This is a genomic window from Microbacterium sp. (genome assembly GCF_031178445.1).
In the GTDB taxonomy this organism is placed as follows: domain Bacteria; phylum Actinomycetota; class Actinomycetes; order Actinomycetales; family Microbacteriaceae; genus Microbacterium.
In genome coordinates, this window is the sequence record NZ_JAPSIY010000003.1 from 1 (window position 1) to 112,282 (window position 112,282).

Annotated in this window: 111 protein-coding genes and 1 tRNA gene (1 of these 112 cut by a window edge); 44 read left to right on the top strand and 68 right to left on the bottom strand. The window is 69.1% G+C overall.

Features of this window, described 5'->3' with window-relative positions; translation table 11 throughout:
- Window positions 1–241 precede the first annotated feature (241 nt).
- Entirely contained in the window at window positions 242–751 is a 510-nt protein-coding gene (locus tag RIN43_RS05095) for a phosphoribosyltransferase (RefSeq protein WP_309128115.1), read from the top strand.
- A gap of 1 nt (window position 752) precedes the next feature.
- Here the strand turns inward: RIN43_RS05095 and RIN43_RS05100 are convergent, their stop codons facing one another.
- The 12 genes from RIN43_RS05100 to RIN43_RS05155 form a co-directional block, all read right to left on the bottom strand.
- Window positions 753–2,276 carry an ATP-dependent DNA ligase gene (locus RIN43_RS05100; protein WP_309127808.1) on the bottom strand — a complete coding sequence of 508 codons (1,524 nt, stop codon included), beginning with the start codon at window positions 2,274–2,276 and terminating at the stop codon, window positions 753–755.
- Window positions 2,277–2,412: 136 nt separating this feature from the next.
- Window positions 2,413–3,165, bottom strand: a complete 753-nt coding sequence (locus RIN43_RS05105) for an SDR family oxidoreductase (protein ID WP_309127809.1) — start codon at window positions 3,163–3,165, stop codon at window positions 2,413–2,415.
- Window positions 3,162–3,926: an SDR family oxidoreductase gene (locus RIN43_RS05110; protein ID WP_309127810.1), complete on the bottom strand. Its 765-nt coding sequence runs from the start codon at window positions 3,924–3,926 to the stop codon at window positions 3,162–3,164. The genes RIN43_RS05105 and RIN43_RS05110 overlap by 4 nt, the downstream gene beginning before the upstream one ends.
- Window positions 3,927–4,005: 79 nt before the next feature.
- Window positions 4,006–4,341, bottom strand: a complete 336-nt coding sequence (locus tag RIN43_RS05115; protein ID WP_309127811.1) for a hypothetical protein — start codon at window positions 4,339–4,341, stop codon at window positions 4,006–4,008.
- A 62-nt stretch (window positions 4,342–4,403) separates the two neighbouring features.
- Entirely contained in the window at window positions 4,404–5,300 is an 897-nt protein-coding gene (locus tag RIN43_RS05120) for an RNA polymerase sigma-70 factor (RefSeq protein WP_309127812.1), read from the bottom strand.
- Between the two features lie 162 nt (window positions 5,301–5,462).
- Window positions 5,463–6,233, bottom strand: a complete 771-nt coding sequence (locus RIN43_RS05125) for an enoyl-CoA hydratase/isomerase family protein (protein ID WP_309127813.1) — start codon at window positions 6,231–6,233, stop codon at window positions 5,463–5,465.
- 137 nt (window positions 6,234–6,370) lie between these two features.
- Complete coding sequence (gene paaE / locus RIN43_RS05130; RefSeq protein WP_309127814.1) at window positions 6,371–7,537, bottom strand: 1,2-phenylacetyl-CoA epoxidase subunit PaaE; 1,167 nt, start codon at window positions 7,535–7,537, stop codon at window positions 6,371–6,373.
- Complete coding sequence (gene paaD / locus RIN43_RS05135; protein WP_375163710.1) at window positions 7,537–8,055, bottom strand: 1,2-phenylacetyl-CoA epoxidase subunit PaaD; 519 nt, start codon at window positions 8,053–8,055, stop codon at window positions 7,537–7,539. The genes paaE and paaD overlap by 1 nt, the downstream gene beginning before the upstream one ends.
- Window positions 8,055–8,897, bottom strand: coding sequence for a 1,2-phenylacetyl-CoA epoxidase subunit PaaC (paaC, locus tag RIN43_RS05140; RefSeq protein ID WP_309127816.1), 843 nt, complete (start codon window positions 8,895–8,897; stop codon window positions 8,055–8,057). The genes paaD and paaC overlap by 1 nt, the downstream gene beginning before the upstream one ends.
- Window positions 8,894–9,199, bottom strand: coding sequence for a 1,2-phenylacetyl-CoA epoxidase subunit PaaB (gene paaB, locus RIN43_RS05145; RefSeq protein WP_309127817.1), 306 nt, complete (start codon window positions 9,197–9,199; stop codon window positions 8,894–8,896). Before paaB ends, paaC begins: the two co-directional genes overlap by 4 nt.
- Complete coding sequence (gene paaA / locus RIN43_RS05150) at window positions 9,199–10,179, bottom strand: 1,2-phenylacetyl-CoA epoxidase subunit PaaA (RefSeq protein WP_309127818.1); 981 nt, start codon at window positions 10,177–10,179, stop codon at window positions 9,199–9,201. The genes paaB and paaA overlap by 1 nt, the downstream gene beginning before the upstream one ends.
- A 75-nt stretch (window positions 10,180–10,254) precedes the next feature.
- On the bottom strand, window positions 10,255–10,674 hold the full coding sequence (locus tag RIN43_RS05155) for a pilus assembly protein CpaE (RefSeq protein ID WP_309127819.1): 420 nt from the start codon (window positions 10,672–10,674) through the stop codon (window positions 10,255–10,257).
- A 122-nt stretch (window positions 10,675–10,796) separates the two neighbouring features.
- Here RIN43_RS05155 and RIN43_RS05160 point away from each other — a divergent pair, with 122 nt between their 5' ends.
- A complete protein-coding gene (locus tag RIN43_RS05160; protein WP_309127820.1) occupies window positions 10,797–12,914 on the top strand; it encodes a RecQ family ATP-dependent DNA helicase in 2,118 nt (705 codons plus the stop codon).
- 21 nt (window positions 12,915–12,935) lie between these two features.
- On the opposite strand, the gene RIN43_RS05165 is transcribed toward RIN43_RS05160, so the two are convergent.
- From RIN43_RS05165 to RIN43_RS05220, 12 genes are all read right to left on the bottom strand, one after another.
- A complete protein-coding gene (locus RIN43_RS05165; protein ID WP_309127821.1) occupies window positions 12,936–13,715 on the bottom strand; it encodes an ATP-binding cassette domain-containing protein in 780 nt (259 codons plus the stop codon).
- Window positions 13,712–14,725, bottom strand: a complete 1,014-nt coding sequence (locus RIN43_RS05170; protein ID WP_309127822.1) for an ABC transporter ATP-binding protein — start codon at window positions 14,723–14,725, stop codon at window positions 13,712–13,714. The genes RIN43_RS05165 and RIN43_RS05170 overlap by 4 nt, the downstream gene beginning before the upstream one ends.
- Before the next feature lies 1 nt (window position 14,726).
- Complete coding sequence (locus tag RIN43_RS05175; RefSeq protein ID WP_309127823.1) at window positions 14,727–15,650, bottom strand: ABC transporter permease; 924 nt, start codon at window positions 15,648–15,650, stop codon at window positions 14,727–14,729.
- Window positions 15,647–16,567 carry an ABC transporter permease gene (locus tag RIN43_RS05180; RefSeq protein WP_309127824.1) on the bottom strand — a complete coding sequence of 307 codons (921 nt, stop codon included), beginning with the start codon at window positions 16,565–16,567 and terminating at the stop codon, window positions 15,647–15,649. The genes RIN43_RS05175 and RIN43_RS05180 overlap by 4 nt, the downstream gene beginning before the upstream one ends.
- An 84-nt stretch (window positions 16,568–16,651) precedes the next feature.
- Complete coding sequence (locus tag RIN43_RS05185; protein WP_309127825.1) at window positions 16,652–18,202, bottom strand: ABC transporter substrate-binding protein; 1,551 nt, start codon at window positions 18,200–18,202, stop codon at window positions 16,652–16,654.
- 77 nt (window positions 18,203–18,279) lie between these two features.
- A complete protein-coding gene (locus RIN43_RS05190) occupies window positions 18,280–19,305 on the bottom strand; it encodes a hypothetical protein (protein WP_309127826.1) in 1,026 nt (341 codons plus the stop codon).
- A gap of 306 nt (window positions 19,306–19,611) precedes the next feature.
- On the bottom strand, window positions 19,612–20,907 hold the full coding sequence (paaK, locus tag RIN43_RS05195) for a phenylacetate--CoA ligase PaaK (RefSeq protein WP_309128116.1): 1,296 nt from the start codon (window positions 20,905–20,907) through the stop codon (window positions 19,612–19,614).
- A gap of 32 nt (window positions 20,908–20,939) precedes the next feature.
- Window positions 20,940–21,329 carry a hydroxyphenylacetyl-CoA thioesterase PaaI gene (gene paaI, locus RIN43_RS05200; protein ID WP_309127827.1) on the bottom strand — a complete coding sequence of 130 codons (390 nt, stop codon included), beginning with the start codon at window positions 21,327–21,329 and terminating at the stop codon, window positions 20,940–20,942.
- Window positions 21,326–23,419, bottom strand: coding sequence for a phenylacetic acid degradation bifunctional protein PaaZ (gene paaZ / locus RIN43_RS05205; protein ID WP_309127828.1), 2,094 nt, complete (start codon window positions 23,417–23,419; stop codon window positions 21,326–21,328). The genes paaI and paaZ overlap by 4 nt, the downstream gene beginning before the upstream one ends.
- Window positions 23,419–24,273, bottom strand: a complete 855-nt coding sequence (locus RIN43_RS05210; protein WP_309127829.1) for a 3-hydroxyacyl-CoA dehydrogenase family protein — start codon at window positions 24,271–24,273, stop codon at window positions 23,419–23,421. Before RIN43_RS05210 ends, paaZ begins: the two co-directional genes overlap by 1 nt.
- Complete coding sequence (locus tag RIN43_RS05215) at window positions 24,273–25,043, bottom strand: enoyl-CoA hydratase/isomerase family protein (protein WP_309127830.1); 771 nt, start codon at window positions 25,041–25,043, stop codon at window positions 24,273–24,275. The genes RIN43_RS05210 and RIN43_RS05215 overlap by 1 nt, the downstream gene beginning before the upstream one ends.
- Window positions 25,040–26,227, bottom strand: a complete 1,188-nt coding sequence (locus tag RIN43_RS05220) for an acetyl-CoA C-acyltransferase (protein WP_309127831.1) — start codon at window positions 26,225–26,227, stop codon at window positions 25,040–25,042. The genes RIN43_RS05215 and RIN43_RS05220 overlap by 4 nt, the downstream gene beginning before the upstream one ends.
- A 211-nt stretch (window positions 26,228–26,438) precedes the next feature.
- Here RIN43_RS05220 and RIN43_RS05225 point away from each other — a divergent pair, with 211 nt between their 5' ends.
- Window positions 26,439–27,776: an MFS transporter gene (locus RIN43_RS05225; protein WP_309127832.1), complete on the top strand. Its 1,338-nt coding sequence runs from the start codon at window positions 26,439–26,441 to the stop codon at window positions 27,774–27,776.
- 116 nt (window positions 27,777–27,892) lie between these two features.
- Here RIN43_RS05225 and RIN43_RS05230 read toward each other — a convergent pair whose 3' ends face one another.
- From RIN43_RS05230 to RIN43_RS05240, 3 genes are read right to left on the bottom strand one after another with little or no spacing between them, the layout of a single operon-like run.
- The gene (locus RIN43_RS05230) at window positions 27,893–29,356 is read right to left on the bottom strand and encodes a dihydrolipoamide acetyltransferase family protein (protein ID WP_309127833.1); all 1,464 of its coding nucleotides are present in this window, start codon (window positions 29,354–29,356) and stop codon (window positions 27,893–27,895) included.
- Complete coding sequence (locus RIN43_RS05235; protein ID WP_309127834.1) at window positions 29,353–30,393, bottom strand: alpha-ketoacid dehydrogenase subunit beta; 1,041 nt, start codon at window positions 30,391–30,393, stop codon at window positions 29,353–29,355. Before RIN43_RS05235 ends, RIN43_RS05230 begins: the two co-directional genes overlap by 4 nt.
- Window positions 30,390–31,511 carry a thiamine pyrophosphate-dependent enzyme gene (locus RIN43_RS05240; protein WP_309127835.1) on the bottom strand — a complete coding sequence of 374 codons (1,122 nt, stop codon included), beginning with the start codon at window positions 31,509–31,511 and terminating at the stop codon, window positions 30,390–30,392. Before RIN43_RS05240 ends, RIN43_RS05235 begins: the two co-directional genes overlap by 4 nt.
- Before the next feature lie 151 nt (window positions 31,512–31,662).
- On the opposite strand from RIN43_RS05240, the gene RIN43_RS05245 reads away from it, so the two are divergent.
- Entirely contained in the window at window positions 31,663–32,100 is a 438-nt protein-coding gene (locus RIN43_RS05245) for an Lrp/AsnC family transcriptional regulator (protein ID WP_309127836.1), read from the top strand.
- A 6-nt stretch (window positions 32,101–32,106) separates the two neighbouring features.
- Here the strand turns inward: RIN43_RS05245 and RIN43_RS05250 are convergent, their stop codons facing one another.
- Entirely contained in the window at window positions 32,107–32,757 is a 651-nt protein-coding gene (locus RIN43_RS05250) for an HAD-IA family hydrolase (protein ID WP_309127837.1), read from the bottom strand.
- Between the two features lie 9 nt (window positions 32,758–32,766).
- Window positions 32,767–34,182: an amidase gene (locus RIN43_RS05255; protein WP_309127838.1), complete on the bottom strand. Its 1,416-nt coding sequence runs from the start codon at window positions 34,180–34,182 to the stop codon at window positions 32,767–32,769.
- A gap of 91 nt (window positions 34,183–34,273) precedes the next feature.
- On the opposite strand from RIN43_RS05255, the gene RIN43_RS05260 reads away from it, so the two are divergent.
- The 5 genes from RIN43_RS05260 to RIN43_RS05280 all read left to right on the top strand — a co-directional run bounded on the left by RIN43_RS05260 (window position 34,274) and on the right by RIN43_RS05280 (window position 39,308).
- Window positions 34,274–35,419 (top strand): DUF998 domain-containing protein, encoded by a 1,146-nt coding sequence (locus RIN43_RS05260; RefSeq protein ID WP_309127839.1) that lies wholly within the window; start codon window positions 34,274–34,276, stop codon window positions 35,417–35,419.
- 139 nt (window positions 35,420–35,558) lie between these two features.
- Window positions 35,559–35,687, top strand: coding sequence for a DUF1905 domain-containing protein (locus RIN43_RS05265; protein WP_309127840.1), 129 nt, complete (start codon window positions 35,559–35,561; stop codon window positions 35,685–35,687).
- Between the two features lie 218 nt (window positions 35,688–35,905).
- Window positions 35,906–37,354: a glyceraldehyde-3-phosphate dehydrogenase gene (locus tag RIN43_RS05270; RefSeq protein WP_309127841.1), complete on the top strand. Its 1,449-nt coding sequence runs from the start codon at window positions 35,906–35,908 to the stop codon at window positions 37,352–37,354.
- 80 nt (window positions 37,355–37,434) lie between these two features.
- Window positions 37,435–38,484, top strand: a complete 1,050-nt coding sequence (locus RIN43_RS05275) for a winged helix DNA-binding domain-containing protein (protein WP_309127842.1) — start codon at window positions 37,435–37,437, stop codon at window positions 38,482–38,484.
- A 47-nt stretch (window positions 38,485–38,531) separates the two neighbouring features.
- Window positions 38,532–39,308 carry a thioesterase family protein gene (locus RIN43_RS05280; RefSeq protein ID WP_309127843.1) on the top strand — a complete coding sequence of 259 codons (777 nt, stop codon included), beginning with the start codon at window positions 38,532–38,534 and terminating at the stop codon, window positions 39,306–39,308.
- Between the two features lie 43 nt (window positions 39,309–39,351).
- Here RIN43_RS05280 and RIN43_RS05285 read toward each other — a convergent pair whose 3' ends face one another.
- A complete protein-coding gene (locus RIN43_RS05285) occupies window positions 39,352–40,794 on the bottom strand; it encodes a helix-turn-helix domain-containing protein (protein ID WP_309127844.1) in 1,443 nt (480 codons plus the stop codon).
- 109 nt (window positions 40,795–40,903) lie between these two features.
- Here RIN43_RS05285 and RIN43_RS05290 point away from each other — a divergent pair, with 109 nt between their 5' ends.
- Window positions 40,904–42,775, top strand: coding sequence for a phosphoenolpyruvate carboxykinase (GTP) (locus RIN43_RS05290; protein ID WP_375163707.1), 1,872 nt, complete (start codon window positions 40,904–40,906; stop codon window positions 42,773–42,775).
- Between the two features lie 92 nt (window positions 42,776–42,867).
- Here the strand turns inward: RIN43_RS05290 and RIN43_RS05295 are convergent, their stop codons facing one another.
- Together RIN43_RS05295 and RIN43_RS05300 are read right to left on the bottom strand one after the other, a co-directional pair.
- Window positions 42,868–44,748 (bottom strand): ABC transporter ATP-binding protein, encoded by a 1,881-nt coding sequence (locus tag RIN43_RS05295; RefSeq protein ID WP_309127845.1) that lies wholly within the window; start codon window positions 44,746–44,748, stop codon window positions 42,868–42,870.
- A gap of 27 nt (window positions 44,749–44,775) precedes the next feature.
- Complete coding sequence (locus tag RIN43_RS05300) at window positions 44,776–44,982, bottom strand: AsnC family protein (RefSeq protein ID WP_309127846.1); 207 nt, start codon at window positions 44,980–44,982, stop codon at window positions 44,776–44,778.
- 73 nt (window positions 44,983–45,055) lie between these two features.
- Here RIN43_RS05300 and RIN43_RS05305 point away from each other — a divergent pair, with 73 nt between their 5' ends.
- Entirely contained in the window at window positions 45,056–46,087 is a 1,032-nt protein-coding gene (locus RIN43_RS05305) for an LD-carboxypeptidase (protein ID WP_309127847.1), read from the top strand.
- A gap of 59 nt (window positions 46,088–46,146) precedes the next feature.
- Here the strand turns inward: RIN43_RS05305 and RIN43_RS05310 are convergent, their stop codons facing one another.
- The 13 genes from RIN43_RS05310 to RIN43_RS05370 form a co-directional block, all read right to left on the bottom strand.
- Complete coding sequence (locus tag RIN43_RS05310) at window positions 46,147–47,016, bottom strand: hypothetical protein (protein WP_309127848.1); 870 nt, start codon at window positions 47,014–47,016, stop codon at window positions 46,147–46,149.
- 121 nt (window positions 47,017–47,137) lie between these two features.
- On the bottom strand, window positions 47,138–48,370 hold the full coding sequence (locus tag RIN43_RS05315) for an alpha-hydroxy acid oxidase (RefSeq protein ID WP_309127849.1): 1,233 nt from the start codon (window positions 48,368–48,370) through the stop codon (window positions 47,138–47,140).
- The gene (locus tag RIN43_RS05320) at window positions 48,367–49,080 is read right to left on the bottom strand and encodes an ABC transporter ATP-binding protein (RefSeq protein ID WP_375163711.1); all 714 of its coding nucleotides are present in this window, start codon (window positions 49,078–49,080) and stop codon (window positions 48,367–48,369) included. The genes RIN43_RS05315 and RIN43_RS05320 overlap by 4 nt, the downstream gene beginning before the upstream one ends.
- Before the next feature lie 4 nt (window positions 49,081–49,084).
- Window positions 49,085–50,851: a branched-chain amino acid ABC transporter ATP-binding protein/permease gene (locus RIN43_RS05325; RefSeq protein WP_309127851.1), complete on the bottom strand. Its 1,767-nt coding sequence runs from the start codon at window positions 50,849–50,851 to the stop codon at window positions 49,085–49,087.
- Window positions 50,851–51,726, bottom strand: a complete 876-nt coding sequence (locus tag RIN43_RS05330; protein WP_309127852.1) for a branched-chain amino acid ABC transporter permease — start codon at window positions 51,724–51,726, stop codon at window positions 50,851–50,853. The genes RIN43_RS05325 and RIN43_RS05330 overlap by 1 nt, the downstream gene beginning before the upstream one ends.
- Window positions 51,727–51,751: 25 nt before the next feature.
- Window positions 51,752–52,990: an ABC transporter substrate-binding protein gene (locus RIN43_RS05335; protein ID WP_309127853.1), complete on the bottom strand. Its 1,239-nt coding sequence runs from the start codon at window positions 52,988–52,990 to the stop codon at window positions 51,752–51,754.
- A gap of 90 nt (window positions 52,991–53,080) precedes the next feature.
- Window positions 53,081–53,437, bottom strand: a complete 357-nt coding sequence (locus RIN43_RS05340; protein WP_309127854.1) for a Fe-S protein — start codon at window positions 53,435–53,437, stop codon at window positions 53,081–53,083.
- A 44-nt stretch (window positions 53,438–53,481) separates the two neighbouring features.
- Window positions 53,482–53,958 carry a 6,7-dimethyl-8-ribityllumazine synthase gene (gene ribH, locus RIN43_RS05345; protein WP_309127855.1) on the bottom strand — a complete coding sequence of 159 codons (477 nt, stop codon included), beginning with the start codon at window positions 53,956–53,958 and terminating at the stop codon, window positions 53,482–53,484.
- Window positions 53,955–55,229 (bottom strand): GTP cyclohydrolase II, encoded by a 1,275-nt coding sequence (ribA, locus tag RIN43_RS05350; protein WP_309127856.1) that lies wholly within the window; start codon window positions 55,227–55,229, stop codon window positions 53,955–53,957. Before ribA ends, ribH begins: the two co-directional genes overlap by 4 nt.
- On the bottom strand, window positions 55,226–55,855 hold the full coding sequence (locus RIN43_RS05355) for a riboflavin synthase (protein ID WP_309127857.1): 630 nt from the start codon (window positions 55,853–55,855) through the stop codon (window positions 55,226–55,228). The genes ribA and RIN43_RS05355 overlap by 4 nt, the downstream gene beginning before the upstream one ends.
- Complete coding sequence (gene ribD / locus RIN43_RS05360; protein WP_309127858.1) at window positions 55,855–56,883, bottom strand: bifunctional diaminohydroxyphosphoribosylaminopyrimidine deaminase/5-amino-6-(5-phosphoribosylamino)uracil reductase RibD; 1,029 nt, start codon at window positions 56,881–56,883, stop codon at window positions 55,855–55,857. Before ribD ends, RIN43_RS05355 begins: the two co-directional genes overlap by 1 nt.
- Before the next feature lie 251 nt (window positions 56,884–57,134).
- Entirely contained in the window at window positions 57,135–57,998 is an 864-nt protein-coding gene (locus tag RIN43_RS05365) for a DNA-formamidopyrimidine glycosylase family protein (protein WP_309127859.1), read from the bottom strand.
- A 55-nt stretch (window positions 57,999–58,053) separates the two neighbouring features.
- Window positions 58,054–58,623, bottom strand: coding sequence for a GNAT family protein (locus RIN43_RS05370; RefSeq protein ID WP_309127860.1), 570 nt, complete (start codon window positions 58,621–58,623; stop codon window positions 58,054–58,056).
- Window positions 58,624–58,700: 77 nt separating this feature from the next.
- Between RIN43_RS05370 and RIN43_RS05375 the strand changes: the two genes are divergently transcribed.
- The 4 genes from RIN43_RS05375 to RIN43_RS05390 are packed head-to-tail and all read left to right on the top strand — an operon-like array spanning window position 58,701 to window position 64,426.
- On the top strand, window positions 58,701–59,591 hold the full coding sequence (locus tag RIN43_RS05375) for a permease (protein WP_309127861.1): 891 nt from the start codon (window positions 58,701–58,703) through the stop codon (window positions 59,589–59,591).
- A 9-nt stretch (window positions 59,592–59,600) separates the two neighbouring features.
- On the top strand, window positions 59,601–63,128 hold the full coding sequence (gene mfd, locus RIN43_RS05380) for a transcription-repair coupling factor (RefSeq protein ID WP_309127862.1): 3,528 nt from the start codon (window positions 59,601–59,603) through the stop codon (window positions 63,126–63,128).
- Between the two features lie 36 nt (window positions 63,129–63,164).
- Window positions 63,165–63,968, top strand: a complete 804-nt coding sequence (locus tag RIN43_RS05385) for an alpha/beta hydrolase (protein WP_309127863.1) — start codon at window positions 63,165–63,167, stop codon at window positions 63,966–63,968.
- Window positions 63,965–64,426 (top strand): transcriptional regulator, encoded by a 462-nt coding sequence (locus tag RIN43_RS05390; RefSeq protein ID WP_309127864.1) that lies wholly within the window; start codon window positions 63,965–63,967, stop codon window positions 64,424–64,426. The genes RIN43_RS05385 and RIN43_RS05390 overlap by 4 nt, the downstream gene beginning before the upstream one ends.
- 19 nt (window positions 64,427–64,445) lie before the next feature.
- Here RIN43_RS05390 and RIN43_RS05395 read toward each other — a convergent pair whose 3' ends face one another.
- On the bottom strand, window positions 64,446–64,805 hold the full coding sequence (locus RIN43_RS05395) for a VOC family protein (protein ID WP_309127865.1): 360 nt from the start codon (window positions 64,803–64,805) through the stop codon (window positions 64,446–64,448).
- A gap of 76 nt (window positions 64,806–64,881) precedes the next feature.
- On the opposite strand from RIN43_RS05395, the gene RIN43_RS05400 reads away from it, so the two are divergent.
- Both RIN43_RS05400 and RIN43_RS05405 read left to right on the top strand, forming a co-directional pair.
- The gene (locus tag RIN43_RS05400; RefSeq protein WP_309127866.1) at window positions 64,882–65,265 is read left to right on the top strand and encodes a nuclear transport factor 2 family protein; all 384 of its coding nucleotides are present in this window, start codon (window positions 64,882–64,884) and stop codon (window positions 65,263–65,265) included.
- 49 nt (window positions 65,266–65,314) lie between these two features.
- Window positions 65,315–65,920, top strand: a complete 606-nt coding sequence (locus tag RIN43_RS05405; RefSeq protein WP_309127867.1) for a gamma carbonic anhydrase family protein — start codon at window positions 65,315–65,317, stop codon at window positions 65,918–65,920.
- Window positions 65,921–66,075: 155 nt separating this feature from the next.
- Here the strand turns inward: RIN43_RS05405 and gdhA are convergent, their stop codons facing one another.
- Together gdhA and RIN43_RS05415 are read right to left on the bottom strand one after the other, a co-directional pair.
- Window positions 66,076–67,443 carry an NADP-specific glutamate dehydrogenase gene (gene gdhA, locus RIN43_RS05410; protein WP_375163708.1) on the bottom strand — a complete coding sequence of 456 codons (1,368 nt, stop codon included), beginning with the start codon at window positions 67,441–67,443 and terminating at the stop codon, window positions 66,076–66,078.
- A 126-nt stretch (window positions 67,444–67,569) separates the two neighbouring features.
- Window positions 67,570–70,236: a phosphoenolpyruvate carboxylase gene (locus tag RIN43_RS05415; RefSeq protein ID WP_309127868.1), complete on the bottom strand. Its 2,667-nt coding sequence runs from the start codon at window positions 70,234–70,236 to the stop codon at window positions 67,570–67,572.
- A gap of 96 nt (window positions 70,237–70,332) precedes the next feature.
- On the opposite strand from RIN43_RS05415, the gene RIN43_RS05420 reads away from it, so the two are divergent.
- The 3 genes from RIN43_RS05420 (at window position 70,333) to hisS (ending at window position 73,520) form a co-directional block, all read left to right on the top strand.
- On the top strand, window positions 70,333–71,499 hold the full coding sequence (locus RIN43_RS05420) for a Na+/H+ antiporter NhaA (protein ID WP_309127869.1): 1,167 nt from the start codon (window positions 70,333–70,335) through the stop codon (window positions 71,497–71,499).
- Window positions 71,500–71,515: 16 nt separating this feature from the next.
- A complete protein-coding gene (locus tag RIN43_RS05425; protein WP_309127870.1) occupies window positions 71,516–72,193 on the top strand; it encodes a MazG family protein in 678 nt (225 codons plus the stop codon).
- Window positions 72,194–72,254: 61 nt separating this feature from the next.
- On the top strand, window positions 72,255–73,520 hold the full coding sequence (gene hisS, locus RIN43_RS05430) for a histidine--tRNA ligase (protein ID WP_309128119.1): 1,266 nt from the start codon (window positions 72,255–72,257) through the stop codon (window positions 73,518–73,520).
- A gap of 71 nt (window positions 73,521–73,591) precedes the next feature.
- Here hisS and RIN43_RS05435 read toward each other — a convergent pair whose 3' ends face one another.
- Complete coding sequence (locus RIN43_RS05435) at window positions 73,592–74,098, bottom strand: VOC family protein (RefSeq protein WP_309127871.1); 507 nt, start codon at window positions 74,096–74,098, stop codon at window positions 73,592–73,594.
- 80 nt (window positions 74,099–74,178) lie between these two features.
- Here RIN43_RS05435 and RIN43_RS05440 point away from each other — a divergent pair, with 80 nt between their 5' ends.
- The gene (locus tag RIN43_RS05440; RefSeq protein ID WP_309127872.1) at window positions 74,179–74,964 is read left to right on the top strand and encodes a helix-turn-helix domain-containing protein; all 786 of its coding nucleotides are present in this window, start codon (window positions 74,179–74,181) and stop codon (window positions 74,962–74,964) included.
- Between the two features lie 19 nt (window positions 74,965–74,983).
- Here the strand turns inward: RIN43_RS05440 and RIN43_RS05445 are convergent, their stop codons facing one another.
- Both RIN43_RS05445 and RIN43_RS05450 read right to left on the bottom strand, forming a co-directional pair.
- Window positions 74,984–76,222, bottom strand: coding sequence for an amino acid permease (locus RIN43_RS05445; RefSeq protein ID WP_309127873.1), 1,239 nt, complete (start codon window positions 76,220–76,222; stop codon window positions 74,984–74,986).
- Window positions 76,223–76,245: 23 nt separating this feature from the next.
- Window positions 76,246–76,725: a DUF4442 domain-containing protein gene (locus RIN43_RS05450; protein WP_309127874.1), complete on the bottom strand. Its 480-nt coding sequence runs from the start codon at window positions 76,723–76,725 to the stop codon at window positions 76,246–76,248.
- 96 nt (window positions 76,726–76,821) lie between these two features.
- On the opposite strand from RIN43_RS05450, the gene RIN43_RS05455 reads away from it, so the two are divergent.
- From RIN43_RS05455 to RIN43_RS05495, 9 genes are all read left to right on the top strand, one after another.
- Window positions 76,822–77,172, top strand: a complete 351-nt coding sequence (locus RIN43_RS05455; protein ID WP_309127875.1) for a GntR family transcriptional regulator — start codon at window positions 76,822–76,824, stop codon at window positions 77,170–77,172.
- Window positions 77,169–78,206: a DUF1648 domain-containing protein gene (locus RIN43_RS05460; protein ID WP_309127876.1), complete on the top strand. Its 1,038-nt coding sequence runs from the start codon at window positions 77,169–77,171 to the stop codon at window positions 78,204–78,206. The genes RIN43_RS05455 and RIN43_RS05460 overlap by 4 nt, the downstream gene beginning before the upstream one ends.
- Window positions 78,207–78,219: 13 nt before the next feature.
- Window positions 78,220–79,152, top strand: a complete 933-nt coding sequence (locus RIN43_RS05465) for a CPBP family intramembrane glutamic endopeptidase (RefSeq protein ID WP_309127877.1) — start codon at window positions 78,220–78,222, stop codon at window positions 79,150–79,152.
- 32 nt (window positions 79,153–79,184) lie between these two features.
- Window positions 79,185–79,847 (top strand): O-methyltransferase, encoded by a 663-nt coding sequence (locus tag RIN43_RS05470; protein ID WP_309127878.1) that lies wholly within the window; start codon window positions 79,185–79,187, stop codon window positions 79,845–79,847.
- A 101-nt stretch (window positions 79,848–79,948) separates the two neighbouring features.
- A complete protein-coding gene (gene eno, locus RIN43_RS05475; protein ID WP_309127879.1) occupies window positions 79,949–81,229 on the top strand; it encodes a phosphopyruvate hydratase in 1,281 nt (426 codons plus the stop codon).
- Between the two features lie 58 nt (window positions 81,230–81,287).
- Window positions 81,288–81,845: a septum formation initiator family protein gene (locus RIN43_RS05480; RefSeq protein WP_309127880.1), complete on the top strand. Its 558-nt coding sequence runs from the start codon at window positions 81,288–81,290 to the stop codon at window positions 81,843–81,845.
- Between the two features lie 35 nt (window positions 81,846–81,880).
- A complete protein-coding gene (locus RIN43_RS05485) occupies window positions 81,881–82,414 on the top strand; it encodes a DUF501 domain-containing protein (RefSeq protein WP_309127881.1) in 534 nt (177 codons plus the stop codon).
- The gene (locus RIN43_RS05490) at window positions 82,411–83,769 is read left to right on the top strand and encodes a S8 family serine peptidase (protein ID WP_309127882.1); all 1,359 of its coding nucleotides are present in this window, start codon (window positions 82,411–82,413) and stop codon (window positions 83,767–83,769) included. The genes RIN43_RS05485 and RIN43_RS05490 overlap by 4 nt, the downstream gene beginning before the upstream one ends.
- A 38-nt stretch (window positions 83,770–83,807) precedes the next feature.
- Window positions 83,808–85,322: an FAD-dependent oxidoreductase gene (locus RIN43_RS05495; RefSeq protein WP_309127883.1), complete on the top strand. Its 1,515-nt coding sequence runs from the start codon at window positions 83,808–83,810 to the stop codon at window positions 85,320–85,322.
- Between the two features lie 89 nt (window positions 85,323–85,411).
- On the opposite strand, the gene RIN43_RS05500 is transcribed toward RIN43_RS05495, so the two are convergent.
- Window positions 85,412–85,487: transfer RNA gene (locus RIN43_RS05500), tRNA-Leu, on the bottom strand.
- A gap of 95 nt (window positions 85,488–85,582) precedes the next feature.
- Here RIN43_RS05500 and RIN43_RS05505 point away from each other — a divergent pair.
- The 3 genes from RIN43_RS05505 (at window position 85,583) to RIN43_RS05515 (ending at window position 88,764) form a co-directional block, all read left to right on the top strand.
- Window positions 85,583–86,818, top strand: coding sequence for an alanine racemase (locus tag RIN43_RS05505; protein WP_309127884.1), 1,236 nt, complete (start codon window positions 85,583–85,585; stop codon window positions 86,816–86,818).
- Window positions 86,815–88,128, top strand: coding sequence for a D-arabinono-1,4-lactone oxidase (locus tag RIN43_RS05510; protein WP_309127885.1), 1,314 nt, complete (start codon window positions 86,815–86,817; stop codon window positions 88,126–88,128). Before RIN43_RS05505 ends, RIN43_RS05510 begins: the two co-directional genes overlap by 4 nt.
- A gap of 69 nt (window positions 88,129–88,197) precedes the next feature.
- Window positions 88,198–88,764 carry a LemA family protein gene (locus tag RIN43_RS05515; RefSeq protein ID WP_309127886.1) on the top strand — a complete coding sequence of 189 codons (567 nt, stop codon included), beginning with the start codon at window positions 88,198–88,200 and terminating at the stop codon, window positions 88,762–88,764.
- Window positions 88,765–88,772: 8 nt separating this feature from the next.
- Here the strand turns inward: RIN43_RS05515 and RIN43_RS05520 are convergent, their stop codons facing one another.
- Window positions 88,773–89,999, bottom strand: a complete 1,227-nt coding sequence (locus tag RIN43_RS05520) for a winged helix-turn-helix domain-containing protein (protein WP_375163712.1) — start codon at window positions 89,997–89,999, stop codon at window positions 88,773–88,775.
- 125 nt (window positions 90,000–90,124) lie between these two features.
- On the opposite strand from RIN43_RS05520, the gene RIN43_RS05525 reads away from it, so the two are divergent.
- Both RIN43_RS05525 and ilvA read left to right on the top strand, forming a co-directional pair.
- Window positions 90,125–91,321, top strand: a complete 1,197-nt coding sequence (locus tag RIN43_RS05525) for an AI-2E family transporter (RefSeq protein WP_309127888.1) — start codon at window positions 90,125–90,127, stop codon at window positions 91,319–91,321.
- Entirely contained in the window at window positions 91,318–92,547 is a 1,230-nt protein-coding gene (gene ilvA / locus RIN43_RS05530) for a threonine ammonia-lyase (protein WP_309127889.1), read from the top strand. Before RIN43_RS05525 ends, ilvA begins: the two co-directional genes overlap by 4 nt.
- Before the next feature lie 199 nt (window positions 92,548–92,746).
- Here the strand turns inward: ilvA and greA are convergent, their stop codons facing one another.
- Together greA and RIN43_RS05540 are read right to left on the bottom strand one after the other, a co-directional pair.
- Entirely contained in the window at window positions 92,747–93,235 is a 489-nt protein-coding gene (greA, locus tag RIN43_RS05535; RefSeq protein ID WP_309127890.1) for a transcription elongation factor GreA, read from the bottom strand.
- A gap of 118 nt (window positions 93,236–93,353) precedes the next feature.
- Window positions 93,354–93,740, bottom strand: coding sequence for a DUF4307 domain-containing protein (locus RIN43_RS05540; protein ID WP_309127891.1), 387 nt, complete (start codon window positions 93,738–93,740; stop codon window positions 93,354–93,356).
- Between the two features lie 74 nt (window positions 93,741–93,814).
- Between RIN43_RS05540 and RIN43_RS05545 the strand changes: the two genes are divergently transcribed.
- The gene (locus RIN43_RS05545) at window positions 93,815–94,066 is read left to right on the top strand and encodes a hypothetical protein (protein WP_309127892.1); all 252 of its coding nucleotides are present in this window, start codon (window positions 93,815–93,817) and stop codon (window positions 94,064–94,066) included.
- A 6-nt stretch (window positions 94,067–94,072) separates the two neighbouring features.
- Here RIN43_RS05545 and RIN43_RS05550 read toward each other — a convergent pair whose 3' ends face one another.
- Entirely contained in the window at window positions 94,073–94,546 is a 474-nt protein-coding gene (locus RIN43_RS05550) for an S-ribosylhomocysteine lyase (RefSeq protein WP_309127893.1), read from the bottom strand.
- A gap of 72 nt (window positions 94,547–94,618) precedes the next feature.
- Window positions 94,619–95,353: a hemolysin III family protein gene (locus RIN43_RS05555; protein WP_309127894.1), complete on the bottom strand. Its 735-nt coding sequence runs from the start codon at window positions 95,351–95,353 to the stop codon at window positions 94,619–94,621.
- Between the two features lie 94 nt (window positions 95,354–95,447).
- Between RIN43_RS05555 and RIN43_RS05560 the strand changes: the two genes are divergently transcribed.
- Together RIN43_RS05560 and RIN43_RS05565 are read left to right on the top strand one after the other, a co-directional pair.
- Complete coding sequence (locus RIN43_RS05560) at window positions 95,448–96,227, top strand: isoprenyl transferase (protein ID WP_309128120.1); 780 nt, start codon at window positions 95,448–95,450, stop codon at window positions 96,225–96,227.
- A 310-nt stretch (window positions 96,228–96,537) separates the two neighbouring features.
- Window positions 96,538–97,797: a PhoH family protein gene (locus RIN43_RS05565; RefSeq protein ID WP_375163713.1), complete on the top strand. Its 1,260-nt coding sequence runs from the start codon at window positions 96,538–96,540 to the stop codon at window positions 97,795–97,797.
- Window positions 97,798–97,914: 117 nt separating this feature from the next.
- On the opposite strand, the gene RIN43_RS05570 is transcribed toward RIN43_RS05565, so the two are convergent.
- The 5 genes from RIN43_RS05570 to xseA form a co-directional block, all read right to left on the bottom strand.
- On the bottom strand, window positions 97,915–99,336 hold the full coding sequence (locus RIN43_RS05570) for a class II fumarate hydratase (RefSeq protein WP_309127896.1): 1,422 nt from the start codon (window positions 99,334–99,336) through the stop codon (window positions 97,915–97,917).
- A complete protein-coding gene (locus RIN43_RS05575) occupies window positions 99,333–100,022 on the bottom strand; it encodes a carbonic anhydrase (RefSeq protein ID WP_309127897.1) in 690 nt (229 codons plus the stop codon). Before RIN43_RS05575 ends, RIN43_RS05570 begins: the two co-directional genes overlap by 4 nt.
- Window positions 100,019–100,660 carry a DUF4245 family protein gene (locus RIN43_RS05580; RefSeq protein WP_309127898.1) on the bottom strand — a complete coding sequence of 214 codons (642 nt, stop codon included), beginning with the start codon at window positions 100,658–100,660 and terminating at the stop codon, window positions 100,019–100,021. Before RIN43_RS05580 ends, RIN43_RS05575 begins: the two co-directional genes overlap by 4 nt.
- A complete protein-coding gene (locus RIN43_RS05585; RefSeq protein ID WP_309127899.1) occupies window positions 100,657–100,896 on the bottom strand; it encodes an exodeoxyribonuclease VII small subunit in 240 nt (79 codons plus the stop codon). Before RIN43_RS05585 ends, RIN43_RS05580 begins: the two co-directional genes overlap by 4 nt.
- An 85-nt stretch (window positions 100,897–100,981) precedes the next feature.
- Complete coding sequence (gene xseA, locus RIN43_RS05590; RefSeq protein ID WP_309127900.1) at window positions 100,982–102,259, bottom strand: exodeoxyribonuclease VII large subunit; 1,278 nt, start codon at window positions 102,257–102,259, stop codon at window positions 100,982–100,984.
- Between the two features lie 126 nt (window positions 102,260–102,385).
- Here xseA and RIN43_RS05595 point away from each other — a divergent pair, with 126 nt between their 5' ends.
- From RIN43_RS05595 to RIN43_RS05605, 3 genes are all read left to right on the top strand, one after another.
- Entirely contained in the window at window positions 102,386–103,435 is a 1,050-nt protein-coding gene (locus RIN43_RS05595) for a 4-hydroxy-3-methylbut-2-enyl diphosphate reductase (protein WP_375163714.1), read from the top strand.
- 100 nt (window positions 103,436–103,535) lie between these two features.
- Window positions 103,536–104,054: a DUF6264 family protein gene (locus RIN43_RS05600; protein WP_309127902.1), complete on the top strand. Its 519-nt coding sequence runs from the start codon at window positions 103,536–103,538 to the stop codon at window positions 104,052–104,054.
- A gap of 9 nt (window positions 104,055–104,063) precedes the next feature.
- Window positions 104,064–105,341, top strand: a complete 1,278-nt coding sequence (locus tag RIN43_RS05605) for a hypothetical protein (protein ID WP_309127903.1) — start codon at window positions 104,064–104,066, stop codon at window positions 105,339–105,341.
- 71 nt (window positions 105,342–105,412) lie between these two features.
- Here the strand turns inward: RIN43_RS05605 and fbaA are convergent, their stop codons facing one another.
- Window positions 105,413–106,441, bottom strand: coding sequence for a class II fructose-bisphosphate aldolase (gene fbaA / locus RIN43_RS05610; protein WP_309127904.1), 1,029 nt, complete (start codon window positions 106,439–106,441; stop codon window positions 105,413–105,415).
- Between the two features lie 186 nt (window positions 106,442–106,627).
- Here fbaA and glpX point away from each other — a divergent pair, with 186 nt between their 5' ends.
- Both glpX and RIN43_RS05620 read left to right on the top strand, forming a co-directional pair.
- Window positions 106,628–107,614 (top strand): class II fructose-bisphosphatase, encoded by a 987-nt coding sequence (gene glpX, locus RIN43_RS05615; RefSeq protein ID WP_309127905.1) that lies wholly within the window; start codon window positions 106,628–106,630, stop codon window positions 107,612–107,614.
- 108 nt (window positions 107,615–107,722) lie between these two features.
- Window positions 107,723–108,004, top strand: coding sequence for a hypothetical protein (locus RIN43_RS05620; RefSeq protein WP_309127906.1), 282 nt, complete (start codon window positions 107,723–107,725; stop codon window positions 108,002–108,004).
- A gap of 21 nt (window positions 108,005–108,025) precedes the next feature.
- Here RIN43_RS05620 and RIN43_RS05625 read toward each other — a convergent pair whose 3' ends face one another.
- Window positions 108,026–108,619, bottom strand: a complete 594-nt coding sequence (locus tag RIN43_RS05625; protein WP_309127907.1) for a 3'-5' exonuclease — start codon at window positions 108,617–108,619, stop codon at window positions 108,026–108,028.
- A gap of 59 nt (window positions 108,620–108,678) precedes the next feature.
- On the opposite strand from RIN43_RS05625, the gene RIN43_RS05630 reads away from it, so the two are divergent.
- On the top strand, window positions 108,679–109,425 hold the full coding sequence (locus RIN43_RS05630; RefSeq protein ID WP_309127908.1) for a class I SAM-dependent methyltransferase: 747 nt from the start codon (window positions 108,679–108,681) through the stop codon (window positions 109,423–109,425).
- A 60-nt stretch (window positions 109,426–109,485) separates the two neighbouring features.
- Here the strand turns inward: RIN43_RS05630 and RIN43_RS05635 are convergent, their stop codons facing one another.
- The 4 genes in view from RIN43_RS05635 to RIN43_RS05650 are tightly spaced (at most 26 nt apart) and all read right to left on the bottom strand, a layout consistent with a single transcriptional unit that may run on beyond the window.
- Window positions 109,486–110,010, bottom strand: a complete 525-nt coding sequence (locus tag RIN43_RS05635; protein WP_309127909.1) for a hypothetical protein — start codon at window positions 110,008–110,010, stop codon at window positions 109,486–109,488.
- 26 nt (window positions 110,011–110,036) lie between these two features.
- Window positions 110,037–111,821 carry an alpha/beta hydrolase gene (locus RIN43_RS05640; protein ID WP_309127910.1) on the bottom strand — a complete coding sequence of 595 codons (1,785 nt, stop codon included), beginning with the start codon at window positions 111,819–111,821 and terminating at the stop codon, window positions 110,037–110,039.
- Entirely contained in the window at window positions 111,818–112,120 is a 303-nt protein-coding gene (locus RIN43_RS05645; RefSeq protein ID WP_309127911.1) for a hypothetical protein, read from the bottom strand. Before RIN43_RS05645 ends, RIN43_RS05640 begins: the two co-directional genes overlap by 4 nt.
- On the bottom strand, window positions 112,117–112,282 hold the final stretch of the coding sequence (locus tag RIN43_RS05650) for a hypothetical protein (protein WP_309127912.1). The gene runs 371 nt beyond the window's last position; 166 of the gene's 537 nt are visible here — the last part of the coding sequence; its start codon lies beyond the right edge, outside the window; its stop codon occupies window positions 112,117–112,119. Before RIN43_RS05650 ends, RIN43_RS05645 begins: the two co-directional genes overlap by 4 nt.

Sequence of the window (112,282 nt, forward strand, 5' to 3'; positions counted from 1 at the left end):
CACCGGCCCAGCCCCAGCCGTCGCCGTGCAGGCGTGCCAGGGTGAGAAGGCTCTCGATGCCGCTCGGGCCCAATTCGCCACCGGCGGTGGACTGATCGGGAGAGACGAAAGCGAACAGGCGGCACATGGTTTGATGACCTCGGGAGATTGCGGACTGACAGGCATCGCTTCGGGTGATGCCTCTCGTTCGTTTCTACCGCATCGTCACGGTAAGCGGGTCGTGATGGGCGAGAATGAACAGATGACGGATGCGGCGCTCGAGCGCGAGACTCTCACCTGGGACGGCTTCGGGGATGCGACGCGTGAACTCGCGCGCACCATTCTGGACAGCGGCTTCGTGCCGGAGGTGGTCGTCGCGATCGCTCGCGGCGGACTGCTTCCGGCGGGCGCCATCGCCTACGGGCTCGGCGCCAAGAACTGCGGCGCGATCAATGTCGAGTTCTACACCGGCATCGGCACCGTGCTCGATGCGCCCGAGGTACTGCCGCCGGAGCTGGACATGGCCTACCTCGACGGTCGCCGCGTGCTGCTCGTCGACGACGTGGCGGACTCAGGCCGCACCCTCGCCCTCGCCGTGCAGCTGCTGAACGACAAGGGCGCCGACGTGCGATCGGTGACGATCTACACCAAGCCCACGACGATCATCCAGCCGGACTACGCCTGGAAGGACACCGATCTCTGGATCGACTTCCCGTGGTCGTACAAGGGCACTGTCGTGGAGGAGGACCGGGGGCTTTCGCCTTCCGCGTGACTCATCCGCGCAGCAGCGCGCGCAGGGTCTGAATGGTGTCGGCATCCGCCGGTGTCTTGTCGAGCCGGTACGCCTTCACGCGGGCGAAGCGCAGTGCGATCCCGCCCGGGTACCGGGGCGAACGCTGCACGCCGTCGATCGCGATCTCGACGACGAACTCGGGTCGCAGGAACACGGCCTGCGCCGTGCGGTGCGTCTCGACCGCCGGGAAGCGCTCGGTCTGCCACCGGAGCAGCTCGTCGGTGAGGCCTTTGAACGTCTTGCCCACCATGACGAAACCGCCGGGCTCTACGAATTCCCCTTCGGGGTCGTGCGCGCCGAGATGCAGGTTCGACAGCCAGCCCCGGCGGCGCCCAGACCCCCATTCGGCCGCGAGCACGACGAGGTCGTAGGTCAGCACGGGCTTGACCTTGACCCAGGATTTCCCGCGCCGTCCCGCCGTGTACGGCGAGTCGATCGCCTTCACGACCACGCCCTCGTGACCGGCCGCAAGCGCTTCGCGCGACAGCTGTTCGGCCGCATCGGGATCGTCGGTCACGACCCCTGGCATGCGCCACTCGCCGACCACCCGCTCCAGTTCGGTCAGACGCACCGACAGCGGCTCGTCGATCAGGTCGCGGCCGTCGACGCGCAGCAGATCGAAGAACCAGGGCCTGAGCAGCAGCTCGCGCGAGACGTCGGCGCCGAAGCGCGACATGGTCTGCTGGAAAGGACGCGGACCGCCGTCCTCGTCGAGTGCCAGCGTCTCGCCGTCGAGGATCAGCTCCTGCGCCGGCAGGGATCGCACGATCTCGACGATCTCGGGCACCCGATGCGTGATGTCGGCGAGACTGCGGGTGTATACGCTGACCTCGTCGCCGTCGCGATGAACCTGGATGCGTGCTCCGTCGAGCTTGTATTCGACGGAGGCGCTGCCCGTCGACTCGAGCGCCGCTGCCGGCGTCGCCGCGGTCGAGGCCAGCATCGGCAGGACGGGCCGGCCGACGGCGAGCCCGACGGCGTCGAGGTCCTCGCCGGTTCCGGTGAGAGCGATCAGGGCGGTCTCCCCGAGGTCGCCAGACAGCATCGCCGCGCGGCGGACCGACGCCGCCGGCCTGCCCGAGGCGCGAGCGACGCCGTCGAGCAGTACGCCGGCGAGGGCGCCGGTACGCAGCTCGCCCAGCATCGCACGGGCGAGGAAGTCCCACTCGGTCGCTGTGGAGCGCTCCGCCAGGTCGGCGAGCAGGTCGTGCCTGGCAGCCGCGGACCCCGAGCCGGACGCAGCGGCGAGAGCATCCAGGCCGCGATCGACATCTCCGATCGTCAGACTCGGGGCACTCGCGTGCTCGACCGTGAGACCGGCGATCGTGCGCCATCCGACGCCCAGCCGTCCCTGCCTCGGTGAAGCCTGCAGCAGACCCACGAGAGTCGCGATCTCATGCGGCTCGGCTCTCGTCAGCAGGCGTGCGAGCGCTTCGATCTTGGCGAGCCGCGACGACGTGGCGGCGACATCGTCGGCGGTGGCGACGACCTCCGAGAGCATCATCCCGGCATTCTCGCACCGGATTCCGACATCCGGGTGCTGCCCACCCGGGCGGCACCCGCGGTCCACGCGATCGCGCAGGGGAGACCTCCGTGACGGCGCGATCACGAAGGCTCCCCTGCGGGCGGGACCGCGGATCTCAGCCGTTGGCGACCCGCCAGTCGTGGAACGTCTGCGTCGAGAGCGTCGCACCGGGACCGGGCAGCAGCTCGCGCCGCTCGAGACGAGCGCCGAAGTAGGTGCCCAGCGGGTCGGCCGTGACTTCGCGGTCGTCGTCGCGCAGCCTGAGCTCCCGCTTCGCCATCTCCTGCAGTGAGAACACCTCGGGCCCGGCGAACTCGCCCACGCCGTTGACCGGATCGCCGAGTGCGGTTGCGACGACGGCCGCGGCGACGTCGTCGGCCGCCATCGGCTGGAACAGCGCGTCCGCCACCCTGGTCACGCCCTCTCGCGTTGCCTCCTCGATGATGCTGCGGACGAACTCGTAGAACTGGGTGGCGTGCACGAACGAATAGGCGCGACCTGACTCGACGACCAGTCGCTCCTGGGCCGCTTTCGCACGGAAGTAGCCTCCCTCGCTACGAGCGAGCCTGTCGGTGCCGACCACGGACAGCACGACGTGATGCGAGACGCCCGCGGCGGCGCCGTACGTCAGCAGGTTCAGTGTCGAGGTGTAGAAGAACTCCTCAGCGCCGGCCTCATCGAAGTACGACGAGTTCGAGACGTCGATGAGCGTCTGCGCGCCGTCGAGGGCAGCCTCCAACCCGTCGGCGGTGAACGAATCGACTCCGGTCGCCCGTGCGGCGGCCATCGCGTCGTGTCCGAGCCCGCGCAGCCGCGTGACGACCCGTGCCCCGATCAGGCCGGTGCCGCCGACCACGACGATCCTCATGCGTGCTTCGCCGGGCTGTTCTCGGGCAGCCATTCGGCCAGCGTCGTGGAGAAGATCTGCGCACCATCGACCGGAAGAAGCGTGCGCTCGTCGATGTGCGCGCCGAAGTACTGAGCATCCGGATCGCGGACGACCACGCGCGAGTCGCCTCGGAACTCGAGCCCGCGGCGGATGAACTCGTCCATGGTGAACACCTCAGGGCCGGCGATCTCGATGCCGCCGTTCATCGGGGCGCCGGCCGCAGTCCGCGCCACGGCGGTGGCTACGTCCTCTGCCGCGATCGGCTGGATCAGCGCGCCGGGCAGGCGCACCTCGCCGTCGGTGTCGACGGTCTGCGCGATGCTTCCGATGAACTCGAAGAACTGCGTCGCGTGCACGAAAGAGTAGGGCGTTCCGGATGCCTCGATCAACTGCTCCTGCGCTCGTTTGGCGTGGAAGTAGTCGATGTTCTGCGGGCGGTCGGTGCCGACGATGGTCAGCGCGACGTGATGGCCCACGCCTGCTCGCTTCCCGGCCCCCAGCAGATTGCGGGTCGACGCGGTGAAGAAGTCGAGCACCGCCTGCTTCTCGAACGAGGGCGAGTTGGAGACGTCGACGACCACGTCGGCGCCGGACAGCGCGGCATCGAGACCTTCTCCGGTGACGGAGTTCACGCCGGTGCCCGGGGATGCTGCGACGGCTTCGTGGCCACGCGCGGCGAGTTTCGCGACCACCTTCGAGCCGATGAGGCCTGTGCCTCCGATGACGACGATCTTTGCCATTGCGGTTCCTTCCTTCGTGGGCGGAGTGGATGCTCCACCAGGAATGACCGGAGGCGCCCCGTGGATGTGACAGCGACGGTCAGCCGCGATTCCAGTGCCGCAGCTTATGCGGGTTGCTGACGATCCAGACGGTGCGCACCAGACCAGTCGTCACCTCGGCATTGATGGCGGCTATGACCCTGGCGTCCCGGATGACGGCGAGTCCGGTGGTGCCGTTCATGGCAGTGCGCTTCAGCGATATCTCGGGTGGCATCAGCTCGCAGAGGGCCCTGGCGACCGGATCGCGGCCTTCGCATGAGGTGCCGTCGATGGGTCCCGTGCCACCGCTGTCGATGACGAGCGTCACGTCCGCGTGCAGCAGGGCTCGGACGGCATCCTGCTGTGCGCCGGCGATCGCGACGGCGAGTCGCTTCATCGTCTCGCCCTCGTGGTCCGTCGACAACATCCGCCGCGGGCGCGGGGGACGGGCTGTGCCGCTCACGCGCCGTCCGCGGCGACGTGACCGAGCTTCTGCGGGCTCATCACCCAGAGCAGCCGGGTGATGCCGTCTCGCGACGCCGTAAGGGTCACCATCGTCGTGATCGTGTCGTTCTCGATCAGAGCGACACCGGGCTGGCCGTTCACCTCGACCCATTCGATCGATTTCCCCGTCCAGAAATGGTGCGCGAACGCGGCGATGAACTTCGCGACACGTGTCCGACCGACGACGGGGATGCGTGCCGCGAGTTTCACGCCGTTGCCGTCGGAGTAGCTGACGACGTCGTCGGCGAACAGTTTCTCGAGATCGGCGGCGTCGCCTCTGCGCGCGGCGGAGAGGAAGGCCGCAAGCAGTCGCCGCTGCGCCGATGGCTCGACATCGGAGTGACGCTCCGATGAGATGTGCGTACGGGCCCGGCTCACGAGCTGGCGTGCGCTGACGACGCTCGTAGAGATGATCTCCGCGATCCGGGCATACGGATAGTCGAAGGCTTCGCGCAGGATGTAGGCGGCCCGCTCGTTGGGCGTCAGCTTCTCGAGTGTCAGCAGGATCGCGAACTGCAGCGCCTCGGCCCGCTCGGCACCGAGCGCGGGATCGTCGTCGGTGTTCACCGGTTCGGGTAGCCATGGGCCGATGTAGGTTTCGCGCCGGGTGTGCGCGGAGCGCAGAGAGTTGATGGCCAGCCTGGTGGCGACCGTGGTGAGGAACGCCGCAGGGTCCCTGACCGCGGCGCGGTCGGTGCCCTGCCATCGAAGCCAGGTGTCCTGCACGACGTCCTCTGCGTCGGTCACGGTGCCGAGCATCCGATACGCGATACCGAAGAGTCGCCGGCGCTGCGCGCCGAACACGGCGAGGGCGTCGTCGAGAGCATGCGCAGTTCGATCGTCGGCCGTCATCGTCAACCTCTTCCATCGCGGGGACCTGGCGTGCGCCTCCATTCGGAGTCGCACGGTTCCCCGCTTATCTGACCGTACGGCACTCGTTTCTGTGACATGCGGTCGTCGAAGGCGGAGGCGGCTCGCGCTGACCAGAGCAGATCGACGTGCGCGACCCGGCGATCAGCGGCCGCGGAACCCCGGTCTGCGCTTCTCCTGGAAGGCGGCGAAGCCCTCGCGATAGTCCTCCGTGTCGCACAGCGCGGCCTGCGCGGCGTTCTCGATCTCGACCGCTTCCCACAGCGCCAGACGCTCGTCGCGGATGCGGCGCACCAGCTGCTTGCTCGCGAGGAACGCCCTGGTGGCACCGCCGGCGGTTGCTGCGGCGGCATCCTGCGTCGCCTGTACGACCTCCTCGTCGGGGAACACCCGCGAGAACAGTCCCGCCGTCACAGCCTCGGCGCCCGACATCAGCCGACCGGTGTAGATCAGGTCGAGTGTCTTGTGGTGGCCGAGACGGTCGAGGAAGAGGGCGTGCCCTCCTGAATCCAGTGTCGCGCCGAGCGCGGCGAAGGGAGATCCGATCTTGGCCGTCTCGGCGACGTACACCACGTCCGTGGCGATGAGCAGACCGAGTCCGACGCCGAGACAGGCGCCGTGCGCCACCGCGAACGTGGGCGCGGGGAACTCCGACATGCGCTTGAGGAGAGGAGTGACGATGCCGCCCAGATAGCCGATGACGTCGTCGTTGCGCGGATCGACGGCGGAGATGTCGCGCCCGGCGCAGAACGCGCGCCCCTCACCGCGCAGCACGAGGGCGCGCACACCCGCGCGCTCCGCCTCGTCGTACGCGGCATCCAGCCCGTGCAACGCCTGCTCGTCGAGCGCGTTGAGCCTGTCCGGCGCATTGAGGGTGATGTGGGCGACGTCGCCGGTGTATGCGATGTCGATCATGAATGCTCCTTCGGCTGCGACCGCGGCTGCCGCGGCGACGGGTGGCGGGAGAAGTGCACGGACGGCCGGAGAAAACGGGCCCGGCTTGCCGCCGCCCGGCCGATCTCCAGCCATCTGTATGGTGACACAGCAGCGCCTCACACGTCGTAGTCGACGACGATCCGGTCACTGGTGGGGTGGGACTGGCAGGTGAGCACGTAGCCCCGCTCGATCTCGTCGGGCTCGAGGGCGTAGTTCTCGGTCATCGTGACGCTGCCCTCGATCACGCGGGCTCGGCAGGTGCCGCACACGCCTCCCGAGCAGGCGAACGGGGCATCCGGGCGCACGCGAAGCGCCGCGTTCAGCACCGACTCGTGCGCGTCTACCGGGCTCTCGACGGTCGACGAGACGCCGTCCAGGCTGATCTCGATGCGGTACGCCTTCTCGCCCTTGTGGACCTCGACCGGGCGCGGGCCCCGCTCGGCCGGTGCGTCACCGGTGGTGAACAGCTCGAAGCGCACGTGCTCGCGGGGTACGCCGAGGTCGGCCAGAACCTCGCGGCACAGGTCGACGAGAGCGAACGGTCCGCACAGGAACCACTCGTCGACGCTCGTCGGCAGGATCAGCGTGTCGAGGATCGTGCGCAGCCGCTGCTCATCGATGCGCCCCGACAGCACCGGTGCGGTCCTCTGTTCGCGGGAGAGCACGTGATGCAGCACGAGACGGGTCGGGTAGCGGTCCTTGAGCTCGGCGAGCTCCTCGAGGAACATCACATCGCCGGTCGACTTGTTCGTGTACAGCAGGGTGAAGCGAGTGGTGGCGGATGCCTCCAGCAGATGGTGAGCGAGTGACATCAGCGGGGTGATGCCCGAGCCCGCGGCGATGCCCACTACGTGAGCTCCGTCGAGCTCGGCGAGATCCGACGTGAAGGTTCCCTGCGGGCTCATGACGTCGATCTCGAAGCCGGGGGTGAGCTCGGTCTGCGCCCAGGTCGAGAACAGGCCGCCCTCGTCGCGCTTGACGGCGACGCTCAGGCTCGTGCCACCCGAGGTCGCGGGCGCGGGCGGACGGCACAGCGAGTAGGAGCGCCGCACTTCTGCGCCCTCGAGGTGCACGCGCAGCGCGACGTACTGGCCTGGCTTGTAGTCATAGGCGTGCGCGAGTTCTGCCGGCACCGAGAAACTCACCTCGATCGCGTCATCGGTGAGCGGGCGCACCTCGGAGACGGTGAGGGTGTGGAAACGAGCCCGGTGGCGCGAACCCGCGGGCGCCGTCTCGAGCGGCTCGGGTACGGGCGCGGCATCCGGGATACGGAAAAGCGACATCAGATCACCTTGAAATGGTCGAAGGGCTCCAGGCACGCGCGGCACTCGTAGAGCGCCTTGCACGAGGTGGATCCGAAGCGCGAGACCTCCTTCGTGTCGAGTGATCCGCAGCGCGGACACCGCACGCTCAGCGAGAGCCGGATCGGACCGGATGCCGCAGCGCGGCCGGTCGGCGGTGCGATCCCGTACTCGGCGAGCTTGCGCTTGCCGTCCTCACTCATCCAGTCGGTCGTCCATGCCGGAGTCAGCACGAGGTGCACGTCCACGTCGCCGAAGCCGTCTGCGGTCAGGGCGAGCACGACGTCGTCGCGGATCGCGTCCATCGCCGGGCACCCGCTGTACGTCGGCGTGATCTCCACGCGCACGTGCTCTCGACCGTCGCGGACGCCGACGGACACTCCTCGCAGCACCCCGAGGTCCTCGATGGTCAGCACCGGGATCTCGGGGTCGGCGACACGGGCTGCGACCTGCCAGGCGCGCTCCTGGCGAGTGGTGCGCTGCTTCGTCGTCACCGTGATCACCAGCTCGCGCCAGGGTGTCGCCGGGCCAGCACCTGCATCTCGGCGAGCAGGTGGCCGAATGGTGTGGAGTGGATGCCGCGCCTGCCGCCCGCCGAGGACGCCGCGGCGACGGGCACCTCGAGATCCGCCTCGCGGAACACGGTCTCGACCACCGCGTCGAAGCCCGTGCGCAGCGACGACGGGCGCGCGGCGGCGTCTCCGAGACGTTCGATGAGTGGCTCGTCGCGGAAGAGCTCGTCGGTGTACGGCCAGATGTCAGCGAACGCGCGGATCATCCGCCCGCGGGACTCCTCGGTGCCCCCTGCGAGCCGCAGCACCCACTGCACCGCGTGGTCGCGGTGGTAGTCGACCTCTTTGAGCGACTTCTCCGCGATGGCCGCGAGCGTCGGGTCGGACGACGATCTCAGCGCCCGGTAGAGCTCGTACATGTACGCCGAGGCGATGAACTGGCGCGCCATGGTCTGCGCGAAGTCGCCGTTCGGCTGCTCGACGAGCCATGAACTACGGAACTCTTCCTCATCGCGGAAGTACGCCAGGTCGTCTTCGCTTCGCCCGTCCCACGATCCGGCGTAATGCAACAGCGAGCGCGCGTGACCGAGCAGGTCGAGGGCGATGTTGCCAAGAGCGACGTCCTCCTCCAGCTCGGGTGCTCGCGAGATCCACTCCCCGAGCCGCTGCGACAGGATCAGCGCGTCATCCCCCAGCCACAGTGCGTACTCGGCGACATCAGCAGACGTCGCCCGCTCACCGGTGCCGGCGAGCTCCTCGGAGAGGCGGAGTTCCGCGACGGAGACGTCGCCGTGCACGTTCTCCGCATCGTCGGGGTGCGGGGCGTTCACAGGTGAGGCACCCCCTCGGACGCGGTGTAGTACACGGCGTGACGGTAGTTCTTCCCCGCCGGGCTCTCGAAGAACGCGCCCTTGCCGTCCGGGTCGCTGGTGGTTATCGCCTCCGCAGGGACGACCCAGATCGAGACGCCCTCGCCGCGGCGGGTGTACAGATCGCGCGCGTTGCGCACGGCCATGGCCGCGTCCGGCGCGTGCAGCGAGCCGACGTGCACGTGGCTCAGTCCGCGGTTCGCGCGGACGAAGACCTCCCACAGGGGCCAGGTCTCCTCGGGGGATCCGCCGGGTGTGGCCATCACGCCACCTTCCCCGCCGCGCGCAGGGCCTGCTTGCGGGCATACTCGGCCGCGGCCTCGCGCACCCAGGCGCCCTCCTCGTGTGCTGTGCGGCGCCGTTCCAGACGCTCGGCGTTGCAGGGGCCGTTGCCGCGCAGCACCTCGAAGAACTCGTCCCAGTCGATATCGCCCATCTCGTAGCGGCCGGACTCCTCGTCGTAGCGTAGCTCGGGGTCGGGCAGCGTCACACCGAGGATCTCCGCCTGGGGGACCAGCATCCCGACGAACCGCTGGCGCAGCTCATCGTTCGAGAACCGCTTGATCTTCCACTTCATCGACTGCGCCGAGTTGGGGGACTGGTCATCAGGCGGGCCGAACATGGCCAGGCTCGGCCAGTACCACCGGTTCACGGCATCCTGTGCCATCTGCCGCTGCTCCTCGGTGCCCTGCATCAGGGTAAGCAGGATCTCGAAACCCTGTCGCTGGTGGAACGACTCCTCCTTGCACACTCGCACCATCGCGCGGCCGTAAGGGCCGTACGAGGCTCGGCACAGCGGCACCTGGTTGCAGATGGCAGCGCCGTCGACCAGCCAGCCGATCGCCCCCATATCGGCCCAGGTGGGAGTGGGGTAGTTGAAGATGGAGGAGTACTTCGCCTTTCCGCTGATCAGCTGGTCCATCATCTCGTCGCGGGTGATGCCCAGCGTCTGCGCGGCGGAGTAGAGGTAGAGCCCGTGGCCCGCCTCGTCCTGGACCTTGGCCATCAGGATCGCCTTGCGCTTCAGGCTCGGCGCGCGCGTGATCCAGTTGCCTTCCGGCTGCATCCCGATGATCTCGGAGTGCGCATGCTGCGAGATCTGGCGGATGAGCGTCTTGCGGTACGCATCCGGCATCCAGTCGCGCGGCTCGATGCGCTGCTCGTTCGCGACGAGCTCATCGAAGATGCGCTCCTTGTCGGCGACGTCGCCGTCCACGAGCGACAGGTCTGCGGGGCTGGTCATCATCGACTCCTGAGTTTACTGACCGATCGTTAGGTAATTTTGACACGACGGCATCCTGGGCGCAAGCCCGGTGGGTCAGCGGGAGCGGCTGATGAGTTCGAGCAGCGCCCTGCCGTACCCCTCGGATGGGTCGGGATGCTCGAACCGCAGGATCTCTCCGGCGATCTCGACCTCGACGAGGAAGGAGTCGGTCAGACGGACCAGCCGGCGAAAGGTCCCTCGCAGAAGCTCCCGCAGCTGATCCTCGCGCGGCAGCCACACGGCGTCGGCGAGCCGCACCGAGTCCAGCGCCCATTCGGTCGTGCCGTTGAACGCCAGATCGGTGCCGGTCGGCGTCCGCCGAGCCTCGATGGTCATCTCGCTCACGGTGAAGATCTCGGCCTCGACCTCGAGCTCGACGGTGTCGGGCAGGTCCAGCTGGAAGCGATCGCCGCTGGCCGGATGCCACACCAGTCCGGCATCGCGCAGGGCGACGGCGAGTTCGCGGCTGATCATGACTCCACGCTAGACGAGTGCGGCCTCGCCCCGGCGAGCGTGGAGTCACGACGTACGGTCCTCCCCGGTGCGCCTGTGGATGCTCGAAGACTCATGTCCGCGGGGTGCGGCAGAGTGGAGTCATGGCTTCCCAGAGATCGGCCGAGACCCGCGAGGCCGCCCTCGCCGCGCTGCGCGAACTGGTCGGGCGCTCAGACGTCGATTTCCACGAGGGCCAGTACGAGGCGATCGCCGCGCTCGTCGAGCAGCGCCGTCGGGCACTCGTCGTGCAGCGCACCGGGTGGGGCAAGTCGGCGGTGTACTTCGTCGCGACCCTGCTGCTGCGCCGGCAGGGCGCGGGACCGACCGTGCTGGTGTCACCGCTGCTGGCGCTGATGCGAGACCAGATCGCGGCGGCCGAGCGCGCGGGCGTGCGCGCGGTCGCCATCAACTCCACGAACGCGCATGAGTGGGACGAGGTGACCGCCAGGCTCGATCGGGACGAGGTCGACGTGCTGCTCGTCTCGCCCGAACGGCTCAACAACCCCGCGTTCCGCGAGCAGCAGCTGCCCGCCCTCGTGCGTCGCATCGGGCTGCTGGTGGTCGATGAGGCGCACTGCATCAGCGATTGGGGGCATGACTTCCGACCCGACTACCGGCGCCTTCGCGACCTCATCGCTGGCATGCCGCCGAGCGTCCCTGTTCTCGCCACGACGGCCACGGCGAACAGCCGTGTCGTGGCCGACGTGGTCGAGCAGCTGGGGGTGAGCGGCGGGGACGCCGACGGCCGGGAGGTGCTCACGATCCGCGGCCCGCTCGCCCGCTCCTCGTTGCGCCTCGGCGTGCTTCAACTGCCGGGATCCGCGCAGCGGCTGGCCTGGCTTCTCAGCCATCTCGGCGACCTGCCCGGCTCGGGCATCATCTACGCGCTCACCGTCTCCGCCGCCGTCGACACCGCCAGGCTGCTGCGCGAGAACGGTCACGACGTGCGTGCCTACACCGGACAGACGGATGCCGAGGAACGCGAGGAGTCGGAGCGGATGCTCAAGCGCAACGAGGTGAAGGCGCTCGTCGCGACCTCTGCGCTGGGCATGGGATTCGACAAGCCCGACCTCGGATTCGTCCTGCACCTGGGGGCGCCGTCGTCGCCCGTGGCGTACTACCAGCAGGTGGGACGCGCAGGCCGCGCGAGCGACAGCGCAGACGTGCTCCTGCTGCCGGGTGCCGAGGACCGTGACATCTGGCACTACTTCGCGACCGCGTCGATGCCCGACCGCGAGCGGGCGGAGCGCGTCATCGCCGCGCTGGGAGATGCGCCCGTCTCGACCCCGGCGCTCGAGGCGATCGTCGACATCCGGCGCACTCCGCTCGAACTGCTGCTCAAGGTGCTCGACGTCGACGGCGCCGTGCGCCGCGTGCAGGGCGGCTGGATCGCCACCGGCCAGCCGTGGAAGTACGACGCGGAGCGCTATGAGCGCATCGCCGCCGAGCGACGGGCCGAACAGCAGCACATGATCGAGTACGAGCGGACCGACGGCTGCCGGATGGAATTCCTGCAGCGCTCGCTCGACGACGACACAGCGCAGCCATGCGGCAGATGCGACAACTGCGCCGGGTCGTGGTTTCCACGCGAGATCGCCGCGGATGCGGGCGCTGCGGCGAGTTCCTCTCTCGATCGCGTCGGCGTGCCGATCGAGCCGCGTCGACAGTGGCCGACGGGTGCCGAGCGGCTGGGTGTTGCGGTGAAGGGGCGCATTCCCGCAGACGAGCAGGCGGGGGAGGGGCGCGCTCTTGCACGACTCACCGATCTCGGCTGGGGCGGCGCGCTGCGGGAGATGTTCTCGGCGGGGGCGGCGGATGCACCGGTGTCGGCGCCGGTGATGGATGCCTGCGTGCGGGTGCTCGCCGCGTGGGACTGGGCTCGCAGACCGGCGGCCGTCGTCGCTGTGCCCTCGCGCTCACGACCTCTGCTGGTCGAGTCGCTCGCACGTGGACTGGCGGAAGTGGGGCGGCTGCCGTACCTGGGTGCCCTCCAGGGGGCGAACGGCGGGCCGAGCGGTGGACCCGGAGGTAACAGCGTGTTCCGACTCGCCGGCCTCTGGAACCGCTTCAGTGCCGATGGCATCGACATCCCCTCCGGCCCTGTGCTGCTCGTCGACGATCAGGTCGACAGCAGATGGACGCTCACGGTCGCCGCTCGGGAGCTCCGCCGTGCGGGCGCGACCGAGGTGCTGCCCTTCGTTCTCGCGTTGCGGGGCTGACGGCGGTCGCGCCCGTCGTGCTCACTCGATGTCGACGCGTGGGATCGAGGCGAGCAGCGTCTGCGTGTATGCGTGCTGAGGAGCATCGAAGACTTCGCTCATCGTGCCCGTCTCGACGAACTCCCCGGCGTTCATGACGACCACGTCGTCCGCAACGTGCCGGACGACGCCGAGGTCATGGGACACGAAGAGGTACGCAAGTTGGAACTCCTGCTGCAGATCGTCGAGCAGGTTGAGGATCTGCGCCTGGATCGACACGTCCAAGGCGGAGACGGGCTCATCGAGCACCAGCACCTGCGGGTTCAGCGCGAGTGCGCGGGCGATGCCGACGCGCTGACGCTGACCGCCGGAGAACTCGCCGGGCCGTCGCTGCGCCATCTCGGCGCTGACCCCGACGCGGTCCAGCAGGTCGTTTACGTCGTCGCGCACGTAGCGTCCGGTGATCCGCAGCGGCTCGGCGACGATCTCGTGCACGGTCATACGCGGATCCAGCGCGGAGTAGGGGTCTTGGAACACCATCTGCATGCGCCCGCCCAGGCGACGACGGCGGCGGGAAGGCAGGTTCGTGATGTCCTCCCCGAAGGCGTGCACGGTGCCGGCCACGATCGGGCTGAGCCCGAACAGCGCACGGATGAGCGACGACTTGCCGCATCCGGATTCTCCGACGAGCCCGAGCGTCCGCCCCGCGTGCAGCTGCAGACTCACTCCGCGGACCGCCTGCACGCCTCTCCCTCGGCTGACCGCGCCGCGGCGGCCGTAGGTGACGTGGAGGTCGTCGACCTCGATCAGCGCGTCGGTCATGATGCCTTCCCCTCTGCTGCACCGACCAGTTCATCGGCGAAGTGGCACGCCGAGCGCGATTCGTTGGGCCGCAGCTGGAGCAGCGGTCGTGATTGAGTGCATTCCGACCGCCCTGCGGAGAGCTCGCAGCGGGGCGCGAACGCGCAGCCCGGTGGCCGCAGGCGCGGCGAGGGCGGGTTGCCGGGGATCGCGTAGGCACGCTCGTCGCCCTCGGACAGCAGGCTCCGCAGCAGTCCCTGAGTGTATGGATGCGTCGGGTGCAGGAAGATCTCGCGCACGGTGCCGCTCTCGACGATCCGGCCGGAGTACATGATGATCATCCGTGAGGCGTTCTGTGCGGCCAGCGCGAGGTCGTGCGTGATCAGCACGAGCGCCGAAGAGAGCTCTTCACGGGCCTTGGCCAGGGTCTGCATCACCTGCGCCTGTACGGTGACGTCGAGTGCCGTGGTCGGCTCGTCGGCGATCAGGAGCGCCGGGTCGTTCGCCATGGCCATCGCGATCACTGCGCGCTGGCGCATGCCGCCCGACCACTCGTGCGGGTAGGCGCGGGCACGACGGACGGGATCGGGGACGCCGACCCTGCCCAGCAGGGCATGCACCCGCTCGCGAGCGGCAGACCGGGAGACATTCTGGTGCAGGCGTACCGCCTCCGCGAGTTGCGATCCGATCCGGCGGATCGGGTTGAGCGCAGTCATCGGGTCCTGGAAGATCATGCCGAAGTCGCGCCCGCGCCTGCGCCGCAGTTCGCGATCGGTCATCCCGATCAGTTCCTGGCCTCGCCAGCGGATGGATCCTTCGGTGACCTCCAGGCCGACCGGAAGCAGGCCCATGATCGCGAGCACGGTGAGACTCTTACCCGACCCGGACTCGCCCACGATGCCGACGACCTCGCCCTCGTCGACCGTGAACGAGATGCCGTCGACGAGACGGACCGGGGCCCCGGAGGGGTCGTGCGTCGTGATCACGAGGTTCTCGACCTCCAGCATCGGAGGCTGTGCGGCTGGGGGCATGTCAGCGGACCTTCCGGAGCGGTTGGGTGTTCTCGGCGGTGTACCTCTGGCTGAAGAACTGTGCTCCCCCGACTACGAGGAAGATCGCGAGGCCGGGAATGATCGACTGCCAGGGAGCGATTCGCAGGTACTTCTGCCCGTCGAGGATGAGCCCGCCCCAGGTCGGATCCGGGGGCTGGATGCCGAGGCCGAGGTAGTCGAGCCCGGCCTGCAGCAGGATCACGGAGCCGATGCTCGTCACGGCGACGATGAGCATCTGCGGTACGACGTGGGGGAGGATGTGAGTCCAGATCACCCGGGGAGACGAAGCGCCGAGCATCTGCGGTGCGAGGACGAAATCGCGGTGTCGCAGCGACAGCGCCGTGGCTCGGGCGAGGCGGGCGAAGCTCATCCAGTGCGTGAAACCCAGCACCAGGATCATGAGCAGTGCGCTGGGGCCGAAGATCGCTGAGAGGGCGATGAGCAGCAGCACGGCGGGCATCGCCAGGCTGACGTCCGTGACCAGGGCGATGACGCTGTCGAACCAGCCGCCGAAGAAGCCCGCGAGAAGGCCGAAGACCATGCCGACGAGCATGTTGAGCACGATCACCGCCGCCGTGATCCACAGCGTGGTCGTACCGCCCGCCGCGAGGCGGCTGAGCAGGTCGCGGCCGACCGCGTCCGTGCCCAGCGGATGGGCGGGGTCGACGAAGGGGGCGAGACGGGCTGCCGAGAGGTCTTGCCCGTACGGGTCGAACCCCGGCCATAGATGCACGCACACGATGGCGATGACCGTGACGAGGACGACGATGCCGCCCAGGTTCGACAGGACGCGGCCCCGGCGCGGATGCGGGCGGCGACGACCGCGTGGCGAAGGATCGGTCTGCGCGATCGTGACGGTGTCGGTCATGGTCACGACGTCAGCGGACGTCACGGTGTCGGTCATGAGAGCTTCACCCGGGGGTCGATGAGGGAGTAGAGGATGTCGACGGCCACGTTGACGACGACGAAGATCAGCGAGACCACCAGCAGGCCGGCCTGCACGACGGCGAAGTCGCGTTGGCTGACGGCGCCGATCAGCGCTGTTCCGATGCCGGGCCAGGCGAACACCTGCTCGACGATGATCGTGCCGCCGAGGAGACCGGCAAGGTTGAGGCCGGCGACGGTGAGGACGGGCAGGAAGGCGTTGGGGAGCATCTCGGAGAGGACGACCGACCGGTGGCCCTTGCCTCGGGCGTACGCGGTGCGGACGTAGTCCGCGGTGGTCTGCTCGCCGAGCGCGGCGTCGAGCAGTCGCACGTACAGCACGAACTGCGCAGTGGCGATCGTGGCGACGGGTAGGACCAGTGACGGCGTGCCACTGTAGCCCAGGCTGGGCAACCAGCTCAGCGCGACCGAGAACACCAGCACCAGCACGACGCCGAAGAAGAAGTCGGGGACCGACTGGCGCAGCGACCCCGTCCAGACGAACAGCGCCCGCAGGGTGTGACTGCCGGTGATGTGGATCAGCGTGGCAGCGATCACGGCGAGCACGAGGCCGATCAGGAAGGCAGTGATCGCCAGCGTGATCGTCGCGGGCAGCCGTTCGGCGATGATGCCGATCGCCGACTGGCCGGGATTGCGGTACGAGACGCCGAAGTCGCCGCGCAGCAAGCCGGTGAGGTAGTTGAGGTACTGCACGCCGAGCGGGTCGTTGAAGCCGAGTTTGCCGTTCAGCTCGTCGATCTGCGCGGTCGTGGCGCCCTCGGTGAGGATCAGCGCGGCCGGCTTGCCCGAAGCGCGCCCGAGGATGAACGCGATCGTTACGGCTATGAACAGGGTCGCGATCGCCTGCAGGACTCTGCGGACGAGGTATGAGGCCATCTCGGACTCTCCGTCTCAGGCGGGTGGGTTGGAGGCGGGAAGAGCGTGTGGGGCCGCGCGGATTCGCGCGGCCCCACACGAGGCTCAACCGTCGGTGCGGGCGATCTCCGCAATGCGGTAGATGCCGTCGACAGCGGGTGCCCAGTCCAGGGAGGTCGAGGCCGCGTAGGCGTTCTTCGCCTGCCAGAGCGGGATGCTGTAGACGTTCTCAGTGTTGTGTTCCCAGATCTCGCGGAAGACCTGCACCCGGTCCTCTTCGCCTGCGGCCTGCTGCTCGAGATACTTGGCAGCCAGTTCGGGGTCGCGAGCGTAGTCCTCCGGACCGCCGGCGAGCAGCTGCGAGACGACGACGTCGCCGTCCATGCTCGAGGGCGACCAGTGATTGAGGTACAGACCGGTGATCTGGTGATTGGCGATGCTCAGGCTGAGGCTCGACTGCTCGGAGCCGACGAGCTTGATGTTCAAGCCGATCTCCCCGAGGTTGCCCGCGATGGCCTGAGCCACTTCGGCGTCGGTGGGGCCGCCGCCGGTGCTGGCGTACTGCAGAGTGATCTCCTCGCCGGCGTAGCCGGATTCATCGACGAGCTTCTTCGCCGCGTCCTGGTCGAAGTCGGGGGTCGGGTAGTCCTCGACGTAGCCGGTGACGCCCTCGGCGACGAGCTGTCCGGTCGGCGTGCCGAAGCCCTCGAGGAGTTGGTCGATGATCTGATCGCGGTCCACAGCGATCGCGATCGCACGGCGCACGTCGGCATTCTGCAGTGCCCCGGCGGTCGTGTTGACACCGAGCAGCGTGACCTTGTTCGACGTGGCCTCGACGACGCGCGCGGTTCCGGAGCCCTCGATGACGGGCACTTGGTTCTCGGGGATGATCGCGGCGTCGAGGGTGCCGGACTCCACGCCCGTGACACGTGCGTCAGAGGCGCCGACGAACGAGAAGGTCACGTTGTCGAGCTTGGCGGCGTCGCCCCAGTAGTCCGCGAAACGCTTGACCTGGTAGTCCACACCGTGATTCCAGGCGACGAAGCTGTACGGGCCGGTTCCCACCGGCGCGTCGGCGAACTTCGCGCCCTTGGCCTCGTAGTCGGCTTCCGGGACGATACCGATCGTGCCGACCTGGCTCAGCCAGGCGCTGAACGGGTTCTTCAGGGTGAAGCGGATGGTCTTCTCATCGACCTCCTCGACCGTGTCGATCATCGCGATGGCGACGCGGTTCGTGGAGGTGTCGCTCGCCAGGATCTTCTCGTAGGTGTAGACGATGTCGGACACCTTCAGTTCGGTGCCGTCGTGGAACTTCACCCCCTCGCGGATCGTGAACTCCCAGACGTCCTGGGTGTCGTTCGAGGTCCACGATTCGGCGAGGCCGGGTTGGATGGAGCCGTCGGACGCGATGCGGGTCAGGCCGTCGAACACGGCGTAGTACATGTTCCACGCCGACAGGGAGCGCATCATGATCGGGTCGATGTTCGCGGGCTCCGCCGGCATGGCAAGCGTGGCGGATCCTCCGGACGTGTCGCCGGATCCGGAGGACCCGGATGACGCGGCGGACCCCATGCATCCGGTGAGCAGCGCGGCGCTGACGGCGAGGGCGGCGCCGATGCCGGCGAGCCGCAGCAGTGCGGGCTTGTGGGTGGACATAGCTTCCTCTCTTGCGACATGCGGTCCATTCCGCACGTCGACCAGGGTTCGGGTGAGGTGAGGGATGTTTCGGGCGTTCACGCCGCGATGAAGACGCCCATCTGGGGCAGGTTCGGCACGGCGAACTCGGTGATCTCATGAGACTCGAGGTCGATCACGGCGATGCCGTCCCACGGCCCGCGGCTGGTGGACCCGCCTGTGAGGACCGCCTTGGGGCGGCCGTCCGGCGAGTCGAGCCACTCGGTCGGGTTCTCGTGCCCCTTGTCGAGGGGGACGACGGTCTCGGTGCCGGTGGCGAGATCGCGGATCGTCAGGCTCGGCCCGAGGGTGGCCCCGCCGATCGGCCCGACGCCGACGACCAACAGTCGGCCGTCGGAGGTGAGTCCCACGCCGTGCTGGTGGGAATCGGCGGTCATGGGCTCGGTGTCGTACTCACGCGTCTCGGGTGAGTAGATCACGAGGCCCTGACCCTGGAAGGGCAGGTACAGGGTGCCGTCCTGCGCGACCGCGGCGTAGTGCGGCTTGTAGTGGGAGAGCAGGCCGAGTTCGGTGCCGAACGGAGCGACCTCCACTCGTGTCACCGTGTGGTCTGCGACCGTGATCGTGTGCAGGGTGAACGAGTCGTGGTCGATCGTGTACACCTCGTGGCCGCTGGGGGAGATCTGCACGTCGAACGGGCGGTCGCCCACCTCGAAGGAGTCGGTGAACGCCCCGGTCGCCGGGTCGAAGCGCTCCACCGTCGACAGGCGACCCTCACGATGAACGCCCGCATAGACGGCCGATCCGTCGGGCGTGACCACGACTCCGGTCCCGCCGGCGCGGTACTCGCCGTACGCGATGTCGTCGGGCTGGTCGATGTAAGGCACCAAGGCGAGACGCTCGCGGGAGTCGAGATCGACGACCGCCAGGCCTTCTGCCGTGGTCACATAAGCGCGACGCGATGGCTCGTGGGCTGCGATCGCCCAGGGAGCCGCCCCGACGACGGTCTCGCTCTGCACCGGGCTTTCCCGATCGGTCAGATCGACGAAGGCGATGCGGTCGGAATGGCTCTCCGTTACGACGAAGATCGCGCCGTTTCCCGTCCCGTGAATGCTTCGTGCCATGTCGCTGGTCGTCCTTGTCCGTGAGCCGGAGGGCGCCGGTCTCACTCATCGTCGAGTGGGTATCGAGGGCGGGTCGCACGCGTCGAGTAGGTCTGAGAGTGCTGCGATATGCCGCGTGTGACGTATTACCGAAGGTATACCAAAATCGGATCGATGTGAAGGTGCGGGAGTAGATCGGCGTAAATGCAGGAGATTTCAGGCCTCTGACGCGTGGAAATGGTATACCTATGCCCGCCCAGTCGGCCATTGACGATGAAGAGCCCCGACGAGCAGGCCGCCGGGGCTCCTCTGTTGCGGGATGACGATTCAGCGCAGGTCGTACACCCGCTTGTACTTGCCCTCGCTGCGCGGCAGTGCACCGGGCTCCTCCAGGCGCACCGCGACACTCGAGCCGATGTGGGTCTTGATGCGCTCGGCCAGCACGACGGCGGCGGCCTCGCACACCTCGCGATCCAGATGGGGGTGCCGCTCGATACGCACCGACATGGCGTCCATGCGGCCTTCGCGGGTGAGTTCGATCACGAAGTGCGGAGTGAGGTGCTCGATGCCGAGCACGAGTTCCTCGATCTGGGTGGGGAACAGGTTCACGCCGCGCAGGATGATCATGTCGTCGTTGCGACCGGTGATCTTCTCGATGCGCCGCATCGCCGGCCGAGCGGTACCGGGCAGCAGCCGCGTGAGATCGCGTGTGCGGTAGCGTAGAACGGGAAAGGCCTGCTTGGTCAGGGATGTGAACACCAGCTCGCCGATCTCTCCGTCCGGGAGGGGACGCCCTTCGTCGTCCACGACCTCGGGGAGGAAATGATCCTCCCAGATGTGCGGGCCGTCCTTCGTCTCGACGCACTCGTTGCCGACGCCCGGTCCCATCACCTCGCTGAGTCCGTAGATGTCGAGAGCATCGATGCCGAGGCGTCGTTCCAGCTCGGCGCGCATCTCGTTCGTCCAGGGCTCTGCGCCCAGCACGGCGACCTTCAGCGATGTCGACGCGGGATCGATGCCCGCCTCCTCCATGGCGTCGGCGATCGTGAGCAGGTAGCTCGGCGTGCAGAGGATCGCATCCGGCTCGAAGTCGCGGATCAGCTGCACCTGCCTTGCCGTCTGGCCGCCGGACATCGGGATGACGGTCGCACCGAGGCGCTCGATTCCCGCGTGCGCGCCGAGCCCACCGGTGAACAGCCCGTACCCGTAGGCGTTGTGCACCTTCATCCCTGGGCGCACGCCGGACGCGCGCAGCGACCTGGCGATGAGGTCCGCCCAGTTGGAGAGATCCGTCTCGGTGTAACCGACGACGGTCGGGCGGCCCGTCGTCCCCGACGATGCGTGCACACGGCGTACCTGTTCCATCGGCACGGCGAACATGCCGAAGGGGTAGTTCTGCCGCAGATCCTCCTTGGTCGTGAACGGCAGCAGCCGCACGTCCTCGAGCGATCGGATGTCGGAGGGGGCCACCCCGGCCTCGTCCAGCGCGCGGGTGTAGTGCGGCACGTTCTCGTACGCGTGGCGCACCGTCCACTGCAGTCGATCGAGCTGCAGCGCCTCGAGCTCGGGCCGGGACAGCCGCTCGGCGGCGTCGAGGGTGTCTGCGGCCGGTTCTGTCATCATCGACATCGGGAACTCCGGTTCGGATCAGCGCGTCATTCGGCGGCGCGGTTGGTGGTGAGGGAGCGGCCACGGAACTCGGCGACGACATCGCCGCTGTCGTCGCTCACCGTGACGTCGTACAGACCCGATCGTCCGCTGACGACGCGTCGCACAGCTGTCGCGGTGAGCGTCTGCCCCGCACCTGTGGACTTGAGGAAGGTGATGTCGGCGCCGGCGGCGACGGTGACGCGCTCATCCTCGTTGCAGGCGATCGCGAAGGCGGTGTCGGCCAGGGTGAACACCAGTCCGCCGTGCGTGATCGCGAACCCGTTGAGCATGTCCTCGCGCACGCGCATCGACACCACAGCGCGTCCTGGTTCGTCCAGTTCGACGACCATTCCGAGCGATGCGGACGCGGCGTCCCGCTGCATCATCGTTCTCATGCCGGCACCGCCTCCTCGGCCACAGTCCCGATCGGTTCCTTGTTCACCAGCGTGAGCACGTCGTACGTGGCGACGATCTCGTCGTCCTGATTGCGAATGACGGCGTCCCAGCGCACCTCGCCGTATTCATCGGTTTCTCGCGGCGTGATCTGCTTGGCCGTGAGCACGACGCGGATGCTGTCGCCCGGCGAGACGGGCGTGATGAAGCGCAGGTTCTCCAGGCCGTAGTTGGCGAGGACGGGACCGGGCTCGGGGTCGACGAACAGCCCGGCGGCCCAGGAGACGAGCAGGTACCCGTGCGCGACCCGTCCTGGGAAGAACGGGTTCGCTGCGGCGGACTCCTCGTCCATGTGGGCGTAGAAGGTGTCGCCGGTGAAGTGCGCGAAGGTCTCGATGTCGGCCAGCGTCACCTCGCGTGAGCCGGAGGAGATCTGGTCGCCGATGCGCAGTTCCGCAAGCGACTTGCGGAACGGATGCCGGCCGTCGGCGTTCGCCGCAGAGCCTGCATGCCAGACCCCCGTCAGGGCGGTCAGCATCTCGGGTGATCCCTGGACTGCGGTGCGCTGCATGTGGTGGAGCACCGCGCGGATGCCGCCCAGCTCCTCGCCGCCGCCTGCTCGCCCCGGACCGCCGTGCACGAGGCCGGGAAGCGGCGATCCGTGGCCGGTCGACGAGCGTGCGTCGTCGCGGTCGAGCAGCAGCATCCGTCCGTTGAACGGTGCGATGCGCGTGGCCAGCTCGACGGCCTGGGCGGGGTCGTGGGTGGCGACGCTCGTGACCAGCGAACCGCCACCGAGCGCCACGAGTTCGGCGGCCTCCGCGGTCGTCTCATAGGTGAGCAGCGACGAGACGGGGCCGAAGGCTTCGACGTCATGCACGGCGCCGGATCGTCCGTCGTCGAAGCGCAGCAGCACAGGCGACACGAAGGCGCCGTCGGGAGCCGGACCTGTGGTGCCGTCGGCGTGGAGGACGACCGGGACGTCGGTCGACCCGACGACGACGCGGCCACCTGCGTCCTGCAGAGCCCGAACCTGGCGGAGCACCTCATCGCGCTGCGCCGTGGAGACCAGCGGTCCCATGGTGACGCCGTCGCCGCGAGGGTCGCCCAGCACGGTCTTGTCGGCGATGCGCGCGCGCACCGCCTCGATCACATCGTCCGCCACCGCGGATGGGACGATCGCGCGGCGGATCGCCGTGCACTTCTGACCCGCCTTCGTCGTCATCTCCACGACGAGCTGGCGGACGTAGGCATCGAACTCGGGAGTGCCGGCCACGGCATCGGTGCCGAGCACCGATGCGTTGATCGAGTCCGTCTCGGCGGTGAACCGCACCCCTCCGGTCTGCACCGACGGGTGTCGGCGCAGGTGCTCGGCGGTGGAGGCGCTGCCGGTGAATCCCACCAGGTCGCCGAGGCGCAGGTGATCGAAGAGGGCGGGGACGCTGCCGTTGATCACCTGCAGCGAGCCTTCGGGCAGCAGCCCCGATTCGACCAGGATCCGCACCATCGCCTCGGTCAGGTAACCGGTGGGCGTTGCGGGCTTGATCACGGTGGGCATCCCCGCGAGGAACGCCGGCGCGAACTTCTCCAGCGGTCCCCACACCGGGAAGTTGAAGGCGTTGATCTGCACCGCGACGCCGGGCAGCGTGGTGTACACATGGCGCCCGAGGAAGGAGCCGTCCTTCGACAGCGGCTCGACGGGGCCGTCGACGTGCACCGTGCTGTTCGGCAGCTCGCGGCGTCCTTTGCCGGAGTACGAGAACAGCACGCCGATGCCACCGTCGATGTCGACCCACGAGTCGGTCTTCGTGGCGCCGGTGCGGGCCGACAGTGTGTAGAGCTCATCCTTGCGCTCGGTGAGGGCGAGCGCGAACTGCTTGAGCAGCAGAGCGCGCTGGTGGAAGGTGAGGCGGGCCAGACTCGCGTGCCCCACGGTGCGCGCGTACTCGAGCGCGCCGGGCAGGTCGAGGCCGGTGGTGCTCACCCTGGCGATGACCTCTCCGGTCGAGGCGTCGCGCACCTCGGTGGCATCGGCGTCATCGTGCGGCATCCACCACTGGCCCTGAACATAGCTCGGGAGGTAGTCGGTCATCAGTTCTCCTCATTCCAGTCGTAGAAGCCGCGCCCGGATTTGCGGCCGAGGTGCCCGTCGGCGACCATCCGGCGCAGCAGTGCAGGGGGTTGGAATCGCTCGCCCAGCTCGCGGGCGAGCTCCTCGGCGATGCCGAGGCGCACATCGAGTCCGACGAGGTCTGTGGTGCGCAGCGGGCCGACGGGGTGGCGGTATCCGAGGGTCATGGCGGCGTCGATGTCGGATGCCGATGCGACACCTTCTTCGAGCATCCGAATCGCCTCCAGACCGAGCAGCACGCCGAGGCGCGAGGACGCGAAGCCGGGGGAGTCCTGCACGAGAATCGGAGTCTTGCCCAGCGCGTCGACCCAGCTTCGGGCCGCGTCGACGACGGCGGCCTCGGTCGCCGAGCCGCGCACGATCTCGACGAGTGCCGATGCGGGCACGGGGTTGAAGAAGTGCAGACCCAGGAATCGCGACGGATCGCGACGGCCGGCGGCGAGGTCGTCGATCGAGATCGACGAGGTGTTCGAGGCGAGCACCGCGGAATCGCCGAGGACGGCGTCGACGCGTGTGAGCGCGTTCTCCTTGAGGCCGCGGTCCTCGGGAACCGCCTCGATCACGAGGTCCGCGCCGCCGAACGTGGCGACGTCGGTGCCGGCCGAGAAGCGTGCGGCGACCTCGGCGATGTCGAGCGCGGCGTCCCTCTCGGCCGAGCGGCGGATTCCGTCGCCCACGCGCTCGGCGGCGGCATCCGCGCTCGCCGTGTCCCGTTCGATCACGGTCACCTGCGAACCTGCGAGCAGGAACGCGTGCGCGATCCCCGCCCCCATGCGTCCTCCGCCGAGGACTCCGACGGTCTTCGGTGCGCTCATCAGCGGGCCCCTCCCGCATCGCTGTCGCGGCCGCGCTCTGCGCGTCGCTCGAGGAACTCCGTCATGCGACGCCTCTTCTCGTCGCTTTCGAACAGTTCCGCCTGCAGTTCGCGCTCGATGTCGGGATGCTCCGGTCGAGGCGCCCGCAGAGCCCGCTTGGTGTATTGCGTGGCGAGCGGATCGTTCGCGGCGATGCGGTCCGCGATCGCGTGAGCGGCCGCGAGCAGCTCCTCGCCGGGGTGGATCGCAGAGATCAGACCCCACGCCAGTGCCTCATCGGCGCCCAGCACGCGGCCGGTGAGCAGCAGCTCGCTCGCGCGCGACGCTCCCACAATCTCCGGCAGCCGCCAGGTCGCGCCGGCTGCCGCGATGATGCCGAGCCCGGTCTCGGGGTTGCCGATCTTCACGCTGGGGGCGGCGATGCGGATGTCGGCGGCGTAGGCGAGCTCGGCGCCTCCGCCCAGAGCGTAGCCCTCCACAGCGGCCACGACCGGCATGGGCAGCTCGGCGATGCGGATGAAGGCGGTCGCGTTGATCGCCCGGCGGGCGTCATCGGCCCGACGCTCGCGCAGCTGGGCGATGTCAGCGCCGGAGGCGAACACACCGCGGGACCCGGTCAGGATGAGCGTGCGCGGCTCGGCTTCGAGCTCGGCGCACAGCTCGTGGAGCACGTCGATCGTCTCCTGGTCGATCGCATTGCGCTTGTCCGGACGGTTCAAGGTGGCCACGACGCGGTCGTCGCGACGCTCGACGAGCACCGGGCCGCTCATGCCACGCGCTCCAGGATCATGGCGGTGCCCTGCCCGACTCCCACGCACATGGTCGCGAGCCCCAGCCCTGCGCCCTCTCGCTCCATCCTGCCCATCAGCGTGACGGTGATGCGGCACCCGCTCGATCCGAGAGGGTGTCCGAGCGCGATGGCCCCTCCATCGCGATTGACGATCTCGGGGTCCAGTCCGAGGCGGTGGATCGACGCCAGTGACTGCGTCGCGAAGGCCTCGTTCAGTTCGACCGCACCGATGTCCGAGACCGACAGCCCTGCTCGTTTCAGCGCACGCTCTGTCGCCGGAACAGGGCCGAGGCCCATGATCTCGGGCGCCAGCGCCGCCGAGGTCGCTGTCACGATGCGGGCACGGGGCGTGAGGCCGTGACGGCGCACGGCCTCGGCGCTCGCGACGACGACTGCGGATGCGCCGTCGTTGAGCGAGCTCGAGTTGCCTGCGGTGACGACGCTGCCGCCCGCGACGACGGGACGCAGCCCCGCGAGTGCCTCGAGGCTCGTGTCGCGGCGCGGTCCCTCATCGACCGCGACGTCGCCTGCCCGGGTGGGCACGGCGACGATCTCTGCGTCGAACCGGCCGGCATCGATGGCGGCCACGGCGCGCTGCTGACTCCGCAGAGCGAACGAGTCGGCATCCTCGCGGGTGATGCCCTCGCGACGGGCGACTTCCTCAGCGGTCTCGGGCATCGAGTACGTGGCCTTGTCGCGAGCCAGCAGTCGCGGATTCGCGAAACGCCAGCCGATCGACGTGTCGAACGCGTCGCCGGGCTTGGCCCAGGCGCGTTCGGGCTTGCCCTGCACCCAGGGTGCGCGGGTCATCGACTCGACTCCTCCTGCGACCATGAGCTCGGCGTCGCCGGAGCGGATCGCCTGTGCGGCCATCGCGATCGCCGACATGCCGGATGCGCACAGGCGGTTCACGGTGATGCCTGGCACCTCATCGGGTAGCCCGGCGAGAAGCACGGCCATCCGGGCGACGTTGCGGTTGTCCTCACCCGCCTGGTTCGCCGCTCCGAGGATCACCTCTTCGACGGCGCCGTCGGGGACGCCGGCTCGATCCACTGCGGCGCGCACCACCAGCGCGGCGAGGTCGTCGGGCCGCACTCCGGCGAGCATTCCTCCGTAACGGCCGACCGCGGTGCGCACTCCGCCGACGAGAAAGGCGTCCGTCATGATCCATCTCCGTTGCGTGGATGTCAGGCGAGGGTCGCGGACAGTGCTGTCCGCGCTTTCCTAACCATTCGGTCAGTAAATCATGACAGTCCTGCGAGCGCGTGGCAAGTTCGCGACGGGGCGGGTGTAGCGCGGCGGCCGTGCCGCCGTGTACTCTCCTGACTTGCTGACCGATCGGTCGGTCAGCATCACCCGAACAACGGAGTTCTCAATGACGGATACCGCAGTCCGACGGCGCGAGGAGCGCCGGGTGCTCGCCGGCACCCTGGTCGGCACGACCATCGAGTGGTACGACTTCTTCATCTACGCGCAGGCCGCCGGGCTGGTCTTCGGCGGGCTGTTCTTCGCCCCACTGGGCGAGACCGGTGCACAGATCGCATCGTGGGCGTCGCTCGGGATCTCATTCCTGTTCCGCCCGCTGGGGGCCGTGATCGCCGGCCATCTCGGCGACAGGCTCGGACGCAAGCGCATGCTGGTGCTGACCCTGGTACTGATGGGACTTGCCACGTCACTGATCGGAGTGCTGCCGACGTATGCCGACATCGGCATCCTGGCCACTGTGCTGCTCGTTCTGCTGCGGGTTCTGCAGGGCTTCTCCGCGGGCGGTGAGTGGGGCGGTGCCGCACTCATGTCGGTCGAGCACGCACCCGAGGGCAAGCGAGGGCTGTTCGGCGCCTACCCGCAGATCGGCGTTCCGATCGGCATGATCCTCGCCACCTTCACGATGTGGGTGCTCACCTCGAGCATGGGTCAGGAGGCGTTCCTGGCGTGGGGCTGGAGGCTGCCCTTCCTGTTCTCGATCGTGCTGATCGTGGTCGGCTATGTGATCCGCCGCTCAGTCGAGGAGTCGCCCATCTTCAAGGAGCTGCAGCAGCGCCGCAGCGAGTCGTCGGCGCCGCTGGCGACCCTGTTCCGTCACCACGGACGCGAGGTCGTGCTCACGGCACTCATCTTCATCGCGAACAACGCGGCGGGCTACCTGCTCATCGCCTTCTTCACGACATACGTCTCCACGGTGATCGGCATGCCCCGTCCGACCGCTCTGCTGTTGACCACTCTCGCGTCGTTCGGCTGGCTGATCTTCACGATGGTGGGCGGCCGCATTTCGGACCGGATCGGCCGCGTGCGCACCTTCCAGATCGGGTACGCCCTCATCGCCGTGTGGTCGATTCCGATGTGGTTCCTGATCGACACCGGCAACGCGGCGCTGTTCTTCATCGCCCTGTTCGTGCTGACCATCGGCCTCGGGCTGTCTTACGGGCCTCAGTCCGCCCTGTACGCCGAGATGTTCCCCGCGGACGTGCGCTACTCGGGGGTCTCGATCGGTTACGCACTGGGAGCGATCCTCGGTGGCGCATTCGCTCCGCTGATCGCGGAGCTGCTGCTGAAGAGCACCGGCGCCTCGTGGTCGATCGGCGTGTACGTGCTGGTGATCACGATCATCTCCCTCGTCGCCGTCTCGCTCGTCAAGGAGACGCGGGGTGTGCCGCTGGACACGCACAGCGTCGAGGTGGTCGCCGCGCGCACCGGCGCGAACCGCGTGCGCTGAGCCATCGTCGCGCGGAAGGGCCGGGCGGATCATCCGCACGGCCCTTCCGTCTCCGCACCCGGCACTCGGCGCGATCGAAGGAGATCACCGGTGTCGATCTCCGGGGCGGGCGTCGATCAGATACGGCCGTAGGCGCGGACCGGATGCTCGATGAGCTCGACGACGCGGCGAAGGAACCCGGCGGCGTAGCCCCCATCGCACACTCGGTGATCGAACACGAGCGAGAGCTGGGCGATCCGCCGTGGCACGATCGCGCCGTCCACCACCCAGGGGCGTTCGATCATCCGGCCGATGCCGAGGATGGCCACATCGGGGTGGTTGATGATGGCTGCGGAGCCGTCGACGCCGAAGCCGCCGTAGTTGTTCAGCGTGAAGGTCGAGCCCCGCAGCCGCTCGGGCGGCGTGGCACCGGAGCGCGCGCTCTCGGCGAGCTCGCGCAGCGCGGAATCCAGTTCATCCAGCGAGAGCGCGTGGGCGGCCGGGATGACCGGCACCATCAGTCCGCGGACAGTATCGGCCGCGACGCCGAGGTTTACCCCGTCGAAGGAGATGATCTCGTCGGCGTCGTCGCTCAACCGGGAAGCGAGCAGCGGGAACTCGGCGAGGGCGATCAGCGCGAACCGGCCGATCAGCGCGGTGAGCGAGGGCGCCCGGCCACCGCGGGCCGCCAGCTCGGCCCGCAGATCCCAGAGACGTGTCGCGTCGACGTCGACCCACACCGTCGCCTCGGGGATCTCGGCACGGCTGCGCGACAGCTTGGCGCTGACGGCCTTGCGCAACGGGCTCATGCGTTCGCGCGAGCGCACGCCGAGCCCGTCGATCTGTTCGCCGGTCGAGGTGGCGACGGGCGCTGCCGCATCCTCGGCGGCGACGCCGTCCACGGCATGGTCGACGGCTGCACGCAGGACGTCGGCTCGCGTGACCGCCCCGTCGACGCCGGTCGGGGTGATCGTGCGCACATCCAGTCCGAGATCACGCGCCAGCCGGCGCACGATGGGGGAGCGGACGGCGACGGTGCGGCGGGCGCGCGTGCCGTCGTCGACGGCGCGGGGTGCCGTCGAGTGCGCGGCCTGACTGCGTCGGGCGGCCGTGCGCTCGTCAGCATCCGGTGCACTCGGCGGGACCGAGGCGGGGGCGGTGGGGGCAGAGGCGGGCGGGGCGGACGCCGGGATGCGGGGCCTGCGGCGTCCGCCGGCCGAACGCTCCGTCGTGCCGTAGCCGATCAGCACGTTGCCCGAGCCGGCGCGCTCCTCGGTGCGGTACGCGCGCTTCTCGATCTCCTCGGCTTCGGCATCCGTCCCGTCGGCGGGCCGGGCGGATGCGGGTTCATCCGCGTCGGAGACCTCGAGCACGGCGGCGCCGACGGCGATGATGTCACCAGGCTCGCCGTGCAGGGCCGTCACGACTCCGGCGAACGGCGACGGCAGTTCGACGACGCTCTTGGCCGTCTCGACCTCGGCGATCGCCTGATCGGTGCGGATGCTGTCCCCGACCTGCACCAGCCACTGCACGAGGCCAGCCTCCGTGAGGCCCTCTCCGAGATCGGGCAGGCGGAACACCCGGGCGGTCGAGGTGGTCATCGCGTCGCCCCCTCGGCGTCGTCATCCCAGTGCAGCGAGTCGATCGCGTCCAGCACCCGGTCGGCGTCGGGCAGGTACCAGTGCTCGAGCTTCGGGGGTGCGAACGGCGTGTCGAACCCTGTGACCCGGCGCACCGGCGCCTCCAGGTACTCGAAGCAGCGCTCGAACACCCTCGCCTGGATCTCGCTCGCGACGCTCGCATACCCGGGGGCCTCGGCCACAACCACCGCGCGGCCGGTCGCGCGCACGGCCGCCGTCACCGTCGCGTCGTCGAAGGGCGAGAGACTGCGCACGTCGACCACCTGCACGCTGCGTCCCTCGCCGGCGGCGATCTCGGCCGCTTCGAGCGCGACCGGCACCATCGCCGCGTAGGCGAGCAGCGTCACATCCGTTCCATCGCGTGCGATGCGGGCCGTGCCGAGCTCGGCCGTGACCGAGGTGTCGACCTCGCCCTTCGCCCAGTACAGCTTCTTGGGCTCGAGGAAGACGACCGGGTCCGGGGAGGCGATTGCCGCCCGCAGCAGAGAGTACGCGTCCTGCGGGGTCGAGGGGGAGACGACCGTCAGTCCGGGAGTGTGCGCGTAGTAGGCCTCCGAGGAGTCGCAGTGGTGCTCCACACCGCCGATCCCGCCGCCGAACGGGATGCGGATCACCAGTGGCATGCGCACGGCGCCCCGCGTGCGGTTGGCGAGCTTAGCCACATGGCTGACGACCTGCTCGAACGCGGGCAGCGCGAAGGCGTCGAACTGCATCTCGATCACGGGCCGCATCCCGTTCATCGCCATCCCGACCGCGGTGCCCACGATGCCCGACTCCGCGAGCGGGGTGTCGAAGCAGCGGTCCTCGCCGAAGCGCTCTGTGAGTCCATCGGTGATGCGGAACACACCGCCCAGCGCACCAACGTCCTCGCCGAAGACGACCACATCGGGATCGTCCTGGATGGCATCGGCGAGGGCGCGGTTGAGGGCGGCGGCCATGGTCATCGTGCCGACCACGTGGCGCTGATCGAGCCGGACGTCGTCGTGTGCGATGGTCATCGGTGACCTCCCGCGTCAGTGAGCACGGTTCCGTCAGTGAGCGCGCTTCGTTCGATCTCGCCGCGCAGCAGCTGCCACTGCTCCTCGAGCTGCGGTGAGCGCTCGACGGTCACGTGGCGGAAGAGATCCTCGGGGTCGAGGTCGGAATCGGCGTTCAGCGCGTCGCGCAGCGCGCCGGCGATCTCCTCGGCCCCGGCCGCCAGGCGCGCCTCGGCGGCGTCGTCGAGGTCACCCGTCGCCGTCAGGTACGCGCGCATCCGGCTGAGCGGGTCGCGTGCCACCCACGCCTGCACCTCTTCGCGCTCGCGGTAGCGCGTGTCGTCGTCGGCGTTCGTGTGCGCGTGCATGCGGTAGGTGTGCGCCTCGACGAGCGAGGGGCCACCGCCCGCACGGGCACGATCGACGGCATCGCCGAGGACGGCGAGCAGTGCCGCGACGTCGTTGCCGTCGACGCGCTGCCCCGGCATGCCGTAGCCGATCGCCTTGTGAGCGAGCGACGGCGCGGCTGTCTGCCGCGAGAGCGGCACGGAGACGGCGAACTCGTTGTTCTGCACGAAGAACACGACGGGAACGCGGAAGACCGCCGCGAAGTTCAGCGCCTCGTGGAAGTCTCCCTCACTCGTGGCGCCGTCGCCGCAGAGGGCCAGCACCACGGTGTCCTCTCCGCGGTGCTTGGCCGCCTGGGCGAAGCCGACGGCGTGCAGCAGCTGGGTCGCGAGAGGGGTCGCCTGCGGGGCGACACGGTGCTCGGAGGGGTCGTATCCCGAGTGCCAGTCGCCCTTCAGCAGAACCATGGCATCTGCCGGTCGTACGCCGCGGGCGATGACGGCGACCGAGTCGCGATAGGTCGGGAAGAGCCAGTCGCGTTCGCCGAGCACGAGGGCGGCGGCCACCTGGCATGCCTCCTGCCCGTGGGATGACGGGTACACCGCCAGTCGCCCCTGTCGCACGAGGGCGTTGGCCTGGTCGTTGACGCGTCGTCCCTCGACCAGACCCCGGTAAGCGCGCATCAGTGTGTCGGCGTCTGGCATCGCGTAGCGGTCGTCGGCGTGAGGCGTGCCCGCGGGGCCGATGAGCTGCACCGGGATGTCGCGGGGAATTAGGTCGTCGTGTTGCATCGGTTCGCCCTCCTTGCCGAACGTGTGTGCCCAGCATGCCGCGCGTGGCACAATCGTCCAAGAGATGTCAAACAGATGCGGACGACTGCGCGTTATACGGGCTGTGAGGGCTCAGAACGTCAGCATCCGGTGACAGAACGAAGGAGTTCCCATGGCGGTGATGGATGCCACGGACCGGGCGATCCTCGATGAGCTGCGCCGCGACGCGCGTGCGTCGATGACGGCGATCGCCGAAGCAGTTCACATATCACGCGCCGGCGCCCACGCCCGCATCAAGCGCCTCACCGAGTCCGGCGTGATCACCGGATACACGGTGCGAACCGATCCCGTGCAGCTGGGCCACCACGCCTCGGCCTACGTCATGCTTGCCATCGAACAGGCCACGTGGCAGGAGGTGCAGGAGCGCCTGCGCGCCATCCCCGAGGTCGAGCACATGGCGCTCGTCGGGGGTGACTTCGATGTCATCCTGCTCGTGCGCGCGAGTGATGCGCGAGACCTGCGCCGCATCGTGCTGGAGGACATCCAGGCGATTCCGTCGATCCGCTCGACGCGCACCACCCTGATCTTCGAGGACTTCACGAAGCACTGAGCCGCATCAGTGCAGTGTGATGACGAACCCCTCGGCGTCCGCCGTCACCGTCACGCTCGTGAGGTCGTCGACGACATGAGTCGCGCCGTGCGCCTTCGCGTGGCTGCCGACGCCGATCACCCGCATCCCCGCGGCGAGACCGGCCTCCACTCCGGCTGCGGAATCCTCGAACACCACGCAGTCCGCCGCGTCGATGCCGAGCGACGTCGCAGCGGTGAGGAACCCCTCCGGGTCCGGCTTCGACGCCGATACGCTCTCGGCGGTGACCGCCAGCTCGGGCACCGACAGGCCGGCCGCGTCCATCCGCGCGGTCATGAGCCCGACCGTCGCCGACGTGACGATCGCGTGCGGATGCTCCCGCAGCGCCTGCAGCAGCGCGGCAGCCCCGGGGATCTCGATCACGCCGTCGACATCGAGGCTCTCTCTGGCGAGCATCTCGTCGTTCTCGGCCAGATTGATCGCGTGATCGCGGTCGGGCAGCATGATGGCCATGCTTTGATGCCCCTGCCGCCCGTGCACGACGCTGAGCACGCGCTCGGGGTCGATGCCGTGCGGCTTCGCCCACTCCAGCCAGAGTCGCTCGACGACCGCCGTGGAGTCGACGAGGGTGCCATCCATGTCGAGCAGGACGGCGCGGGCGTGAAGAGTGTCTGCCATGGACTCAGGCTAACCGCTGCTCGCCTCCCACATCGGCGGTCGGGGCAGTCGACCCACTCGACGTTCCACCTGGGCCGCCAGGGCGATGATCGCCACTTCACCGCCGGGGCGTCCCACCAGCTGAACACCCACCGGATGACCGGAATGGTCGAGCATGACCGGGAGCACGATGGCGGGCAGACCTGCCACGTTGACGAAGCTGCTGTACGGCGCGTAGCGCACCTGCTGTGAGAAGTTGCGCGCGGCATCCGTACGGTCGAACCAGCCGATCGGACGCGCCGGAAGCGCGAGCGCGGGGGTGAGCACCGCATCGAAGGGGGCGAAAGCGCTGATCGTCGCCTGCTCGAATGCGGATGCGGCGCCGAGAGCCTCCAGCACCCTGGCACCGCTGAGCGCACGGCCCTCCAGGGCGAGCCACGCGGTGATCGGCTCGACGAACTCCAGCTGGGCGTCAGACAGCCCCATCCGTGCGACGCTCATGCGCCAGAGCGTCGTGAACATCTCCGGGTAGCCCCGTGGGCGCCAGTCGATGCCGTCCACGCCGTGGCCGGCATCCGCGAGCAGCGCGGCGGCGACGTCGACCGCGCGGGCGGCATCCGCGTCGAGGCGGATGTCCTCCTCGTCGTCCCAGGGCGACACGGTGGTCACGCCGACCCGGGCCGAACCGGTGGGATGCGTGGCCGCCTCCAGGAAGGGGCCGGTCCCTGGCGCGCGCGTCGCGAACGCATGCGGACGACCGCCGGCCTGCACGTCGAGCAGCAGCGCGGCATCGGCCACCGTGCGGGCGATGGGTCCGGCGACGGCCAGACCTCCAGGGCTGTCCAGTCCCGTGGCGAACGGCACTCGGCCACGGGACGGCTTGATCCCGACCAGGCCGACCGTCGCGGCGGGGATGCGGATCGATCCGCCGCCGTCCGATGCGGGTGCGATCGGGAGCAGACCGGCGGCGACCGCGGCGGCAGCACCGCCACTGGATCCGCCCGCCCCGTTCTGCGGGTTCCAGGGGTCGCGCGCCGGAGGGCCGATCATCGTCTCGGTGTACCCGGTCAGGCCGAACTCCGGTGTGCTCGTCTTGCCGAGGCTGACTCCTCCGGCTTCATCGAGCACGGCGGCCTGATCGGCGGTGACCTCGGGGACGTAGTCGCGATGAAGGCGCGAACCGAACCTGGTCGGCACCCCTGCGCGGGCGACGAGGTCCTTGTCGGCGAACGGCAGACCCCAGAGCGCTCCGCGCGCGTCGCCGCGTGCGAGCGCTTCGGCACGCTCGAGCGCCGTGTCCGCGGTGACCTCGGCGAATGCTCCGAGTGCGGCGTCGATGGCCGCGATGCGGGCGAGGTAGTGCGCGGCCAGGTCCGCGGGGGAGACCTCGCGCCGACGCAGTGCCGCCAGCTGCTCGATCGCGGTGAGGTCGTGCAGCTGCGCCATGAAGACGAGCTTAGGGTCGGACCGCCGGCCGGAGCGCGGCGGCGTGGTGTCTAGAGTGAAGGCAGGAGGCGGCCGCGACAGGCCGGGGAGCATGCGGGAACGGCTGCGGCACGCGATCATGGTGAGTCTGGACGCGCTGAAGCGCCCTGCGCGCTCGGCGGAATCGATCGAGACCATCGCCCTGCTCGTGGGCGCCGCCGCCCTTGCGTCGGGGTTCGGCGTATCCATGATCCTCTTCTGGGGTGAGCAGCTGACGATCAGCGGTCGGGGTTCGATCGGCGCCCACGCCGCCGTCGGCGGCGCGATCGTGACGGTCGTCGCCTTCGCACTCGGGCGTGCGGCGGTGCGCCCCAGAGCAGGCGCCCGCGGAGCGCGCGACGAGTTCACCGGACCGACGGATCGGCTGCGTTGGTACGACCTCATCGCGATCGCAGGGGCGTACGCCTCGGTGGCGCTGCTCGGCTGGAGCGGCGTCGCGCAGCTTCTCGAGCTGAGCTTCATCGGCGCTCCGGTCTTCGCCTTTCCCGGTTCCGTGCTCGTCGGCGTGGCGCTGGGGCTGACCGCGTACGTCGCCTTCCTCGGCTCCGCGCGGCTCACCCCTCTGTCTCTGTCGATGGACCTCGCCGTCTTCCTCGTCGTCGGTGCGTTCGCGGCGATGCTCACCTCGAGCGATCCCAGATGGTGGCAGAACAACCTCTCCGCTCTGGGCATGACGTCGAACGCGGCAGCGCCCGCGTTCAACGTCACCCTGGTGATCGCCGGCATCATCGTGACCACGATCGCCCGGTTCGCGACTGCGGCGTTGCCCGTCGCGCTGCCGGCTCAGCGCAGGGGCCGCACGGTGATGCGGACAGGGCTGGTGCTCGTCGGGCTGTTCCTCGCCGCGGTCGGGGTGTTCCCGGTCGATCGCTTCTTCGCGCTGCACAACACGGTCGCCACCGGGATGGTCGTCGTGTACGGCGTCATGATCTGCGCGCTGCCGTGGCTGCTGCCGACCCTGCCTCGGGTGTTCTTCGCGCTCGGTTACGCATACGTCGCGGTGATCGCCCTGCTCGCGATGTTCTTCGTCACCGGCTACTACAACCTCACCGCCGTTGAGCTGATCGCCGCGGTGCTGATCTTCAGCTGGATCATCGTCTTCCTGCGCACGACCGCGACGGTCACGGCGCGCGACGACGGTCCCGAGATCGCGGCGCCGTCCGTGGCGGGCGATCGCTCGCCTACGCTGTCGTCATGAGTGCAGAGCGGTTGAGCTTTCGTACGACGATCGGCGTGGATGTGAAGGGCGAGATGTGGAGCTGCGTCGAGATCCCCGGATCCGCCGAGTTCTTCGGTCGGGGAAGACCGTCAGAGTTGACGAGAGGGTCGACGACCTCGTGCTGGAGAACGTCGGCGCCATGGTCACGGGAACAGGCGGACACATGGTGTCGCTCAACGCGAAGGCGCGCAAGGCTCTGGGCAAGGACGTCGGCGACGCCGTCGACGTGACGATCACCAGACGATAGCGGTCCGGCCCCCTGCGTGCTCGCGGCACGGTGTCCTCGCCAGCGGTGAGAGAGGGAAGATCGGGATTCTTAACCGGCGGTTCGCAACGGCGGTTCTTTGCGCCGCGGATCGACAGGGGCCGGCGAAGCCTGCGCCGTACCCTTGATACGGGCCGATCCGCCCGCTATCACCGGCCGACAGACCCGCTCGGCATCAGATGACACCAGCAAGGACGCACATGGACGTTTTCGCCGCGCACCGCGACGATTGGAAGGTCAAGGAAGAACTCGCCGAGCGGATGATCCCGCTGATCGGCGGACTGAACCGGGAGCGCGACGTCGTGACGTCGCTGCACGGTCACCGGCTCCTCGGGCTGTCGACCACAGGCATCCTCGAAGTGCACGAGCGCGTCGCGCAGCTCGGTCACGGTCAGCTGGCGCTCGAGGACACCCTTGCGGTGCTCGAGGCGCTGCGTGAACTGGCGCCGGGGGCGTCGTCGCTGGACGTGGCACGCCTGGTCGCCGAGCACGCCGCGAGCGGCCGCGATCTGCACGAGTACCTGCGCGATGCGCTGTCCCCGGCCCTCGGCGCCGAGCCTGCTGCTCCCGTCGACGTCGTGCTCTACGGTTTCGGTCGCATCGGGCGCCTGCTGGCTCGCATCATCATCGCGCACACCGGCGGGGGGAGTGGGCTGCGCCTGCGCGCGATCGTGGTGCGCCGCGGATCCGAGAACGACCTCGTCAAGCGCGCTTCGCTGCTGTTGCGCGACTCTGTGCACGGGCGTTTCGAGGGTTCGGTCGACGTCGACGAGGCGAACTCGCAGATCATCGCCAACGGCACCCGCATCCAGGTGATCTACTCCGACGACCCGGCGACCGTCGACTACACCGCCTACGGGATCCACGACGCGATCATCGTCGACAACACCGGTCGCTGGCGTGACGAGGCGGGCCTCAGCCGCCATCTGGAGTCCAAGGGTGCAGCGCGGGTGCTGCTCACTGCGCCGGGCAAGGGCGAGCTGAAGAACATCGTGCACGGCATCAACGACTCGACGATCCAGCCGGGTGACCGCATCCTGTCGGCGGCGTCGTGCACCACCAACGCGATCACCCCGGTGCTGAAGGCCGTCGACGAGGCTTACGGAATCGTGCGCGGTCACGTCGAGACGGTGCATTCGTTCACGAACGATCAGAACCTGATCGACAACTTCCACAAGGGCGATCGCCGCGGCCGCTCCGCCGTGCTGAACATGGTGATCACCGAGACGGGCGCCGCCAAGGCCGTGGCCCGCGCGCTGCCGGAGCTGGCGGGCAAGCTCACCGGCTCCGCGATCCGCGTGCCCACGCCGGACGTCTCGCTCGCGGTGCTGCACCTCACCCTCGAGAACCCGGCTGAGAAGGATGAGCTGAACGACTATCTGCGACGCGCGTCGCTGCACTCGAAGCTGCGTCAGCAGATCGACTACGTCGAGAGCCCTGAGGTCGTGTCGACCGACTTCGTCGGCTCTCACCGCGCGGGAATCGTCGACGGACTCGCCACCATCGCGAACGACCGGAACGTCGTGCTCTACGTCTGGTATGACAACGAGTACGGCTACTCGTGTCAGGTCGTGCGCGTGCTCGAGGTCATGGCGGGCGCGCACCCCGTCGTGCTGCCGGAGCGCCGAGAGGTCCTTCTGCACGCCTGATCGCCGCGCCGCACGCGCTCGGTCTCGGCGGGGTGGCGAGGGATGCGGCCCGATGTCGGCGCTGGCGCCAAGATGGTGCCATGACACCTCGCGCGCTCCTGGACGAACGGCTCCGTTCGCATCGGCTCACGGCTCCCGCAGCGACGGTGGTGGATGCCGCGACGCACATGCTGGCGGTGCAGAGTCAGGATCTGCTGGCAGGGCGATGGGCGGTCGGCGTGCGCACGAAGGGCTCGCCCGCGCTGTCCGCGGTCGACAGGGCCTTCGCGAACGGCGATCTCGTGCGGGCCTGGACGATGCGCGGAACACTGCACATCGTGCCGGCGCGCGATCTAGCGTGGATCCTCTCCGTCACGGCTCCCAGGCAGCGGCAGCAGGCGGCGTCACGTCACCGTCAGCTCGGCGTCGACGGCGCAGTCATGGCGACGGCGTCCCGAGCGCTACGTCCGGCACTGCGCGACGGCGGATGCTCTCGCGCAGAGGCGTTCGCGCTCCTGGAGCAGGCGGGGATCGACCCGCGCGATCAGCGCGGCATCCACCTGCTGTTCGCGCTCACGATCGCGGGGGAGATCTGTCAGGGGCCGATCGACCCGAGCGGATCCGGCGTCGCCCGCGATCAGCGCTTCGTCCCGGTCGAGGACTGGGTGCGCGACTCGGCCGCCCCGCAGGATCCCCTCACCGAGCTCTTCGTGCGCTACATCGACGGGCACGGCCCTGCCGGCGCCGCGGATTTCGCCTGGTGGTCGGGGCTCACGCTCGGCAGCGCCCGCGAAGCGGTCGAGCGCGCACGTGATCGGGTCCGCGAGATCGCCGAGGGGGTCTTCGCGGCGGCGCTGTCTCCGCGCCGGTCGCCGAACGCGGCTGCGGCCTTCGCGCTGCCCGCATTCGACGAGTACTACATCTCCTACACCGACCGCACCGCCGTCTGCGCGGCCGAGCACCTCGCCGCCGTCGGCCCGGGGAAGAACGGCATGGTCCGCCCGACACTGATCGACCGGGGCCGCGTCGTCGGAACGTGGGCGCACGCGGATGCCGCTCGCGGGACGCCGCCCGACCTGTTCGGCGACGACCACGATCCGGACGCTGTGGAATCCGCTCTGGCACGCTTCGCCGATTTCGTCTCGCGGTGACACACCCGCCTGCCGCTGCCGCGAGGGGCTGTTGGCACAATGGGAGCGTGTCGAGCTACTTCCGTCGCCTGTCCGCGACCTCATTCGAGCCCTCCGAGCACGCCGGCGGAGCATGGAACCCCGACGAGCAGCACATCGCGCCGATGTTCGGGCTGTTGGCCCACATCGCCGAGACGGATCATGCCGAGCGGCGACCAGGGACGCCCCTCGTGCTCGCGCGGGCGAGCTACGACATCCTCGGCGTGATCCCGATGGACGACTTCGACGTCGAGAGCCGCGTGGTGCGAGCGGGGCGCACGATCGAGCTCGTCGAGGTCACGGCGCATCACGGGGGGCGGGCCGCCGTCACGCTGCGTGGATGGATGCTGCAGCAGCATGACACCAGCGGCATCCGGGGCAGCCATCTGCCGTCCATGCCGTCGCGCGGCACCCTTCCGGAGTGGTCGCCGGACGATTTCTGGCATGGCGGTGCGATCCGCTCCATCGAAGCACGCCGTGACTTCGTCGAGGCCGGCCGCTCGCGGTGCTGGATCCGCCCGATGCATCCGCTGCTCGCCGACGAGCAGATCTCCTCCCGCGCGCGGATGCTCGGTATGGTCGACTTCGCCAACGGCATCGCGACCCGCGTCGGACCGGACGTGGCGCTCTACCCGAACGTCGACCTCACAGCGAGCCTGTTCCGTGAGCCAGAGGGGGAGTGGTTCGGACTCGACACATCGGTGTCGTTCGGCGCCGATGGCATCGGCCTGACCGAATCGGTGCTCAGCGACACGACGGGACCCCTAGGCACGTCATCGCAGACACTCACCGTGCGGCCGCGCTGATCCCGTCGGCATCCGCTTCCTTGACGTCCTGCCGAGAGCGGCGTCACTCCGCGGCGTGCCGGTCGAGGAACGCGTACACCTCGCTGTCGTCCACACCGGGGAAGGCCCCGCGCGGAAGCGGCGAGAACATGTGCGTGTGCACCCGGGCACTCGGCCACGCCTTGCCCTCCCAGCGCTCGCCGAGCGCGGAGGACGCGCGGCGGCAGCACGACTCATCCGGGCAGGTCGACTGGGCGCGGTGCGACGTCTCCCTGCCGCGCCACCAGCGCGCGTCGTCGAAGGGCACGCCGACGGTGATCGAGAACCCGCCGTCGCTCGCTGAGCCGGTCTGAGTCGAGCACCAGAACGTGCCTGCGGGGGTGTCGGTGTACTGGTAGTGCTCGGTGGTGCGATTGCGCTGATCGAAGGCGGCCCGTGCAGAGAACCGGCGGCAGGCCGGCTGCCCCTCGACGGCGCCGGTGACGTCCATCGGCAGCGGCAGGTCGTCGTTCTCGTACACCCGGGTGATGGCGCCGTTCTCGTCCACGCGGAGGAAGTGCAGTCGCATGTCGAGATGGTGCGTCATCAGGTTCGTCATGCGCATCCCGGCCGCCTCATGCGTGACACCGAAGGCGTCACGGAAGTCCTCCACGGCGAGGTTGCGGTCCTTCTTGGCCTGCTGCAGGAAGGCGACGCCCGCGGTTTCGGGGATCAGGCAGCACGCCGCGAAGTAGTTGATCTCGAGGCGCTGCTGGAGGAAGTCGGCGTAGTCGGTCGGCGGAGTGTGACCGAGCAGCCGGTGCGCCATGGCCTGCAAGGCCATCGAGCGCAGACCGTGCCCGCCGGGAATGGACGCAGGCGGCAGGTAGATGCGCCCGTGCTCGAGGTCGGTGATCGAGCGGGTCGAATGAGGCAGGTCGTCGACGTAGATGAGCTCGAACCCCAGCTTCGACGCCATGATGCTCACGGTCCGGTGCGTGAGCGCACCGGACACGTGCCCCGCGGCCTTCAGCTGCTTCTCGGCGAGCTTCTCGATGTCGGGCAGGTAGTTGGCCTGCTCGCGCATGCGCAGGCGCATCTCGGTGTTCGCGCGCCGAGCCTCCTCCGGCGTCGCAATGGCCTCACGCTCGCGGCGCTGCAGCTCGCGGTGAAGTCCGAGCACCGCCTCGATCATCTCGTCCGTCATGCCCTTCGTCACCCGCACAGGCGCGATGCCGAGCTGGCGGAACACGGGGCTCGCCTGCGCGCGGTCGAGCTCGATCTCGAGCGCGGCCCTCCGGTTGGGCGGCTCGCCCGAGATGAGATCCGAGACCTCGGTGCTGCAGGCATCGGCGATCGCCTGCAGCAGTGAGAGCTTGGGTTCGCGTTTGCCGTTCTCGATGAGACTCAGCTGGGAACCCGCGATGCCGACCCGCGAGCCGAGCTCGTCGAGTGTGAATCCGTTCCGGGTCCGGTGGTGCCGGATGCGGTGTCCGAGGGTGCTGAGTTCCAGTCCGCTGCTCGCCATTCCTTGATCATAGCGAAGGAATTCAGGTTCTTTCGACGCCAGGGGAACGAAAATCTCGAATATGTGCGAAGAAGATGGGTGTACCGCATCCCGATCACAAGGAGCACACATGGCCATCGCTGAGACGTACACCCCGCACGTTCCCTCCGTCGCCCCCGCACGGAGGTTCGGTGCTGTTCCGGCGTATGACACGACGGCGATGGCGGAGCTGCGCGCGTGGGTGGACGCGATCGCGGCGCTGACGAAGCCCGAGCACGTGCACTGGGTCGATGGATCGCGCGCCGAGAACGATGCACTGCTTCACGGTCTGGTCGATGAGGGCAAGCTGATCAAGCTCAACCCCGAGTGGCGCCCCGGCTCCTACCTCGCACGCTCCCACCCCAGCGACGTGGCGCGCACCGAGGGGCGCACGTTCATCGCCTCCGAGAAGGAGGAGGACGCCGGACCGACCAACAACTGGGCCGATCCGAACGAGATGCGCCAGAAGATGGACCGACTCCTCGAGGGCTCGATGCGCGGGCGCACCATGTACGTCGTTCCGTTCTCGATGGGACCGGTGGGCGGCAAGCTGTCGCACATCGGTGTACAGATCACCGACAGCGCGTACGCCGTGGTCTCCATCGGCGTCATGACGCGGGTCGGGGACGCGGTCACCCGCCAGATCGCCGAAGGCGCGCCCTGGGTGAAGACCGTGCACACCGTCGGCGCTCCGCTCGAGCCGGGCCAGCAGGACGTGTCGTGGCCGTGCAACGACGAGAAGTACATCGTGCACTTCCCCGAGACGCGTGAGGTGTACTCGTACGGCTCCGGCTACGGGGGTAACGCGATCCTCGCCAAGAAGTGCTTCGCTCTGCGCATCGCCTCGGTGATCGCCCGCGATGAGGGCTGGCTCGCCGAGCACATGCTGCTGATCCGCGTCACCGACCCCGAGGGCAAGGCGTACCACGTCGCCGCGGCCTTCCCGTCGGCGTGCGGCAAGACCAACCTCGCCATGCTGCGTCCCACCATCCCGGGTTGGAAGGTGGAGACGCTCGGCGACGACATCGTGTGGATCCGCCCCGGTGAGGACGGGCGCATGTACGCGATGAACCCCGAGGCTGGGTTCTTCGGCGTCGCCCCTGGCACCGGCGAATCGACCAACGTCACCGCCGTAGAAACGCTCTGGGGCAACACCATCTTCACGAACGTCGCGCTGCGCCCCGACGGCGATGTCTGGTGGGAAGGGCTCACCGATACCCCGCCGGCCGATCTCATCGACTGGGAGGGGAATCCCTGGACCCCCGACTCGGGGCGCCCTGCCGCTCATCCGAACTCGCGTTTCACCGTCTCGGCGGCGCAGTGCCCGCAGATCTCCGATGACTGGGAGGACCCGGAGGGCGTGCCGCTCGACGTCATCCTCTTCGGTGGACGCCGGGCGAGCAATGTGCCGCTTGTCGTGGAGGCGACGGACTGGACTCACGGCGTGTTCCTCGGCTCCACGATCTCGTCCGAGCGCACCGCTGCGGCCGAAGGCAAAGTCGGCGAGCTGCGGCGCGACCCGTTCGCGATGCTGCCGTTCTGCGGCTACAACATGGCCGACTACTTCGGGCACTGGCTGAAGGTGGGGCGCACCCTGCGCTTCGACCGGGCACCGCGTATCTTCCAGGTGAACTGGTTCCGGCGCGGCGCGGACGGCCGATTCCTCTGGCCCGGCTTCGGCGACAACGCCCGCGTGATCGACTGGATCATCCGCCGCATTTCGGGAGAGGTGCCCGCTGTGGACTCGCCGATCGGGCGCCTGCCGCGCCGTGAGGACCTGAACCTGGCCGGCCTCGACATCGACGAGGCCGACCTGGACGAGCTCTTCTCGATCGACGTGGACGCGTGGCTCGCGGAGGCAGACTCGACCGAGGAGTTCTACGGCGTCTTCGGCGACAGGCTCCCGGCGGCGCTGCGCAGTGAGCTCGAGGCGCTGCGCTACCGTCTCACCGCCGCGCGCTGAGGGGAAGACCCGCGACGGCGGGATGTCAGGGACGAACCCATGGCTGAGTGGTCCCGGCATCCCGCCGTCGCGTTTTCGAAAGGTTGCGGCCGTCAGCTGACCAGCAGCTGATGCCTGGCCAGGTCGCGATACAGCGGGGTCGACTCCACGAGCTCCTCGTGCGTGCCCTGGCCGACGACGCGACCGTCCTGCAGCACGACGATGAGGTCGCTGTCCACGACGGTCGAGAGACGATGCGCGATCACCAGCAGGGTGCGATCGGATGCGGCCGCGTCGATCGCCTCGCGCATCCGCTGCTCGTTCACGCCGTCCAGCGACGACGTCGACTCGTCGAGCAGCAGTACCGGCGCCCTGGTCAGTAGCGCCCTCGCGATTGCCAGGCGCTGACGCTCTCCGCCCGAGAGCATCACGCCGTCCTCGCCCACCTGCGTCTGAAGCCCCAGTGGGCTGCGCTCGAGCACGTCGCCGAGATTCACCGTGCGCAGCACCCGCTCGCAGTCCTCGTCTGTGGCATCCGGTGACGCGAGGCGCAGGTTGTCGGCGAGGGTTCCGGCGAGGGTGGGTGCGTCCTGCTCGACGTACCCGAACCGGGATCGCAGCTCATCGCGAGGAAATGTGCGCACGTCGTGGCCGTCCACCCGGATGGAACCGCCGGTGGGGTCGTAGAACCGCTCGACGAGCGCGAGGATGGTGCTCTTGCCGGCGCCGCTCGGCCCGACGAGAGCCACGCGGGAGCCGCGCGGCACGGCGAACGAGACACCCCTGAGAACCTCGGGATCCTGGTCCTCCGTCTTCTCGGCCCGCCGCTCGAGGTGGGCGTCGACCAGCAGATTCTGCGCCTCCTTGGCCGCCGCGGCACGCGCGGCGGTGACGTTCTCGGGGTAGCGGAAGCGCACGTCCCGGAACTCGATCGCCGCGGACCCCGCGACCGGAACGGCTGTGGCCGCTGCATCTGCCTCATCGCGTTCGGCTTCGGCGGGCAGGTCGAGGACCTCCTGGATACGACCCAGAGCCCCGAGCGCCTGATTCACGGACGTGATCGCCCCGAACGCCTCACCGAGCGGCATGACCAGCATGAACAGGAACATGATGAACGTCACGAGAGCCGCGATGCTCAGCGCTCCCGACGCCACCCTGAATCCACCGACGCCGAGAACGACCAGCAGTGAGAGCTGCAGCGCGATCCCGGCCACGGGCACCACCGTCGACGAGATCTTGGCGATGCGCACTCCCAGCCCATACGCCTCCGATGCGAGCTCGGTGACGGCGTGCGTCTCACGCTCCGTGGCGCCCGAGGCGCGCACGGTGCGGATCGATGACACGGCGCGTTCGACGCCTGAGGCCAGTTCGCCCACCTTGTGCTGCTGAGCCGCGGAGGCGCTGCGGATCCGCGTGCTGAGTAGCACGACGACGACCACGGAGGTGCCGATGACGATGACGATGAGGACGAGCAGCAGGGGGTCGATGATCAGCATCGCGACGAGCGCGCCGATGAAGAGGATCGAGCTGCCGACCGCATCCGCGAGGCCCTGGGTCAGGACCGCGTAGAGCAGCGTGGTGTCGGTGCCGACGCGCGAGACGAGGTCGCCGGTGCGGCGTGCGTCGAACTCGCTGATCGGCAGGCGCAGGATGCGGGCGATCAGCTTGCGCCGGCTGGAGTACACCACGGCCGTACCGGTGCGCTGCAGCAGATAATGCTGATAGCCGGAGATGACGGATGCCGCGATCACGAAACCGATCAGCATCCACACGAGTGAGCCGAGGGCCTCGTCGCGCTGCACGCGATCGATGACCTGCCCGACGAGCAGAGGCTGCACGAGTGAGGCCGCTGCGCCGATGATGCTGAGCAGCGCGACGACCCAGAGCACCTTCTTGTGTTCGAAAAGGAATGGGAGGAGCTGGCGGAACGTGGCGCGCGGACCGTCCTGCGCTGCGCCGCGTCCGCGTCGGCGTGCTGTCGCCGTGCTGGACATGAGGGACCTTCTTCGGTGGGAGCGTCTCTATTGTCTGCCGAACTTCTTATGCGCGGCCTGTTTGGTGACTCCCATCGCACTCGCGATCGCCTGCCACGAGAAGCCGGCGACACGAGCGCGACGAACCTGGGCTTCCTCGGCGCGGGCGATCTCGCGGCGGACGAGAGCGAGTCGGTGCAGTTCGGCGAGGGGTTCGCCCTCGGGTTCGGTGTCGATGGCTGTGCGAACGATCATGCTCGTCAATATAGGTTGACAGCCGTGGGTGCGTCAACCGGTATTGACGCGGGGTGTCCGGCAGGATGGAACGATGCTGACACCTCCCAGACCGCGCCCCGGTGACCGCGTCGCGATTCTCTCGCCGGCATTCGCCGCCCCTGCCGTCTCCGAGGCGATCCACGAACAGGCGCTGAGGCGGCTGGTCGAGCTGACCGGCCTGATCCCGGTCGAGTTCCCCACCACTCGGCAGCTGGGTGCGAGCGCCGAGGCGCGCGCCGCCGACGTCAACGCGGCGTTCGCAGACCCGGGCATCCGCGCGATCCTCGCGACCATCGGCGGTGACGACCAGCTTCTCGTCACCCCGCATCTCGACCCCGCTCTCGTGCTCGCCGACCCGAAGCCGTTCGTGGGATACAGCGACAACACCAACATCCTCAACTGGCTGTGGCGTCACGGTGTCGCCGGTTATCACGGCGGTTCCACCCAGGTGCACCTCGGAGCGGGCCCCGCCGTCGACGACGTGCATCTGCGCTCGCTGCGCGCCGCGCTGCTCGACGGCGGTGAGATCGCGCTCACCGAGCCGGGCGAGGCGGAGGACTTCGGGCGGCGCTGGGAGAGCAGCGAGGCGCTCACCGCGTTCGGCGACCGCGAGCCCACCGAGCCGTGGACCTGGGCGGGTCCGGCGAACCGCGCCGCCGGGCGCACATGGGGCGGTTGTCTTGAGGTGCTCGTGCAGCTCGCGCTGGCCGACCGGCTGCCCTCGAATGAAGAGCTGGAGGGCGCGATCCTGCTGCTGGAGACGAGCGAACAGCTCACGCCGGCCGAGGCCGTCGCCGACCATCTTCGGTCGTTGGGCGAGCGGGGGATGCTCGACGCCGTCGCCGGCGTCGTGGTCGCACGGCCCGTCGTTAGCACTTTCGATGTGATGCCTTCGCCGGCCGAGCGGGCCTCCCTGCGCGCCGCCCAGCGCGACGCGGTGATCGAACAGGTGCACCGGTACAACCCGGAGGCGGTCGTCTGCGTGGGAGTGCCGTTCGGACACACCCGTCCGCAGTGGATCGTGCCCTACGGCGGACAGATGTCGCTCGACGGCGCGAACCGCACGGTGACCGCCGCGTATTGACATGCGGAGAACGACGATTCCCCGCAGGAGCCCTGCGGGGAATCGTCGTCATCGGGGCCTCAGTACTGGGGCGGTGCCGGGGGTGCGCTCGGCGGTGCCGGGGGAGCCGTCGGGGGAGTGGTCGGCGGCGTCGTCGGGGGTGTGGGCGGCGTGTGCGGCGCGTCCGGAGCCGGCGGCGGCGTCACAGGCGGCTGCGTCGAGGCGGCCGGTCCTGACGCGGGAGCGGATGCCGCCGTCGCCGAGGTCGGTGCCGATGCGGCCGCGGCCGTCGGCCTGCTGAGCTCCGACTCCATGGATCCGAGCCACTTCTCCCAGCGCGAGCGCATGGGCTCGATGAGCCCGCCGCCGATGCCGACGATGGCGATGCCGACGAGGGCCGCGAGGACCGCGATGAGAATGGGCATGGTCACCGTGACGGCGACGCCGATCTGATTCAGCGCGGCGATCACACCCATCGCGATGATCGAGATCGTCACGATGCGGGTGAGCAGGCTGCCGAAACGGAACTTCGACAGCGCCGGTCGCATGATGTCGCCCACGAAGTTGGCGATGGCGGCGACGACGATCACGATGACGATCGCGACCAGGACCCGGGGCAGCCAGCCGATGATCTCCTCGACGATGCCGGAGACCGGGTTGCTCGGACCGAATGCGCCCAGTGCGAGCAGCAGTGCGATCAGCAGGATGAAGTAGTACACCAGCTTGACCACGAGCGTGAGCGGGTCGATGCCGGTGGGGGCGAGCAGTCGGGATATGCCTGCTCTGTCGAGAAGCCTGTGGAAGCCGAGCTTCTTGAACAGGAATTCGAGACCCTTCGCGATGCTCTTCGCGATCAGCCATCCGATCAGCAGGATGATGAGGAAGACGATCAGCTGAAGGACGAAGTTGCCGATACCCGCGAGCACGGCGCCCAATCCGAACCATTCCATGGTGTTACCTCCCCTGTCGTATGCGTCGAGGGCTGTCCCCGACCGAGGGTGCCCCTCCGGTCTAGCCGGGGTCGTCGGACTTCGACAACCGCTTGACGAGCGGGGCGCGGGCGGGTAGGTATCAGCGTGCGGCGAGCCGTACGCGGCCGCGGAGTTCGTGCACAGTGGAGACGCCGGTCAGCTGCATGGTGCGTACCGCCTCCGCGCGCATGATCTGCAGCATCCTGTCCACGCCGCGTTCCCCGCCCGCCATCAGCCCGTACAGGTACGCGCGCCCCACCATGCACGCGTCAGCGCCGAGGCCGACCGCGGCCAGCACATCCGCGCCCGACAGTATTCCGGTGTCGAGGAAGATCTCGGCGTCGTCGCCGACGGCGGCGGCGACCTCGGGCAGCAGCCGCAGGGGAGTGGGCGCCCTGTCGAGCTGACGACCGCCGTGGTTCGAGACCACCAGTGCGTCGGCGCCGGCATCCACCACTCGCTTCGCGTCGGCGACCGACTGGATGCCCTTGACGACGAGCTCGCCCTCCCATTGCTCCCGCAGCCAGGCGAGATCCTCGATCCGCAGGCTGGGGTCGAACATCTTCGCTACCAGCTCCGCGACGGTGCCGTCGAAGGAGCGCAGGCTCGCGAACTCGATCGGGGCCGTCGTGAGTACGTTGAACCACCACGCCGGGTGCCACGCCATGTCCCAGATGGTCTTCGCGTTCAGCGTCGGCGGGATGGTCAGCCCGTTGCGGGCGTCGCGCAGGCGGTTGCCCGCAACCGGGGTGTCGACGGTGAGCACCAGCGTGCTGTAGCCGGCGCGGCGCGCGTCGTCGATCATCTTCCTGGTGCCGTCGCGATCCTTCCAGAGATAGAGCTGGAACCAGTTGTCGCCGGCTGGCACCGCCGTCACGAGCTCGCCGGGCGAGGTCGTGCCCAACGTCGAGAGCGTGTACGGCACGCCGGCCCTGGCCGCGGCGCCGGCGACGGCGATCTCGCCCTCATGGTGCATCATCCGGGTGAAGCCCGTCGGCGCCATGATCAGCGGCATGGACGCCGGCCTGCCGAGGATCGTGGCCGAGGTGTCGACCGTGGCGACGTCGTGCAGCACGCGCGGCTCGAACTCGACCTCGGCGAAGGCGCGGCGTGCGCGCGCGATTCCGTGCTCGTCCTCGGCCGCGCCGTGCACGTAGTCGAACACCGAGCGCGGCGTGTTGCGCCGGGCGATGCGGGCGAGGTCCTTCACCGACAGCGCCTTCGCGAGCCGGCGATCGGTCGCGTTCCACACCGGTCGGCGGAACCCGAGCAGCGGAGCGACCGCACCCCAGGTCGGCACTCGTCGTTCGACGCGCCGCCGTCCGCTGGTCATCCCTTCGCCCGGCCGGTGCCGAGGTAGGCCTGGATGATGTCGTCGTCGGCGAGCAGATCCTCGGACGCCCCCGACCGGACGATCCCGCCGTTCTGCAGGATGTGGCCCTCACTGGCCGCCTGGAGGGCGCGTCTGGCGTTCTGCTCGACCAGCAGCACCGTCGTGCCGCCGGCCAGCACCTCGTCGATGACGCCGAAGACCTCGTTGACGATCTTCGGGGCGAGCCCCATGGACGGCTCATCCATCAGCATCAGCTTCGGCCGAGCGAGCATCGCCCTGCCGATCGCGAGCATCTGCTGCTCGCCGCCCGACAGCGACCCCGCGGGTAGTCTGCGACGCTCGCCGAGCACGGGGAACCGCTGATACATCTCATCGATCGCGGCCGCCGCCTTGGCACCATGGAAGCGCGCGCCCATCTGCAGGTTCTCGGCGATCGTCATCGTCGCGAGGATCTGCCTGCCCTCGGGCACCTGCACGAGCCCACGCGGCACCAAGCGGTGCGACTTGGCCTTCGTGATGTCGGCGCCCTCGAAGGTGATCGTGCCGCCGGTGGGCCGCACGACGCCGGAGATCGCGTTGATGATCGACGACTTGCCTGCACCGTTCGCACCCACGAGCGTCACCAGGGTTCCGGCGGCGACGTCGAAGGACACCCCGCGTACGGCCTCGACGCGGCCGTACGACACAGTGAGATCCTTCACGCTCAGCAGCGGCTCAGCCACGGTGCTCCTCCTTGCCCTCGGCATCGGATCCGGTGCGGCCGCTCCTGTCCGTGGCGGCCACGTCCGCGCCGCCGTCGGCGTCCGCCTCGCGGTCGCCGTCCGCGGAACCGAGGTACGCCTCGATGACACGCTCGTCGGCGGCGATCTGCGCGGCCGAGCCTTCGGCGAGCACCTCGCCGAAGTTCAGCACGACGATGTGGTCGCAGGTGTCGAGCACCATGCCGACGTTGTGCTCGATGAAGATGATGGTCAGGCCGTCCTCCGCGAGCGAGCGGATGAGGGTCGAGAGCCCCTCCGCCTCGACGTGGTTCATTCCCGCCGCGGGCTCATCGAGGATGAGCAGCGAGGGGTCGGCCGCGAGAGCGCGGGCGATCTCGAGGCGGCGCTGGTCGCCGTAGGACAGCGACTTCGCAGTGTCGTTCGCCTTGTCGAGCAGACCCACCCTGCGCAGGCAGCGCGCGGCGTGCTCCAGTGCGAGTCGCTCGTCGCGCCGGGCCGACGGCAGCCACAGCAGCCGGCGCAGGAACGTCGGTCTGGCGACGAGATGCGCGCCGATCAGCACGTTCTCGAGGGCGGTCAGCCGGTTGAACAGCTTGGAGTGCTGGAAGGTGCGGGTCACACCGGCGGCGGCGATCTTGTGCACCGGTGTGCGGCCGACCTGCACGCCGAGCACGCTGGCCGTGCCCGAGGAGGGCGGGATGAGCCCGCTGATCATGTTGACCAGCGTCGTCTTGCCGGCGCCGTTCGGCCCGATCAGGCCGACGACGTCACCGCTGCGCACGGTCAGGTCGACGCTGCGTACGGCATGGACGCCGCCGTACTCCTTCGACAGCCCCTTCAGCTCGGCGACGACCTCGCCCTTAGCGGGGTGCACGCGCCCGGCGACGACGGCACCGCCGTCGAGCGTGCTCACGTCGATGCGCTGCCTGCGCCGGGGGATGAGGCTGGCGATGCCACCGGGCAGGTAGAGGATGACAAGCAGCAGGAGCAGGCCGGAGATGAACGGACGGATCCAGCCGGCCTCGATGCCGATGGCGCGCTGGATCTCGGGCAGCAGCGTCTGGAATCCGCTGCCGAGGATGGGGCCCGCGAAGTTCGCCGTGCCGCCGACGACCGCGGTCACGAGACCGTCGATGGCCTTCTCGAACGCGAAGTCCTCTGGGGCGATCAGCCGCAGGTAGTACGCCCACATCACGCCGTACAGGCCGGCGAGCACCCCCGCGGCGACGAAGGCGCTGAGCCGGTGGCCGCCGACGTTGATCCCGATGGACCGGGCGGCGAGCTCATCCTCTCGGATGGCCTCGAGAGCGCGACCGTAGCGGGAGCGACCCTGGCGCCAGAACCAGTACGTGACGATGATCAGCACGGTCCAGGCGATGAGGGGCGTCATGATCTTGGGCACCGGCATGCCCTGAGCGCCGCCGGTCCACTCCGCGTTGAGGATGAAGATGCGGATGGCCTCGGCGAAGCCGAGCGTGGCGATCGCCAGGAAGACCCCGCGCAGCCGCATCGTCGGCAGGCCGAGGATGACGGCGGCGGCCGCGCCGACCAGCATCCCCACCACCATCGCGAACAGCAGCGTGGGCAGCGGTCCCCACTGGGTGGGAGCCGGGGTGATGGTCGCGGCGGTGAACGCGGCGATGCCCGCGAAGCCGGCCTGCGCGAGGCTGAGCTGCCCGGCGACGAGCACCGCGTAGAACGAGAACGCGAAGACCCCGTTGAGCGCGATGAAGACGAGTGTCGACTCGGTGAACAGCATCACACCTCCCGGACCCGGCGCTTGCCGAAGAGTCCCTGCGGACGCAGCAGCAGGATGACGAACAGCAGTGCGAACGCGATGAGATCACGCCAGCTCGAGCCGATGTACTGGATGGCGAACACCTCGGCGATGCCGAGGATGAGCCCACCGATGAGCGCTCCCGGCAGGGATCCCATTCCGCCCACGATGATGACCGCGAGCCCCTTCAACTCGATGGCGCCACCCATGCCCAGCTGCGCGCTGTTCACGTTCAGGGCGAACAGCACGCCGGCGACGGCGCCCAGAGCGGTCGAGATGGCGAATGTCATCGCCGTGACACGGTCGACGTTCACGCCCAGTACGCGCGCAGCGGTCGGGTTCTCCGCGACGGCGCGCATCGAGCGGCCGAGTGCGGTGCGGCCGACCAGCACCGTCAATGCGATCATGAGTCCGAGCGAGACGCCCAGGATCACGAGCTGCAGCGTGCTCGCGGTCACGCCCGCGAAGGGGATGCTCTCATCCGGCACCGTGTCCGGCGGGAAGCGCCGAGTGTTCGGACCGAAGACCGCCTGCAGAAGCGCGATCGTCATGCCGCCCATGGCGATCGACGAGATCAGCCCGGCGAAGTGCGCGTCGGGGCGATCCTTCAACGGCCGGAACGCGACCCGCTCGATGAGCAGGCCCAGGAGCGCACCGAAGGCGAACACGATCACCAGCACGAGCGCGATCGGCAGATCGAACGTGTCGGTGAGCCAGATGCCGACGAACGCCGAGGCGGCGAACGCGGCCGGGTGGGCCAGATTCAGACGATCCAGGATGCCGAACACCAGCGTGAAGCCGATGGCGAACAGCGCGTAGATCGATCCGAGGAACAGGCCGTTCAGCAGCTGCTGCATGGGGTTCCCTCTCGCGGAACGCGGATCACTTCAGGACAGCGAACTTACCGTCCTCGACGATCTGCACCACGGCCGGGTGCTCGGCGTCGCGGTTCTCGTTGATGCTGATCTCGCCCAGCGGAGTGGCCAGGTCCTTGACCTGGGTCAGACCGTCCTGGATGTCGGCGCGCTCGCCCGAGCAGTTCGCGCGGACGGCGTGGTCGATGATCTTCAGACCCGTGTACGCCTGAGCGGCGAACTGGTCGGGGCCCGAGCCGTGCTTCTCCTCGAACGCCGCCATGAAGTCCGTGTTCTCGGGGCTGTCGGATGCCGAGTTCCAGGCTGCGCCGACGATGACGCCCTCAGCGGCATCCCCGGCATCCGCCATCAGCTGGGGGTTGTTGAAGCCGTTGCCACCGATGATCGGCTGGTCGACGCCCAGCTCGCGCGCCTGGGTGACCAGCGGGATCGCGGCCTCGATGAGGGCCGAGACGACGATCGCATCGGCGTCCTGCTCCTTGGCCGCGGTGAGCAGGCTGCGGAAGTCGGTGTCCTTCACCGAGAAGGTCAGGGTGTCGGCGATCTCCACGCCCTCGTCCTCGAGCGCCGACTCCATGACCTGGAAGCCGGACTCGGTGAACGCGTCGTCGTTGCTGTACATCACGACGACCTTCTCCAGACCGAGCTTCTCGGTCGCCGCTGCGATGGTCTGCGGGATCACCTGCGCCTCGGTCAGCGAGTCGCGGAAGATGAAATCGCCCTGCTCGGTGATTCCCGTGGCCGTGTTCGAGATCGCGAGCACGGGCACGCCGGCCTCCTGCGCGACCGGCTGTGCCTGGAAGGCCGTGTTCGAGAGGGTGGGTCCGATGATGGCGCTGGTGCCGTCGCCGACGAAGTTCTCGAAGACGCCGATGGCCTGACGCGGATCTGTGCCGTCGTCCTCGACCTTCAGCTCGTACTTCACACCCTCTGCCGCGTTGAGCTCCTCCAGGGCCAGCTCGAGACCCTTCTGCTGCGATTCGCCGTAGCTCGCAGCGCCCCCGGTGAGGCTGAGCGCCGCGCCGACCTGCACGGTGCCTTCGATCACGCAGGATTCGCCGCTGCCGGTGCCCTTCAGGCCTTCGGCGGAGCCGCCTCCGTCGCCATCGCCGCCGGCGCTGCAGCCGGCGAGGACGAGAGCGGATGCAGAAAGGATGACTGCGGTGCGGACGGCTTTGCGCATGAGATCTCCGATGAGCGAGCGATTCAGATTCGCCGGCGCGACGTCGATCGGGTGGAGCGTCATGGCGTGAGCGCGTCAGCCTCTTCGAAGCGCGCTGGCGATGGATCGATCATAGTGCCGCGCGACGTGCGATCGACGCCGATGCGCGACGGGTCACCAGAGGACGGCGATGCCGGCGTTCACGAGCGTGAGCACGCCGACACCCCAGAACAGAACGGGCGGCACTGCGCCCGCCTTGCGCTGGCGTGCCTGTCCGATGCCGAGGAACGCTCCGATGATCAGCAGCACGATGAGCTTGGTGCCGATCTTGGCGTAGTTCATCTCGGCGCCCTCGGGCAGGCCCCACGGCGCGGCCAGCGCCAGTCCGGCTACCGCTGCGATTGAGATCCCGACGTGCATGAGCCGCGCGATCTCGCGTTTGCCGCCGAAAGCCTGCACCGCCCAGGATCCGAACAGCACGGCGAAGCCGATCAGGTGGATGAACAGGACGATGTGGCGCAGGGTCTCCATGGCCCCCAGGCTAGCCGAACCGACGACGGCGCCGCAGCGGCCGATCAGCCGCGCAGTTCCGCGATCACGCGAGCGGTCCGCAGCGCGGCATCCGCGGCCTCGGCGCCCTTGTCCTCCTTCGAGCCCTCGAGCCCGGCGCGCTCGAGTCCCTGCTGCTCGTCGTCGAGCGTGAGCACGCCGAATCCGACCGGCCTGCCGGCGTCGAGTGCGACGCGGGTCAGCCCGTCGGTGGTCGCCGCCGAGACGTACTCGAAGTGCGGCGTCCCGCCCCGGATGATCACGCCCAGCGCGACGACCGCATCCGCGCCCCCCGCGAAGGCGGCCTGAGCCGCGACGGCCAGCTCGAACGACCCCGGCACGCGCACGAGCGAGTGCGCGGCGCCGGCCGCGTCGAGCGTGCGCTGGGCCCCCGCGATCAGTCCATCGGTGATGGTGTCGTGCCAGGTCCCCGCGACGATGACGACGCGCAGCCCGCTGCCGTCGACGGGGGTCTGCGTGGTGGGTGCTCCTTCGCGGCTCATGCCTGCTCCTTCCCCTGCGCGAGCGCCTCGGCCAGTTCGGCCTCGCCGATGATGTGGCCCATGCGGTCGCGCTTGGTCTCGAGATACTGGTGGTTGTTCGGTCCGACGCCGACGATCAGCGGCACCTGCTCGACGACGTCGAGGCCGAGCTCGCGCAGCTTGTTCACCTTGTCGGTGTTGTTCGTGAGCAGCCGCACCTTGGACACGCCCAGGTCAGCGAGGATGCCCGCGGCAGCGGCGTACTCGCGGGCGTCCGCCGGCAAGCCGAGCGCCAGGTTCGCGTCGACGGTGTCGAGGCCATCCTCCTGCAGGCTGTAGGCGCGGAGCTTGTTGATCAGTCCGATTCCGCGACCCTCGTGTCCGCGCATGTAGATGACGATCCCGCCGTCCTGCTCGATGGCGTCGAGCGCCGCGTCCAGCTGCGGGCCGCACTCGCATTTCAGCGACCCGAACGCCTCGCCCGTCAGGCATTCCGAATGCACCCGCACCAGTGCGGTCTCGCCGGGCTCTCCCGACACGACGGCGATGTGATCGGTGCCGGTGACGCGGTCCTTGTAGGCGAGGAAGCGGAAGGAGCCGTGCTCGGTCGGCACATTGGCATCGGCGCGGAGGCTCACTCGCCGCCGTCCGTGCGGTGCGCGGGCGGCCGCACCGTCGAGCGGATCGATCTCGTTGAGGTGCGCGATGAGCTGCTCGATGGTGATGACGGGTACGCCGTCGCGTTCACCGAGCTCGAGCAGGCCCGGCATGCGCATCATGCTGCCGTCCTCGGCGACGACCTCGGCGATCGCACCGACCGGGCGGAGACCGGCCAGGCGCATCAGCTCCACAGCCGCCTCGGTGTGACCGCTTCGCTCGCGCACGCCTCCGTCGACCGCCCGCAGGGGCAGGATGTGCCCGGGGCGGATGATGCTGGTCGCCGTCGACCCGGGGTCGGCCAGCACGTTCAGGGTGTGAGCCCTGTCGCCGGCGCTGATGCCGGTGGTGACGCCGCTCGCGGCATCCACGCTCACCGTGTATGCGGTCGATCGGGCGTCCTCGTTCGACTCGACCATAGGCGGCAGGTTGAGGTGATCGGCGAGATCCGCGGGCATCGGCGCGCAGACGAAGCCCGAAGACCAGCGCACCATCCATGCGACGGAGCTCGGCGTCGCCAGCTCTGCCGACAGGATGACGTCGCCTTCGTTCTCGCGATCCTCGTCGTCGGCGACGATGATCGGCCGTCCCGCGCGCAGTGCGTCGAGGGCCTCGGCAATGGTGGAAAGGCTCATCGGGAGCCTCCTTCCGGAACGGAGCGGAACGCGAGCAGGCGCTCGACGTGACGGGCGAGGATGTCGGTCTCGAGATTGACGATGTCACCGGGCTGCAGATCGCCCAGCGTTGTGGCCTCGAGCGTCTCGGGGATGAGCGAGACCTCGAACCAGGCGTCGCCCGCAGCGGGCGCGCTGACGGCGCTCACGGTGAGCGATGTGCCTGCGACGGTGATCGAACCCTTGTCGACGACGAGCGGCGCGAGGTCCGCCGGCATGCTGATGCGCAGCACCCGCCATTGCTCGCCGGGGCGCACCTCCAGCACGGAGCCGGTGCCGTCGACGTGCCCCTGCACGATGTGGCCGCCGAGCCGTGCACCCACCGGCATGGCCTTCTCGATGTTGACGCGCGACCCCACCTGCAGCGCTCCGAGTGCCGACACGTCGAGGGTCTGCTTCATGACATCGGCGTCGAACGACTCGGCGGTCGATCCGACCACGGTCAGGCACACGCCGCTGACGGCGATCGACTCGCCGTGCACCGCGTCGGATGCCGCACCAGGGGCGCGCACCGTCAGGCGCCAGCCGTCTCCCGAAGCGGAGATCGCGGCGATCTCGCCGATCTCCTCGATGATTCCGGTGAACATCAGTTCCCTTCCTTCGTCGTCGCCGGACGGGCGATCACGAGCAGATCGGCGCCCAGCGGCATCCATTCGTCGACGATGAGCCTGCGGGCGCCGTCGATGCCCTCGACGCCGATGTCGGTGAGGGCGAGGCGCGCACCCCCGAGAAGCACGGGCGCGATGTAGGCGAGCACGTCGTCGCAGAGACCCTCCGCGATGAACCGGCTGGCGAGCGTGGGGCCGCCTTCGACGAACACGCGCTGCACTCCGCGCTCACGCAGATCGTCCAGGACGGCGTGAAGATCCCGCGTCGGATAGAACAGCGGCTCCCTGGGGTGACGGCGCAGCGCCGCGTCGGCAGGCGTCTCGCGTGCGCCGATGACGACGGGAACCGGCTGGTGGGGGAGCAGCACGTCGCCGTCGCGCGCGGTGAGCGACGGGTCGTCGGCGAGAACGGTGCCGGTGCCGACGACGATGGCGTCGGATGCCGCGCGGCGCAGGTGCACGTCCGCGCGCGCGGCTGCGCCTGTGATCCACTGACTGGTGCCGTCGGATGCGGCGGCGCGGCCGTCGAGGCTCTGAGCCCATTTGACGGTGACGCGAGGACGGCCCAGGCGCTGCACGTCGAGCCAGTCGGCGATCAGCGCCCTCGACGCCTCGGCCTGCTCGCCGGGTTCGACATCGACTCCGGCGGCGCGTAGGCGCTCGCCACCGCCACTGGAGAGCTCACCCGGATCGTCCAGAGCGTAGACGACGCGGCCCACACCGGCGTCGATCAGGGCCTGAGAGCAGGGCCCGGTGCGGCCGGTGTGATTGCAGGGTTCCAGGGTGACGACGGCGGTGGCGCCGCGCGCGGCGCCCGGTGCGAGCTTCCCGAGGGCGTCGACCTCGGCGTGCGGGGTGCCGGCGCCGCGGTGCCAGCCTTCGGCGAGCACATCGCCGGCGGGGGAGAGGATGATCGCGCCCACCTGGGGGTTCAGCCCGCGAGGACCGTTGCCGGCGAGTTCGAGGGCGCGCGTCATCGCGTGGCGCTCTGCCTCGGTCACTGCCATCCGTCGTCCTTCGTCCAGGCTTCCGGGGTGGCCGAGGGCGCGCTCGCGCGACCCGTGCTTCCTCTCATCCGGACTCGCGAGCCTGAGCTCGCATCACCGTCGGTTCCGGATTTCCACCGGATCGGCGCCTGATCGCAGGCGTTCGCGGACTGTCACCGCCGGTTCGGATTCACACCGACCCCGGAGCACGTTGATGCTCTGAGTCTACTCAACACGAGCGCGCGGGTTTCATTCCCCGCGGGTGCTGCGCGTCATTTCAGCAGGCGCGAGAGCCTGCGGTCGGCGAGCGGTCTGCCGCCGGTCTGACAGGTGGGGCAGTACTCCAGGCTGCGGTCCGCGAAGAACACGCTGCGAACGGTGTCGCCGCACACGGGGCACGCCTCTCCGCGTCTGGCGTGCACCTGCATGCCGCGTCGCTTGGCATCCTTGAGCTCGGCCGGTGGCTTTCCGGATGCCGCTGCGACCGCCTCGCGCAGCGTCGACTGCATCGCGTCGTAGAGACGGTCGACGTCGGCGTCGTCGAGGTTCCCCGCGGGAGCATAGGGAGACATCTTCGCGGCGTGCAGGATCTCGTCGCTGTACGCGTTACCGATCCCCGCGATCAATCCCTGGTCGCGCAGCAGCCCTTTGATCTGCATCCGCCGCCCGGTGAGCAGCGCGGCGAACGCATCGCGCGTGAAGGCGTCGTCGAGAGGGTCGGGTCCGAGGTGGGCGATGCCCGGCACGTCACGGGGGTCGCGGGTCACGTAGACGGCGAGGGACTTCTTGGTGCCCGCCTCGGTGAGATCGAACCCGCTGCCGTCGTCGAGGGCCACGCGCAGCGCAATCGGCGACTTGCCGGGTTTGATGAGCGTCTTCGGCAGTTCGTCGTACCAGCGCAGCCACCCCGCTTTGGCGAGGTGGAAGACGAGGTGCAGGTCGTCGCCGCACGCCAGATCGATGAACTTGCCGTGCCGCGCAGCGCCGGTGATCATCGCATCCTGCAGTGCGGTGACGGGCGGATCGAACGTCTTCAGTGCCGCGATCGCGCTCACGCTGACGCGCGTGATCGTGCGTCCCGCCGCTCGTTCGGCGAGGAAACCGACGAGTCCCTGAACCTCCGGCATCTCAGGCATGGTGACATCCTGACACGACCGGGCGACGTCGGCGAGGGCGAGCCTCCGCCCGTCGCTAGGAGGTCAGCACCGGCCAGGACACCGGCGTCCTGTCGTCCGTGGACAGCAGACCCGCGATCCAGCCGTCCTCTCGTCCGCGCGGGGTGCTCTCGCCCTGGCGCAGCATCCCTTCGTAGCGGAACCCGAGCGATCGTGCTGTGCGTGCGGACGGCACGTTGCCGACGATGGCGCGCCAGCCGATGCGAGCGAGACGCAGCTCATCGAAGGCCCAGTCGACGACGGCGCGCGCCGCCTCGCCCATGACCCCCTGGCCGCGATGCTCGGCTGCGCCCCAGAACCCGATCTCCGCCTCACCGCCGTGCGGGTGGGGCTTGATGCGGTGCAGACCGACCATTCCCGCCAGCGCCCCGTCCTTGCGGACCGCCCAAACGGTCTCGACACCTTCGTTCCACCAGCCGGCGACCAACTGCACGAAGTCGGCCGCGTCGTCCGCCGAGTACGGACTCGGCACAGTGGTCCAGCGGGGGATCTCCGGATCCTGGCAGGCGGCGGTGATCGCGTCGATGTCGGCTTCGGTCGGGATGCTGAGCACCAGTCGATCGGTGCGCAGGGTGACGGGATGCATCGCACCAGCGTACGGGCCCGCCGCACTCGATAGGATTCGGCGGACGGTCGTTCGCCGTGACCCAGAGGAGGATGGCCGTGCAAGTGCAGCACTCGTCATCGAAGGGCGTGACCGCGTCACTGCTGGCATCCGTTCTCTTCGGAGGCATCTTCTTCCTCGCCGCCCAGCTGAAGTCCTCGGCGGAGGTCGTCTACGCGTGGCGCGTCCTCGCGACGCTCGCGCTTTACGCGCTGGCCCTCTCGCATCCGGCGGCGCGCCGCTCGCTCGTCATGTTGTGGCGTCGCCTCCGGGCACGATGGTGGATGCCGCTGATTGCCCTGATGCTCACGACGATCGTCGGCGTGCAGCTGTGGCTGTTCATGTGGGCGCCGATGAACGGACACGGGCTCGACGCCGGGCTCGGCTACCTGCTGCTGCCGATCAGCCTGGTGCTGTGCGGGCGTTTCCTGCTGCGCGCGCACGTCTCTGCGCTGCAATGGGGCGTGGTGGCGCTCGCCGCCATCGCCGTGGTCATCAAGCTCGTGGCGACGCCGCAGATGTCGTGGGTCACCTGGACGATCTGCATCCCGTACGCCGTGTACTTCGTGCTGCGCCAGCGCTTCGGCCTGGACGGGCCCATGGCGTTCGGCATCGAGGTCGCGGTCATGACGCCGCTCGCGGTCACGCTGCTCGGCACGGCGGCGCCGGGGCCGATTCCCGCCGGGGAACTGGCCGGGCTCGCCGCGGTCGGGCTCGTCGGCGCGATCGCCATGGTGCTCTACCTGGGTGCCTCGACGATGCTGTCGATGCCGGTGTTCGGTCTGCTCGGATACGCCGAACCGGTGATGCTGGTCATCGTCGCGATGCTGCTGGGAGAGCGGATGCGGGGCGCCGACGCCGTCGTGTACGCCATCCTCGCCGTCGCGCTCGCGGCGCTCGCGGTCGACGGGTTCCGAAGGTCGAGACCGAGTGTCCGTGCCCGCGATTAGACTCATCCGGTGACTGTTCCGGGGATTCTGCGCGCCTTGGAAGAGGCGAACCTTTACCGCGACGCCCTCGCCTGGGCCAAGACCGATGCCGACATCTCGGTGGTCGACGGGCTCGACGCCCCCGTGATCGCCGGGCTCCTCGAAAAGCGCGAGCGGGCCGGGCTGCCCGCATCCGCACTGGTCGTCACCCCCACGGGGCGTCGAGCGGAATCCGTGGCCGCCGCGCTCGGCTCCTACTTGGCCGGTGCCGAGATCCTGACTTTCCCGGCCTGGGAGACGCTGCCGCACGAGCGGCTGAGCCCCAGCCCCGACACGGTCGGTCGACGCCTGGAGGCGCTGCGCCGCATCGCCACGTGGGACGGCGCGCGCCCGCTGATCGTCGTCGCGTCCGTGCGCGCAGCGCTGCAGCCGCTGGCAGCCAACCTCGGCGACGCGGCCCCGCTCGAGCTCCGCCTCGGCGGGCGCGGGATCGAGCTGGAGGACGCGGTCGAACAGCTCGTCGAGCGTGCCTACTCCCGAGTCGACATGGTCTCGCGCCGCGGTGAATTCGCGGTGCGCGGCGGCATCCTCGATGTCTTCCCTCCCACAGCCGACCACCCGCTGCGGGTGGAGTTCTTCGGGGATGAGGTCGACCAGATCCGAGCCTTCTCCGTCGCCGACCAGCGTTCGCTGCCCGGCGACGTCGAGGGCGTCGAACTGCCGGCTAGCCGCGAACTGCTGCTCACGGCGGACGTACGGGAGCGGGCGGCGGCGCTGGTCGGACGATTCCCTGCGATCTCGGGCATGCTCGAGAAGATGGCCGAGGGCATCCCGGTCGAGGGCATGGAGTCGCTGCTCCCCGCCGTCTCCGGGCCCCTGATGACGCTCGCGGAATACCTGCCCGAGGGGTCGGCGACCGCCATCGTCGACCCGGAGCGTGCCAGCGCCAGGGCGCAGAATCTCGGCGAGACCAATCGCGAGTTCCTGGATGCCGCGTGGAGCGCCGCCACGTCGGGAGCATCCGCTCCGATCGACCTGGGCGCCGGTGACTTCATCTCCATCGCACGGCTGCGCGAAGTCGTGCGCGACCGCGACGGCGTCTGGTGGCGTCTGAGCACCTTCGCGACGGACGACGCGGATGCCGAGAACCTCGACTCCTCGATCATCCCGTCGTTCCACGGCAACGTCGACGGTGCCATCGCCTTCGTCGAGGCGCGGCTGCACGACGGCTGGCGGGTCGTGATCATCGCATCAGGGCAGGGGCTCGTCGAGCGCGCGAGGGACGTGCTCAGCGACCGCGGACTCGCCGCCCGCATCGTCACGGATCTCGTCGACGCGCCGGAGGCGGGCGTCGCGAGCCTGGTGGCCGGCTCCGTGGAGTCCGGCTTCCAGGTGCCGGAGGCGAAGCTCGCCGTCCTCACCGACAACGAGTTCTACGGCCGAACGATCGGCGGCGATCAGCGCGTCGTGAAGAAGCTCGCCTCGCGTCGTCGGAACGTCGTCGACCCGCTGCAGTTGAAGCAGGGGGACTACGTCGTGCACACCACGCACGGTATCGGCCGTTTCGTCGAGATGACCAAGCGCGAGGTGTCCACCGGCGGCCGCAACGCGACGAAATCGACCCGCGAGTATCTGGTGCTCGAGTACGCGCCGTCCAAGCGTGGCTACCCCGGTGACAAGCTCTTCGTGCCGACCGACCAGCTCGACCTGCTCTCGAAGTACGTCGGCGGCGAGGCTCCCACCCTGTCGAAGATGGGCGGCAGCGACTGGGCGGCGGCGAAGGGCCGGGCGCGCAAGGCGGTGCGCGACATCGCCGTGGAACTCGTGAAGCTCTACTCGGCGCGGATGAGCGCCAAGGGGCACTCGTTCGGACCGGACACGCCGTGGCAGCGCGAGCTGGAGGAGGCGTTCCCGTTCGCCGAGACCCCCGATCAACTGCAGACGATCGAGGAGATCAAGGCCGACATGGAGCGGCCCATTCCGATGGACCGGCTGCTGTCGGGGGACGTCGGCTTCGGCAAGACCGAGGTCGCCGTGCGCGCCGCCTTCAAGGCGATCCAGGAGGGTAAGCAGGTCGCGATGCTCGTGCCGACCACGCTCCTCGTCAAGCAGCACCTCGAGACGTTCACGGAGCGCTTCGCAGGCTTCCCGGTTAAGGTGCGCCCGCTCTCGCGCTTCCAGACCGACAAAGAGGCCAGGCTCACCCTGCAGGGACTGCTCGACGGCTCGGTGGACATGGTCATCGGCACGCACCGCATCCTCACCGACCAGGTGCTGTTCAAAGATCTCGGCCTGCTGATCATCGACGAGGAGCAGCGCTTCGGGGTCGAGCACAAGGACGCGCTGAAGAAACTGAAGACGAACGTCGACATCCTCGCCATGAGCGCCACGCCCATCCCGCGCACGCTCGAGATGGCGGTCACCGGCATCCGCGAGATGTCCACGCTGCAGACCCCGCCGGAGGACCGGCACCCGATCCTCTCCTTCGTCGGCCCGCGCAGCGACAAGCAGATCGCCGCGGCGATCCGCCGCGAGATCCTGCGCGAGGGGCAGGTGTTCTTCGTGCACAACCGCGTGCAGTCGATCCAGCGGGTCGCGGCCGAGCTCGCCGAGCTCGTACCCGAGGCGCGCATCGCGGTGGCGCACGGCAAGATGGGCGAGCACCAGCTCGAGCAGGTCGTCGACGACTTCTGGGAGCGCAAGTACGACGTGCTGGTCTCCACGACGATCATCGAGACCGGTCTGGACATCTCCAACGCGAACACGATCATCATCGACCGCGCCGACAAGTACGGGCTCTCGCAGCTGCACCAGCTCCGCGGTCGCGTGGGGCGCGGCCGCGAGCGCGCCTACGCGTACTTCCTCTACGACGACACCAAGCCGCTCAGCGAAACCGCCGCAGACCGCCTGCAGACCATCGCCGTGAACAACGATCTCGGCTCGGGCATGCAGGTCGCGCTGAAGGACCTCGAGTTGCGCGGCGCCGGCAACATGCTGGGCGCCGAGCAGGCAGGGCACATCGCGGGCGTAGGGTTCGACCTCTACCTGCGCATGATCGGCGAGGCGGTCGCCAACTTCCGGGGAGAGGAGACCGAGACCGGGGCCGAGCTGCGGCTGGAGCTGCCGGTCGAAGCGCGCATCCCCGAGCACTACATCGACAGCGAGCGGCTGCGACTGGAGGCGTACCAGAAGCTGTCGTCCGCGGCGACGGCCACAGCGACCGACGATGCGATCGACCTCGTGGCAGAGGAGCTGATCGACCGCTACGGCGCGTTGCCCGAGGAGGTCGAGACGCTCGTGACCGTGGCTCGGCTGCGCCGTCGGGCAGCCCGTGCCGGCCTGACCGATGTCGTCGCGATGGGATCGAACCTGCGCATCGCGCCGGCGCGCTTCGAGGACTCGATGAAGGTGCGCCTGCAGCGGCTGTACCCGAAGGCGAAGCTCGTCGGCGGGGGAGAAGCCGTTGTCGTGCCGATGCCGGGGCCGGACGGCCCCGAGCTCATCGCCTGGGTCGGCCAGCTCTTCACCGCGTTGTTCCCGGAGCCGGTCAAGGCCTGACGTCCCGCCACGACACCGTTCTGCTATTTTCAGAGAATGGTGAATAAACCGGGATCGCTGACGCGCCCAGGTGCCCGCATCCGATATCGGGACGACGGTGGTGATGCGGCGGCCGTGGTCTTCACCCACGGTGCGGGGATGGATCACACCATGTTCGCCGCGCAGGCCGAGGCTGTGCGCGAGGCGGGATACCGCTCCGTCCTGTGGGATCTGCGCGGACACGGAGAATCCGCCATCGACCCTGGATGCCGGTTCACGGCGACCGCCGCGCTGGAGGACCTCGGCGCGCTGATCGACGACCGCGGGCTCTCCCGTCCGATCCTCGTCGGTCACTCCCTCGGCGGGAATCTCTCGCAGGCGTTCGTGCAGGAGCATCCGCAGCGAGCCGCCGGGCTCATCGTCGTGGGCTCAACGTGGAACACGGGGCCGCTGAGCCGCCTGGAGCGGCTCGGCCTGCGGCTGGCGGCCCCCATGCTGGGCATGATCCCGGCCGCTCGCCTGCCGCGTCTGATGGCGGCGGCATCCGCGGTGAGTCCTGGCGCCATCGCTGAGACCGAGCGGGTTTTCGCGCGGATGCCGAAGGCGCTGTTCCTCGACGTCTGGCGCGCGACGGTCTCGTTCGTGAAACCCGACCCGGCCTACCGGACCCCCGTGCCCATCGGCCTGTTGCGCGGCGCAGAGGATCGCACCGGCAACATCTCGTCCGCGATGCCGCGGTGGGCGCAGGCGGAAGGGGTGCGCGAACGGGTGATCGCCGGCGCGGGGCACATCGTCACGCTCGACGCGCCGGACGCCTCGAGCGCCGCGCTGCTGTCGATCCTCGAGGAGCTGGCCTCGTGACCGACGCCGAGCGCTTCGTCGACGCCGTGGGGGACATGCTCGTCGCATGGAACCTGCCGCGCGCGACCGGTCGCGTTTACGGCCACCTGCTGCTGAGGGCGGAGGCATCGACAGCCGAGCAGCTCCAGGAGGCGCTGAAACTCAGCAGCGGCGCGGTGAGCACTGCCGTCCGCTCCCTGGTCTCGTGGGGGCTGGCTCGCACCATCTCACAGCCGGGCAGTCGTCGGCTGCTCATCGAGGCATCAGGCGGCTTCGAACAGCTGCTCGCCGCCAGTCACGAGCGGGCGCACGTGTTCATCCGGACGCTGCGCTCGGCGGAGTCGTTGGCCGAGGACGAGCGCGCCGCACGCAGGCTCGCCGACGTCACCGACCTCTTCGCGGCGTACGTCGCGGCGGGCGAAGACATGCTTCGCCGTGGTGCGCAGCGACCGGCTCCGCACGAGTCGGCTCTCCAGTAGGGCGGCCGTCGCTGCGCCGTCAGACCGCCGAGCCCAGGTACAGCAGCGTTCCGTCGGGGTCGCGCACCTGGGCGACCCGCTCGCCCCACGGCATCCCCTCGGGCTCTGCGACGGACTCGGCACCGGCGTCGACCGCCGCCGAGTGCGCGGTGTCGACGTCATCGACGTACAGCCAGATGGCGACGGCATCGCCTCCCGCCGCATCCGGTTCGAAGCCGATCCCTATCGTGCCGCCGCCGACCGCCATCGCGACGTAGACTTCGCGCCCGTCGTGTTCGAAGCGGTACTCGACGGATGCCGAGAAGGCACGCTGATAGAAGTCGACGAGCGCCGGCAGATCGGTTGTGCGCAGGATGGGGAACAGCCTCGTCACCGTCATGGGGGCGACAGTAGACCCGTCGCCGGCCACGATCAAGTCCCCTCCGATCTGCGCATCGGCTAGCCTGTCTCGAACCATGACTGCCTTGACTGAGACCGATCTGCTCGCACTGGAACGGGAAGGCTGGGACTCGCTGTGCGCGTCGCGCGGCGCCGCCTTCTACGGAGAGATCATGACCTCTGACGCGCTGATGATCCTCGTGAACGGGATGATCCTCGACCGCGCCGGGGTGAAGGATTCGCTGGACGGCGCGCCGCCCTGGGCGACGTATTCGATCACGCACGAGCGACTCGTGCCGATCGCGGCCGATGCCGCAGCCCTCACATATCGGGCGACAGCGCACCGAGACGGCGAGGAGCCGTTCGAGGCGCTGATGACGAGCGTGTACACGGTGCGCGACGGACGACCGCGACTGGCGCTGTACCAGCAGACGGCGGCGGGCGACGGTCCGACCGACTGATCCTGAGTCGGTGCTGCCCCACGCGGCCGCCGTTCACTAGTCTGGCCGCATGAAGTTCGAGCACCTCGGGGCTCGCCCCCGCATCCACGCCACCGCCGTCGTGGCGCCGACCGCGGTCATCTCGGGAGACGTCGAGATCGGCCCGCACTGCCAGGTGCTGCACGGCGCCGTGATCACGGCCGAAGGCGGCCCGATCACGCTCGGTGAGCACGTGATCGTGATGGAGAACGCGCTGATCCGCGCGACGGCGGCGAATGCCGTGCACATCGGCGATCACACCCTGGTGGGCACACTCGCCAGCGTCGCAGGGGCGACGGTCGGTGAAGAGGTGTTCCTCGCGTCCGGGGCGCGCGTGTTCAACGGTGCGCTGGTAGGGCCGCGCTGCGAGGTGCGGGTCAACGCGATCGTGCAGCGTCGCTCTGTGCTGCCCGAGGGTACCGTCGTGCCCATCGGCTGGGTGGCGACCGGGGATCCCGTGCAGCTGCTTTCGCCAGATCAGGCTGACGAGATCGCCGCGGCGATGCCCGAGCTCGACTTTCCCGGCCACGTCTTCGGCGTCGACCGCGACACCCCCGATCTCATGGTGCAGCTCACCGAACGCTACGGCTCTTCGCTCGCCCGGCACGCAGACGACCGGCCCGTCGACGGCATCTGACGGTTCCCACGGGACCGCGACTTCACCGAGAACCGGATCTTCGTCGAGAACAGGACGGATGCTCGGCATCCGTCCTGTTCTGAGTGATCGTCCTGCGCCCGGTGACGGCGCACGTTGCCCGTTCACGGCATAAGCCGTGGGCGGAGCGGATGCGGTCAGATGACGCCCTGAGCCAGCATGGCGTCGGCCACGCGCTCGAAGCCTGCGATGTTGGCCCCCGCCACGTAGTCGCCAGGGGTGCCGTAGCGCTCGGCGGCGCGGAACGACGCGTCGTGGATGTCGGCCATGATGTCGCGCAGCTTCTGCTCGCTGTTCGCGAAGTTCCAGCGCTGGCGCGAGGCGTTCTGGCTCATCTCCAGTGCCGACGTGGCGACACCGCCCGCGTTCGCGGCCTTGCCGGGTGCGAACAGCACCTCGGAATCCTGGAACGCGCCGACGGCCTCGGGCGTCGAGGGCATGTTGGCGCCCTCCGCCACCGCCCGCACGCCGTTGGCGATGAGCATCCGCGCCGACTCCTCGTTCAGCTCGTTCTGCGTCGCGGAAGGCACGGCGATGTCGACCGGGGTCTCCCAGACATTGCCGTCCTCGACGAAGCGAGCGCCGGGACGGCGGTTGGCGTACTCGACGATGCGGCCGCGCTCGACCTCCTTGATCTGACGCAGCAGACCCAGGTCGATGCCCGCGTCGTCGACGACGTAGCCGGACGAGTCGGATGCGGTCACGGCCCGCGCACCGAGCTGGGTCGCCTTCTCGATCGCGTAGATGGCGACGTTGCCCGAGCCCGAGACGGCCACGCGCTTGCCCTCGAGGCTCTCGCCGTGCACGGCCAGCATCTCCTGCACGAAGAACACCGCACCGTAGCCGGTGGCCTCGGTGCGAACCTGTGCCCCGCCCCAGCCGATGCCCTTGCCGGTGAGGATGCCGGACTCGTGACGGTTGGTGATCTTGCGGTACATGCCGAACATGTAGCCGATCTCGCGGCCGCCAACGCCGATGTCGCCGGCCGGGACGTCGGTGTGCTCCCCGATGTGGCGCGACAGCTCGTTCATGAACGACTGGCAGAAGCGCATGACCTCGGCCTCGCTCTTGCCGTGCGGGTCGAAGTTCGAGCCGCCCTTGCCGCCGCCGATGCCCTGACCGGTGAGCGCGTTCTTGAAGATCTGCTCGAAGCCGAGGAACTTGATGATCGAGATGTTCACCGAGGGGTGGAACCGCAGGCCGCCCTTGTACGGGCCCAGCGCCGAGTTGTACTGCACCCGGTAGCCGCGGTTGACCTGCAGCCTGCCGGCGTCGTCGATCCACGGCACACGGAAGATGATCTGGCGCTCCGGTTCGACGAGGCGCTCGAGGACCCCGTTCTCCAGGTATTCGGGACGCCGGTCGAGCACGGGCCCGATCGAGTGCAGTACCTCGTGCACCGCCTGGTGGAACTCCGGCTCATTCGGGTTGAGGCTGCGCACCGCGTCGAACACGGGCTGCGCTGCGGAGTTGAGCGGATGGAAGTCGGCAGTGGTGTCGGTCACGCGGAAGCTTTCTGGTGGGGGATGGGAGGGTGCGATCGTGTCGCGTGATGCGTCGCCGGATCAGGCTCGGTTTCACACTTTAGCGTGCGGTGTCGGGCGCATCTCACGGCTGGATCAGGGGCAGGGTCAGCCGGTGTTCTGCAGTCCGGCCGCCACTCCGCTCACCGACAGCAGCAGCAGCCGGCGCAGTTCGGGGTCGTCCACGGGCTGATCGGCGTCAGAGCGCAGCCCGCGCAGCGCGCGCAACTGCAGCAGTGACAGTGCGTCGACGTAGGGCGTGCGCAGCTGAACGGCGCGCTGCAGGATCGGCTTGTTCTCGAGCAGGCCGTCGCCGCCGGTGAGGCGCACCACCCATTCCCGGGTGAGCCGCAGTTCCTCGAGCACGAGGGCGGCGAGATCGTCTCGATCGCCGAGGGCGAGATACCGGCGGGCGATGCGCTCGTCGGTCTTCGCCAGGCTCATGGCGACGTTGTCGATCATGGTGCGAAGCAGCGGCCATTCCCGGTACGCCTCGCGCAGCGCCTGCTCGTCGCCGACCGCGTCGAGCGCCGAGCCCAGCCCGAACCAGCCCGCGAGGTTGATGCGGGCCTGGGTCCAGGCGAAGACCCACGGGATGGCACGCAGATCCTCGAGGGACTCGACGGAGAGGCCGCGGCGAGCGGGCCGCGAACCGAGGGCGAGCAGGCCGATCTCCTCCAGCGGCGTGACCGTCGCGAACCAGGGTGCGAAACCGTCGGCGCCGACGAGGGAGAAGAAGCGCTCTCTCGAGGCGGTGTCCATCGTCGCAGCGATGGAGGCGAACCGCTCGGCCGCGCCGCTCGTGCGCTGCTCGACGGTGGGGGAGGAGGCCAGCAGCGTCGCGGCGGCGACCTGGTCGATGTGCCGCATGGCGATGGCAGGCTCGCCGTAGCGGGCGAAGATCACCTCACCCTGCTCGGTGAGCTTGAAGCGGCCCTCGACGGAGTGGGGCGGCTGCGCGAGGATCGCCGAGTTCGCCGGCCCGCCGCCGCGGCCGAGTGCGCCGCCGCGCCCGTGGAACAGGGTGAGTCGGATGCCGGATTCCCTCGCCCACCGCGCGATCTCGCGCTGCGCCTCGTAGAGGGCGAGGTTGGCGGCCACGGGCCCGACGTCCTTCGACGAGTCCGAGTACCCGAGCATCACCTCGAGACGGTTGCCCGTGGCGGCCATCCGCGCCTGGAACTCGGGGAACCGCACCGCCTCGGCGAGAATGCCGGGCGCGGCCTGGAGATCGGCGAACGTCTCGAACAGCGGCACGACGTCGAGCACGGGGGCGTCCGAGCCCATGGCGTGCGCAGCCAGCCGGTGCACGGCTGCGAGGTCGGCGGCCGACTGCGTGAACGAGACGACGTAGCGGCCCGCCGCGCGCAGGCCGTGGCGCCTCTGGATGTCGGCGATCGCGCGGAACACGTCGAGCACCTCCTCGGTCTGCTCGCTCAGCGCGCCGCCCGACTCGATCTCGGCGAGGGCCTGGGCGTGCACCTTGGAGTGCTGGCGCACTTCCAGCTCAGTGAGGTGGAAGCCGTAGGTCTCGACCTGCCAGATCAGATGCTGCACACCGCCGAACGCGTGCCGCCGCGCCCCGGCTTCGAGCAGCGAGGACTGCACGGCACGCAGGTCCTCGAGGAGCTCCTCCGGAGCCGTGTACGCGTCTCCTGCACGGGCGCGGGTCGCTCCGACTCGGTGTGCGAGCGAGAGCATCACCCTGCGGTGGGGCTCGTCGGGCGAGCGCTTCGCGATCTCGGCCGCCAGCTGCGGCTGTGAGGTCTCCAGGCGCCGCCAGATCGCGGCCACGCCCTCGCTCGGGGGAGTGTCGGCGGCATCGAGAGTCAGCGTACGTCCGATGCGCTCGATGGCGCGTTCGATGCCCCGCAGCACATGATCGGATGCGATCTCCGCGGCCTCCCTGGTCACGGATGCCGTGACGAAGGGGTTGCCGTCTCGGTCGCCGCCGACCCAGGATCCGACGCGCACGAAGGCCGGCACGACAGGTGCCTCATGACCGGATGCGTCGCCGCGCAGTGCGTCGTCGATACGGCGATACACGTGCGGAACCGTGGTGAACAGGGTCTCGTCGAAGACGCCCATCACGGTGCGGACCTCGTCGGTGGGGCTGGGCTTCTGCGCACGCAGCGGCGCCGTGCGCCACAGCGTGTCGATCTCCTCCAGCATCCGGCGAACGGCTCGCCGCTCCTCGGCGCCGCCGGCGCTCGCCGCATCGTGCTGGGTGAGCAGCTCGGAGAGGCGGCGGATGCTGCCGGACACCGCACGCCGCCTCGCTTCGGTCGGGTGCGCGGTGAACACCGGGTGGAAGCGCAGCTCGGCCAGCCGCCGGCGGGCCTCCTCGTCGCCCACTTCGCGGCTGAGCTGTGCGAACGCCGTGGCGACGGTGTCAGCGGCATCCTCGCGGCCGGGCTGTCCTGCCCTCTCGCGCAGCACGCGCACGCGCTGATGCTCCTCGGCGAGGTTCACCAGGTGGAAGTAGCAGGTGAACGCACGGGCGACCTCGTCGGCGCGCTCGATCGTGAACGACTCGGCGATCGCTGTGGCGCGCTCGAACGCCTCATCCGTCTCGGCCTCGGCCGCTTGGATCGTCGCGATACGCAGCCGCTCGACATCCTCGAACAGGCCCGGTGTGCCCGACTCGCGCAGCACCTGGCCGAGCAGGCCCCCGAGCATCCGCACGTCGGATCGCATCGCCTCGGGAATGCCGTTGGAAGCCTCGAATCGGGTGATGACGCGGATGGCTTCGGTGTTCGTTGGCTCGAGCGACATTCTTCGAGAGTATCCCGCGCGTTCGGGACGCCCGTCGTCTGTTACCCGTGCCCGCGACCGGCGGGCAGCAGGGCCCGGCAACTAGCATGGGGAGCGATGCGCATCTCGTCGAACCCGCTCCGCGGGCAGCAGTTCCCCGCAGCCCTTCTGCTCGCTGCCGCAGGTCTCGGCCTGCTGCTGGCGAACGTGCCGACCCACGACGCGATCGCCTCGGTGCTGCACGCGCACATCGCGATCCCGGGCACGCCCCTCGACCTCTCGGTCGCGCATTGGATCTCGGACGGTCTGCTTGCCATATTCTTCCTCGTCGTCGCCATCGAACTTCGACACGAGCTCACGCACGGCGAGCTCAACTCGGCGCGCAAGGCCGTGCAACCGGCGATCGCGGCGGCCGGCGGCGTGCTGGTGCCCATCGCGGTCTATCTGCTCATCGCGGGGGGCGAGGGCACAGCCGGCGGGTGGCCGATCCCCACGGCCACCGACATCGCGTTCGCCCTGGGCGTTCTCGCCATGTTCGGCAAGGGCCTGCCTTCGGCGGTGCGCGTGTTCCTGCTGGCTCTCGCGATCCTCGACGACATCATCGGCATCATCTTCATAGCCGTGCTGTTCGCGCACGACGTCGACTGGCTGATGTTCGCGATCGCGGTGGTGGCCGTGCTCGTCTTCTGGCTGCTCAGCCACTGGCTGCACGCCAGCGGCCACTCCGGCATCGCTGTCACCATGGGAGTCGTCGGCGTCGTCGCGTGGGGACTGATGGCGGCATCCGGCATCCATGCCACGATCGCCGGGGTCATGCTCGGGCTGGTCATGGCGCCGGTGCCCGCGGAGCGGGTGCGGCATGCGCTCGAGCCGACCGTGAACGGGGTGATTCTGCCGGTGTTCGCGTTCGCCGCGGCATTCGTCGTGATCCCCGCAGTGTCGCCGACTGAGCTGTCGCCGGCGTTCTGGGCGATCCTCATCGCGCTGCCCGTCGGCAAGATCATCGGCATAACGCTGTTCGGCTGGCTGAGCCTGCAACTGCGCCCGCGAGGCACGGCGCCCGCGCTCGCGCTGCCCGATGTGATCGCGGCCGGCATGCTCGGCGGCATCGGATTCACCGTGTCGCTGCTCCTCGCGAACCTCGCCTTCGCAGCGGACGCCGAGGTGCGCGACCAGGCGATCCTCGGAGTGCTGGGAGGCTCGCTGATCGCTCTGCTGCTGTCGGGCGTCTTCGTGTCGATGCGTGCGCGGCACTACCGTGTGCTCGCAGCTGCGAGTTCCTGACATCGAGGAGAGGGCGATGGCCGATCCTGACCCGTTGACCGTTCGCGACCCGCTGCGTGCGGCCGCGGAGACGATGCGCCAGGTGCGCGAGCGCTGCGTCTGGTCGCAGCAGATCACCCACCGGGATCTCGTGCCCTACCTCATCGAGGAGTCGCATGAGCTGATCGAAGCCGTGGAGGCCGGCGACCGCGCTGAGCTGCGCGAGGAGCTGGGAGATCTGCTCTGGCAGGTGCTGTTCCACTCCGCCGTCGCCGCTCAGCATCCCGATGACCCCTTCGACATCGATGACGTCGCGCGCGGCCTCGCCGAGAAGATGGTGAGGCGGCATCCGCACGTCTTCGCCGACGCGGTCGCCACGACGCCGCACGAGGTTCTGGTGCATTGGAATGCGGCGAAGGCGGCCGAGAAGCGCGAACGACGCAGCGTGCTCGACGGCGTGCCTTCCAGCATGCCTGCGCTGGCGCGCGCACAGAAGGTGCTGGGCAGGGCGGCCAGGGTCGGGGCGGGGGCCGATGTCGCTCTCGCGGCGCACGATGCCGCCGAGATCGGAGCCGCGCCGGAGTCGGAGGAGGAGCTGGGCGAGCTGCTGCTGACCCTCGCCGCTGCGGCGCACGCGAACGGCTGGGACGCCGAGCGTGCCCTGCGCGAGCGCCTCCGCCTGCTCGAGGACGAGGTGCGCTCCGCCGAGGCCTGACGGGGCCCGTCCGCGAACCTGGGAGAATGGGCGGGTGGCAACAGTGAACCCGCCGCGCGGAATGCGCGACTTCCTCCCCGCAGACAAGGCTCGCCGCGAGCGCGTGCTCGCCGTCATCCGCGAGCGCTACCGCGCGCACGGCTTCGACGAGATCGAGACCCCGGTGGTCGAGGAGTACGACCGGCTGCATGCGGGCATCGGCGGCGACAACGAGAAGCTGTCATACAACATCCTGCGCCGTGGACTGGACGCCGACGCCATCCGCGACGCTGCGGACGACCCCGCGGCGCTCAGCGACCTCGGGCTGCGCTACGACCTCACCGTGCCTCTGGCACGCTTCTACGCGACCAACCGCGGTCAGCTGCCGAGCGTGTTCCGCTCGATCCAGATCGGACCGGTCTGGCGCGCCGAGCGCCCTCAGAAGGGCCGCTACCGCCAGTTCGTACAGTGCGACATCGACATCATGGGCGATGACAGCGCGCGTGCCGAGGCCGAGCTGATCGCCGCGTCGCTCGACACCGTCGACGCGCTCGGGCTCGAGGGCGGCATGGTGCGGGTGAATGATCGGCGCGCGCTGGACTGGATGCTCGACTCGTTCGGGTTCACCGCCGAGGAGCGTCCCGGCGTGCTGATCACGATCGACAAGCTCGACAAGATCGGGCCCGACGGCGTGACCGCCGAGCTGCGCGAGCGCGGGGCGACTGCCGGCGCGGTCGATGCGTTCGAAGCATTCCTGAAGCGTCCGCAGACCATGGAGTACAACCCCTACGGCGAGCGGCAGATCCGCAAGGCGCTGCCCGAGGGGGCACCCGACGAGCTGATCGCGCATCTGGTCGGCATCGGCGACGCCGTCTCGGCCGCCCGTTCAGGTGCAGGCGACCCGCCGCTGGCCTACGACCCGTTCCTCGTGCGAGGCATGGGCTACTACACCGGCACGATCTTCGAGCTCGCGCACCCGTCGGTGGACTACTCGCTCGGCGGAGGCGGGCGCTATGACGGCATGATCGGCCGGTTCCTCGGGCAGCAGGTGCCGGCGGTAGGCTTCTCGATCGGCTTCGAGCGCATCGTCGACCTGGTCGCCGAGCGCGAGGCGGATGCCGCGCAGGCCGTCGTGCTCGTGCACGACGCCGACGTGCCGGTCGCCGAGCTGCTCGCACACAAGTCGGCCCTCCTGGGCGACGGCTCCGCCGCACGGGTGCGGCTGGAGCGACGCACCAAGAACCTCAAGGCGCTGCTCGAGCGTGCCGCCGCCGACGGCTACACCGCGTTCGCGTCCGTGCGCGCAGGCGATGTTCCGGGCACGGCCGAGGTGAAGCCGCTGTCCTGACGGGCCGCGGGAGCAACCCGCGCACGGCTACCGGCGAATCGCCCGGGCTCTGCGGCCAGACCTCGTCGCGATCACGCCTGCGAGGCGTTGAACGAAGCCGCCCACTCCTCGACGCGGCGTGCGCTCTCCTCGACGGAGAGGTCCTCGATCCGGCTCATCACCGACCAGCGCACTCCGAAAGGGTCACGGATGCTCGCATAGCGATCGCCCGAGACGAAGTTGGACAGCGGTTCGCGGATCACGGCGCCGGCGGCCACCGCGCGTTCGACCACGGCGTCGGCGTCCGGTACGTAGATTCCGAGTGAGTAGCAGTCGTCCTCGCCGGACGGCGGAGCCACGAGGTGGTATTCCGGCGTCGGCTCGCCGATCTGCAGCAGGCCGAGCCCGAAGTCGAGGTCGGCGTGGACGACGACGCCGCCCATCTCGGTGACGTCCACGACCGTCGCACCGAAGACATCGCGGTAGAACGCCAGGGCGTCGGCGGCGCCGGGGATGGCGAGGAAGGGGGTGAGGGAGGTCGCAGCGTGCGGGCGACCGTTCGTGGTGTGGGCTCCCGTGAGCCCTGATGATGCGTGCATGGTCCCACGCTAGAGACGACGACGGTGGCGGCACTTGAAGATACGCGACAGGATGTCGCGAGCCCGCCTATCGTGGTGGCGTGATCGATGCGCGACGGGGAGTTCTGTATCCGGCGCGGATGCCGGAGTTCCGCCGAATCCGCCCGCCGCAGGGTGCGGTGGACCTGGTGGAGTGGTTCTGGATCCCCGAGTGGGACATCGAGCGTGGCCGCAGTTCACGGCAGCACGTGGTGGCCTATCCCGCGCTCAATCTCGTCGTCGGGCCCGAGGCAGTGGAGCTGACCGGCGCGACCACTCGGGCCGGCTTCCGGGACCTGACCGGCCGCGGGTGGGCGGTCGGGGCTCTGCTGCGTCCGGCAGCGGTCTGCGCGCTGGTGGGAAACCCCTCGGCGCTGGTCGACACGAGTGAGACCGTGGATGCGCCGGAGCTGCAGGATGCGGTGACACGGGCGATGCGCGGGGAGGAGCGGCACGCGGGCGCCGTCGCCGCTGTGTCCGCGTGGCTCGTCCGGCGCGTGGGGCCCCTCACTCCCGTCGCCGTTCAGGCGAACGAGATGGCGGATCTGCTGATGACCGACGCGACGATCCTGAGAGCAGAGGATGCTGCAGCCCGCCTGCGCATGTCGCTGCGAACGCTGCAGCGCATGACGCACCGTCACGTCGGGCTTCCGCCGGCGGCGATGATCAGGCGCCGCAGGCTGCAGGAGGCGGCGCAGCGGATCCGCGATGATCCCGGCGCGGACCTCGCCCGCATCGCGGCCGAGCTGGGCTACGCCGACCACTCCCATCTCACCAACGACTTCCGGGCCGTCCTCGGCGTATCGCCGCGTGCGTATCGAGCCGATCAGCGACCCGCGGACCGCTGATGGGTGACGGCGCGAGGATTCAGCGCGCTCGTTCACCGGACAGCCGAAGTCGTAGCACGCGGTACGCGACACCGGCGAGCACGACGCACAGCCCGATCAGCGAGGCCAGCAGCGGCAGAGTGTTCACCAGCAGCAGGCATCCCAGCGCGCCGATCACCTGGAGGGCGCGTGGGTAGCGGCGTACAGCCGGACTCTGCCGGAACGCCGAGGCGTTCGCGATGAGGTAGTACAACAGCACCCCGAACGAAGAGAAACCGATCGCGTCTCGCAGGTCGGCGACCAGCACGATGGCGATCACGACAGAGCCGATCAGGATCTCGGCGCGACGGGGTACGTGCCACCTTTCGTCGATGACCGCGAGGAACCGGGGCACGTCGCCTTCGCGGGCCATCGCCAGAGTCGTGCGGCCGATTCCGGTCAGCAGCGCCAGCAGGGCGCCGAGCGATGCGGCGGCCGCCGCCACGCGCACGACGGGGACGAGCGGCTGCCAGCCCGCCGCGTCGACGACGTCGGCGACGGGGTGTGCACTGCCGACGGCAGCAGATCCCAGCGTCATCATGACCGCGACGGCGACGAGAACGTAGACGAAGACTGCGCAGCAGAACGCCAGCACGATCGCACGCGGGATGTTGCGCTCGGGGTCGGCGACCTCTTCGCCCATGGTCGCGATGCGGGCGTAGCCGGCGAACGCGAAGAAGACGAGGCCGGCTCCCTGCAGCACCCCGTACGCCGTCGTGTCCGGCAGAAGAGCGGGCTCGAGGCTGCCTCCCGTCGTGAACCCGGCGGTTGTCGCGATCGCGAGACCGAGCAGCGCGCAGACCACGAGGATGCGCGTGAGCAGAGCGGTGCGAGTCACACCGAAGCAGTTGACCGCCGCCAGGGCCGCGACCGCCAGCACGGCGACCGTGGTGCGCCATGCCTCGGGTGCGACGTATGCGGCGAAGGTCATCGCCATCGCCGCGCAACTGGCGATCTTGCCGATCACGAAGCACCATCCCGCGATGAACCCCCACCAGGGGCCGATCTCGGCGCGCGCATACGCGTAGGTGCCGCCGGCGACGGGGTGCACCGCGGCGAGCTGCGCCGATGAGGTGGCGTTGCAGAACGCAACCAGCGCGGCGATCGCCAGCGCGACGATGATGCCCGACCCCGCGACCTCCATGACGGGACCCCAGACCGCGAACACTCCGGCGCCGATCATGGATCCGAGGCCGATCGCGACGGCATCCGTCAGCGAGAGTCGGCGGGCGAGTGGCATCCCGTCATCGTCCCATGGTGAGGTTAACGCTGTGCGACGCGCGCCGCTGTGACGCGCTTCTTCTCTCGCACGTACACCTCGCGTCGCACCCGGGCGACCACGTCGCCCTCGCGGTCGGTGATCACCGTCTCGAACCATTCGAGGACTCTCGCGCCGCCGTGAGCGCGCTCTCGCAGCTCGGCCGCCTTCTGCGTCGGCACGGAGAACTCCGCCGTCAGCACGCCGCGACCCGGCTTCACGAACTCGATCTCGCCGCGAGTGTCCCACACGACGTAGTCCGGGCCCAGCTGGTGCATCACCAGCATGAAGAAGTACGGATCGGTCATCGCCGACATCGATCCGCCGAAAGCGGTCTTGACGTAGTTGCGCGTGAAGGGGTTCACGTGCAGTTCGACGGTCGCGTGCGTCCAATCGTCGCTGAAGCGGCGGACGCGGATCCCGCTGAACAGGTTCGGGATCCACAGGCTCATGCCGATCGCGAGGCGGCGGGGAGTGATGCGCATGCGGATCATCATCGCCGCAGACGTCCTGGATCGCGCATCCTTCGTCGAACTGCTATAACTGTTCTAGTTGAACTAGAACTAATCGAATGGCATGGAATGCTCCTCACGATCGATTCGCACAGCGAACGGCCGCTGTTCGAGCAGGTCGCCGCCTCCGTCCGCACGTCCATCGCGGCTGGGCGCATCCGACCCGGCGACAGGCTCCCCGCGGCGCGCGAGATCGCGGCCGGCCTCGGGATCAACCTGCACACCGTGCTGCGTGCATTCCAGGACCTGCGTGACGAGGGCCTCATCGAACTGCGTCGAGGACGAGGTGCCGTGATCACTCCGGCAGCCGGCTCTCTGAGCGAGTTGCACGCTGACATCACCGCTCTCGTGGCGCGCGCCGCCGCCATGGGGCTCACCCCAGGCACTCTCGCCGCCCTCGTGAAGGAGCACTCCGCATGATCGCCGATTCCCCGACCGCTGCACGCTCGCGCTCCGGCTTCGTCTGGGTCGGTCTGATCCTGCCGCTGGCGATCATCGTCAGCGTCGCGGCCATGATCACGGCCTGGCTGCCGGAACTGCCCGACCCCGTCGCGATCCATTGGGGCACGAACGGCGTGGACGGGTTCGGTCCGCGGTGGGCCACGATCGCCCTGCCTCTCGGCGTCGGAGGCGGCGTGGTCGTGCTCCTCGCCGTGATGTCGCTGTTCGCGCACCGGCTGCCTCGCAGCAGCCACGCGCCCGCGGTCCAGGCATGGGGGCCGACCGCGCGTCTCCTCGGCGGCGTCAACCTGGGCGTAGCCCTGATGATCTCATCGCTGTCGCTGGCGACCGCAGGCGTGCAGCGCGGCCTCGACGACGCCTCGCTGGCACCGGGTGTGTCCGGGTGGGTGCTCCTCGGGTTCGGCCTGCTGGTGATCGGCACTGCGGCCGGATGGTTCCTGCAGCCGAAATCCCCCCTGCACCCATCGGACTCGGGCACCCGGCCTGAGGCCATCGCGCTCGCGCAGGGGGAACGCGCGGCCTGGTTCGGAACCGCGTCGATGGCCCGTGGAGGTGTCCTCACCCTCGCTGCGCTGCTGACCGTGCTGCTCGCCACCACCGCCTTCGAGTTCGCGCGGGGAGGTGCCGGAGGCTGGATCCTCGCCGCCGTCGCCGTGCTGATGGTCTGTCTGGTTTGCACGATGCTGGTCTTCCGGGTGCGTGTGAACGGCGAGGGGCTCCTCGTGCGCTCCGTTGGCGGGTGGCCGAGCATCCGGATCCCGCTCGACCGCATCAGTGCCGTCGAGATCGTCGAGGTCGCCCCCATGGCCGAATTCGGCGGGTGGGGATGGCGCGTCGCTGTCGACGGACGGCGCGGCGTCGTGCTCCGCGCCGGCGAGGCGCTGCAGGTGGCGCAGAGTGGTGGCCCGGTCTTAGTCGTCACCGTCGACGGGGCGCGCGACGCCGCAGCCCTGCTCGAAGCCCTACGCAACCGAGCATCGCAGGACAACTGAGACAGGAGAAGCGATGATCCGCATCCGTCCACTCGCGACCACCGTCTTCGTACTTCTGGCGATGGGGCTGGCCTGGCTCGTCGCGCTGCCGCTCTGGCTGGGCGAGGGCCTCGCCGAGCCGTACGCCAGACCGCTGACGGCGGCAGTGATGTACACCCCGGCGCTCGCCGCGGTGTTCGTCCTGTTAGTGATGCGCCCGGTGCCGAAGGGGCAGCGGCTGCGATTCCTCGGAGTGTGGCCGGTCCACCCCGCGAAGCGCGTGATCTGGATGAGCGTGATCGCGTTGTCCGGAACCGTCGCGGTGGTCGTCGTCGCCATGCTGGTCGCCGCCGCCCTGGGCTGGCTCCCTTCGGACTTCGCCGAGCTCTCCGGGTATCGCCTGCTTCTCGAGTCGGCGCTGCCCGCAGGGGCGGCGCTGCCGCCGACCTGGCTGGTCGTCGCGTCGCAGCTCGCCATCGTCCCGGTCGCCGCCGCGACGGTCAATGCGCTCGCCGCGTTCGGGGAGGAACTCGGATGGCGCGGATACCTCGTTCCGGCACTGCGCGGGCTCGGAACCTGGCCTGCGCTGCTCATCAGCGGGGCGATCTGGGGGCTCTGGCACGCGCCGCTCATCCTGCTGGGGTACAACTTCGGCCGTACCGACATCACGGGCGTGCTGCTCATGACCGGCGCCTGCATCGTGTGGGGCGTGCTGCTCGGCTGGCTGCGTCTGCGCACCGGTTCCGTATGGCCGGCAGTCTTCGCGCACGGTGCGCTGAACGCATCGGCAGGCCTCCCACTGCTGTTCCTCGCAACGGGGGAGGCGTTCGATCCGGCGCTCGGGTATGCGCTCGGCGTCTCGGGTTGGATCGTGGGCGCTGTCGTGATCCTCGCACTGCTGGTGACGGGCCAGTTCAGACGTCAGCCGCAGCTGACCGCGAGCGGGAGGGGGCGGCGCGCCGCTTGACCTCGGGCAGGGGACGACGGTTGGCTGTGATCATGGTCGACTCGAACCCGCAGAACTGGCGCGCCGCCGATGACTTCCTCGCCGAGCTTCTCGTGGGTTCTGACCCCGCGCTGGAGGCGGCCCTCGCCGCGCAGCGCGATGCCGGCATGCCCGAGATCGAGGTCGCGCCCGTTGCGGGGAAGCTGCTCAACCTCCTGGTGCGAATGAGTGGTGCCCGGCGCGTGCTCGAGATCGGCACCCTCGGCGGCTACTCGACGATCTGGATGGCGAGGGCGGTCGGTGAGAACGGCAGGGTCGTGTCCATCGAGGCCGAAGCAGCGAATGCCGCAGTCGCGCGCCGAAGCATCGACGCGGCCGGCGTCGGCGAGCGCGTGGACATCAGGGTCGGGCGCGGGGTTGATGTTCTGCCGACTCTCGTCGGCGGTTTCGACCTGGTGTTCATCGACGCCGACAAGGAGTCGAACACCGCCTACCTGGACTGGGCGGCGAAGCTCGGGCATCCGGGTACGGTCGTGATCCTCGACAACGTCGGTCGCGACGGCGAGATCATCAACGATGCGACCTCGGACACCAAGGTGCTCGGCACCCTGGAGGGACTTCGGATGCTGAGCGAGGACCCGCGGTTCGACGCGACCGCGCTGCAGACCGTCGGACTCAAAGGGTGGGACGGCATCGCGATCGCACTCATCGCCTGATTCTCGGAACGGCCCCGAGACGGCGACGGCCACCCGGCTAGACTGACCCACGGATCGACGTCGCTCCACCACCCCTTTCTCCCTTTCGAAGGAGCACATCTGTGGCACTGATCGAGGCTGTAGGCGCACGCGAGATTCTCGACTCGCGCGGAAACCCGACCGTCGAGGTGGAGGTGCTCCTCGATGACGGCATCGTGCAGCGCGCCGCCGTTCCCTCTGGCGCGTCGACCGGCGCGTTCGAGGCGTACGAGCTGCGCGACGGTGACAAGAGCCGGTACGGCGGCAAGGGCGTGCTCAAGGCGGTCGAGGCCGTCATCGACGAGCTGGGGCCGGCCATCGAGGGTGTCGAGGCGAGCGAGCAGCGCGTCATCGACGAGATCCTCATCGAGGTCGACGGAACCGAGAACAAGAAACGCGTGGGTGCGAACGCCATCCTCGGTGTGAGCCTCGCAGTGGCGAAGGCAGCCGCCGACTCGGCCGACCTGCCGCTGTTCCGCTACCTGGGCGGACCGAACGCGCACCTGCTGCCCGTTCCGCTGTTCAACGTGATCAACGGCGGCGAGCACGCCGACAACGGCATCGACATGCAGGAGTTCTTCCTCGCTCCGATCGGTGCCGAGACGTACTCCGAGTCGCTGCGCTGGGGCGTTGAGACCTACCACGTGCTCAAGGCCGAGCTGAAGGCGGCCGGCTACGCGACCGGCCTCGGTGACGAGGGCGGCTTCGCCCCCGACCTGCCCAGCAACCGCGAAGGTCTGGACTTCCTGATCAAGGCCATCGAGAAGGCGGGCTTCACCCCGGGTGAGGACATCGCGCTGGGGCTGGACGTCGCTGCGACCGAGTTCTTCAACGACGGCGTGTACCGCCTCGACGGCAAGGACTGGGACGCGGCCGCGCTGACCGAGTACTACGTGGGCCTGGTGAACGACTACCCGATCGTCACGATCGAGGACGCGCTCGCCGAAGACGACTGGGACAACTGGAAGGCGCTCACCGACGCGCTCGGCAGCAAGGTGCAGCTCGTCGGCGATGACCTGTTCGTGACCAACCCGTCGCGTCTGGCCGACGGAATCCGCCGTGGCGTGGGCAACTCGCTGCTGGTCAAGGTGAACCAGATCGGCACGCTCACCGAGACGTTCGACGCGGTCAGCCTCGCCCACCGCTCCGGTTACACGGCGATGCTCTCGCACCGCTCCGGCGAGACCGAGGACACCACGATCGCCGACCTCGTCGTCGCGACGAACTCCGGTCAGATCAAGGCCGGTGCGCCCGCCCGCAGCGAGCGTGTCGCGAAGTACAATCAGCTTCTGCGCATCGAGGAGGAGCTGGGCGACGCCGCGGTCTTCGCCGGCCGCTCCGCCTTCCCGCGCTTCCAGGACTGATCGGTGATCCTGCCGCAGGAGTGACGTGTCCGCCTGAGTGCGGAGGAGGGGAGAGTCCATGGCCAGGCGTCCGACTCTCCCCTCATCGTCTCCGGCCCACGAGGAGCGGGCGAAGGGCGGTTCGCGCGCGGCCGGCGGCTCGCGCACACGATCGGATGCAGCGCGGCGCTCCGACCGCACGGTCGACGTACGGGAGTGGGCGAGCGGGATCCGTCTCTCGGGATTCGCCGCGATCATGCTGTCGCTCGTCGTGCTCGGCACGTGGGTGCTCGTTCCCACCGTCGGCACATATCTCGACCAGCGCCAGCGGATCGCTGCGCTGCAGGACGCAGTGCAGCTGACGGAGGATCAGATCGCCGAGCTCGAGCACGAGCGCGTGCGGTGGGAGGATCCCGCGTACATCACGACGCAGGCGCGGGAACGGCTCTACTACGTGAAGCCGGGTGAGGTCGTGTTCCTCGTCGACAACGACCTCGACCCGGCCGAGCTGCCACCCGAGCAGCGTGAGGTCAGCGACGAGATCCAGGAGCGTCCGGCGGACTGGATGCCGCAGCTGCTGCGCAGCATCACGAGCTCGGGCATGGCGAAGACGGCGGTCGAAGCGCCGGGACGGTGAGTCTTCACACAGGCTTGCTCGCCTACTCTTGAGGTGTGACGAGACCGCCCTTCGAGACGCCAACCGCCGCCGAGATCGCCGTCGTGTCGAGCCAGCTCGGGCGCACGGCGCGCGGTGTCGTGGGCATCGCCGCCCGATGCGTCTGCGGCAACCCGACTGTGGTCGCCACCTCGCCGCGGCTTGACGACGGCACCCCGTTTCCGACGTTCTACTACCTGACGCATCCGGCTGCGACCGCGGCGATGTCGACCCTCGAGGCGAACCAGGTGATGCCCGACCTCGCGGGACTGCTCGCCGACGATCAGGCCACCGCCGACGCTTACCGCGCAGCGCACGAGGCGTACCTGACCGACCGTGCCCAGTTCGGCGAGGTGCCGGAGATCGCCGGCATCTCGGCCGGCGGCATGCCCAGCAGGGTCAAGTGCCTGCACGCCCTGGCGGGTCATGCTCTCGCCGCGGGTCGCGGGGTCAACCCGATCGGAGACGCGGCGCTCGCCCGCGCGACCTGGTCGCCCGACCGCTGCGAGTGCAGCGAGCCGGGCGCGGCTCTCGGAGTCTCGGCGGGATGATCAGGCGGCGGATGCTGCCCGGCGCCGTCGCAGTCGCGGCGGTGACAGCATCCGTGCTGCTGCTGGGCACGGTGCCGGCCGCTGTGGCGGTCGTCCCGGGGGCCGAGACCGCTGAGACGCCGACGCCGTCACCGGAGCCGATCCCGATCGCCGACGATCCCGCGGACCCCGTGCGTGCGGCCGAGTACTGGCTTGACGGCGCCGGCATCCGCGAGGCCTGGCGGGAGACGCGCGGCAAGGGCGTGACGATCGCCGTGATCGATACGGGGATCGGCCAGCCGCCCGTGACCTTCGACGGCGCCGTCTTGGACGGCACCGATGTCTCCGGCAGCGGCACCCCGGACGGTCGTACGCCCGTGGGACCCGTGGACAGCAATCACGGATCCTGGGTGGCGTCGCTCGCGGCAGGTCGCGGCAACCCCGACGGCACCGGCATGATCGGCGTCGCGCCCGAGGCGAACCTGCTGTCGGTCTCGCTCGGATTCGGCGCGTCCGCCTCGGTGCCCTTCGCCGAGCAGGTCGCGAAGGCGATGCACTGGGCGGTCGACCACGGTGCCGACATCATCAACCTCTCGTTCACCACGAACACGCTGGACTGGGACGAGAGCTGGGATGAGGCGTTCATGTACGCGTTCGAGCACGACGTGGTCGTGGTCGTCGCGGCGGGCAACCGGGGCAGCGGCACCTCCATGGTCGGTGCGCCCGCGACCATCCCCGGCGTGCTCACGGTCGGCGGCGTCGATCAGACCGGAACCGCCAGCCGTGAAGCATCCACACAGGGGATCACCATCGGGATATCCGCGCCCAGCGAGTCGCTGCTGGGCATGTCGGCCGACGGCACCGTCGTCTCGTGGGACGGCACCAGCGGGGCCGCGCCGATCGTCGCGGGGGCCGCGGCTCTGGTGCGCGCGGCACATCCCGAGCTGGATGCCGCGAACGTGATCAATCGGATCATCAAGACCGCGATCGAGGTGCCGGGCGCCCGGCAGCCCCAGGATCCCCTGTATGGCTACGGCCTGCTCGACGCCAACGCCGCGGTGACGGCGACCGTGCCGCCCGTCTCGGCGAACCCGATGGGAGACCTCGAGGACTGGATCCGCGTGCACCGCCGTGCCGAGTCCCCTGACGAGCCGGAGCCCGAGCCGACCACCTCGCCGGTCGTGGTGCCACCGCTTCCGGCGGCGGAGCCTCCGACCGAACCCGGCTCCCCGCTGCTTCCCACCGCCGAATCCCTGCGGTACGGTACCCTGCCGCTCCTGGCGGTCACAGTCCCTGGTATCCTGGTTGGGCTTGGCGTCACCGCAGCTGCCCGGCGCATCCGAACGGAGCGCGGTCGACGCGCACCAACCCCATGACGACGAGGAGTTGTCCCCCTGTGCCTCAGAACAGCACTGTGCCCCGCATTCTGATCGTCGGCGGCGGCTACGCAGGCTTCTACACGGCCTGGAAGCTCGAGAAGCATCTCCGCAAGGGCGAGGCCGAGGTCACCATGGTGGACCCGCTTCCCTACATGACCTACCAGCCGTTCCTCCCCGAGGTCGCGGCGGGCTCGATCGAGCCGCGTCACGCTGTGGTCGCCCACCGCCGTCACCTCAAGCGCACGCATGTCATCACGGCGAAGATCACGGGCATCGATCACGCGCGCAAGGTCGCGACGATCACGCCGCCGATCGGTGAGCCGTACGAGTTCGCGTACGACCAGATCGTCGTCACGGCAGGCGCCGTGTCGCGTACGTTCCCGATCCCGGGCATCGCCGACAACGCCATCGGGCTGAAGACGATCGAAGAGGCCGTCGCGGTGCGCGACAAGCTGCTCTCGAACTTCGACAAGGCGTCCGCCATCCCGGCCGGACCGGAGCGCGACCGTCTGCTGACCGTCGTCGTCGTGGGCGGCGGTTTCGCCGGTATCGAGGCCTTCGCCGAGCTGCGCTCGCTGGCCTCGTCGCTGATCTCGAAGTACCCGCAGTTGACGTTCGAGGACACCCACTTCCACCTCATCGAGGCGATGGGCCGGATCATGCCCGAGGTCTCGCTGAAGACCAGCGAGTGGGTGCTCAAGGACCTCGCCAAGCGGGGTGCCAACGTGCACCTCGACACGCAGGTGACCGGCGCCGTCGGCGGCGACGTGGAACTGTCGACCGGCGAGGTCATCCCGACGGATCTGATCGTCTGGACCGCTGGCGTCATGGCCAACCCGACGGTGGTGCGCGGTGGCGACCTGCCGATCGAGGAGCGCGGTCGCATCCAGACCCGCGCCGACCTGCGTGTCGGCACCACCGAGCTGCCCGTCGAGGGCGCTTGGGCGGCGGGTGACGTGTCGGCCGTTCCCGACCTCTCCGGCGGCGGCGTCGGCGGCTACTGCGTGCCGAATGCACAGCACGCCGTGCGTCAGGCGAAGCTCCTCGCGAAGAACCTGGTCGCTGTGCTGCGCGGCGAGGGCACCAAGGACTACTTCCACAAGAACCTCGGCGCCGTCGCGGGTCTCGGTCTCTACAACGGTGTCTTCCAGTCGGGCAGGATCGCGATCAAGGGCTTCCTCGCCTGGATCGCGCACCGCGGCTACCACGGCCTGGCCATGCCGTCGTGGGAGCGCAAGTTCAGGGTGTTCTGGGGCTGGTGGAACAACCTGTGGCTGGGCCGCGACATCGTGAACCTCGAGGCAGTGCAGAACCCGCGTCACGTCTTCGAGGAATTCGCCGCCCGCCCGCGTCCTGCGGCAGCTGCTCCGGCGGCTCCCGCCGCGCCTGCAGCTCCCGCCAAGGCTGAGCCGGCGGCTCCCGCGTCCGAGGCTGAGCCGGCGAAGGCGGATGCCGCGCCCAAGAAGGCTACGACCAAGAAACCGGCCGCAAAGAAGCCGGCGGCCAAGAAGGATGCAGCCAAGGCGGAGACCGTCAAGGTCGACGCCTGAGACTCTTCCGCTGTGAGGCCCGTTCGAGATCCGTTCTCGAGCGGGCCTCTCACGTTCCCGGAGTCCCGTCCCCGATCGGTGCGGCCGCTTGGTGCCCCCACCGGGATTCGAACCCGGACTTGAGCGTGTTTAAGACGCCTGCCTCTGCCGTTGGGCTATGGGGGCCCGTGCCAGCCTAACCGTGCCACGGGCTCGCGATCGTGGTGCGACGCAGTCCCAGTCGGGATGAATCGGCGTCCTCGAGGCCATAGGGTGGGGGAGTGCTCGACCTCACCGCCGAACTGAGCCCAGCCGCCGCGTGCGAGCCCTGGCGCGACTCCAGCTCGTGGTGGCGCTCGCTCACCACGGCCACCGATCACCTTCCCGCGCCGGTTGCGGTGATCGAGAGGGACGCGCTGCGCCACAACGCGCTCGATCTGCTGGTGCGCTCCGGAGGCATCCCGATCCGCGTCGCGACGAAGTCGGTGCGCGTGCGGGGCGTGCTGGACGCCGTGCTGAAGATGCCGGGGTTCCGCGGAATCCTCGCCTTCACACTCGCCGAGGCGCTCTGGCTTGCCGAAGATCACGACGACATCGTTCTGGGCTACCCCACGGTGGACCGCAGCGGCCTCGAGCGGATGCTCGCCGATGACGAGCTCGCGGCACGCATCACCCTGATGATCGACGACCTCGCCCACCTCGACCTGGTCGACAGCATCGCCGGTCCCGGCACGCGACCGGAGGTACGCGTCGCGATCGACGTCGATGCGTCGCTGCGCTCTGCGGCGCTCGGTCATATCGGCGTGCGGCGCTCACCGCTGTTCACCGCATCCGATGTCGCCGGGTTCGTGCGGCGGGTCGCTGCCCGCCCCGGATTCCGCGTGGTCGGACTGCAGCTGTACGAAGCGCAGATCGCGGGCCAGGGAGACGCCGCGGGCCGCGACGCGCCGCTGATCCGGATGGTGCAGGCGCGCTCGCGCGACGAGCTGCGTACTCGCCGTGCCGAGATCGCCGAGGCGATGCACGACGTCGTTCCGCTCGAGTTCATCAACGGCGGTGGTACCGGATCCCTGGAGTTCACCGGCAGCGACCAGTCCGTCACCGAGGCGACCGCGGGCAGCGGACTGCTCGCCGGTCATCTCTTCGACGGATACCGCGCCTTCCGCCCGGCCCCCGCCTCGGCGTTCGCCCTGGATGTTGTGCGGCGACCGGCCGGTGACATCGCGACGGTGCTCGGTGGCGGCTGGATCGGGTCGGGCCCGCCGGTTGCATCGCGTCAGCCGCGGCCGGTGTGGCCGGAGGGCCTGCGCACCCTGTCGCGCGAGGCCGCCGGGGAGGTGCAGACGCCGCTGCAGGGACGGACGGCGCGTCAGCTGAGGATCGGCGATCGCGTCTGGTTCCGGCATGCGAAGAGCGGCGAGCCCGCCGAGCGAGTCGAGTCATACCATCTCGTCGCCGGCGGAGAGGTCGTCGACGAGCTGCCCACTTATCGCGGCGAGGGGAAGGCGTTCCTGTGACACGACCCGGTGACACCTGGCGGAATTGGGGGCGATCAGCGGCGGTGCGCCCGGTACGCGTCGAGCGTCCACGATCGCCCGAGGGCGTGCAGCGTGCCGTGAAGGCGGCGCTGGCGCAGGGCCTCACCGTCAAGGCGGTCGGCGCCGGCCACAGCTTCACGGGCATCGCCGTCGCGCCGGGGGTGCTGCTCGAGCTCGACGACATGCAGGGGCTCGTCTCGGCGGATGCCGGGACCGGACTCGTCACGCTTCTCGGCGGCACCCGGCTGCACCGTATCCCCGGTCTGCTCGCTCGCCACGGACTGGCGATGCAGAACCTCGGCGACATCGACAGACAGTCGATCGCCGGAGCGATCTCGACCGGAACCCACGGCACCGGCGTCGATTTCGGCGGTATCGGCACGCAGGTCCGCGGCCTCACAATGGTCACCGCGGACGGAGAGTTCCTCCGCATCGACGCCGAGCACAACGCCGAGATGCTCCCCGGGGCCGTCGTGGGGCTCGGCGCCCTCGGCATCGTCGTGGAAGTGACGCTGCAGTGCGTGCCGACCTTCCTGCTGCACGCCGTCGACGAGCCGGTGCCGCTCGAGGAGGCGCTCGACACGCTGCACGAGCGGGCCGCCGATGCCGACCACCTCGAGTTCTACTGGCATCCGCACACCGAGGTCGCGCTGATGAAGACGCAGCGCCGCCTGCCGGAGTCCGCCAGACGGCGTCCGATCCCACGACTGCGTCACTGGACCGATGAGACGGTGCTCGCCAATGGCGTTTTCGGGGCGTTCTGCGCCGTCAGCAGATTCGCGCCCGCGGTGATCCCGCCGTTCAACCGCCTCGCCGTGAAGCTCACCGGCGACGCGGAGTACACCGACCGGTCGCATCGCGTGCTCATCCATCGTCGTGCCGTCCGATTCCGCGAGATGGAGTACGCGATCGCATCCGAGCACGTCGTCACCGCGTTCCAGGCGATCCGGAGCCTCATCGCTGAGCGCGGCTGGCGTGTGGAGTTCCCGGTCGAGGTGCGCTTCGCCGCCGGTGACGAACTGTGGATGTCGACCGCGTCTGGGCGGAACAGCGCGTACATCGCCGTGCACCGGTACTGGCGGGTGGACCCACGCGAATACTTCGACGCGGTGGAGCAGATCATGCTCGATCTGGGAGGGCGACCGCACTGGGGCAAACTGCATTCGCTGACCGATGGGCAGTTGCGCGAGCGCTACCCGCGGTTCGACGACTTCGTCGCGCTGCGAGATCGCCTCGATCCGGGCCGACTGTTCGGCAATCGACACCTGGAGCGCATTCTGGGCGTATGAGCGCCTGTCGCCCAGCGGTTGCGCAGTGTGCGCGACATAGGATGGGTTGCGATTCAAGAGGGGGCACCAATGGAATGGCTCTGGCCGGTACTGATCGTCGTCGGCGTGCTCGTCGTCGCGGGCATCTACTTCTGGGCGACCTACAACTCACTGGTGCAGCTGAACGTCCGCGTCGATGAGGCATGGAGTGGCATCACAGTGCAGCTCAAGCGCAGAGCCGACCTGATCCCCAATCTGATCGAGACGGTGCGAGGGTACGCGGCGCATGAGAAGGCCGTCTTCGAGGGAGTCACCCGCGCCAGGGCGGAGACTCTCTCCGCCACCGGCCCGGCGGAGGCCGGCGTCGCCGAGGGGCACCTGCAGCAGGCCCTGCGCAGCCTCTTCGCGGTCGCCGAGGCGTACCCCCAGCTGCAGGCCAGCCAGAACTACCTTCAGCTGCAGCACTCGCTGGTCGACACCGAGGACAAGATCCAGGCGGCACGCCGGTTCTACAACGGCGGCGTGCGCGAGCTGAACACGAAGATCAAGGTCTTCCCCAACAATCTCTTCGCCCGCGGACTGGGCTTCACGGAGCGGGAGTTCTTCGAGGTGGCCGACGACGGCGCCATCTCAGAGCCGCCGCGCGTGCAGTTCTGACCCCAGGCTCAACGACCGACGACCGCTTCGTTCGGATGCACGTGCCGCTCCACAGTGTTCTCCGCGCCGTGCAGTGCATGCGCGACAGCATCCGCCGCGTCACCCCACCCCGAGACGCTGATGCCCTCTAGGCCCTGCCAGGCGGCGGCGCGCACCAGTTCGCGGGCGATCGGCTCGGCATCCTCCTGACGCGCCTGCGGCTCCCACCACGCTGACTGCACGCGCAGCGTCGAGGCGGCGCGGTCGGCCTTCAGGTCCACTCGCGCCACGATCCGGTCGCCGACCAGCACCGGCAGCGAGTAGTACCCGTACCGCCGCTTCTCGGCCGGTACGTAGATCTCTATGCGGTAGTCGAGGTCGAACACACGCAGTGCACGATCGCGGAACCATACGACGGGGTCGAACGGCGTGAGCAGCGCTGCGCGGTCGATGCGACGGGGGAGAGAGGCCGAAGTGTGCCGCCACGCTTCCACCGGTCTCCCTGAGCGCTCCCAGCCGCGCACCGCCACCGGCTCGAGTTCACCGGCATCGACCAGATCGTCCACTGCCGCGCGGACGGCGGCGAGATCGCGCAGCCGGTAGTAGTCGCTCAGATCGGATGCGGTCGCGACGCCGTACGAGCGAGCGGCCCGGCGCACCAGCTCGCGAACGGCGTCCGGACGTTCGATGCGCCGCGCCAGCACTTCGGCCGGTACGATCTGCTCGGCCAGCCCGTACCGTCGTTCGAAGCCGATCCGCCCGGCGATCGCCACTTCGCCACACCGCCACAGGTGCTCGAGGGCCAGTTTCGCTTCGTCCCAGTCCCACCACGAGCCGCGTTCACGCGGAGCGTCGTCGCGCAGGTCGGCAGGGCGCAGGGGACCGCGGTCCCTCAGCTCCGCCCGCACCCAGTCGAGGGTGCGGGCGTGCGCGTGCATCCACTTCGAGGGGTCGGCCGCGCGTCTGCGCCAGTCGTCCATGCGAAAGCGCCAGAGCGCCCAGTCGGCAACAGGCATGAACGCGGCCTCGTGCGCGAGGTACTCGACGTAGTGTGTGGTGCGCGACAGGAACAGCCGGTCCAGGAGAGCGGGATCGTAGTCGCCCAGACGCGAGAACATCGGCATGTAGTGCGAACGGGCGAAGACGTTGACCGAGTCGATCTGCAGCACCCCGAGCCGGTCCATGGCGCGATGCAGGTGTCGGGATGCGACGGTGTCGGGCAGGCGACGCGAGAAGCCCTGTGCGGCGAGCGTCATGCGACGCGCCTCGGCTGCGCTCAGAGTGGCGGGGGAGGAGGAGCGGATGCGTGGCACCCGGCCAGCGTATCCAGTGCCCCCGACATCTGATCGGACCGCCAGGAAGACACCCGTATCATGGCACGATGAGCGACGAGCGACGACCGAGGTTCCGCAATCCGTTCCGCTACGATCCGCCATCCACCCACCGCACGGTGACGAGCGACGCCGATGAGGCGGTCCCGATGTCACTGAAGGTGACTGCCGCCTTCTCCTGGCGTCTGCTGGTGGTCGCCGCGGTGATCGCCCTGTTCATCTGGCTCGTGATGCTGCTCAAGCTCCTTGTCATCCCGCTGATGGTCGGCATCCTCATCACCGCCCTGCTGTGGCCGGCTTTCCAGCTGATGCTGCGCGCCCGGTTCCCGCGGTGGCTCGCGATCACCGCCACGGTGATCGGCGCGATCGGCGTCGTGACCGGCCTGGTGTGGCTCGTCGTCTGGCAGGTGCGCGCGCAGCTGCCTGATGTGCAGGCCAAGACGCAGGACGCGATCGGACAGTTTCGTCAGTTCCTGCTGGAAGGACCCCTGCACCTGACACCCGAGCAGATCGACGGGTACATCCAGCAGGGCATCGATCTGATCGGCGAGCAGGCCTCGCTGCTGTGGAACGCCGCCGGCGCCGTGACCGGCACCGCGGCGCACATCGTCACCGGCACGCTGCTTGCGCTCTTCATCCTGATCTCCCTGCTCGCCGACGGTGCGGGCATCTGGCGATGGACCGTGAAACTGTTCCCGCGCCGCTCCCGCCCCGCAGTCGATGCCGCGGCTCGCAACGGCTGGGCGACGGTGATCGACTACGCCCGCACTCAGCTGTTCGTCGCAGGCATCGACGCCATCGGCATCGGGGTCGGCGCAGCCCTGCTGGGCGTTCCCATGGCGATACCGGTTGCGGTGCTGGTCTTCCTCGGTTCGTTCATCCCGATCGTCGGCGCGGTGGTCACAGGGGCGGTCGCCGTCTTCCTGGCGCTGGTCTACAACGGCATCTGGATCGCGCTCGCCATGCTCGGTGTCGTCCTGGCCGTACAGCAGCTGGAGGGACACATCCTGCAGCCGATCCTGATGGGCTCCGCGGTCAAGGTGCACCCGCTCGCCGTCGTGCTGGTCGTGGCAGGTGGGGCGATGATCGCCGGCATCCCCGGCGCGCTGTTCGCGGTGCCGCTGGCGGCCTTCGTCAACGTCGCGGCGGTGACGATCAGCACCGGCGCGTGGCGCACCGGCGAAGAGCCGCGCGCCGATCTCATCTGGAGCACGGTGCCGCGCCCGCGGCAAAGGAGGAATCGATGACCGCAGTCCCCAGCCTGGCCGAGTTCACCGCGGCTGCTGAGAGCCTCGCCGGAGTGATCTCGCACACGCCGGCCGAGCCCTCGCGCGCGCTCGGCGACGTGCTCGGATCACCCGTGGTGCTCAAGCTGGAGAACCTGCAGCGCACCGGTTCCTTCAAGATCCGCGGCGCCGCCTACCGTCTCGCACAGCTGACCGCCGAGGAGCGCACCCGAGGCGTGGTGGCCGCGTCCGCGGGCAACCACGCACAGGGCGTCGCGCTGGCGGCACAGGCTCTCGGCATCCCGGCGACCATCTTCATGCCCCTGGGCGTGCCGGTGCCGAAGCTGCTCGCCACCCGCGGATACGGCGCCGAGGTGGTGCTGGAGGGCGAGACCGTGGCGACGTCGCTCCGACTGGCCGCGGACTTCGCCGAGCGGACCGGCGCGGTCATGATCCATCCCTTCGACCACCGTGACGTGGTCATCGGGCAGGGCACGCTGGGGCTGGAGCTCTTCGAGGACGTGCCCGACGTCGACACCGTCATCATGGGCATCGGCGGCGGCGGGCTCATCGCCGGCGTGGCGTCGGCGATCAAGCAGGTCGCGGCCGCGAACGGACGCACGGTGCGGGTCATCGGAGTGCAGGCCGAGAACGCCGCGGCGATGCCGCTGTCGCTGGATGCCGGGCATCCGGTCGAGATCCAGACGCATCCGACGATCGCGGACGGCATCCTGGTGGCGCGGCCGGGCGACGTGCCCTTCGAGATCGTTCGCGAGTACGTCGACGAGGTCGTCACCGTCTCCGAGGACGACATCGCGCGCGCACTGCTGGTGCTGCTCGAGCATGCGAAGGTCGTCGTGGAACCGGCCGGCGCCGTCGGCGTCGCCGCCATCCTCGCGGGCAAGGTCCGTGGCACGGGCAAGACCGTGTCGATCCTCTCGGGTGGAAACATCGACCCGATGCTGCTGCAGAGGGTCGTCGCGCACGGACTGGCGGCGTCAGGCCGCTACGCCACGGTGCGCATTCCGCTGCCCGACCGCCCTGGTCAGCTGGCGAAGGTCTCCGAGCTGGTCGCCCACGCCGGCGCGAACGTCATGGAGGTGCTGCACACCAGGCACGGTCACGGTCTGCAGATCAGCGACATGATCCTGCAGCTGTCGATCGAGACCCGTGGCCCCGAGCACACCGAGCTCACCCTCGACACGCTGCGCGCCGCCGGATACGAGCCGGTCGTCGTGCCGGACTAGCTCCGATGCCCGCTCGACGCATCGCTTGGCGCTGCGTGGAGCCTCCGGGCGCGTGCCCGTCGCACTGCCGCCGACTTCGCCCGGGCGCCGGACGCAGAAGGCGGGATGCTCCTCATCGGGGCATCCCGCCTTCTGCGTCGATCGGGTCACGCGCCCGAGGCACACCGCGGGCCCGGGTCCCCGGAGCAGGTCGAGGGGGTCAGCCGGTGTACGTCTCGACGCCCGTGATCTCGACCGGGATCGCCCGGCCGTTCGGGGCCTCGTAGCTGGTCTTCTCGCCGATCTTCAGACCGAGGATCGCCTTTCCCAGCGGGCTGGCCTCGCTGTACACGTCGAGGTCACCGCCGGCTGCGATCTCGCGGCTGCCGAGGAGGAAGACCTCCTCATCGCCGGCGACGATCGCCGTGACGACGGTTCCGGGTTCGACGATGCCTCGGCTGGTCGGCGCCTCGCCGACCTTCGCCGTCTTCAGCAGATGCTGCAGTGTGCGGATGCGCGCCTCCTGCTTGCCCTGCTCGTCCTTCGCGGCGTGATAGCCGCCGTTCTCCTTGAGGTCGCCCTCCTCGCGGGCGGCCTCGATGCGCGCCGCGATCTCGTCACGACCGACGGTCGAGAGGTGCTCGAGCTCTTCTGCGAGCCGGTCGTAGGCCTCCTGCGTGAGGAAAGGTACCTGAGCGTCTGTGGACACAGCGTGCTCCTTCGTGCGGGCCCCTTCAGGGGCTTGTGAGGATCGGGCGCGATGTGCGGCCCGGCGATATGCCAAACGCCCCGGCAGGGGCCGGGGCGCAGGTCTCTTGCGGATGAGTCTAGGCGACCCAGCAGCTCTTCACCAAACCGGTCGTCGCCATCGCGACCGTCGGGATCTGCACGCTGAGCGCCTGCGAATGATCCTCCGTGCCTGGGATCTCGACGATCTTCCAGCCGACCACGCCGAACTCCTCGTCCTGCGCCTCCACGGCGCAGACCACATCCGCACCGCGGGGTGCGGTGAACTGGAAGCGCAGCGTGACGCTGTGTTCGTCGACGACCTCGAAGCCCAGGTCATCGGCATCCACGGAGTTCATGGAGGTCGTCACCGTCATCCATGCGAACCACACGATCGCGGCCACTGCCACGACGCCAGCGATGATCCACGGCAGCCGGCGTTTCGCGGTGCGACCGTAACGCTCGTCGAGTTCGCGTGCGGTGGTCACGGGTCTCCTGCTCTGCGTGCGGCGGATAGGCTGGTGTTCCCAGGTTATCCGGCCTGCGGAGGAAAGGCGGACGCATGCTCCTGCTCGGCGAGAACACCCCGGTTCCCACGCCGTCGATGACAGTCGACCCGGAGTCGGTCACGCCCGGGTTCGCCGGATTCGCGATGATCGCACTGATCGTGGTGGTCGTCGCGCTGCTGATCTGGGACATGAACCGCCGCATCCGCCGAGTGCGGTACCGCGCCGAGGTGCGCGAGCAGCTCGACGCCGAGGAGGCCGCCGCGCGGGGCGAGGCGACGGATCCGGACGCCGACGCGAAGGGCTGATGCGGGTCAGAGGCCGACGCGCTCGAAGGCGTCCAGGCTGATGCCCTGCTCGAGGATGCGCTTGGACCACGCCTTGGCGCTGTGGAGGCTGTGGTCGCGGTAGTTCCCGCACTCGACGGCCGAGACACCGGGCACGTCGCCCCATTCTGCGGGGCCCGCGATGAACTCGAGGCCGCCGCGGATGGCAGCGACGACGTCGGCGACGGCCGGCTCACCCCACATGATCAGGTGGAATCCGGTGCGGCATCCGAACGGCGAGATGTCGATCACCCCGTCGATCCGGTCGCGCAGGGCGCTGGCCAGCGTGTGCTCGATGGTGTGCAGCCCGGCCGTGGGGATCTCGCCTTCATTGGGCTGCACGAAACGCACGTCGAAGTTCGAGATCGCATCGCCCTTGGGGCCGTGCTCGACACCGATCAGGCGCACGTACGGCGCCTTGACGGCGGTGTGGTCGAGGGTGAAGCTTTCGACATCTGCCATGGGAACCTCCAGATCTCCTGCTGTCAGGATGTCATGCACGAGGCGGGCTCGGGGCCGAGATGACGCCCGGATTCAACCGGCCAGGCCGAGGGACGGGGCGTGCGGGGCGAGCGAGATCAGCAGGCACGCCGTCCAGTGGCAGAGGAATGCGAGCACCGTGCACACGTGGAAGATTTCGTGGAACCCGAAGTGCCCCGGCCAGGGGTTGGGGCGTTTCATCGCGTAGATGACGGCGCCCACCGTGTAGAGCACACCGCCGACGCAGACCAGCACCATCATCGTGGCGTTCGCGACCAGCAGGTCGGCCATGTACATGACCGCCGCCCAGCCCAGCAGGAGGTAGAGAGCCACGTACAGCCATCTCGGCGCGTTGATCCAGAAGACTCGGAACAGGATGCCGACGATGGCCCCGGCCCAGACCAGGCAGAGCAGCAGCATGCCCTTCTGCGGCTCGAGGGCGAGCGTCGCGATGGGCGTGTAGGTGCCCGCGATCAGCAGCAGGATGTTGGCATGATCGATCCTCTTGAGAACCACCTTCATCCTGGGGCCCCAGTCGAACCGGTGGTACAGGGCCGAGTTGCCGAAAAGCAGCAGCGAGGTGGCCATGAAGACGGCCGCGGCCCACTTCGCCGGGGCGCCCTGCGCGAACACGATGAGCACGACGCCCGCGGCGATAGCCACGGGGAACGTGCCCGCGTGGATCCATCCACGCCAGCTCGGTCTGATCTCGACGGCCGCATCGACGGCCGCCGCATCGAGCAGGGGGAGCTGGGGGACTTCGGGATCGCCTGATGCTCGGGTGCTCACGTCGCCACTCTAGGCCCGCCTGCATGCCGCGAACAGCACATGTCCTGTGTGCTTCCGGTGAGAGCACAGCACGTGACGGTAGCGTAAGCACGTGATTGCACGCGAGAGCTCGGGTCGGGGACCCCTTTACCGGCTCTATGGCAAACGCCTTCGCCGGCGGATCGATCCCGCATCCGTGCCGCATCATGTCGCGATGATGATCGACGGCAACCGGCGCTGGGCCCGCCAACTCGGCTACGCCTCCGCCGCCGAAGGACACAGGGCGGGTGCCGCGAAGATGCGGGAGTTCCTGGAGTGGTGCGACGACCTCGGCGTGCGAGTCGTGTCGCTCTACCTTCTCTCCAGCGACAATCTGCGCAAGCGCGACTCGAAGGAGATCGGTGATCTGATCGAGATCATCGCGGAGCTCGCCGACACGCTCTCGCAGCACGGCAGCTGGAGGGTGCAGCACGTCGGCCGATCCGACATCCTCCCTACGGATCTGCTGCGGGTTCTCGACGAGGCCCAGGAGCGCACGGCGGGCCACGGCGGCCTGCACGTCAACCTCGCGGTCGGTTATGGAGGGCGCAACGAGATCGTCGACGCCGTGCGCAGCATCATCGCCAAGCACACCGCATCCGGCGGCACACTGGAAGATCTCGCGACCCAGCTCACCCCCGAGATGATCGGGGAACACCTGTACACCGGCGGCCAGCCCGATCCCGATCTGGTGATCCGCACGAGCGGCGAACAGCGGCTGAGCGACTTCCTGCTCTGGCAGAGCGCGCACAGCGAGTTCTACTTCGTCGAGGCGCTGGGACCCGACCTGCGCCAGGTCGACTTCCTCCGCGCGATCCGCGACTACGCCGATCGCGACCGTCGCTTCGGGCGCTGAGCGCCGTTCTCATCGGCCTCGGCAAGCACACGTTCACCTCGACTTAAGACGACACGCCCGCGTGTCAGTACCGCGACATCGCCGCCGCGGTCGTACGTTCAAGGCATCGGGCACCGTGCCCGATCGGGTCGACCCAGAAGGCAGCGACTCGTGGCCCCAGGTCGACTCGCAGCAGAGCCGGGATGATCCCGGGTGGGAGTGGATCGTGACCACACGTACAGCGCAGCAGTCGTCCACCCGTCAGGCCGCCGCACGGCGGACCGAAACGGGCGGTGAGACCGCGCTTCGCACCTACGTCCTCGACACATCAGTGCTGCTCAGCGACCCGCAGGCGCTGTTCCGCTTCGCCGAGCACTCCATAGTGCTGCCGGTGGTCGTCATCTCGGAGCTCGAGGCGAAACGGCACGATCCCGAGCTGGGCTACTTCGCCCGCCGGGCACTGCGTCACCTCGACGAGCTGCGGATCGAGCACGGACGGCTGGACTTCCCGGTCGAGGTGGGAGACGGCGGCACCCTGCGCGTCGAGCTGGGCAACGCCGATACGTCGATCCTTCCGGCCGGCATCCGGCTCGGTGACAACGACACCCGGATCCTCGCCACAGCGGCGCACCTCGCGCAGGACGGGCAGGACGTCACGATCGTGTCAAAGGACCTGCCGATGCGCGTCAAAGCGGCCTCGCTCGGCCTCACCGCGGAGGAGTACCTCGCCGAGCAGGCCGTCGACTCCGGCTGGACCGGCATCTCCACGCTCGACCTCTCCGGCGACGAGATGAGCGATCTCTACGAGAGTGAGATCGGTCTCAGCGATGAGGTGCGCGGGATGCCGGTGAACACGGGCCTGATCATCCATTCCGAGCGGGGATCGGCGCTGGGGCGCGTCAGCGGCGACGGCGAGTTCCGTCTGGTGAGGGGCGACCGTGAGGTTTTCGGCCTGCACGGTCGTTCGGCCGAGCAGCGCATCGCCATCGACCTTCTGCTCGATCCCGACGTGGGGATCGTGTCGCTCGGCGGTCGCGCCGGCACCGGGAAGTCGGCGCTCGCGCTGTGCGCGGGCCTCGAGGCGGTGCTCGAACGTCAGCAGCAGAAGAAGATCGTCGTGTTCCGTCCGCTGTTCGCCGTCGGCGGTCAGGAGCTGGGCTACCTGCCCGGCGATCAGGGCGAGAAGATGAACCCGTGGGGTCAGGCGGTGTTCGACACGCTCGGGTCGGTCGTCTCGGGCAACGTGCTCGACGAGGTCGTTGAGCGGGGGATGCTCGAGGTCCTTCCTCTCACGCACATCCGCGGCAGGTCGCTGCACGACGCCTTCGTGATCGTCGACGAGGCGCAGTCGCTGGAGCGGAACGTGCTGCTCACGGTGCTGAGCAGGATGGGTCAGAACTCCCGGGTGGTGCTCACCCACGACGTCGGTCAGCGCGACAACCTGCGAGTGGGGCGGCACGACGGCATCGCCAGCGTGATCGAGACGCTGAAGGGACACGAGCTCTTCGGTCACGTCACCCTCACCCGCTCCGAGCGCTCCGCCATCGCGGCGCTGGTGACCGAGCTGCTGGAGGGCGGCGAGCTGAGCTAGCCGGAGGCCCGTCCCGGTTTGCACCGAAACGGGGGCCGACGCGCCAGATGTCGGACGGATCTGCATCCGACGAGTGGCGTGTCGGCCCCCGGAGCGGGCGCCGCGAAGAAGCCGGGATCAGCCCGGGTGCGTCATCGACAGCAGGTCGAGCTTCTGGTCGAGCACCTCTTCGGTGATCTCGCCGCGCTCGACGTAGCCGAGGTCGATGACGGCGTCGCGCACGGTGATGCCCTTGGCGACGGAGTGCTTGGCGATCTTCGCCGCGGCTTCGTAGCCGATCACTTTGTTCAGCGGCGTCACGATCGACGGGCTCATCCCCGCGAACGCGGCGGCCCGCTCGACGTTGGCCTCGAGTCCGTCGATGGTCTTGTCAGCCAGCACGCGCACGGCGTTCGAGAGCAGGCGGATCGATTCCAGCAGGGCGGTTCCCATCACGGGGATGGCCACGTTGAGCTCGAACGAACCGGATGCTCCGGCCCAGGCGACCGTCGCATCGTTGCCGATCACGCGGGCGCACACCATCAGCACGGCCTCGGGGACCACCGGGTTGACCTTGCCGGGCATGATCGACGATCCGGGCTGCAGGTCGGGGATGTGCAGCTCGCCGAGCCCGGTGTTCGGACCGGAACCCATCCAGCGCAGGTCGTTGTTGATCTTCGTCAGCGAGACGGCGATCGTGCGAAGCGCGCCGGACGCCTCGACGAGACCGTCGCGGTTGGCCTGAGCCTCGAAGTGGTCCTTCGCCTCGGTGATCGGCAGCTCGGTCTCGGCTGCGAGCAGCGCGATGACCTTCTGCGGGAAGCCGAGCGGGGTGTTGATGCCCGTGCCGACGGCGGTACCGCCCAGCGGGACCTCGGCGACACGAGGAAGCGCCGCCTGCACGCGCTCGATGCCGAGCCGCAGCTGGCGCGCGTACCCGCCGAACTCCTGACCCAGCGTCACCGGCGTGGCGTCCATCAGGTGCGTGCGGCCCGACTTGACGACGTCCTTCCACAGTTCGGCCTTGGCCTCCAGCGCCACGGCGAGGTGGTCGAGCGAGGGGATGAGGGTGTCGATGAGTGCCTGCGTGACCGCGATGTGCACCGACGTCGGGAAGACGTCGTTCGACGACTGCGACGCGTTCACGTGGTCGTTCGGGTGCACGGCCGAGCCGAGGATGCCGGTGGCGAGGTTCGCGAGGACCTCGTTCATGTTCATGTTCGACGACGTGCCGGAGCCGGTCTGGTACGTGTCGACGGGGAACTCGCCGTCGTGCTTGCCGGAGGCGACCTCGTCGGCGGCCTGCGCGATGGCGTCGGCGATGGCACCGTCGAGGGTGCCGAGCTCCTTGTTCGCCAGAGCGGCCGCCTTCTTGATCCGCGCCAGGGCGGCGATCTGTGCGGGCTCCAGGCCCTTGCCGGAGATGGGGAAGTTCTCGACCGCACGCTGGGTCTGCGCGCTGTACAGCGCGTTCACCGGTACGCGCACTTCGCCCATGGTGTCGTGCTCGATGCGGTAGCCCTGAGAGTCTTCGCCGCTGCGCTGGTGTGTGTCGGTCATTGCGATCCTTCCTTGGACTCGGGGGCGATCCCCTGTGTGTCGATTCCCACGTCTTCGATTCCCACCGCGATGACGGGCACAGCCGTGCCCTCGGCGAGCCGGTAGTTGGCGCCCACGATGCCGAGACGGCCCTCGTCGACGGCAGCGCTGATCAGTTCCGACGACTGCAGCAGGTCGTGCACAGTGTTGCGCAGATGCTCCTTGCCCACCAGCTCCGGATCGATGTCGGCGACGGTGGTGCCGCCGCTCTCGGCGAGCACCTTCCGCGCGGCCGGCACGATCGGTGCCACCAGCTTCCAGATGCCTGCGGGCAGGGGAGCGGCATCGATCGCCGTGCCATCGATGGCGGCGCGCACCGCTCCGCAGGAGTCGTGCGCCAGCACCACGATCAGTGGCACGCGCAGGATCTCGACCGCGTACTCCAGGCTCGCGACGATCGACTCGCCGATGACCTGCCCGGCGTTGCGCACGACGAAGAGGTCGCCGAGGCCCTTGTCGAAGATGATCTCGGCTGCCAGCCGCGAGTCGGAGCATCCGAACAGCGTGGCCATCGGGGCCTGGCCCTCGGCGAGCGAGTGCCGCTTCTCGACGTCCTGGTGGGGGTGGGCGGGCTCGCCGGCGACGAAGCGCCTGTTCCCCTCCAGCATCTCCTGCCAGGCCTCAGCGGGAGTGAGCGTGACGGTCATCCGGCCTCCTTCAGTTCCTCGATCTGTGTGGTCAGCGAGCTCGCCAGCTCGGCCGTGGACTGCGGCGTCCGCGAGCCGTACAGCAGCACGTAATCGGATCCGGCCTGGATGCCCAGCGCGTAGCTGACGTTGCCGGCCCCGCGCTCTCCGAGGTCGAACTCGTCCCACGCCAGACCGTCGACGGTCTTCGTGCCCGTTGGCGCATTGCCGTTGACCAGCTGTGGTGCCCAGGTCACGTCGGCTCCGAAAGCCTGGGCGAGGCGGACGAATCCGCGTTCCCGCTCCGCCGACGGCGCGAGCGTGACGTTCCACACCGCGGGGGCGCTGTTCTCGAGTCCGGCGGCGTTCACACGCCAGAAGTCACCGAGGTCGGGAACGACGACATGTCCGCCGACGGTGGTCTCCACGTCGGCGGCGACGGCGGCGACGTCGATCTCCGGTCGCGGGGTCGGCTCGCCCCGCGGCACGGCGAAGACGATGACCGCGACGATGGCGACCGTGGCGATGAGCGCCGCGATGAGATTGCGGAACGTCTGGCTGGATCGGTAGACGCGGCTCGACTCGGCCTTGCGCGCGGCGGTCTCCTGAGGGGTCTCCGGCCGGCCGAGCTCGGCGACGATTCGCGGCGACTTGCTCATTCCGCGTCCTCGGCGGATGCGGATCCGCGCGCTGCGTCCAGGCGGCGCTTGGCGCCGAGCAGCCATTCCTCGCAGCGAGCGGCGAGCGCTTCGCCGCGCTCCCAGAGCGCCAGCGAGTGCTCGAGCGTCGGAGCGCCCTGTTCGAGTTCCGCGACCACGCGTACGAGCTCGTCGCGGGCGGCTTCGAACGACAGCGACTCGACGGGGACGTCGTTCGGTGCGGTCACGGCATCCATCCTACCGGCGTCCAACGGGCCCTCTCTCCGAGCCTCGCACCCCTCGGGCATGCGTGACGCCGCTCGGTCGCGAGGGGGGAGGCGGTCAGGCGTCCTCTGCGATCTCACCCTCGGAGCGGGCGCGCACCGAGCCGCGGTCGACGGTCACGGTGAGGCCGGCTCCGGCGGGGGCGTCCGCAGCGTCACGCAGGATGCGGCCGTCGTCGAGGTGCGCGATGGCGTAACCCCTGGCGAGCGTGGCCGCGGGAGAGAGCGCGCGCAAGGAGGCGCGCAGCTCGGCGGTGGCGCGCTGGGCGGTGTCGAAACGCCGGTTCACGGTGTCGCGTCCGCGCGAGGACAGCAGCCAGATCTCCTGCGCTCGGTCATCGATGATCGGGGCGGGGGAGCGCAGTACCGGCCGTGAACGCAGCTGCTCGAGCTGGGCGATGTCATTCGAAATGCGGTGGGTGAGCCTGCCGGTGGCGCGTGAACGCAGCTGAGCGATCGCGGCGCGCTGCTCGCCCACATCGGGGACGACCCGCTTGGCGGCATCGGTGGGGGTCGATGCGCGAAGGTCCGCGACGTCGTCGAGCAGCGGGTGATCGTTCTCATGCCCGATCGCGCTGACCACGGGGGTCGAGCACGCAGCCACGGCCCTCAGCAGCCGCTCGTCGCTGAAACCGAGCAGCGTCTGGGGGTCGCCGCCGCCTCGCGCGATGATGATGACGTCGACAGCGGGGTCGGCATCCAGCCGCTTCAACGCGGCCAGAGTCTCCGGTACGCAGCGGTCGCCCTGCACCGCGGCGTACTCGGTGCGGAAATGCACCTGCGGCCAGCGCAGCTCGGCGTTGCGATGGACGTCCTTCTCGGCATCCGACTTCTCGCCCGTGATCAGGCCGATGCAGTGCGGCAGGAACGGAAGCGGCTTCTTGCGGGCCTCGTCGAACAGGCCCTCCTGTCGCAGCTGCGCGCGCAGCTTCTCGAGACGCTCGAGCTGGTCGCCGAGTCCGACGTGCTTCATCGCCGAGACGATGAAACTGAAGTCGCCACCCTTGACGAAATAGTCGGCCTTGACCGCTGCGATCACATGATCGCCCACCGCCAGATCGTTCGGGATGCGGGGACGCACGCTCGACCACACTCGGATGGAGATCTGCGCATCGGAGCGGCTGTCCTTGAGGCGGGCGAACACATTGCCGGCGCGCACGTTCCACGAGGTGATCTCGCCCTCCACCCAGACCGTGTTCCACCGAGCGATGAAGTCGCGGATCGTGCTGTTCAGACGGGCGACCGACGTGGGAGCATCCGGCCGGGAGTCGCGAGGGGCCACGGAGTCCGCGGGGGGCGGCTCGCCCGGCACGGCGGCGGCTTCGAAGACGGTCATGCCCTCCATTGTCGCGTGCACATCCGACGTGACCGCGGTGCGACCTGGCGGAAGCCCGCTCCCGGCCCTTCAACAGGGTGCGCTCGGTAGACTTCCGGGGTGAGCTCAACCGCCGTCTCGCTTCCCATTCCGCAGGTGCCTTCGCGCCGTCGAGCAGTCGAGCGCGCGCGCCTGGAGAACCGCCCTGTCAGCGGGACGAAGCGGGTGCTGCTGGCCGCGCCGCGCGGATACTGCGCCGGCGTCGACCGCGCCGTGGTCGCGGTGGAGAAGGCGCTTGAGCGCTACGGAGCACCGGTGTACGTGCGCAAGCAGATCGTGCACAACATCCACGTCGTCACCGAGCTCGAGGACAAGGGCGCGATCTTCGTCGACGAGGTCGACGAGGTGCCGGAGGGTGCCCACGTGGTGTTCAGCGCGCACGGCGTCTCGCCGGCCGTGGTCAGCGCGGCATCCGAGCGCGGGCTGCACGCGATCGACGCGACCTGCCCACTGGTCACGAAGGTCCACCGCGAAGCCGTGCGATTCGCGCGTGACGACTACGAGATCCTGCTGATCGGCCACGACGGTCATGAAGAGGTCGAGGGCACGGCCGGCGAGGCGCCTGAGCATGTCACGATCGTGAACTCGCCCGAAGAGGCCGACACGGTGCAGGTGAAGGACCCGTCGAAGGTCGTCTGGCTGTCGCAGACGACGCTCTCGGTGGACGAGACCATGGAGACGGTGAATCGGCTGCGCCTGCGGTTCCCCGAGCTGCACAACCCTCCGTCCGACGACATCTGCTACGCCACCCAGAACCGCCAGGTGGCGATCAAGAAGGTCGCGGCGGATGCTGACCTGGTGATCGTCGTCGGCTCGGCCAACTCCTCGAACAGCGTTCGCCTTGTCGAGGTCGCACTGGAGTACGGCGCGAAGGCGGCCTACCGGGTCGACTACGCCGAAGAGGTCAGGCAGGAGTGGCTCGACGGGGTGCGCACCGTAGGCGTCACCAGCGGAGCATCCGTCCCGGAGGTGCTGGTGCAGGAGGTGCTCGAAGCGCTCGAAGAGGCCGGCTACGCGGACGTCGAAGAGGTCCGAACCGCCGAGGAGGATCTGATGTTCTCGCTGCCGAAGGAGCTCCGTCAGGACGCCTCCGGCCAGCGCGACGGCAGGGCGCTCGGCGGCCGCACCACCCGCTGACCCGCCGCTCCCGGCGAATCAGTCAGTGAGGACCTTCCCAATCCTCCGAGGCGTGCCGATTCTGAGAGCACGCCATCATCCGGCTGGCTAGCCTGGACGCATGACGGATGATCGGCCGCAGTACGGCGAATACGCGACTCCTGAGCAGCAGCGAGCCGCCGCGGGATTGCCGCCGGCGCCACCTCCCGCGCCTGCCGTGCAGCCGGCTCCGGCGGATGCGGTGCGGCAGCTGCCCGCCAGGCCCGCCCACCCGCTCGACCGCGTCATCACAGCGGCGCTGCTCGGCTTCGGGCTTGTCAACGTGCTCACGTCGGTGGCGGGCTTCATGGATCTGGCGACGACCATGAACACCACGCTGCAGGTGCTGGGCCTGGAAGGGGAGTTCACGAACTTCCAGTCGGCGAAGGTGTGGGGCGCGGTGGCCGCGGTCGCGATGATCGTCGGCTACGCCGCGACGCTCTGGTTCGCATTCCGCCGCCTTCGCGCCGGTCGGCGCGCGTGGTGGGTTCCGCTCGTGGGCTTCGTGATCACCATGGCACTGGTGTCGGCATGCGTCGCAGTGCCGATGTTCGGCGATCCCGCGTTCACTCAGGGGCTGCTCACACCACCTGCCGGGTAGCCTCGAGACGTGACCGCAGAGCAGATCGCATTCCACGTCCAGTACGCCTCCGTCGACACGAAGGAGGCAGGCGACGCGGCGCCGGCTGCCACGCGCATCCTGCGATCGGAGCGCGTTCTCGCCGCCGTTCGCGACGGCTCCGGTGAGGAGACCGTCGTGCTTGTACCCCTCACCGAGGACGGTGCGATCGTCGCGATGGATGCCGAGGGGGCTCTGCGCTTCGACCTCACCGCCGAGCGACTGCGCGAGCTGTTCGCCGCCGAGGGACTGACGCTCTGGCTGGAGCGCCCGGACGGCCTCGACGAGCTCGATGCCGAGCTCGACGAGGAGTTCGGCGAGGCCTTCGAGGACCTCGACGACGATGTGCTCGACGGCACCGCGCGTACGGACGACCCCGCCGGTTTCGGGATGCCGGGCGACGACGACGACCTGCCTGACGGCCTGTTCGCCGTCGAGCCGGTGCGCGTGGCGGAGTTCTCGCGGCGAGGGCCGTGGGCGGCTCGAATCACCTCGCAGCTGCTGCGGACGGACGTCGCCTACGTCGAGGAGGGATCGTGGTCTCTGTACCGGTACGACACCGATCAGCCGCACATGGTGATCACGGGCGGGCGGGCCGACGGCCTGGTCGTCGAGGTGAACCTCCCGTCCGCGGGCGATGCCTGGGTGGAGGTCACCACACCGGGAGGCCGTACCGGCATCTTCTGGCCGAACGCCGAGCGCCTGACCGTGCCGGTGCTCGACATCGAGGCCATCGCCCGCCCTCAGACGGCGGAGGTCTACCGCCGGATGCTCACCGAGCTCGATGGCACGCGTGACGAGCTGCAGGAGTTGTCGGTCGGCGCGAGCGTCGACGTGGATGCCGCGCACCGCGCGTGCATGCCCGAATCGGTCGGTGGCGTCTCAGGGGAGGGCGAGCGTCTTCGTTCGTTCGTGGCGGCGTTCGGCGTGCCGGCGGACCTGATCTCGCGCGGCTTCGCCGACGATGACGGCGGTGCGGACGCGCGTCGGTTCGCACCGCGGGGGTGGATGCCGGTGATCGGAGACGTGCTGCTCGGCGGCATGTCCGAGATGACCCCGCTCACCCGCCGGGACCGTGCGCTGCCCCGGATCGCGCGAGCGCTGCGGGAGCGCCCGCTGCTCGGTGCGGCGGTCAGCACGGCGGAGCTCACCGCAGGCCTTGCGATGGTCCGCAGCCGGTCACGTTTCGCGCGGGTTGTCGGCGTGCTGGCCGTCATCGATGCGGTCGCGGATCTGGTGATCTGGGTCATGCGGATGCGGCGGCGCTGAAGCCGGCGCGACGCCGTGAACGCGAATGCCCCGGCCAGCCGGCCGGGGCATTCGCATCCGAAGATGGCAGGTCAGCTCTTCGACTGACCGTACGAGCCGAGCTGGCGGGTCGACTCGACCACGCGCGCGGCCATGGCCGACTCGGCGATCTTGCCCCAGGCTCGCGGGTCGTACTGCTTCTTGTTGCCGACCTCGCCGTCGACCTTGAGCACACCGTCGTAGTTCATGAACATGTAGTCGGCGATCGCACGCGTGTACGCGTACTGGGTGTCCGTGTCGATGTTCATCTTGATGACGCCGTTCGCGACGGCGAGGGCGATCTCTTCGTCGGTCGAGCCAGAGCCGCCGTGGAAGACCAGGTCGAGCGGTTTGGGGCCGGTGCCGTACTTGGCGGCAACCTCGGCCTGGATCTCACCGAGCAGCTCCGGGCGCAGCTTCACGCCACCGGGCTTGTACACGCCGTGCACGTTGCCGAAGGTGAGGGCGGCGATGTAACGGCCCTGCTCGCCGAGACCGAGAGCCTGAACGGCCAGATCGACGTCGGCGAAGGTGGTGTAGAGCGCCTCGTTCGAGCCCTCGTGCGCGACGCCGTCCTCTTCGCCGCCGACGACGCCGATCTCCACCTCGAGGATCGCATTGATGTTCTTCATGCGGGGAAGCAGCTCCCGCGCGATCTGGATGTTCTCATCGAGCGGCACCGCCGAGCCGTCCCACATGTGCGACTGGAAGATCGGGTTGCGTCCCGCCCGCACCTCCTCTTCGCTGGCAGCGATGAGGGGCTCGACGAAGCCGGCGAGGGCGTCCTTCGGGCAGTGATCCGTGTGAAGGGCGACCGTGACGGGGTAGTTCTTGGCGACCTCGGTCGCGTAACGGGCGAAGGCGAGAGCACCGGTGGCGCGTGCCTTGACGGTGTGTCCGGCGAAGTAGTCCGCTCCACCTGTCGTCACCTGGATGATGCCGTCGGAACCGGCGTCGGTGAGGCCCTGGAGGACGGCGTTGATGGTCTGCGAGCTCGAGACGTTGAAAGCCGGGTACGCGAAGCCGCCGGCCTTCGCGCGGTCGAGCATGTCGGCGTACTGATCCGGGGTGGCGACGGGCATGGATTCTCCTGCGATCGATGTGCGGGGGTCAGTGCTCACTTTAGCCGTGGCGCTGGCGCGTTCCGAGGGGTGTTGCCCGTGCCCTCCCGCATCCCCTGTTCTCAGGTGTTAAGAACAGCGAATCCTTCATGTCGTCCGCGCCGAAAGTCCGCGGTTCTGTCGGCATCCGCTCGGTAGGCTGGCGGCATGGTGAGCCTTACAGCCGATCTCAGCCCCCTTCGCCCCGACCGCAACCTGGCACTCGAACTGGTGCGGGCCACCGAAGCGGCAGCGATCCGCGCAACGCCCTTCGTGGGACGTGGGGCGAAGGAGGCGGCCGACGGCGCAGCCGTCGACGCCATGCGGGCGTTCCTGGGCACTGTCGACTTCCAGGGCCGGGTCGTGATCGGCGAGGGCGAGAAGGACAACGCCCCGATGCTGTTCAACGGCGAGCTGGTCGGAACGGGACGCGGTCCTGAGTGCGACATCGCGGTGGATCCGATCGACGGCACCTCGCTCACCGCCGCCGGAAGGCAGAACGCCCTTTCGGTGCTCGCCGTCTCGGACCGCGGATCGATGCTCGATGCGTCCAGCGTCTTCTACATGGACAAGCTCGTCACGGGCCCCGCCGGCGTCGGGGTGGTGGACATCCGCCTGCCCATCGGCGAGAACATCCGGCGGCTCGCGAAGGCCCTTGGCAAGCCCGTCGACGAGGTCGTCGTCTCAGTGCTCAACCGTCCGCGGCACGAGAAGCTCATCGACGAGATCCGCGAAGCCGGGGCCGGCACCCGCCTGATGAGCGACGGCGACGTCGCGGGCGGCATCAACGCGGCCCGGCACGGCGCACGCACCGACATGTGCGTCGGCATCGGAGGCAGCCCGGAGGGTATCGTCACGGCGTGCGCGATCAAGGCCCTCGGCGGACACATCCAGGGCAAGCTGTGGCCGCGGGACGATGAGGAGCGCCAGCGCGGCATCGACGCCGGGCTCGACATCGACAAAATCTACGAAGCGGACGATCTCGTCAAGGGCAACAACACGATCTTCGTCGCGACCGGGGTCACGGACGGCCAGTTGGTCGGAGGCGTCCGGCGCGAGGGGGAGTACCTCTACACCGAGAGCGTCGTGCTGCGCAGCGCATCGGGAACGCTCCGCCGGATCACGTCGGAGCACCTGGTGTCGAAGTGGCTCTGAGCTGGGCGCTCCTGCGCTGACGATCCCGGCATTCCCAGCGGCGCCTGGCACAATGGAAGCGAGCCGACGCGCCATGCGCGGCCCGTCCCGAAATCAGGAGAGCTCTCGATGGCGTCTGACGAGAAGACCGAGAAGCCGAGCGGCAGGGCGCAGCACGTCACCACCAAGACCGGCCGGATACTGCGCGTGACCGAGGAGCAGCTCGCTGCCGCTCAATCTGCCAAGGCCGCCGCCAGCGCACACCCCGACCCGGCGCGCCGCACCGATGTGCTCTTCCGTGTGCGCCGTGACGAGGGCCATGAGATCAGCTCCTGGTGGATGATCGGCGCCTTCATCGTCACCTCGGGCGTCGTCATCGCCCTGCTGTCGTGGGTTCCAGGCGGAGCCTGAGCCTCACGGCTCGGCCGTCGATCAGGCCACAGCGCGGGCGAGCGCCGATGCCAGCGGCGCGGTGAGCGCCACACCGAGCGCCGCCCCGAGCGCGTCGATGTCGGCGACCCCGGCGCGCCGCGCCGCGTCGATGACGATCTGGGCGCAGGCACGCGCATCCGCCAGTGCGTCGTGGTGGGGGAACTCGCCGAACCCGGCCGCCTCAGCCGCCTTCGGCAGGCGGTAGGACTCGAGCTGGTACGTCTTTCGGGCGACAGCGAGCGAGCACAGCGACCGATAAGGCGGAGCGTCGATCCCCGTGGCCTCGCAGGCACGGCGCAGTACGTTCAGATCGAAACCGGCATTGTGGGCCACGAGCACGTCCGCGCCGGCGAAGGTGCACAGCCGATCGAGTTGCTGTGCCCACGTGGCTGCCGCGATGACGTCGTGCTCGCGGATGCCGTGGATGCGGGTGTTCCACTCGTTGAACTCGTCGTGGCCGGCAGGCGGCCGGATCAGCCAGCCCGTCTGGGCCACGACCTCGCCGTCGCGCACGCGGACCAGTCCGACGGAGCAGGCGGAGGCGGGGCTGGAGTTCGCCGTCTCGAAGTCGATCGCGGTGAAGTCCAGTGGCACGACTCCACTTTCGCGGCGGCATCCGCGCCTGCGGACGAGGCGCGCCGTAGGGTGGCCATATGAGTGACCAGCGAGCGACGTCGTTCGGGGCGCAGGCGAGCGCGTACGACGCGGGGCGTCCCGAGTATCCGGTCGAAGCCGTGGAGTGGATGCTCGCGCGGCTGCCGATCGGTGCGCGACGGATAGCCGACGTCGGCGCCGGAACGGGGAAGCTGACTCGTGCGGTGCTCGCGACCGGCCTCGACGAGATCGTCGCGGTCGACCCGGATGCGCGGATGCTCGCCGCGCTGGCGGGAACGACGTCCGCGGTGCCGACCGTCGTCGGCACCGCGGAATCGCTTCCGCTTGAAGACGGTTCGGTCGACGCCGTCGTGATGGGACAGGCCTGGCACTGGGTCGACCCCGTCGCGGCATCCACCGAGATCGGGCGCGTGGTGCGACCAGCAGGAACCCTGGGCCTGATCTGGAACATCCGCGACGAACGTGAGGAATGGGTGCGCGCACTCACCGGGATCATGCACAGCAGTCCGGCCGAGAACATGGTGAACGGGCCGACCGGCCCGGGCATCCGAGAGCCTTTCGACGACGTCGAGCGCAGAAGCTGGCAGTGGGCACGACCGATGTCTCGGGCGCAGCTGCACACCATGGTGTTCTCGCGCAGTTACCTGATCACGGCCCCCGAGCGGGAACGCATCCAGATCGCACGCGACATGGACGCCCTGTTCGACGAACTCGCGTTGGACGATGCTGGGACGATCGACCTGCCGTACGTCACCACGGCGTATCGGGCCACCCGCCGAGACTGACGGCGTAGGCACGGTCTGATTCGACCTCGGCGGCACGCGGCTCGCGCCGGCTGAGGGCGATCATCCGCGGGGAGGGATGTCCTTGGCCAGGTCCTCGACCTTGCTGATGTAGCTGCTGTCGGGCACGCGCACGCAGTCGTCTTCGATGGTGATGCCGAGATCCATCTCGTCGGCACCGTACTGCTCCTCACCGACGCTGAACCCTCCGGTCTTCACATCCAGGGTGATGTCGTCTCGGGTGTAGCGGCCTATGGGTTTCGCCGGATCGATGTCGACATCGCGGTAAGCATCGGTGGCCTGCCAGCCTGCGGCGTCGAGTTGCGAGGCCAGAGCGTCGAAGCCTGCGGCGAGGTCGTCTCCGACCTTCACTGTGATCCCGGCCCGGTAGGCGACGCCGGGCGCGGGCTCGCTCTGGCAGCCGTCGATGGCGCCGTGCGCGGACGCGTCGGTCAGCCCCGCGGCGTTCAGCGCCTCGAGGAGATCCTGGGCGGTGGCGTCGATCGTCGCGGCGTTCTGCTCGAGCACCATTCTGGGGTTCGGCGGCACAGGCGAGCATGCGGCGAGCAGGAATGCGAGAAGTCCCACGAATGCCATGGTGGCCGATTTCCTCATCACTCGTGGTCTCCTCGGCCCGTGTCGGAGCGACTGGGCACGTTCTCGGTGGGGTCGCGATCCCATTCAGGGTCGATGGGATCCCACCACCACGGATCATACGTGAGCGAGGCATCGTTGATGTCCTCACCGTGCCCGTCGACGATACGGCCCAGGTTGTACAGCGACTCGCTGTCTCGGTCGTAGTAGCGAACGTGGTCATCAAGGTTGGCGCCCGACCCGCGGTCCGTGGACTCGGCTTCGAAACGCTGTGCGCCGAAATCCTCCGAGGACGGGTCGATGCCGAGCCCGACATCGAAGAACCGGTCCTTACGAGCCCAGCCTTCGTCGCCGAGGAGGGCGACGAAGTCGCGGCTGTTGCGTCCGTCGTAGACATGATCGGCCCCGACACTGAAGTCGGAGGCGTGGTCGGCGGGTCCGGCGCCGGGACTGCCGATCAGGGCGACGTCGTCGACCGCAAGGTCATGTTCTGTCGCCGCGTACGATGTCGCTGTGGAGCCGTAGCTGTGGCCGATCGCTGTCATATGTGCGGGGTCGTCAGCGCGGGATGCGCGCAGCCCGTCGACGGCGGCCGCGAGGCGCTCGCCGCCATCGGCCGCACGGTTTTCGGAGGGCACCTGACCCCACTCGATCAGATCTCCGGCCGGAGTGTTGTAGCCGAGCCAGAACATCGTCGCGACGCTGGATCCGTCGCCGTTGTACCTCGCGCTCTCGTACAGCCGAGTGGCGTCATCGACGCCGCCCGGAGCACCTACCATCCCTGTGCGGATACCGGGGATCTGAACGGACACGTCGTCGGCGGTGTCAAGATCTCCGACGGCGATCGCGACTCGACCGTCGCCGTCGAACGCCTCGGGGTCGTAGAGCCAGAGCTGGCCACCGGGCCGGTCGTTTGTGCCGGGGAGCACGTAGCCGTCTGCGATGTCCAGAGCCTCTCGTGCGGCGCGCGCGTTGGCCAGCTTCTGCTTCTCCTCAGGTGCGAGCGTGCCCTCGTGCTCCTTCATCTCCAGATCGGCGAGATCGGCCTCGAGCAGAAGCCGGTTCGCGGCGTCGCGGGCGGACGCGGGCAGACCGTCCGCGCTTCCGAGCCGGTCGGGATAGGCGGTGATCAGGGCGTCCTGCTCGGCCGCTGAGAGTCCGCGCCACCACGCGTTCATGGCCTCGGGGCCGGCCGAGACCCGGGGCTTGCTCGCGATGGCGCTGAGCGCCAGGGCGCTCACGCCGCCGGTGGCGGACTGTGCCTCAGAAGCCGTATCCGCGCCGGTGAAGAGCTGAACCAGGAACTCCTCGTTCTCCGCCGTGCGCGCGATGAGCTCGGAGATGTCCCCGGTGATCGCCGTGCGGCGTGCGGAGAGGATACGAGCCCGCTCTTGGAGCACCGCGATCTCGCCCTCCGTGACGTCACTGGCGTCGTTCACGTCCGAGAGGAGATCGGCGCGGTCTCGGGCGTACACCCTCATGTCCCCGGTGATGTCGGTGTGCTCGCTCTGCAGGGCACGCAGTCGGTCGGCGAACACGTCGACGCCGCGAGCCACACGCTTCAAGGTGTCGCTCATGGTCAGGTGGGCCTCGGCGAAGCGCTTGGCATGCTCGCCATAAGCGTCCGCTGCTTTCCCCTGCCAGTACCATCTCGACTGCGCGAGCGACTCCGCCTCTTCGCAGAACTCCGCGAGGCGTACGGCACCGTTCAGCAGCGAGGTCGCCAAAGACTCGGCGCCGCCCGGATCGCCCTCGGGGCGATCGACCGGCTCGATCACCGCAGGGATGTCGATCGTCGTCGTCACCTGGCCTCGCCCCCGAGCGCGGCCATGCGGCGGGCTACCTCGGCGTCGAGGTTCTCGTACGACGTGCCGGTGGCCCTGAGCTCGTCAGCGTAGACCTCGGAGGCGGTCTCGGCATGCAGCGCGGTGGTCTCCCACGAGTCGAGAAATGTCTGGGCGGCGCCGCGAGCGGAGGAGGGAAGCGCACCCGTCTGAGCGGAGGACATCTCCCTTCGCAGCGCGCCCATCTGTGTCGCCTGCGCACCCCACCGCCGATCCAGCTCGTGAGGCATCACCGGGTTGTAGGACACGCTCTCGGTCATGCCGCGCCTCCGATCAGCGCCCGCGCCTGCCGGTCGTCGACGGGAAGGCCCGTGGAGGTGAGACGAGCGAAAAGGCGGCGCTGTTCGGGTGCGTACCCGAACAGCAGGCTCTCGTCGCCGAGCTCGCCAGGACGGTCGGCCACGAGGCGCGGCATCCCGGTC

Coding starts and splice junctions, on each gene's coding strand:
- RIN43_RS05095 (WP_309128115.1), top strand. CDS start 242: ATGACGGATGCGGCGCTCGAGCGCGAGACTCTCACCTGGGACGGCTTC.
- RIN43_RS05100 (WP_309127808.1), bottom strand. CDS start 2,276: ATGATGCTCTCGGAGGTCGTCGCCACCGCCGACGATGTCGCCGCCACG.
- RIN43_RS05105 (WP_309127809.1), bottom strand. CDS start 3,165: ATGAGGATCGTCGTGGTCGGCGGCACCGGCCTGATCGGGGCACGGGTC.
- RIN43_RS05110 (WP_309127810.1), bottom strand. CDS start 3,926: ATGGCAAAGATCGTCGTCATCGGAGGCACAGGCCTCATCGGCTCGAAG.
- RIN43_RS05115 (WP_309127811.1), bottom strand. CDS start 4,341: ATGAAGCGACTCGCCGTCGCGATCGCCGGCGCACAGCAGGATGCCGTC.
- RIN43_RS05120 (WP_309127812.1), bottom strand. CDS start 5,300: ATGACGGCCGACGATCGAACTGCGCATGCTCTCGACGACGCCCTCGCC.
- RIN43_RS05125 (WP_309127813.1), bottom strand. CDS start 6,233: ATGATCGACATCGCATACACCGGCGACGTCGCCCACATCACCCTCAAT.
- paaE (WP_309127814.1), bottom strand. CDS start 7,537: ATGTCGCTTTTCCGTATCCCGGATGCCGCGCCCGTACCCGAGCCGCTC.
- paaB (WP_309127817.1), bottom strand. CDS start 9,199: ATGGCCACACCCGGCGGATCCCCCGAGGAGACCTGGCCCCTGTGGGAG.
- paaA (WP_309127818.1), bottom strand. CDS start 10,179: ATGACCAGCCCCGCAGACCTGTCGCTCGTGGACGGCGACGTCGCCGAC.
- RIN43_RS05155 (WP_309127819.1), bottom strand. CDS start 10,674: ATGATCAGCCGCGAACTCGCCGTCGCCCTGCGCGATGCCGGACTGGTG.
- RIN43_RS05160 (WP_309127820.1), top strand. CDS start 10,797: ATGGCTTCCCAGAGATCGGCCGAGACCCGCGAGGCCGCCCTCGCCGCG.
- RIN43_RS05165 (WP_309127821.1), bottom strand. CDS start 13,715: ATGACCGACGCGCTGATCGAGGTCGACGACCTCCACGTCACCTACGGC.
- RIN43_RS05170 (WP_309127822.1), bottom strand. CDS start 14,725: ATGCCCCCAGCCGCACAGCCTCCGATGCTGGAGGTCGAGAACCTCGTG.
- RIN43_RS05175 (WP_309127823.1), bottom strand. CDS start 15,650: ATGACCGACACCGTGACGTCCGCTGACGTCGTGACCATGACCGACACC.
- RIN43_RS05180 (WP_309127824.1), bottom strand. CDS start 16,567: ATGGCCTCATACCTCGTCCGCAGAGTCCTGCAGGCGATCGCGACCCTG.
- RIN43_RS05185 (WP_309127825.1), bottom strand. CDS start 18,202: ATGTCCACCCACAAGCCCGCACTGCTGCGGCTCGCCGGCATCGGCGCC.
- RIN43_RS05190 (WP_309127826.1), bottom strand. CDS start 19,305: ATGGCACGAAGCATTCACGGGACGGGAAACGGCGCGATCTTCGTCGTA.
- paaK (WP_309128116.1), bottom strand. CDS start 20,907: ATGATGACAGAACCGGCCGCAGACACCCTCGACGCCGCCGAGCGGCTG.
- paaI (WP_309127827.1), bottom strand. CDS start 21,329: ATGAGAACGATGATGCAGCGGGACGCCGCGTCCGCATCGCTCGGAATG.
- paaZ (WP_309127828.1), bottom strand. CDS start 23,419: ATGACCGACTACCTCCCGAGCTATGTTCAGGGCCAGTGGTGGATGCCG.
- RIN43_RS05210 (WP_309127829.1), bottom strand. CDS start 24,273: ATGAGCGCACCGAAGACCGTCGGAGTCCTCGGCGGAGGACGCATGGGG.
- RIN43_RS05215 (WP_309127830.1), bottom strand. CDS start 25,043: ATGAGCGGCCCGGTGCTCGTCGAGCGTCGCGACGACCGCGTCGTGGCC.
- RIN43_RS05220 (WP_309127831.1), bottom strand. CDS start 26,227: ATGACGGACGCCTTTCTCGTCGGCGGAGTGCGCACCGCGGTCGGCCGT.
- RIN43_RS05225 (WP_309127832.1), top strand. CDS start 26,439: ATGACGGATACCGCAGTCCGACGGCGCGAGGAGCGCCGGGTGCTCGCC.
- RIN43_RS05230 (WP_309127833.1), bottom strand. CDS start 29,356: ATGACCACCTCGACCGCCCGGGTGTTCCGCCTGCCCGATCTCGGAGAG.
- RIN43_RS05235 (WP_309127834.1), bottom strand. CDS start 30,393: ATGACCATCGCACACGACGACGTCCGGCTCGATCAGCGCCACGTGGTC.
- RIN43_RS05240 (WP_309127835.1), bottom strand. CDS start 31,511: ATGCAACACGACGACCTAATTCCCCGCGACATCCCGGTGCAGCTCATC.
- RIN43_RS05245 (WP_309127836.1), top strand. CDS start 31,663: ATGGCGGTGATGGATGCCACGGACCGGGCGATCCTCGATGAGCTGCGC.
- RIN43_RS05250 (WP_309127837.1), bottom strand. CDS start 32,757: ATGGCAGACACTCTTCACGCCCGCGCCGTCCTGCTCGACATGGATGGC.
- RIN43_RS05255 (WP_309127838.1), bottom strand. CDS start 34,182: ATGGCGCAGCTGCACGACCTCACCGCGATCGAGCAGCTGGCGGCACTG.
- RIN43_RS05260 (WP_309127839.1), top strand. CDS start 34,274: ATGCGGGAACGGCTGCGGCACGCGATCATGGTGAGTCTGGACGCGCTG.
- RIN43_RS05270 (WP_309127841.1), top strand. CDS start 35,906: ATGGACGTTTTCGCCGCGCACCGCGACGATTGGAAGGTCAAGGAAGAA.
- RIN43_RS05275 (WP_309127842.1), top strand. CDS start 37,435: ATGACACCTCGCGCGCTCCTGGACGAACGGCTCCGTTCGCATCGGCTC.
- RIN43_RS05285 (WP_309127844.1), bottom strand. CDS start 40,794: ATGGCGAGCAGCGGACTGGAACTCAGCACCCTCGGACACCGCATCCGG.
- RIN43_RS05290 (WP_375163707.1), top strand. CDS start 40,904: ATGGCCATCGCTGAGACGTACACCCCGCACGTTCCCTCCGTCGCCCCC.
- RIN43_RS05295 (WP_309127845.1), bottom strand. CDS start 44,748: ATGTCCAGCACGGCGACAGCACGCCGACGCGGACGCGGCGCAGCGCAG.
- RIN43_RS05300 (WP_309127846.1), bottom strand. CDS start 44,982: ATGATCGTTCGCACAGCCATCGACACCGAACCCGAGGGCGAACCCCTC.
- RIN43_RS05305 (WP_309127847.1), top strand. CDS start 45,056: ATGCTGACACCTCCCAGACCGCGCCCCGGTGACCGCGTCGCGATTCTC.
- RIN43_RS05310 (WP_309127848.1), bottom strand. CDS start 47,016: ATGGAATGGTTCGGATTGGGCGCCGTGCTCGCGGGTATCGGCAACTTC.
- RIN43_RS05315 (WP_309127849.1), bottom strand. CDS start 48,370: ATGACCAGCGGACGGCGGCGCGTCGAACGACGAGTGCCGACCTGGGGT.
- RIN43_RS05325 (WP_309127851.1), bottom strand. CDS start 50,851: ATGCTGTTCACCGAGTCGACACTCGTCTTCATCGCGCTCAACGGGGTC.
- RIN43_RS05330 (WP_309127852.1), bottom strand. CDS start 51,726: ATGCAGCAGCTGCTGAACGGCCTGTTCCTCGGATCGATCTACGCGCTG.
- RIN43_RS05335 (WP_309127853.1), bottom strand. CDS start 52,990: ATGACGCTCCACCCGATCGACGTCGCGCCGGCGAATCTGAATCGCTCG.
- RIN43_RS05340 (WP_309127854.1), bottom strand. CDS start 53,437: ATGGAGACCCTGCGCCACATCGTCCTGTTCATCCACCTGATCGGCTTC.
- ribH (WP_309127855.1), bottom strand. CDS start 53,958: ATGAGCCGCGAAGGAGCACCCACCACGCAGACCCCCGTCGACGGCAGC.
- ribA (WP_309127856.1), bottom strand. CDS start 55,229: ATGAGCCTTTCCACCATTGCCGAGGCCCTCGACGCACTGCGCGCGGGA.
- RIN43_RS05355 (WP_309127857.1), bottom strand. CDS start 55,855: ATGTTCACCGGAATCATCGAGGAGATCGGCGAGATCGCCGCGATCTCC.
- ribD (WP_309127858.1), bottom strand. CDS start 56,883: ATGGCAGTGACCGAGGCAGAGCGCCACGCGATGACGCGCGCCCTCGAA.
- RIN43_RS05365 (WP_309127859.1), bottom strand. CDS start 57,998: ATGCCTGAGATGCCGGAGGTTCAGGGACTCGTCGGTTTCCTCGCCGAA.
- RIN43_RS05370 (WP_309127860.1), bottom strand. CDS start 58,623: ATGCATCCCGTCACCCTGCGCACCGATCGACTGGTGCTCAGCATCCCG.
- RIN43_RS05385 (WP_309127863.1), top strand. CDS start 63,165: ATGGTGAATAAACCGGGATCGCTGACGCGCCCAGGTGCCCGCATCCGA.
- RIN43_RS05395 (WP_309127865.1), bottom strand. CDS start 64,805: ATGACGGTGACGAGGCTGTTCCCCATCCTGCGCACAACCGATCTGCCG.
- RIN43_RS05400 (WP_309127866.1), top strand. CDS start 64,882: ATGACTGCCTTGACTGAGACCGATCTGCTCGCACTGGAACGGGAAGGC.
- RIN43_RS05405 (WP_309127867.1), top strand. CDS start 65,315: ATGAAGTTCGAGCACCTCGGGGCTCGCCCCCGCATCCACGCCACCGCC.
- RIN43_RS05415 (WP_309127868.1), bottom strand. CDS start 70,236: ATGTCGCTCGAGCCAACGAACACCGAAGCCATCCGCGTCATCACCCGA.
- RIN43_RS05420 (WP_309127869.1), top strand. CDS start 70,333: ATGCGCATCTCGTCGAACCCGCTCCGCGGGCAGCAGTTCCCCGCAGCC.
- RIN43_RS05425 (WP_309127870.1), top strand. CDS start 71,516: ATGGCCGATCCTGACCCGTTGACCGTTCGCGACCCGCTGCGTGCGGCC.
- hisS (WP_309128119.1), top strand. CDS start 72,255: ATGCGCGACTTCCTCCCCGCAGACAAGGCTCGCCGCGAGCGCGTGCTC.
- RIN43_RS05435 (WP_309127871.1), bottom strand. CDS start 74,098: ATGCACGCATCATCAGGGCTCACGGGAGCCCACACCACGAACGGTCGC.
- RIN43_RS05445 (WP_309127873.1), bottom strand. CDS start 76,222: ATGCCACTCGCCCGCCGACTCTCGCTGACGGATGCCGTCGCGATCGGC.
- RIN43_RS05450 (WP_309127874.1), bottom strand. CDS start 76,725: ATGCGCATCACTCCCCGCCGCCTCGCGATCGGCATGAGCCTGTGGATC.
- RIN43_RS05455 (WP_309127875.1), top strand. CDS start 76,822: ATGCTCCTCACGATCGATTCGCACAGCGAACGGCCGCTGTTCGAGCAG.
- RIN43_RS05460 (WP_309127876.1), top strand. CDS start 77,169: ATGATCGCCGATTCCCCGACCGCTGCACGCTCGCGCTCCGGCTTCGTC.
- RIN43_RS05465 (WP_309127877.1), top strand. CDS start 78,220: ATGATCCGCATCCGTCCACTCGCGACCACCGTCTTCGTACTTCTGGCG.
- RIN43_RS05470 (WP_309127878.1), top strand. CDS start 79,185: ATGGTCGACTCGAACCCGCAGAACTGGCGCGCCGCCGATGACTTCCTC.
- RIN43_RS05480 (WP_309127880.1), top strand. CDS start 81,288: ATGGCCAGGCGTCCGACTCTCCCCTCATCGTCTCCGGCCCACGAGGAG.
- RIN43_RS05490 (WP_309127882.1), top strand. CDS start 82,411: ATGATCAGGCGGCGGATGCTGCCCGGCGCCGTCGCAGTCGCGGCGGTG.
- RIN43_RS05515 (WP_309127886.1), top strand. CDS start 88,198: ATGGAATGGCTCTGGCCGGTACTGATCGTCGTCGGCGTGCTCGTCGTC.
- RIN43_RS05520 (WP_375163712.1), bottom strand. CDS start 89,999: ATGACGCTCGCCGCACAGGGCTTCTCGCGTCGCCTGCCCGACACCGTC.
- RIN43_RS05525 (WP_309127888.1), top strand. CDS start 90,125: ATGAGCGACGAGCGACGACCGAGGTTCCGCAATCCGTTCCGCTACGAT.
- ilvA (WP_309127889.1), top strand. CDS start 91,318: ATGACCGCAGTCCCCAGCCTGGCCGAGTTCACCGCGGCTGCTGAGAGC.
- RIN43_RS05545 (WP_309127892.1), top strand. CDS start 93,815: ATGCTCCTGCTCGGCGAGAACACCCCGGTTCCCACGCCGTCGATGACA.
- RIN43_RS05550 (WP_309127893.1), bottom strand. CDS start 94,546: ATGGCAGATGTCGAAAGCTTCACCCTCGACCACACCGCCGTCAAGGCG.
- RIN43_RS05570 (WP_309127896.1), bottom strand. CDS start 99,336: ATGACCGACACACACCAGCGCAGCGGCGAAGACTCTCAGGGCTACCGC.
- RIN43_RS05575 (WP_309127897.1), bottom strand. CDS start 100,022: ATGACCGTCACGCTCACTCCCGCTGAGGCCTGGCAGGAGATGCTGGAG.
- RIN43_RS05580 (WP_309127898.1), bottom strand. CDS start 100,660: ATGAGCAAGTCGCCGCGAATCGTCGCCGAGCTCGGCCGGCCGGAGACC.
- RIN43_RS05585 (WP_309127899.1), bottom strand. CDS start 100,896: ATGGATGCCGTGACCGCACCGAACGACGTCCCCGTCGAGTCGCTGTCG.
- xseA (WP_309127900.1), bottom strand. CDS start 102,259: ATGACCGTCTTCGAAGCCGCCGCCGTGCCGGGCGAGCCGCCCCCCGCG.
- RIN43_RS05600 (WP_309127902.1), top strand. CDS start 103,536: ATGACGGATGATCGGCCGCAGTACGGCGAATACGCGACTCCTGAGCAG.
- fbaA (WP_309127904.1), bottom strand. CDS start 106,441: ATGCCCGTCGCCACCCCGGATCAGTACGCCGACATGCTCGACCGCGCG.
- glpX (WP_309127905.1), top strand. CDS start 106,628: ATGGTGAGCCTTACAGCCGATCTCAGCCCCCTTCGCCCCGACCGCAAC.
- RIN43_RS05620 (WP_309127906.1), top strand. CDS start 107,723: ATGGCGTCTGACGAGAAGACCGAGAAGCCGAGCGGCAGGGCGCAGCAC.
- RIN43_RS05630 (WP_309127908.1), top strand. CDS start 108,679: ATGAGTGACCAGCGAGCGACGTCGTTCGGGGCGCAGGCGAGCGCGTAC.
- RIN43_RS05645 (WP_309127911.1), bottom strand. CDS start 112,120: ATGACCGAGAGCGTGTCCTACAACCCGGTGATGCCTCACGAGCTGGAT.